The following is a 114,486-nucleotide window of genomic DNA, read 5'->3' as shown; positions in this document are numbered from 1 at the left end:
GCCCCGGCTCAAGCCTGCCTCCAAAAGGCAGCCTTGAATCAACCATATCGCAGCGCGTCAACGTCTGCGGCGTCTCCCGCCGGATCAGGCCGCTTGCCGAGCCTGCTCCTATTGTTTCAGAAGAGCCCACAGGTRGGCAGGGCGAGTATCTATGCTGCTACGAGACGACGATGAGCAMGAAGTACCACTGGAATGGCGCGCCATTTTTGAACAGATCGTCGAGGCTTTCCTGCGCAATGACCTTGGACTTTCGAATTACCCGGTAAGCCACGTGGAATCTATCCACCTCCACGCCCAATTGCGGGACGCGCCAGAGGCACGCCTCGAGGTCCAGTCGGTGCACGTCCCGTAGAAACAGGCGTGCTGATTTTGTCCACGCCGCCTAACCTAAATCCTCCCCGCTCCGGAGGGAGGGAGCAGAACGGATGCGTTCCCTGACATCCTCCCCGGTACGGGGAGGGGGACCATCCGAAGGATGGTGGAGGGGGGCTTCCCCCATCGCAACGGCGGTGGAACCGGCCAACCCCTCCACCACCGGCTGCGTCGGCGGTCCCCAGCGTAGGGGAGGATTACAGAATGAACACCACCATCTACCACAACCCGCGCTGTTCCAAGTCCCGCGCCGCTCTCGCGCTCCTGACGGAAGCCGGCGCCGACGTCACAGTGGTCGACTATCTCAAGACCCCACTAACCTGCGCCCAACTGGCCGCACTGTTCGAACGCGCCAACCTCACCCCCCGCGACGCCCTGCGCACGAGCGAAACCGAGGCCAAACCGTTGAAAGATGCCGACGACGCGAGCGTCCTCGCCGCGATGGCCGAGCACCCGATCCTGATCGAGCGACCCATCGTCGAAACGGCGAAAGGCGTCGTGATCGCTCGCCCGCCGGAGCGCGTCCACGAAGTCCTGTAACCACCGCGCCGCGCCGTCACACCGGACTTGATCCGGGGTCCCGCATCTTCTTCGACAGTCACGGCACATCGAGACGGTGCAGGATGGAAAGGCGCACCTTGGCGCCCTTCGTCATTCCCGCGAAGGCGGGAATCCATACGCGCAACCGTAACGCCTTTAGTTGAAACGTCAGCGTCTATGGGTCCCCGCCTGCGCGGGGACGACGAGACAAGGGGTTCCCAACTCCCTTTCCTACAGGCCCCAACCCTGCCAGCCTCGCCCTCCGCTCTTTCCCATCGTCCGCCCGCGCACGCCCCCCACTCACACCCGCAAACGCGCCACAAACAGCGCGCGAGTGTGAACTTCGTGAACTTTGGCCCGCGCAAACCCCTCCGCCCGACCGCAAGCGCTTGGAACTGCAACGATAGGATGCCATGGCTGCGACATGGTCCGTCATACCCCTCCGCTCGAACCCGGTCGCAACTGCTGGCGGATCGAACGCGCCACGCGCGCGACCGTGCTGGTCGATGCCGATAATTACTTCACCCACGCCCGCGACGCGATGTTGAAGGCCAGGAAACAGATCCTGCTGATCGGCTGGGACTTCGACGCGCGCATCCGGTTCAAGACCGATGCGGACAGCGAAGGCCCGGAAAAGGTCGGCGAATTCATAACTTGGCTGGTGCGTCGCACGCCGGGGCTGCAGGTCCATATCCTGCGCTGGGATACCGGCGCGATCAAGACGCTGTTCCACGGCCGGACCCTCGTCCGCATCGCCAAGTGGATCGCCGATCCGCAGGTCCATATGCGGCTCGACACGCACCATCCAGTCGCCGGATCGCATCATCAGAAGGTCGTGGTGATCGACGACGACGTGGCGTTCTGCGGCGGGATCGACATGACCGTCGACCGCTGGGACACCCGCGAGCATCTCGATAACGATCCCCGCCGGGTCGAACCCGACGGCACGCCGTACCAGCCGTGGCACGACGTCACGACCGCGCTCGAAGGGCCGGTGGCCGCCGCGCTGGGCGACATGTGTCGCCAGCGCTGGGCGATTTCGGGCGGCGACACCCTGCCCGCGCCGACCGGCGCCGGCGGCTGCTGGCCGACCGGGCTGGACGCCGACTTCACCGAGATCGACGTCGCCATCGCCCGTACGATCCCGGAAATGACCGATCAGGAACCGGTGCACGAGATCGAAACGCTCTATCTTGACCTGATCGCCCGCGCCGAACGCTTCTTTTATGCCGAGAGCCAGTATTTCGCCTCGCGCAAGGTCGCCGAGGCGATCGCCAAGCGGCTGGACGAAGCGGACGGTCCCGAGATCGTGATCGTCAACCCGACTACCGCCGAGGGCTGGCTCGAACCGGTCGCGATGGATTCGGCCCGCGCACGGCTGTTCCAGGCGCTGAAGGAACGCGACCGCCACGACCGGCTGCGCATCTATCACCCGTTCACCACCGGCGGCACGCCGATCTACGTCCATGCCAAGGTGACGGTGATCGACGACCAGCTGCTGCGCGTCGGTTCGTCCAACTTCAACAACCGCTCGCTGCGCCTCGATACCGAATGCGACGTGACCATCGATGCGACGCGCCACGCCAATGCCGACGAACGCCGCACGATCGCGGGCATCCGCGACTCGCTGCTCGCCGAACATCTCGGCACCGATTGCGAGACGATCGAAGCGACGCTGGCGCGCACCGACTCGCTGATCGCCACGATCGAGGAACTGCGGGGCGAAGGCCGCTCGCTGCGTCCCTATGAAATCCCCGATCTCAGTGCCGTCACCGAATGGCTGGCCGACAACAAAATCCTCGATCCCGAAGGCCCCGGCGAGATGTTCGAGGGGCTGGCGCAGCGCACCCCGTTGCTGAAAAAGTTGAAGAAGCACCGCCCCCACCTCCACCGCGCCGACGACACGCTGTCGCCGGTGATGACGGCGGTCGCGGTCGGCGGCACCGTTGCCGGCGGCACGCTATTGGGTATGATGCTGTGGCAGGCGTGGAAGAAGCGTCAGGACTGAACCAATCCTTGCGGGGGAGAACAGTCAGATGTTCTGGGTTCTGGCCGGGTGGGCATGGGGGATCGCCCTGCTGTCGCTGGCAGCTCTGCGCTACCCAATTCCGACGAGTTTGCGGCAGGCGGCAGGCCATGTCGGCCTCGCTCTGCTGGTTCTGGCGGCATGGCGCTGGTGGATCGGCGCGTGGTCAGCCGACGTGGACGCCGCCTTCTTCATCATGTTGGGCGGACTGTTCTGCGACGACTTGATTACCAAAATCGGAGAACGACGCGCCACCGCAATGCAGCAGGAAGCGGAATGAACATCGAAGCGGGGACCGACACCGGCCCCCGCCCCGCCACCGAACTTAGTTGCTGTCCGAGTTGTCGTCAGTAGCGATGATGACGCCACCGGCAACGATCGCCGCTGCGAGCAGTGCGAAGACGATGCCGCCGCCAGCCAGCTTCTGGCCACCCTTGGTCGGGGCGGTCGCGCGGACCGACTTCGCGACCGACAGCGCCGACGCGTTCTGGGCGGCATTGGCGGCGACCGGAGCAGCGGCCAGCGTGGTCGCGGCGATCGCCGTCAGAAACTTCGAAACCATGTACATTCTCCCTTGCTCGGCATCACGCCATGCTACGCCGAGTCCGGCGATGCGGACCACCGACGCCCGACGTGCCGAACAGTTCCCATGCGGAAAGAGGATTTCGTAGCGTTATAAACGGTTTCACCCATATTTGTTCCGCGACTGTACCAATTTTGCAACGCAACATTGCCGGACTGTTACGTTGCGCGGGGCAACAAACCGGCTGGCACCGTCCGCGCGTGCGCGCTAGGAGGCACGCCCATGACCCAGATCACGCCCGAGATCGTCGCCGAACACGGCCTGAGCCCCGAAGAATATCAGCGCGTCCTGCACGCGATGGGGCGCGAGCCCAACCTGACCGAGCTTGGCATCTTCTCCGTCATGTGGTCCGAGCATTGCAGCTATAAATCCAGCCGCATCCACCTCAAGAAGCTGCCGACCACCGGGCGCCAGGTCATCTGCGGGCCGGGCGAGAATGCGGGCGTCATCGACATTGGTGACGGGCAGGCGGCGATCTTCAAGATGGAGAGCCACAACCACCCGTCCTATATCGAACCCTATCAGGGCGCGGCGACGGGCGTCGGCGGCATCCTGCGCGACGTGTTCACTATGGGCGCGCGGCCGATCGCGAACCTCAACGCGCTGCGCTTCGGCCGACCCGATCACCCGAAGATGCGCCACCTGATTTCTGGCGTGGTCCACGGAATCGGCGGATACGGCAATTGCGTCGGCGTGCCGACCGTCGGCGGGGAAGTGAATTTCCATCCGGCCTATGACGGCAACATCTTGGTCAACGCGATGACCGTCGGCATCGCCGATCAGGACAAGATTTTCTATTCCGCCGCGTCGGGCGTCGGCAATCCGATCGTCTATGTCGGCTCCAAGACCGGCCGCGACGGCATCCACGGCGCGACCATGGCCTCGGCCGATTTCGGCGAGGATACCGAGGAAAAGCGCCCGACGGTGCAGGTCGGCGACCCCTTCACCGAAAAGCTGCTGATCGAGGCCTGCCTCGAACTGATGGCCTCGGACGCGATCGTCGCGATTCAGGACATGGGCGCCGCCGGCCTCACCTCCTCCTCGGTCGAAATGGCGTCGAAGGGCGGGGTCGGCATCGAACTCGTCATGGACGACGTGCCGCAGCGCGAACACGGCATGACCCCGTATGAAATGATGCTGTCGGAAAGCCAGGAGCGGATGCTCATGGTGCTGAAGCCCGGCCGCGAGGATTTCGCCCGCGCGATCTTCGACAAGTGGGAGCTGGACTTCGCGGTCATCGGCCATGTCACCGACACCGGCCGCATGGTGCTGAAGTGGCAGGGTGATGTGGTGGCCGACATTCCGCTGGCACCGCTCGCCGACGATGCCCCGCTCTATGACCGGCCGCACGTCCCGACGCCGAAGCCCGCCGAACTGGCGAATGTCCCCGCCTGCACTGACCCGTCAGCCGACCTGCTGACGCTGATGGGATCGCCCGACATCGCGTCGCGTCGCTGGATCTGGGAGCAGTATGACCACATGGTCGGCGCCGATACGGTGCAGCGCCCCGGTGGCGACGCGGCGGTGGTGCGGGTCCATGGGACGCAGAAGGCGCTGGCGATGACCACCGACTGCACCCCGCGCTACTGCTTCGCCGATCCGGTCGAAGGCGGGAAACAGGCCATTGCAGAGGCATATCGTAACCTGACCGCGGTCGGCGCGACGCCGCTGGCGGTCACCAACTGCCTGAACTTCGCCAATCCGCAGCGGCCGGAGATCATGGGCCAGATCGTCGGTTGCCTGGAGGGGATGAGCGAGGCGTGCCGCGCACTCGACTTCCCGATCGTCTCGGGCAACGTCTCGCTCTACAATGAATCGAAGGCGACCGGCGGCGGTTCGGCGATCCTGCCGACCCCGGCGATCGGCGGCGTCGGCCTGCTGGCGAACTGGGAAAAGTCGGCGACGATCGCGTTCAAACAGACCGGCGACATCATCTTGCGCGTCGGTGACCGCACCGGCTCGCTCGGCCAGTCGCTGTGGCTGCGCGAAGTCCATGGCCGCGAAGAAGGTCCGCCGCCGCCGGTCGATCTCGACGCCGAACGCAGCACCGGCGGCTATATCCGCCAGGCGATCCTGTCGGGCAAGATCACCGCCTGCCACGATGTGTCGGACGGCGGCGTCGCGGTGACGGTCGCCGAAATGGCGCTGGCCGGGAATGTCGGCGCGATCCTCGACCGCAAGCTGCCGTTCGACGACATCGCCCGGTCGCTGTTTGCCGAGGACCAGGGCGTCTACATCGTCACCGTCCACGACCATGCCCTGCTCGAATTCCTGCAGGGCGCGGAAAAGGCCGGGGTCGATGCCGAACCGATCGGCCGCACCATCGGCAGCCGGATCATCTTCGAACTGACCGATGGCGACTTCGCTGTTTCGCTCGACGATCTGCGCACGGCACATGAAGGCTTCTTCCCCGCGCTGATGAACGCCGACGCGGCGCTCGCCTGAGACGGCTTTCCCCTGCCCGCGCGATCGGGCAGGGGATGTCGATGATCGCCCCCCACCCCGCCGCCGACCGCATCGTCACGCTCGACGTGGTGCGCGGCGTCGCGGTGATGGGCATCCTGTTCGTCAATATCCTCAGCTTCGCGCTGCCCGACGTCGCGCGGCTCAGCCCTTATGCATGGGGCATCACCGGCCCCGCCGACCTCTGGGCCTATTTCGCGACGATGATCGCGTTCGACGGCAAGATGCGCGGGCTGTTCTCCTTCCTGTTCGGCGCATCGCTGTTGCTGGTCGTCGACCGCGCCGAAGCAGCGGGCGCGGACCCGGCGGCGGTGCATTACCGGCGGATGGGCTGGCTGTTCGTCCTCGGCCTCGCCCATGCCGCGCTGTTGTGGTCGGGCGACATCCTGATGCATTACGCGCTGGTCGGCAGCGTCGCCTACGCCTTCCGCCACAGCTCGGTGCGACGGATGATCGCGTGCGGCGTTGCGCTGGCGGCGATCGAATGGCTGTTGCTGGCCGCGATCGCGCTATCGTTCGTCGCGATGCAGAGCGCCGATACGCCGTCGGCCGCGCAGGGGCTGCGCGATTTCGAGAACGGCTTCGGCATCCCCACCCCGGCCGTGCTGGCGCAGGAAATCGCGCTGTTCCGGGGCGGCTATGCCGGCATCCTGCACCATAATGGGGTCGAGCTGGCGACTACCCTGTACAATACGGTGTTCATCGGGTTCGAAACCCTGGCGTACATGCTGTTCGGCATGGCGGCGCTGCGCAGCGGGATGCTGACCGGCACATGGCCCCCCGCCCGACTATGGCGGTGGGCGATCGGCGGGATCGGGATCGGCGTTGCGGGCTACACCCTGCTTGCGGCGTGGATGCTGTCCCGCGGCATTGATGCGCGGTCGGTCATTCTGGGTGCCTTCGCCATGCCACCGCCGCTCCGTGCGGTGATGATCCCCGGCTATGCGGCCCTGATCCTGCTGATCGCCCGCCGAGGGGGCGGCATCGCCGCCCGCTGCGCCGCCGTCGGACAAATGGCGCTCAGCAACTATCTGGCGACCACCATCGTCATGTGTTTCGTCTTTTACGGCTGGGGTCTGGGCCAGTTCGGCACCTGGTCGCGCGCCACCCTGTATCTGCCGGTATTAGCGATGGGCGCCGTGATGCTGTTCTGGTCGTCGCCGTGGCTCGCCCGCTATCGCTACGGCCCGTTCGAATGGCTGTGGCGGTCGTTGGCCCGGTGGCAGGTGCAACCGCTTCGCAGGCGCTGACTAGGGCGTTTCGTGCGAATCATCCGCAACAGTTCTTGCGAACGAGTTTCACTACCATTATACGTCGATCCACCGGAGCGAGGGTCGAACATGGTCGTATGCGTCTGTAATGCCATTCGGGAACGCGATGTCCGCGAGGCTGCGCGCGGCGGGGCCAGCAGTGCCTGCCAGGCGTACCGGGCGCTGGGCTGTCAGGCGAAATGCGGCCAGTGCGTCCCGTTCGCGCGAGCCATTATCGATGCGGAGCGCGCGGCTGCGTAGCGTTCGCACCTACCGAAACCCACGGATTTCCGCCACTTTTCATCTGTCGTTACGCGCGCAAACCGCGTATGGGCCGTCCATCATCATAAAAGGACGAACGACGTGAAGGGCGATGCAAAGGTCATCGAGTTCCTCAATGAGGCGCTCAGGAACGAGTTGACAGCGGTCAACCAATATTGGCTGCACTATCGCCTGCTCGACCATTGGGGTGTCCACAAGCTGGCCCAGTTCGAGCGTCACGAATCGATCGACGAGATGAAGCACGCCGACCGGCTGGCGGAGCGCATCCTGTTTCTCGACGGCCTGCCCAATTTCCAGCTGCTCGGCCGCCTGCGCGTCGGCGAGACGGTCGAAGAGGTGCTGAAGGCCGATCTGGCGATCGAGGTCGAGGCCGTGGCGCAACTGCGCGAGGCCGTCGCCTATTGCGAGAGCATTCGTGACTTCGTCAGCCGCGACCTGTTCGCCGAAATCCTGTCGAACGAGGAAGAGCATGTCGACACGCTCGAAACCCAGTTCGAAATGATCGAGCGGATGGGCATCCAGAATTACGTCCAGCTGAATTCGGTCGCCGAGCTGGACAAGCACAGCTGACCATTGCTGCGACCGGCCGCCCCCGCGCGGTCGGTCGCAACCGGCATTACAACGCGACCGGCCGCTTGCCGAACCCCGTCGGACGGCGCACCGCCAGCGGGTTGGTATCGCGGTCGAGCATGGCCAGGGTCGCCTCGAACGTCGGGCGCAGCCGGGCGATATGCTCCAGCGCCTCGGTCGGCACGTCGCGGGTTTCGACGCACTTGCGGGCGATCACCTCGATCCCCTCGGCCAGATCGGCCAGCGTTTCCGCGCCGAACTGACGCGATTCGCCCTTCAGCGTATGCGCGGGCAGCACCATCATCGTCGCGTTCTGATCGCGCATCGCCGCTTCGATCGCGCGCACCGATTTGATGCCGTCTTCCCGAAAATATCCCAGAATCCGGACGAAATTCCCGCCCAGCTCGACGCGCGCCGCGGCCAGCACTCGCTGATCGATCAACCCATCGTTCATTCCTGCCGCCCCCCGTCCTTCGAACCCACGCCGCGTCCGGCGCCATCCCCGGGACTCTATCGTGGGCCCGGTAAACAAGGTGTTTAAGGCGAAGGGGCGGAACAGGATTTCAGTTGAGCAACAGACCCGCCAGCGCCGCCGACATCAGGTTCGCGAGGCTGCCCGCGACCAGCGCGCGGATGCCCAGCTTCGCGATCATCGGCCGCTGGTTCGGCGCCAGGCTGCCGGTCACCGCCATCTGGATGGCGATCGACGAGAAATTGGCGAAACCGCACAGCGCGAAGGTGATGATCGCGACCGTCCGCGTCGACAGCTGCGCACCCGCCTCCCCCAGCGAGATATAGGCGACGAATTCGTTCAGCACGACCTTCTGCCCGAACAGGCCACCGGCGATCCCCGCCTCGTTCCACGGCACGTTGAGCAGATACATCACCGGCGCGAAAACATAGCCGAGCAGCCGCTGGAAGCTGAGGTCGGCGACCCCGAACCAGTTGCCGATGCCGCCGAGCAGCCCGTTGGCCAGTGCCACCAGCGCCACGAACGCCAGCACCATCGCGCCGACGGCAACGGCCAGCTTCACGCCGGTTTGCGCCCCCTGGGCGGCCGCCATGATGATATTGGCCGGGCGTTCCTCGTCATGCGTCGCCTCGGCCAGCGCAATCGCCTCCGCTTCCCGGTCGTCGCCCAGCGGCAGCTCGCCCGCCGGCGGTTCGGGCGTGTCGGGCATGATGATCTTGGCCATCAATATGCCGCCCGGCGCCGCCATGAAGCTGGCGGCAAGGAGGAAATCGATGCGGATGCCCATCGACGCATAGGCGGCGAGGATCGTCCCCGCCACGCCCGCCATGCCGCTGGTCATCACCGTGAACAGCTGCGCCGGGGTGAGGCCCGCCAGATAGGGGCGGATCACCAAGGGCGATTCACTCTGCCCGACGAAGATGTTGGCGGCGGCGCACAGCGATTCGACCTTGCTGACGCCGATCACCTTTTCGATGCCGCCGCCGATCCAGCGCACCACCAGCTGCATGATACCCAGATAATAGAGGATCGACACGAGCGACGCGAAGAAGATGATGACCGGCAGCGCGGCGATGGCGAAGCTCTGCCCGCCGATCTCCGGCCGGGCGAGCGGGCCGAACAGGAACGACGTGCCGGCATTGGCATAGGCCAGCAGATTGGCGACCCCGCCCGACAGGAAGCCCAGCACGCCCTTGCCCCACGGCGTGTACAGCACCAGCACGGCGATGCCGACCTGCAGCGCGAATGCCGCGCCCACCACGCGCAACCGGATGGCGCGGCGGTTGGTCGACAATGCGACGGCAATCCCCAGAATCACGATGATGCCGGCGATGCCGATCAGAAAACGAGTCATGTTAGACGCTTACCCTGCCCCGCCGCCCGCCCCGGACGGCCCAAACCGTCGTGACATGCCATGCCGCCGCCCGCGACGCCAGCGCGACAAACGCTTTTGCCATCGCGGGTTTTCGGGACTAGCAAGGGCCATGACGACACCCCCACCGCCTGCGCCCGCGACGATCACCATGCCGCGCGCGCTGTTCATCTTCTCGATCTTCTATGGCGGGATGGTCTGCATCGCCGGTGTGCTGGGCAACAAACAGGTCGCGATCGGCCCGCTGGCGGTCGAGGCGGGCATCTTTGCCTTCCTGCTGCTGGTCGTGGTGTCGAGCGCGGTCGCCGAACTCTATGGCGCTCTCCGCGCCAAGCATCTGGTGTGGTTCGGGTTCCTGCCGCTGCTGGCGTCGATGCTGCTGGTCGCGATCGTCCTCGAACTGCCTGCTGCGAAAAGCATGGAGGCCGATCGCCTCGCCGCCTTCGACCTGGTGATGCGCTCCAACCTACGCATCTGGATGGCGGGCATCGTCGCCTACGGCGTGTCGCAGACGTTGAACGTCACCATCTTCGGCTGGTTGAAGCGCGGCGAAGGCAAGCTGCTATGGCTACGCGCCGCCGTCTCCAGCGTGCTGTCGCAGATCGTCGACACGCTGATCTTCATCACCGTCGCCTTCTACGGCGTGTTCCCGATCGGGCAGCTCGTCGTCGGGCAGATGCTGGCGAAGGTCACGCTGTCGATCGTGCTGGTCCCGCCGCTGATCTACGCATTCGTCGGGCTGGGGCGGCGGCTGGATCGGGTGCGGTAGGAAGGATTCGGTTTCACGCGAAGGCGCGGAGAGAAGGAAGGAAGTTTTGGTTCGCGCAGAGGCGCAGAGAACGCAGAGGAGTTGTGAAGCCTGCGATTACACCTTGTCCGGCGAAGCCCCTGATTTCACGGCGGCGAAGATGAAGTGCCGCTGTCGCGACGGGCGCATCCCCTCTGCTTTCTCTGCGCCTCTGCGCGATCAAACCCTTCTCTTCTCTCCGCGCCTCCGTGCCTTCGCGTGAACCAGCTTCTTCCTTCCGATCCCCGACCCCGCTAAAGCGCGCACCCATGACCCACGCTCCCGATCCGAAGATGCTCGCCAAGGCGGAAACGCTGACCGAGGCGCTGCCCTATCTGCAACGCTATGCCGGTCGCACCTTCGTGGTGAAATATGGCGGGCACGCGATGGGCGATCCCGAACTGGCGCGCGATTTCGCCGAGGATGTCGTGCTGCTGAAGCAGGTCGGCATCAATCCGGTCGTGGTCCATGGCGGCGGGCCGCAGATCGGCGCGATGCTCAAGCGGCTGGGCGTCGAATCGCGCTTCGTCGATGGCCTGCGCGTCACCGACGCCGCCACCGCAGAGGTCGCGGAAATGGTGCTGGCGGGCAAGATCAACAAGGAAATCGTGGCGTGGATCGCGCAGGCCGGCGGCAAGGCGGTCGGCATTTCGGGCAAGGACGCGCGCCTCGTCATCGCCGAAAAGGTCGGCCGCAGCGAACCCGACCGGGCGCAGGGGATCGAGCGTCATGTCGATCTGGGCTTCGTCGGCACGCCGGTCGCGGTCGACCCGACGATCCTCCACAGCCTCGCGCGCGACGGCTTCATTCCCGTCGTCGCACCGGTCGCGCTGGGCGCCGATGGCGAGACCTACAACATCAACGCCGACACCATGGCCGGGTCGATCGCCGGCGCGATGGGCGCGTCGCGCTTCTTCCTGCTGACCGATGTCGCGGGCGTGCTCGACAAGACCGGCGAGCTGCTGACCGACCTCGACGCTGCCCGCATCGCCGAGCTGAAGGCCGATGGCACGATCAAGGGCGGCATGATCCCGAAGGTCGAGACCTGCGTGTCGGCGGTGGCGCAGGGGGTGGACGCGGCGGTCATTCTCGATGGCCGCGTGCCGCACGCCATGTTGCTCGAAATCTTCACCGAACAGGGCGCCGGCACGCTCGTGCACGCCTGAGGGTTGGAGACGGCGGGCAGCGTCCCTATAGTCGCTGCCTGTTGCACGAAAGGCTGATGCGTTGAACGTCTTGCTCGATATCATTCAGGTGCTGCTGAACGTCCTGTGGTGGATCATCATCGTACAGGCGCTCCTGTCGATCCTGATCGCGTTCAACGTCATCAACACCCATAACGATTTCATCCGATCGCTCTATCGCGGGCTGATGGTGGTGACGGAGCCGGTGTACCGCCCGATCCGGCGCATCCTGCCCGACTTCGGCGCGCTCGATTTCGCGCCGTTCGTCGTGCTGGTGCTGATCGGCATCCTGCAGGGGATTATCCTCCCCGCCATTTATCGCGCGACGGTGGCGACGTTCATTTAAGCCTTTGACGGGCTGACAAAGACGTCCTCGATCGTCAGCTCGAACAATTCGGCAATGCGAAAGGCGAGTGGTAGGGACGGGTCGTAGCGGCCCGTTTCGATCGCGTTGACGCTCTGGCGCGATACTTCCAGCTGCTCGGCGAGATGCTGTTGCGACCAGCCGCGTGTCGCGCGCAGTGCGCGAAGGTGATTATCCATCCGCCCGCTCCCGCGCTTGCAACAGGCCGCGTACGCAGGCGGCGACGCCCTGTAGCCCGAACCACAGGATCGCGACATAATAATTCTTGATCGATCCGACGAGGCCGAACCCTTCGAGGAAACCCCAGGCGGTAGTGATCGAGAGCGTCGCGCCGGTAACGATCAACAGGTCGTGGACCATCTGCGCACGAAGATATTCGTCGCGCATCTCGACCAGCAATTTGCCGATCACGACGAAGACCAGCGCGATCGGCACCGCCGGCAATATTGCGGCGATATAGGCCATCACCCCGGTCGGCGGGGCGTAGCGGAACCACAGATTCACTCCCACCAACGCGACACAGTACAGGGTCATCACGCTCACCAAGCGGACGGTGTAGCGTTTGATTTCAGGCGGCATAGACATGCAAGCATCCTCCATAAATTGTGAAGGACGCTTTACATGACAAGCTCGCTTTACGTCAAGTACCCTTTACCTGGTAGGCTCTGGCTCCGGTCCCGAATAATCGTAGAAGCCGCGCTTGACCTTGCGACCGTACCAGCCGGCCTCGACATACTTCACCAGCAGCGGTGCGGGCCGGAACTTGGGGTCGCCGGTCCCTTCGAACAGGACGCGGGTGATTTCCAGACAGGTGTCCAGCCCGATGAAGTCGGCCAGGGTGAACGGTCCCATCGGATGGTTGAGGCCCAGCTGGCACGCCGCATCGATGTCGGGGATCGTCGCCACCCCCTCACCCAGCGCGAAGCACGCCTCGTTCAGCATCGGCATCAGCACGCGGTTGACGATGAAGCCCGGTGCGTCGTTGGCATGGACGATCCGCTTGTTCAGGCTCTGCCCGAACGCCTCGACCGCAGCGACCGTCGCGTCGCTGGTGGCAAGGCCGCGGATCAGCTCGATCAGGCCCATGACCGGGACCGGATTGAAAAAGTGCACGCCCATGAACCGCGCCGGATCGGGTGCGGCCTGCGCCAGCCGGGTGATCGGGATGGACGAGGTATTGCTGGCGAGAATCGCGGTATCGGACAGCGCCTTGCCGACGGTTTCGAAAATCTGCCGCTTGATCGCCTCCCGCTCGGTCGCCGCCTCGATCACCAGATCGCAGGGACCCATCGCCGCAAGGTCGCCGATCGGGGTGATCCGCCCAAGCGCCGCATCGGCGTCGGCCTGGGTGATCTTCTCCTTCGACACCGCCCGCGCGAGTTGCTTGGCGATGCCGTCCTTACCGCCCTGCGCGCGCTCGACCGACACGTCGGACAGCAGCACGGCATAGCCGGCCTGCGCCGATACCTGCGCGATGCCCGCCCCCATCTGGCCCGCGCCGATCACGCCAATCGTCTTCATCGTTCGTCCTCTCGATAGCTGCCGTTTCCCGGCTCGAACGCGGCAATAGCGGCTTTCGATCACGCGCGCATACCGGTATCGCACGCCCATGCACCGTATCCTGCCCCTTGCCCTGCCGCTTGCACTGTTCGCCTGCAACGAAGCGTCGCCGGAGCCGGACGGACGGACGGCCACACCGGTTCCCACGCCTGGCGCCAACCCGGTGCCGACCACCGATACCGGCACGGTACCGCACCCGACCTCCCTGCGCCGCTTCGGCGACTGGGTGGCGGGATGCGACAATGGCGCGAGCTGCCAGGCGGGATCGCTGGCACCGGAAGAGGGCGACCCGCCCGCGCTGATGCTGTCGGTCGAACGCGCCGCCGGGCCGGAGGGCGGGATCGTGATGCGGCTGCGCGGTTCGTCGCTGCCCGCACTGCCGCTGACCGCCGCCATCGATGGCGACGCGGTGGCGCGGGGCGGCACGACGCGCGACGATGCGGTCGAACTGACAGGCGCGCCCGCATTGGCACTGGCCGAACGCATGGCGCAGGGGCATGTGCTGACCATCACCGATGCAGCAGGCGCCGCCGCCGCGACGCTGTCGTTGCAGGGCGTGGCGGCGGCGCTCCGCTGGATCGATGCCGAACAGGGACGGGCCGGCACGACCGGCGCGCTCGTCGCCAAGGGGACCGGTGCCGCCACCCGGCCCGCGCCATCGCTGCCGGTGGTGCGCGCACCGGCCATCCGGGGCGAATCGGCGCTGCTCGACCCGCTCCTCATCACCCGGATGCGGCAGCAGGCGGCGTGCGAAGGCGACGATCTGCCACCGGCAACCACCAAGCCGCTGGGCGGCGGGCGGACGCTGGCAATCGTGCCCTGCTCGCTTGGCGCCTATAATCTGTTGTCGGCGCTGTTCGTGGTCGAACAGGGCGCGGCGAAGCTCGCTGCGTTCGACACCGCACCGGGCGGCGATTCGGGCAGCGAAACGCCGCTCGCGTTCAACGCCGCGTTCGAGGACGGCATCCTCGACACCAATGCTCTGGGCCGGGGGCTGGGCGATTGCGGCGTGCGACAGCGTTATGCGTGGGACGGCACGCGCTTTCGCCTGATCGAGCAGCGGCAGATGGACGATTGTCGCGGCAATGCGGACTTCATCCGCACCTGGACCGCACGGCTGATCCGATAGACCAGCGGGCCGTCGCGTCAGCGGCGGCGCAGCACCGCCACGACCGGATAATGGTCGGACGGGAACACATCGCCCTTGCGGGTGCTGATCGTGGTGACGGAGACCGGCGTAAAGCCCCGGACGAAGATCCAGTCGATCCGCCGGTCGGGCTTGCCGGTAAAGCCGTGGAACGTCGCCTCCGGTCCGCTACGCTTTGCCGTCGCGGTCCACGCATCGGTCAGGTCCTGCGCCAGACGGCGGTGGGTCGGGCTGTCGGGGACGGTATTGAAATCGCCGGTCAGGACGACGGACAGGTCGCCGGCGATCCCCGGAATGCGCGCCGCCAGCAGCGCCGCTCCCTTTTCCCGCGCCGCTTCATCCCCGGCACGGTAGGGCAGATGCGTGTTGAACAGCGCGAACCGCTTGCCATCGCGTTCGCGGAAAATGGCCCAGGTCACCATGCGCGGATAGGGGTGGCCCCAAGTGATGCTCCCCGGCACCTCTGGCGTGTCCGACAGCCAGAAATTGCCCCAGCGCTCCACCTGCAACCGGTCGGCGCGGTAGAAGACGCCCATATGTTCGTCCTCGGCGCGACCGGTACCGCTGCGCCCGACGCCAATCCAACGATAGCGCGGCAGACGGGCGACCAGATCGTCGCCCTGCGCGCGGAACAGTTCCTGCGTGCCGATGACGTCGGGATTTGCCCGCCGGATCGTCGCGGCGGTCAGATCGCGGCGCAATTCCCACCGGTTCGCGCCGTCCCCCTCGGCGAGCAGGCGGATGTTGAGGCTCATCACCGTCAGGTCGCGGGCCGTTGCCGGCACCGCCGCCGCCAGTGCCGCTATCATCAATAGCAGACGGATCACGGGGCGATCGGCAGCTTCTGCGCTTCGGCCAGGATCACGCAGAACGCGCCGTCGTCGCCGCACCATTGCTGCCTGGGCGTCCACCCGCCATTGCGCAGCAACAGCCGTGCATCGCGGTCGCCATATTTATGGCTGTTCTCGGTATGGATCGTCTCACGCGCCCGCATCGCGAACCGGCGGCCGTCCACCGTGAAGTCGACAGCACGGGTCGCGCGCAAGTGCATCTCGATCCGCGCCGCATCGTCGTTCCAGCGTGCTTCATGGACAAAGGCGTCGACCGGCACCGTGCCCGTCAGTTCGCGATTGATCCGGTCGAGCAGGTTCAGGTTGAACGCCGCCGTGACCCCAGCCGCGTCGTCATAGGCCGCGACCAGCGTGCTCCGGTCCTTGATCCGGTCGATACCGATCAGCAGCATCGCCCCCTCGCCCAGCCAGTCGCGCATCGCGCGCAGCAAGGTACCAGCGGCCAGCGGCTCCATGTTCCCGATCGTCGATCCGGGGAAGAAACCCAGCTTCGGCATGTCCGCCACTTCCACGGGCAGCGGCACCGGATGCATGAAGTCCGCCTCGACCGGCAGCACGGGCAACCCCGGAAACTGGCCGGCCAGAACGGCCGAGGACGACCGCAGGAAATCGCCCGAAATGTCGATCGGAACATAGGCGGCCGGTTCGATGCAGTTCAGCAGGATCGGCGTCTTGACCGACGATCCCGATCCGAACTCGACCACCGCCACGCCTTCGCCGACCGCGCCGACCAGTTCGGGGCAGATCGTCTTCAGGATCGCGGTTTCGGCGCGGGTCGGATAATATTCGGGAAGGGCGGTGATGTCCTCGAACAGCTCCGACCCCTTGCGGTCATAGAACCAGCGGGCCGGAATCGCCTTTTGCGGCAAGGCCAGCCCTGCCAGCACATCGGCGCGGAACGCGGGGTCGGCGCGGGTCGCCATCGGCACATCGTCGCTGCGCAGCATCAAAGGTCCTTTGCAAGCCGGACGCCGGTGAACTGCCAGCGTTGATGGGGGTAGAAGAAATTGCGGTAGCTGGCGCGCGCATGTCCGCGCGGCGTGGCGCAGGATGAACCGCGCAGCACGAACTGCCCGCTCATGAACTTGCCGTTATATTCGCCGACCGCACCCTCGACCGTGCGGAAGCCGGGATAGGGGCGGTACGCGCTGCCGGTCCATTGCCAGACATCGCCGAAGAATGCCGGTCCCGACGCCGCCGGGCGCGGTTCGGCCGCATGGGCGTGGTCCAGCTGGTTGCCGCCCGACGGATCATGCGCGGCTGCAGCGACTTCCCATTCGAACTCGGTCGGCAGGCGCACACCGGCCCAGCTGGCATAGGCGTCAGCCTCGAAGAAGCTGACATGCGTCACCGGCGCGGCGGGATCGATCGCACGGCGCCCGTCCAGACCGAAGCGGGTCCACACGTCACCGTCCCGTTCCCAATAGAGCGGCGCATGGATGCCGTTCGCCTGCACCCATGCCCAGCCATCGGCCAGCCACAGCCGCGCGTCGCGATAGCCGCCATCGGCGATGAACGCCGCCCACTCGCCATTGGTGACGGTCCGGTCGGCAATGGCATGGGGGTGGAGCAGCACGTCGTGGCGCGGCCCCTCGCAATCGAAGGCGAAATCCTGCCCGGCATGGCCGACCTGCGCGATGCCGCCGGGATGCTCGATCCAGCCGACCGGCGGCGGGACCGCGACCGGGCGCTTCGGCTCGGGCGCGAACATCGCCGGCTCCAGCGGATTTTCGCTGAAATGGTGGAGGATGTCGGTCAGCAGCAGTTCCTGATGCTGCTCCTCATGATTGCAGCCCAGCGCCACCAGTGCCTGCGCATCCGGCGAAAGCGCGGGCAGCGCGGCGAGCAGCGCCGCATCGACCGCCGCGCGATAGGCGCGTACTTCGTCGAGGCTGGGGCGGGTAATCATGCCCCGCCGGCCCCGAGCATGGCGACGGCCCTCGGCCTCGTAATAGCTATTGAACAGGAACGGGAAGCGTTCGTCGTGCAGGGTATAACCCGGCACATGGTCGCGCAGGACGAAGGTTTCGAAGAACCAGGTCGTGTGCGCCAGATGCCATTTCGCCGGTGACGCATCGTCCATCGACTGGACCGTGGCATCGGCGTCCGACAGCGGCCGGGCCAGCGCGTCGGTCAACGAGCGGACGGCATGGTAGCGATGGGCGAGCGGGTGGTCGGACCGGTCGGCCGGTGTCGCTCGCATGATCGTCGCTCTCCTAGGGAGCCGGACGCTCCCCGCCCGGCACCCATAAAACGTCTCCACCGCCGCTTTTGTTCACAAGCCGCGCAAAAACGAACAGAAAATCCGACAGCCGGTTGATGTAGGCGAGCAGATGCGGGTTGAGCGCCGCATCGTGCGACGCCGCCACCGCCGACCGTTCCGCCCGCCGCACGATGGCCCGCGCAAGGTGCAGCGCGGCCGCCGCCGCCGACCCGCCGGGCAGGATGAAGCTGGTGAGCGGCGACAGGGAGGCATTGGCGCGATCGATCGCGTTCTCCAGTGCGGTCACCTGTTCGGGCACGATCCGCAGCGCACCGTCGATCGCGCCCGGCGTGGCGAGATCCGCGCCCAGGTCGAACAGGTCGTTCTGGATCGTCAGCAGCGTCGCGGTGTCCGGATGCGCGCCCAGTGCGGCGATGGCGACGCCCAGCGCCGAATTGGCCTCGTCGACATCGCCGATCGCCTGCATCACGGCGGCGTCCTTCGCCACGCGCGATCCGTCGACCAGCCCGGTGGTCCCGCCGTCCCCGGTGCGGGTGTAGATTTTCGTCAGCTTGACCATGGCAGGCTCAGGTGCGTCCGGCCATGAACAGCAGCAGGACGACGATCAGGATCGCGATCGCCTGAAACAGCACGCGCGCCTGCATCATCTTGTTCGATTTCAGCGCATGTTCGCTCGGCCCCTCGCCCCGCACCTCGGCGGTTCCCTGTGCCAGGAACGACACGATGCCGCGCACCAGCGCGACGACGACCGCGATCATGGCGGCGATCAGCAACAGGACCAGGAAGGTGTTCATCCGGTGAAGCTAAGCCTTTGCCAGCGCAAAGCCAATGGGCAGTCGCCCGTCGCGCAGATCATCGGCGAAGGCGCGCCCGTCGACGCCGCTTTCCCTGAGCGCCGCCAGCGTCGGCGCGCCGTTGCGCTTGGCCAGCCGCTGCCCGTCCGGCCCCAGCAGCAGCGGGTGGTGCCGCCATATCGGCACGGGCAGGTCGAGCAACGCCTGCAACAGCCGGTGGACATGGGTCGCGGCGAACAGGTCGATGCCACGCACGACATGCGTCACCCCCTGCGCGGCATCGTCCACCGTCACCGCGAGATGATAGCTCGTCCCCACGTCCTTGCGCGCCAGCACGACGTCGCCCTGCGCCAGTGGATCGGCGCGGATCGTTCCCGCCAGTTCGTCGGTCCAGGCAAGCGGCCCGGCCAGCGCCACCGCCCGCGCCATGTCGATCCGCCAGGCGTGCGGCTCGGCCAGCCGTGACGCCGCGACCTCGGTCGGGATCGACCGGCAGGTGCCGGGATACACCGCGCCATCCACCCCATGCGGCGCCGACGCACTCGCCGCCAGTTCGCGGGCGATGTCGGCGCGGGTACAGAAGCACGGATAGACCAGCCCTTCGACACGCAACCGGTCGAGCGCGGCGGCGTAGCGCGGCAACCGCTGCGACTGGAACACGACCTCCCCGTCCCGGCGCAGCCCCAGCCAGTCCAGATCGGCGAGGATGCCCGCGACATGCTCCGGCCGGCTGCGTGCCCTGTCGATGTCCTCGATCCGGAGCAGGAAGCGCCCACCCGCTTCCGCCGCGCGATCATGCGCCGCGATCGCCGCGACCGCATGGCCGGCGTGCAGCGCGCCGGTGGGACTGGGCGCAAAGCGGGTGACGATCGCCCCGGTTTGACTCCGGGTATCGCGCCGTGCTGTCATGTCCGCGTCATCGTTGCCGATCATATCGGCGGCGACGTTTACGCGAGGGGGACTTCATGTACCATCCCGATCGCCTCCGCCATCCCGATGGCTGCCCCGCGCTGGTGCTCAACGCGGACTATACGCCGTTGAGCTATTATCCGCTCAGCGTCTGGCCATGGCAGACGGCGGTAAAGGCCGTGTTTCTCGACCGGGTCGACATCGTCGCCCAATATGACCGCGAAGTGTGCAGCCCGACCGCGCGCATCAAGCTGCCATCGGTCATCGCGCTGAAATCCTATGTGCGGCCGTCGGAGTTTCCGGCGTTCACCCGCTTCAACCTGTTCCTGCGCGACCGGTTCAGCTGTCAATATTGCGGCGCGACCCACGACCTGACCTTCGATCACGTCGTGCCCCGTGCGCAGGGCGGGCGGACGACGTGGGAGAACGTCGCCACCGCCTGCGCACCGTGCAACTTGCGCAAAGGGGGCCGGACGCCGAAACAGGCGGCGATGCCGCTGCACGTCCAGCCGATCCGCCCGACCAGCTGGCAGTTGCAGGAACAAGGCCGGCGCTTCCCGCCGAACCACCTGCACGACACCTGGCACGACTGGCTCTACTGGGACGTCGAGCTGGAGGCGTGACACGGCGTTCAGCGGACAATCCGCAACGCGCCGACCACCCTCCCGCCGACCGGCGAGAAACCCACCGCGAACGCGGCACCATCGCCGCTTTTTTCCCACAGCGGCACGCCGCGCAGGCGGGTGCGCAGCCGGCCATCTCCGCTCGGCCCGACCGGGGCATTTTCCGTCAGCCGGTGCGACCGGACTCGCTCGACCGGCGGGAGCAGGCGCAACCGGTGCTGCTCGGCAGATCGGCGCGGTGTGGACGATATATGACTCATGGGCGTGTCAGCGCCGACAGGATCACTCGCCCTTTCCTGCGGCAGCGCAGGCGCTGCCAGTAACGCGGGCCATGCCGCGATCACACCAATCCGCCGCAAGGTCACCCGCCCTTCGACGTCAGCGGCGGGGTCTGCTGGTGCTGGACCACCGTCCACACACCATGTTCGATCCAGCGATAGGTCGAGGTGCAATAAGCGGTGTACGCTTCGCCGCCCTTGTGCGCCTCTGCCTTGTAGGCGACGACGATCAGCCCCTCCTGCGGGCGGGCGACTTGCCGTTCGGTCAGCGACACCTGATCCCAGCGGGGCGTGTCCTTCACCGCGTCGATCGCCTGTTGTCCGGTAAAGACGAAGGGCGGCGATGGCAGCACCATCAGGCATTCGTCGTCGACCGATTCCTCGTAATGGGCCGCATCGGCGGTCCACAGGCTTTCCTCAAAATTCCAGATGCGATCGTCGTCCACGGCGATTCTCCCGTTGCTGCCGGCGTTTAGCGTCCGGGGATCGGGGGAGTTCCCACCGGCGTCCGTCCGGTACGCTCGCCCTGCCGCAAGTTCGCTTGCCGAGGCTGTATCAGACCGATAATACACGGTCGGTATCATGGCTTACGATCCCCCGTCCCCGCCCTCCGGCCCGATCGATCCCAGCCGGATCGGGCGCCTGTCGACCCCGCTGACGGGAGAGGCGCTGGAACGGCGTCGGCGGCTGGCCGCGTTCGACGATGCGCTGGCCGATTACGACCGCAGCTTTCCCGGCGCGGGCGATCCACCGCCGCCGCCCGAAACCCCCGCGACCTCGAAAAAGCGCCGCCCGCTGCGCTGGTGGCTGCGCTGGGCGATACGTGGGCTGGGCGTGTTCATCGTGCTGCTGATCCTTGCGATCGGCTGGCTGGCGCTGACCGCGCCGCTGTCCAAGTCGCTCGAACCGCCGGCCCCGCCGTCGATCACGCTCCTGTCGTCCGAAGGCACGCCGATCGCCGAACGCGGCGCCAATATCGGCAAGCCGGTCGACGCGACCAAGCTGCCCGCGCACGTCACCGAAGCCTTCATGGCGATCGAGGATCGCCGCTTCCGCACCCATTGGGGCATCGATCCGCGCGGCATCGCCCGCGCGATGTGGACCAACACCGCGGCGGGCGGCGTGCGGCAGGGGGCCAGCACGATCACGCAGCAGCTGGCGAAGAACGCGTTCCTCGATTCGGACCGGACCGCCGCGCGGAAGATCCGCGAGGTGCTGATCGCCTTCTGGCTGGAGGCGTGGCTGACCAAGGACGAGATCATGTCCCGGTATCTGTCCAACGCCTATTTCGGCGACAACGCGTACGGCCTCGACGCTGCCGCCCGCCATTATTTCAGCCGCGCGCCCAAGGATTTGACCGTCGGGCAGGCGGCGATGCTGGCCGGGTTGGTGAAGGCGCCCTCCCGCCTCGCCCCCACCGGCAACTTGAAGGGCGCACGTGCGCGACAGGCGGTCGTCGTCGGCGCGATGGAGGCGGCCGGCTATTTGACGGCGGCGGAGGCGGACCGGGTGAAGCCCGCCGTGCTGCGCGTCACCGACAACAGCACGCTGCCCTCGGGCACCTATTTCGCCGACTGGGTGCTGCCGCAGGCACGCGACCGCGCGGGCGGGATCGGCGCGGACCGCAAGGTCACGACGACGCTGGAAATCCGGATGCAGCGCGCCGCCGAACGCGCGGTGCGCAACGCCGGCCTCAAGCAGACGCAGGTCGCGATCGTCGCGATGCGCCCCGACGGCCGTGTCATCGCGATGGTCGGCGGCAAGAACTACGCGGCCAGCCCGTTCAACCGCGCGGTACAGGCGCGGCGGCAACCCGGATCGACCTTCAAGCTGTTCGTCTATCTGGCGGCGATGCGCTCGGGGCTGAATCCGCAGAGCCAGGTCCTCGACGAACCCGTCACCATCGGCGACTGGAGTCCCAAGAACAGCGACGGCCGCTATCTCGGCACGATCACTCTCGAACGCGCGTTCCAGCGGTCGAGCAACGTCGCCGCCGCGCGGCTGACCAAGGAAGTCGGCGTCAAGAACGTCATCCGCGCCGCGCGCGACCTCGGCATCTCCACCCCCATCGCCAACGAGGCGTCGATCGCGCTCGGCACGTCGACCGTGTCGCTGCTGGAACTCACCAGCGCCTATGCCGCGATCGCGGCGGGCGAGGCGCCGGTGATCCCGCGCGGCCTGGCCGAACAGGACGAGCCGACCTGGCTCGACCGGCTGCGCTCGACCCGGCGCGCCCTGTCCCGCGACGAACTGGACGGGATGCGCACGCTGCTCGCCGCGTCGATCCGTTCGGGCACCGGCATCGCCGCGAACCTGCCGGTGGAGGCGTTCGGCAAGACCGGCACGACGCAGGACAATCGCGACGCGCTGTTCGTCGGCTATGCCGGCGGGATCGTCGCCGGGGTGTGGCTGGGCAATGACGACAACAGCACCAATCCGGGGCTGGCCGGTGGCGGCCTGCCCGCGCGCATCTGGCGCGATTTCATGCGCCAGGCGCTCAACCTGCGCGATCCCGTACCGGTGGCGGCACCGGAGCCTGAACCGATCGACAATGCGATCGACGCGGTACAGGATGCGCTGGGCATTCCCGACGAGGGGCCGATGACGGTCGAGGGTCCGGGCTTCGACGTGTCGCTCGACCGCGACGGCCAGGTCCGCTTCGGCCCCAACGACCGCCGCCGCCGCGAAGAGGAACCGGTGCCGCAGGAAGAACGCCGCCCGCCGGAAGAGGACGTGCAGTAGATTTTCGTCATTCCCGCGCAGGCGGGAATCCAGAGACGCAACGCCGGCGGATCACTCGCCAAGGTCAGCGCATATGGACTCCCGCCTGCGCGGGAGTGACGAGAAGGTGACCGCTCTCCCCCTCTTCGCCATCCCGGCGAAGGCCGGGATCCATGGCTCCGCAAGGGCGAAGCCATCGGTCATGTGGCACCGTGGATCCCGGCCTTCGCCGGGATGACACAAGGAGGAACGCTCGCCCGTTGACCCCCGCCGCCTGCCCCGCCAAGGCATTGTCATGCGCTTCTTTTCCGACAACGCCGCCCCCGCCTGCCCCGCCGTGCTCGACGCGATCGTCGCGGCGAACGGGCAGGATACCGCCTATGACGGCGACGCGCTCAGCCAGCGGCTCGATGCGCGCTTCGGCGACCTGTTCGACTGCGAGGTCGCGGTGCTGTGGGTGCCGAGCGGTACGGCGGCCAACTGTCTCGCGCTGGCCACGATGTGCCCGCCGCATGGCGGCATCGTCTGCCACGCGCACGCCCACATCCAGAATGACGAGGGCGGCGCGCCGGAATTCTACACCCATGGCGCCAAGCTGATGCTGCTGGACGGCGATGGCGCGAAGCTCGCTGCGCCGACGATCGCGGCGTTCCTGTCGACGATTCGCGAGGATGTGCATCAGGTGCAGCCGCACGCCATCTCCATCACCCAGGCGACCGAAGCCGGACGGGTCTACACCCCGGAGGAGGTCGCCACGATCGGCGCGCTCGCCAAGACGCGCGGGCTGGGGCTGCACATGGACGGTGCGCGCTTTGCCAATGCCGTCGCGCATCTCGGCTGTTCCCCCGCCGATGTCACATGGAAGGCTGGGGTCGACGCGCTGTCGTTCGGCTTCATCAAGAATGGCGGCATGTCGGCCGAGGCGCTGGTCTTCTTCCGCCCCGAATGGGCCAGAGTCGCGCGCTATCGCCGCAAACGCGCCGGACTGCTGGCATCGAAGGGACGCTTCCTCGCCGCGCAGTTGCTGGCGATGCTCGATGGCGATGTCTGGCTGCACAATGCCCGCGCCGCCAATGCCGGCGCGGGCGTGCTGGCGCAGGCGGCGGGCGACCGGCTGGTCCACGCGGTCGAGGCGAACGAGGTGTTCCTGCGCCTTACCGCCGACGAAGCGACAGCCCTGCGCGCGCAGGGGTTCGATTTCTACGACTGGGGCACGGGCCAGGCGCGGCTGGTGGTGGCATGGGATCAGGACGCGGCGACCGTCGCCCCGCTGGCGCAAGCGATCGCCGCGCTGTGAACGACACCCCGCGTTCGGCGACCCCGGCGGTCCTGATCCCCTTCGCCATCGTCACGCTGATCTGGGGATCGACGTGGATCGTGATCCGCGACCAGTTGGGGGTGGTGCCGGCGTCGTGGTCGGTCACCTATCGCTTCGTCATCGCGGGCGTGACGATGCTCGTCTGGGCGTGGTGGCGCGGCGACCGGATCGCGCTTGACCGGCGCGGGCTGATCTTCGCCGCAGGGCTGGGGCTGGCGCAATTCTGCCTGAATTTCAACTTCGTCTACCGCGCCGAACACTATGTGACGTCCGGACTGGTGGCACTGATGTACGCGCTGCTAATCGTGCCCAATTCGATCCTCGCCCGCATCTTTCTGGGCCAGCGGATGGGGCGGCAGCTGCTCGTCGGATCGGCCATCGCACTGTCCGGCGTCGCGCTGCTGTTCCTGCACGAAGCGCGCGAGCATCCGGAAAATGGCGGCGCGGTGCTGCTGGGCCTCACCATCGCGCTGGCTGGCGTGTTCGCCGCCTCCGCCGCCAATGTCATGCAGGCGACCCCGACCGCGAGGGCCTATCCGATGGTCCCGCTGCTCGGCGTCGCCATGCTGATCGGGGCCGGCATCGACGCGACCTATGCCGCCGCGACGGTCGGGGCGCCGGTATTCGACTGGCGCTGGTCCTATCTCGGCGGGCTGCTCTATCTCGGCATCGTGGCCTCAGCGGTCGCCTTCACTCTCTATTTCGGGCTGATCCGCGTGATCGGCCCGGCCAAGGCGGCCTATAACGGCGTGGTCGTACCGGTGATCGCGATGCTGTTGTCGACCCTGTTCGAGGGCTATCGCTGGTCGCCGCTGGCCGGCGGCGGCGCGCTGCTGGCGCTGGCCGGGCTGGTCGTGGCACTCAAGGCGCGCAGGCCGAACCGGTAATCGGGATAGGCCGGACGCCAGCCGAGCACCCGCTTCGCCCGCCCGTTCGCCACCCTCCGGTTCTCGCCATAGAAGGCGCGCGCCATCGGGCTGAGCGTTTCCAGCGGCACGAAGGGCGGCGGCTCCAGCCCGAGCAGCCGCGCGGCATGGACCACCACGTCGTTCTGCGGCGCGGGCAGGTCGTCGGACAGATTATAGGCCCCCGCCGGTCCCGACAGCCCCCGCGCCACGCCATCGGCGATGTCGGCGACATGGACGCGGCTGAACACCTGACCGGGACTGTCGACGCGGTGGGCCTCGCCGCCTGCGACGCGGTCCAGCGGCGAGCGGCCGGGGCCATAGATGCCGGGCAGGCGGAACACCCGCGCCCCCAGCGCCAGCCATGCCGCATCGGCGTCGTTGCGGTTCTGGCGGCGACCCTCGATCGGTGCGCTCTCATCGACCCAGCCGCCGCCCGCATCGCCATAGACGCCGGTCGACGACAGATAGGCGAGCGTAGGACGGTCGAGCAGATCGCGATACTCGCGCAGTACCGGATCGCCATCGGCGTCGGGCGGGACGCTGGACAGGATCGCGGTCGCCTGCCCGGCTTCGAACCGGATACGGTCGTGATCGGCAAAGGCGATGGTGCCGCCGCGCCCGTCCCGCGTCGTGCCGACCACGCGCCAGCCATGCGGCTCCAGCCGCGCGGCGATGGCGCGGGAAGCATAGCCCATGCCGAAAATCAGGAGGCGCATCGGTTCATCTTACCCCTTCACGCTCTCTCGTCGCCCCAGCGCAGGCTGGGGCCGCCTGCGGCGAGGATGACGCATTTTGGCAGTGGGTCGGGAAGCCTCCCCGCTCACTTCGCCCCATAGCCATGATATAGCAGCCCGAAATAATCGCCCTTGTTCCACCGTGGCCGCCCGTCGGCATCGGCGAGGTCGAGCGCGATGTCGTGGTTGATCGCGACGAACACCCGCCCCGCGGTCCAGTCGAACGTCTGGCGCATGTCGTCGCCCGGCTGGTGATAGCGGTTGGCCAAAAAGTCGGCGACCGCCGCCTTGCCCGGCCCGACCCAGCCGGTGTCGAGCGACACTGCCGGGATACCCGCCTTGACGAAGCTGTAATGGTCGGACCGCACGAAGATCGCCTCTTCCGGCTCTGGATCGGGGCTAAGCGCGATGCCGCGCTTGCCGGCCGCGCGCTTGACCGCCTGCGCGACGGTCGAATGGTCGGCGCCGATCGCGACCATGTCCTGAAACCGATAGGACAGGATCGGCATGTCGAGATTGACGTCCGCGACGATCGATCCTTTGGGCACGGTCGGGTGCATCGCGAAATATTCGCTGCCGATCAGGCCCTTTTCCTCCGCCGTCACGCTGACGAAGATCAGGCTGCGGCGGGGTTTGCGCGGATCGGCGGCGAACTGCTTCGCCACCTCGATCATCGCCGCCGCGCCGACGCCATTGTCCATCGCGCCGTTGTTGATGACGTCCGCGCCCTTGGGCAATGTCGGGTCGGTCGAGATGCCGATATGGTCGAGATGTGCCGACAGCGCGACATATTCGCCGCGCAATGCCGGGTCGCTGCCTGGCAGCACGCCGACGACGTTGCTGCTGGCGAAGCGCGTCACCTTCGATCGCTGCCGGGTCGTCACCGCCACACCGCTGGCCCCGCGCGGCAGCGCCTGCACGGCGGCATCGGCCTTCACCACCGCCGCCCAGTCGAGCGCGGAACCGGCGAACAGCTTGGCCGCGCCGCCGGCGCTCAGCGACGCGACCGACGGCGCCCCGCTGCCCGGCACCTGCGGCCGCCCGTCCTTGCCGACCCATGTCATGCGCGGGCTGCGATAGACCGACATCAGGTAGCTGAAGGGATAGCGATGCGTCTGTTCGGTGCTTTCGATCTGAATCACGCCGATCGCACCGTGCGCCGCCGCCGTCTCCCGCTTGGTATCGCCGCTGCCCAGATGCGCGCGGATCTCGCTCGGCAGGCTGGCCGGCGCGCCGTAGAGATAGGCGACGATCCTGCCCCGCACGTCCAGCCCGGCATAATCGTCGATGCCGTGCGCCGGATCGACCACGCCGCGCCCGACGAACACGATCTCACCCGACCGGCGGAAATCGGGTTCGAGAAAGCTGGTCGAGGTCAGGTAATCGCTGCCGAAGATCAGCGCCGGTCGCCCGGCGGCACGCAGGCTGCCCTTCCCTGCCGGCACGGCGGAGGCGAGCGGAACGCGTTGCAGATAGGTGCCGTCATCACCCGCCGGTGTCAGCCCGGCGGCGCGCATCTGATCGGCGACATATGCGGCCGCGCGATCATATTCGGGTGTGCCCGGCGCGCGCCCCTTCATTTCGTCGGAGGCGAGGAACGCGACATGCGCTCGCATCGCCGCCTCGTCCGGGGTCAATTGTGCGGTCTGGGCGAGCGCACCCGTAGATGCCAGCAACAGCGCAAGCGGAAGAACGCGCATGAAAATCCTCAATCACGTCATCAGAATTCGTCATCCCGGCGAAGGCCGGGATGACGTGGCAAGCCAGAGTTATTTCGCGCCATACCCGTTATACAGCGTGCCGAAGAAATCACCCTTGTTCCACGCCGGACGCTGCGGCGCGTCGGCGATGTCGCGGGCGATCTGGTAATTGACGTTGATGAAGCGTTCGCCCGATTCCCAGTCGATCGGCGGCCCCTGCACCACTTCGTCCGACGGCTGGTGGTAGTTGTTGGCGAAGAACGCATCGACCGCCGCCTTGCCCGGCCCCGACGTGCCCGGCCACAGGAAGACCGACGGCACGCCCTGCTGCACGAAGCGATAGTGATCCGACCGCACGAACAGTGCCATTTCCGGCATCGGATCGGGCGAGAAGGTCGCGCCCGCCGTCGCCGCCGCGCGCTTCACGATATCGCCCAGGCTCGACCGCGCCGCGCCGAAGGCGATGACGTCGGTGAACTTGTAGGTGATGATCGGCATGTCGAGATTGACGTCGGCGACCATCCGCGCCTTATCGATCGTCGGGTTGTTGGCGAAATAGTCGGAGCCGACCAGCCCCTTTTCTTCGGCGGTGACCGCTAGGAACAGGATCGAGCGGCGCGGCGCCTTGCCCGCCGCCTTGAACCGCTTGGCCTCCTCGATCAGCGAAGCGATGCCGACCGCATTGTCCATCGCGCCGTTATAGATCGTGTCGCCCTTCTTGTTGGGCGATCCCACGCCGACATGGTCGAGATGCGCCGACAGCACGACCGTTTCCGGCGCGACGGTCGGATCGCTACCCGGCAGGATCCCGGCAACGTTGTAGCTGGGCAGCGGAGTCGTGACGGTCTTGATCGCGACGGCCAGCGTCGGCTTCAGCGCCGTGCCACGAAACTTCCCCTTGCCCGACAGCGCGGTCGCGGCCTTGGCCCAGCTCATGCCCGACCCGGCGAACAGCTTTTCGGCACCGGCGGCAGAGAGCGTCGCCAGCGTAGGAACGCCACCGCCCATGATGTGCCCCTTGCCATCGGCCTCGGCCCAGGTAACGCTAGTCGGCTGGGCGGTCGCCACCGTCTTGGCCATCGGCATCCGCACGGAAACCTCCGGCGTCTGCAGCGCGATGATGCCGATCGCGCCCTTGGCCTTCGCGATCGCCGCCTTGGCCGGCAGGCCGCCGAAATGCGCCGCTTCCTCGCTGTCGAGGCCGTCCGGCGCGCCGCGCACCACTGCCACGATCTTGCCGCGCACGTCCAGCCCGGCATAGTCGTCGCGCGTCGGCGACACCACGCCATAGCCGACATAGACCACCGGCGCGGCCAGCGTGGTTTCCGCCGCCGCCGGATTGACGCCCGGCAGATAATCCTGGCCGAAAGTCAGCGCCTGCCCGTTCAGGCTCAGCTTGCCTATGTCCGCCGGACCGACCTTGATGAGCGGCACCTTCTGCAGATAGCTGCCATCGTCGCCCGCCGGACGCAGGCCCGCCGCATAGAATTGCGACGCGACGTAATTGGCGGCGATGTCATATTCGGGCGACCCGGCATCGCGCCCGCGCATCGCGTCGCTGGCCAGAAACATGACGTGCGCCTTCATCGCCGCCTGCGCGGGCGGCAGTACGGCGTTCAGCTCGCCATTGCGCATCTGCAATTCGGCGGCGGTTGGCGCGGCGGGAGCCGGGGCTGGCGGCGCATCCTGTGCGATCGCGGCAGTGCTGATGAGAAGACCGAGCAACAAGGCTGGACGGAACATTGGAATCCTTCGACAAGCGACCATAGATACAGGCGTAGCTTGTGCCGTGGCCCCACGCAACGCGGGTCGCGGCCGTGAATGAAGGTCGAGAATGATGATGGTCGATGCGACGCGTACCCCGATGACCCCGCCCGTCATCCGCCGCACCGATTATCGCCCGCCGGCATGGCGTGTGCCGGAGATCGCGCTGGAATTCGACCTCGATCCGCAGGCGACGCGGGTTACCGCGACGATGGTCGTCACTGGAAATGACGGAGGACCGCTGCGGCTCGACGGCGACGGGCTGACGCCGCGTTCGGTGCTGGTCGACGGACAGGCGCGGAACGATTGGCGGCTGGAGGACGGCGCGCTGATCCTCGACCTGCCCGGCGACCGGCACGAGGTCACGACCGAGGTGGTGATCGAACCGCAGGCCAACACCCAGTTGATGGGCCTCTATGCCTCGGGCGGCAACCTGTGCACCCAGTGCGAGGCGGAGGGGTTCCGCCGCATCACCTTCTTCCCCGACCGGCCCGACATCCTCAGCCGCTACCGGGTAAAGATGATCGCCGACAAGACACGCTTCCCGGTGCTGCTGGCGAATGGCGATCCGGTCGCGTCCGGTGATCTGGACGATGGCCGCCACTGGGCCGAATGGTCGGACCCGTTCCCCAAGCCCAGCTATCTCTTCGCGCTGGTCGCGGGCGATCTGGTTGCGAACCGCGCGCAGTTCGTGACCGCATCGGGCCGCGAGGTGCAACTCGGCATCTGGGTCCGTGCGCCCGATCTGGCCAAGACCGACCATGCGATGCGCGCGCTCAAGACCTCGATGGCATGGGACGAGCGCGTCTATGGCCGCGAATATGACCTCGACGTGTTCAACATCGTCGCGGTCGACGATTTCAATTTCGGGGCGATGGAGAATAAGGGGCTGAACATATTCAACAGCCGCTACACCCTAGCCGACCCCGATACCGCGACCGATTACGACTATGACGGCATCGCCGCCGTCGTCGCGCACGAATATTTCCACAACTGGTCGGGCAACCGCGTCACCTGTCGCGACTGGTTCCAGCTGTCGCTGAAGGAGGGCTTCACCGTCCTGCGCGACCAGCAATTCTCCGCCGATCAGGGGTCGGCGGCGGTCAAGCGGATCGAGGATGTCCGGTCGCTGCGCGCGTCGCAGTTTCCCGAGGATGCCGGACCGCTGGCGCATCCGATCCGGCCCGACGCCTATCAGGAGATCAGCAACTTCTACACCGCCACCATCTATAACAAGGGGGCGGAGGTCGTGCGGATGATCGCCACGATCCTGGGCAAAACCGCGTTCCGCGCCGGCACCGACCTGTATTTCAGCCGCCATGACGGCACGGCGGCGACGTGCGAGGATTTCGTGGTGGCGATGGAGAATGCCTCGGGCGTCGACCTGACCGCGTTCCGCCGCTGGTACGAACAGGCCGGCACCCCGCGCGTGTCGGCGACGCTGGAGCATGTGCCCGGCGGTGGCCGCGCCACGCTGTCGCTGCGGCAAGGCGTCCCGCCGACGCCGGGCCAGGCGACCAAGCTGCCGATGGTCCTGCCGCTCAAGCTCCGGCTGTTCGGTGCGGAAACCGGCCGTCCGTTAAGCGACGAACGCCTGTTCCTGTTCGATCAGGACACTGCCAGCATCACCTTCGAAGCCGTCACCGAACGCCCGGTGCTGTCGATCAATCGCGGCTTTTCCGCGCCGGTCATCGTCGAGACCGACCGGACCTCGGCCGACCTCGCCTTCCTGAGCGCGCAGGACGACGATCCGTTCGCCCGGTACGAGGCCATGCAGCAGCTGATGCTCGACACGCTGGTCGCCTCGGTCGCCAGCGGGCATGGCGATCATGGCGCGGTGATCGACGCCATCGCCAATACGCTGGCCGACGACCGGCTCGACCGCGCGTTCGTGGCGGAAGCCGTCCTGCTCCCCTCCGACAGCTTCATCGGCGACCAGATGGGCGTGGTCGACCCCGACGCGATCTTCGCCGCGCGCGAGGCGTTGCGCAGCGACATCGGCCGGGCGCTGCTGTCCGAATGGCGCGCCGCCTATGCCGCGACGGAGGCGGATGCGTTCAAATATACCCCGGATGCGAAGGGCAAGCGGCGGCTGCGCACCGTCGCGCTCGGCTATATCGCGGCATCGGGGGCGGGCGACGCCGACGCCATCGCCTTTGCCCAGTTCGAACGCGCCGACAACATGACCGATCGGCAGGGCGCATTGATGACGCTGGTCAATTCGGATGCGGACGACCGGATCGCCGCGCTCGACATCTTCTACAACCGCTATCGCGACAACGGTCTGGTGCTGGACAAATGGTTCACCACGCAGGCGCTGTCGACCCGTGCCGACACGTTCGAACAGGTCGCGGAACTGGCCGGCCACCGCGACTTCACGCTGACCAACCCCAACCGCGCCCGTGCGCTGATCGGGGCGTTCAGCATGAACCAGAAGGCGTTCCACCGCGCCGACGGTGCGGGATACCGGTTCCTGGCCGACCAGTTGATCGCACTCGACCGGATCAATCCGCAGACCGCCGCCAAGATGCTGCCCCCGCTCGGCCGCTGGCGGCGGTTCGACCGTGCGCGCGGCGAATTGATGCGCGCCGAGCTGGACCGCATCCTGTCGGTGCCGGGGCTATCGAAGGACATGCTGGAGCAGGTGGGGAAGAGTTTGTCGTAAAGCTCCTCCCCACCTCGTGGGGAGGAGCTTAGAGCCTGATGACTTCAGCCTTAGCCGCTTGTCCTGAGTAGCCACTGAGCTTGTCGAAGGGGCGTATCGAAGGACTGTTTGGGGCAGGTGCTTCGATACGGGTCTTCGACAAGCTCAGCCACTACTCAGCATGAACGGGTAGGTTTCACGTCATCAGACTCTATCTCGCAAACCACTCCGGAAACCGCTGCGCCTTTTCCGCCACCAGCGTTTCGTAATAGCGCATCAGGTCGATCGCATGGTCGCGGTCGGTGCGGACCCGTGCCGCCGCCGCATTGGCCGCCGCCTTGACCACATCATAGTCCCGCGCGAACATCCGCGCGATCGCATCCGCCGCCGATCGCGGATCGCGCGCGGCATAGGTTTCGGCGAAGTCCGGCTCGGCGATCTCGGCGCAACCGCCCTCGTCCGGCACGATCAGCGGCAGGCCCGATGCAAGCCCCTCCAGCCCGACCAGCCCGAACGGCTCAGCATCCGATCCGTGGATCAGCGCGTCGCAACTGGCCATGATCCGCGCGAGGCGGACCCGGTCGTAGACGGGGCGGAACAGCTTGATATGCGGGCTGTTCTTCAACCGGTGTTCGAGGCGACCGGTATGCACCCCGCTGCCGATCTGGATCATGCCCACCGGCAGATGCTCGCCCGCCATCTCGACCGCGTCGAAGATCATCGGCCAGCGCTTTTCGGCGTGGTGCCGCCCCAGACCGAGCAGCAAATGCCCCTCCGGCGGCAGGCCGAGCTGTTCGAGCAACGACGCGCGCAACTGTTCGTCGCGATGCTCGGGCGAGAAGAACCCGCGCTGGATGCCGAGCGGCATCGACGCATGGACCGTCAGCCCGCGCGCGGCATGGCGCTTTTCCAGTGCCGGCCCGTTGGTGACGAACGCGTCCATCTTGGCGAGGTAGCGCGCCATGTAGCGCGTCCACCACATGAACGCCTCCTCGATCCGCTCGCGGCTGGCCAGCCGTTCGAACCAGCGCAGGGGGTAGGCGCCGACATTGTCGTTATGCGCGAAATAGACCTTCACCGCATCGCCCGGCCAGTCGGCGACGATCGTCGCGGGCCGCCACGGACTCGACGCTTCGACCACATCGGGGTGTAGTTCGTCGAGCAGCGCATGGATCGCCCCGCCGCGCACGAAGATGCCGTAATTGGGGTCGAGGACCAGCGTCGGTGCCTTCACCCAATAGATGCGTCCGCCGCCCGGCCGTTCCTCGACCGCATTTTCCTTGGCCGGTGCGATGACGATCAGTTCATGGCCCAGTTCGGCCATGATCGTCATCTTGTGGTCGATATAGGTGCGGACCCCCCCGCCGGTCGGCGAGTAGAATTCGTTGACGTCGACGACGCGCACCGGGGGTTGGCTCAGTCGAGCGGGGCGAAACCGCCCAGCCCGCGCAGATACTGGGCGCGCACCGTCGTCGTCACCACGCCCGCCGGCACGGTGATGATCGCCTGCGCCAGCTTGGGACGCGAACGCCCGAGCTTGGCGGGACCCGGAAAGCCTGCGCCGTCGCGCATGAAATTGAACTTGTTGCGGCCGTCCCGGTCATGGGTGAACAGCAGCGCGTACCGCCCCGGCGACGGCGCGCGGATGCACAGCTGCACGTTGCCCGACGCCGGCATGTCGGCCCAGACCCGGCGGAAGAACTTGCCCTCCTTGCGCAGATCATGGTCGTCCTTCAGGAAATCATCCTCGTTCGCCGGATAGAGTTCCAGCTTCAGCCGTCCGGTCCGGTCCTTCAGGCCGGTCACGTTGACGCGGATCGCCGGGCCTTGGTTCGCGTTGCACGCGGCGGCATCGCTGCCCATCGACTGGGCCGCAGCGGGAGTGGCGGCGAGCAACGCCGCACCGAGCAGCGTCAGGGGCAATTTCATCATTCTTTCCTTGCGAGCGCAGGAAGCCCGAATGCCGCCATCAACACCACGTGCGCGAACAGGGTGAGGGTCGCGATGAATGCGACCAGGTCGGACAAGGCTTCGCCATGCCCGATAAACATAATCGCGAAGTTGGCGAAAAGAAGGTCTTTGTTCGGCAACAGCGGCAGCCGCGCCACGACCAGCCGTCCGGCGGCAAGGAACAGCCACCACGTGAAGGACACGCCCGGCATCGCGAAATAGCTGGCGATGCCGAACGCCAGCGACCCCAGCACCAGCCGCGCGCAATGCACGCCGAAGATCCAGCGCAGCATCGCGCCCGGCAGCGAAAAGACCCGGCGCGAGAACAGCAGCAGCACGCCCGAGATACCGACCGCCACCGCCGACGACCATGCCAGCATTTCCAGTTGCTTGGGCGGAAACAGTTCGAACGCGAAGGGCAGCGTGACCGCCAGCATTCCCACCGTCACGATATTGCCGGCGATCCCCGACAGGATCGTCACATCCTTCACCGCGCCGAACGGGGCAGTCACCATCTTCAGCCGCGCGCGCGCCCAGGCATAGAAGAACACATCGCCCGAATAGCCGATGACCACGTCGTTCGCGATCCGCTTGCGCACCAGCGCGCCGAACCCGTCGAACGGCAACCGCCACAGCCGGCGAAAGATGAAGAAGTCGAACAGCGGCGGCGCGAAATAGGCCAGCGCGAAGAACAGATAGAACCACGGCGAATCCGGCGCGGCCAGTTCGACCCCGGCCCAGCCATGGTCGAACAATTCCCATGCCAGCCCGACGATCATCAGCCCGGACAGCAACGCGCCGAGAATGCGCGGCCAGCGCGGGCGCAACCGGTCCAGCGGCTCCAGCCCGGCCAGATCGGGACGCGCGCCAGCGATGTCGGCTTCGGTTACCATGTCAGGTGACGTCCTAACGACTCGCAACTGCGGCGGCCAGCGTCATGCGACCGGCGCGACTGCGTCGGGATGCGCCGATGCCACGGCCGGTACTTCGGCCGCCCGCGCATCGATCGCCACCAGTCGGGGCCACGGCGTCAGGTCCAGCTCGAACCGCCGCGCATTGTAGAGCTGCGGCACGAGGCAGCAATCGACCGCGCCCGGGGTCGCGCCGCCGAAGAAGCCGTCGGCCGGCGCCGCCGCCTCCAGCGTACCCAGCCCCTGCGCGATCCAGTGGCGATACCAGTCGGCCTTTGCCGCCGCATCCGCCCCGAACTGCGCCTCCAGCCGTTGCAGCACGCGCAGATTGTCGATCGGATGGATGTCGGCGACGATCACCAGCGCCAGCGCCAGCGTGCGCGCACGTTCCAGCGGATCGGACGGGAACAGGCGCGGTTCGGGGTGCGTGGCGTCCAGCCAGTCGAGGATCGCCAGCGACTGGGTGAGGATCGTGCCGCCGCCGATGTCGAGCGCGGGGATCAGCCCTTGCGGGTTGCGCGCCAGATGCCCGGCCGAGCGTTGTTCGCCCGTCAGCAGCGATACCGGCACGCTATGCCAGGCAACGCCCTTCAGGTTCAGCGCGATGCGGACACGATATGCCGCCGAGGATCGGTGATAATCGTAGAGCGTGTAGCCGCTCACTTGCCATCGTCCGTGGCCGGGACCAGCGAAGTACCGGCCCGACCGCTGCGAAACGCGCCGAACCACGTCGCCGGGTTCAGGCTGGTGCTGCCGTCGAGCGAGAAGGTGATGAACTCGGCCCGCCCGCCGATATTCTCCCACGGCACCGGTCCTCCCAGTCCCCGCTCGGCCTCCGAAAAGCGGCTGTCGGCGCTGTTGTCGCGATTGTCGCCCATCAGGAAGACATGGTTGGCGGGAATGATGATCGCGGGGAAATTGTCGCCCTGCGAACCTTGCTTGAAGTCGATCGTATCGTACTGGCGTCCGTTGGGCAGCGTTTCGCGGTACAGTGGCAGGCGGCAGAACGCACCCTTGTCGGTGCGGACCAGCGCGCCGGGATATTGGTCGGGATCGCATTTGGTGTTGGCGTCGACCGGAATCATCGCGTTGCCCATCGCTTTCCGCGGGATCGCCACGTCGTTGATGTAGACGACGCCGCCCGCGACCTCCAGCCGGTCGCCCGGCAGGCCGATGACGCGCTTGATGAGGTCGGTGTTGCTGCCCGGCGGCTTCACGATCACGACGTCGCCGCGCTCGGGCATCGACCCCCACAGGCGGCCGTGCCATGCCGGCAGCTGGACGCTCCACGTCTCCTGCGGCTGGCGCAGCACGATGTCGCGGAACATCGCGACCGGGTTGGGGATGGTCGGCGACACGAACGACCAGCCATAGGCATATTTGCTGACGACCAGCCGGTCGCCGACGCGCAGGCCCGGCAGCATCGATTCGGACGGGATGTAGAACGGCTTGGCCACGAAGCTGTGGAACCCGAGCACCACCAGCAACAACCAGAACAGTCCGCGCAACTCGCCCTTCCAGTCGAGCCGCCGGTGGGCGGGCGCGGAAGTCGCGGCGGGGGTCGGTTGCGACGGCGCGGGAACGCCCTGGTCCTCCAGCGCCAGATGATCGGCCATCAAACGTCCTACTCTACCCTGGGCAACGCCTCGATGATGACGAACGCCTGGGCCCAGGGATGGTCGTCGGTCATCGTCAGATGTACCATTGCGACGTGGCCTTCGGGCGTCATCGCGTCAAGCCGTGCTTTCGCACCACCGGTCAGGTGCAGCGTCGGCGCGCCCGATGGCGCGTTCACCACGCCGATGTCGCGCATGAACACCCCCTGCGAAAAGCCGGTGCCGACCGCTTTCGAAAAGGCTTCCTTGGCGGCGAAACGCTTCGCCAGCGTGCCGGCGCGGGTGAAAGGGCGCTTTTCGGCCTTCACCTGTTCGACGGGGGTGAAGACCCGCTGGACGAAGCGGTCGCCGAAACGGTCGAGCGACGACTGGATCCGCTCGATATTGCACAGGTCGGAACCGAGGCCGACGATCATGGACGATCCTCCCCGGCACGGGGAGGGGGACCATGCGCAGCATGGTGGAGGGGGGTGACCTGCTCCACAACGGCAGCGAATGGGGATACCCCCCTCAACCATCGCTTCGCGACGGTCCCCCTCCCCGTGCCGGGGAGGATATTCACCGGGCGGCCTCCATCAGTTCCTTCATCCGCGCGACCACCGGACCCAGGCCACCGAACACCGCCTCGCCGATCAGGAAATGGCCGATGTTCAGCTCGCGCACCTGCGGGATCGCCGCGATCGGCACTACGTTGTCGAACGTCAGGCCGTGCCCGGCATGGACCTCTATCCCGTTCTTGGCGGCGAGCGCAGCGGCGTCGGCGATCCGGCGCAGTTCGGCGACCTGTTCGTCGCCCGACAATTCGGCATAGCGGCCGGTGTGCAGCTCGACCACCGGCACGCCCAGCGCAACGGCGGCCGCGATCTGTGCGGCATCGGGTTCGATGAACAGCGACACCCGCACGCCAGCATTGGCCAGCGCCCGCACCATCGGTGACAGCTTGTCCTGCTGCCCCGCGACGTCCAGCCCCCCCTCGGTCGTGCGCTCCTCGCGCTTTTCCGGCACGATGCAGGCGGCGTGGGGCCGGTGCTTGAGCGCGATGCCCAGCATCTCCTCGGTCGCCGCCATTTCAAGGTTGAGCGGCACGGTCAGTTCGCTCGACAACCGCGCGATGTCGTCGTCGGTGATGTGGCGGCGATCCTCGCGCAGATGGGCGGTGATGCCGTCCGCGCCATGCTCGGCGGCCAGCAGCGCGGCGCGCACCGGATCGGGATAGCCGCTCCCCCGCGCATTGCGCACCGTCGCGACGTGATCGATGTTGACGCCCAGGCGCAGGGGGCTGCTCATGCCGCCCGGCTCCCCGGCTTGATCGCCGGAATCGCCGCTAGGTCGGCGGGCAGCGCATCGGGATGATAGCTCGGCACGTCGAGCCGGATCAGCGGCAGGAACGGTACGCCGAGGTCCGCCGTGCCGTTCGACCGGTCGACCAGCGACGCGGCGGCCACCACGTCGCCGCCCGCCGCCTGGATCGCGGCGATGGCTTCGCGCGACGACAGGCCGGTGGTCACGACATCCTCCATCATCAGCACGCGGGTGCCGGGATCGATGCGGAAGCCACGGCGCAGTTCGAACGTACCGGTCGGGCGTTCGAGGAACATCGCCGGCACGCCCAGCGAGCGGCCCATTTCATGACCGACGATCACCCCGCCCATCGCGGGCGAGATGACCACGTCGATCGATTCGCGCACGTTCGCGGGAAACCGGCTGGCCAGTTCGTCGCACAGCCGCGCGGCGCGGCGCGGGTCCATCAGCACGCGGGCGCATTGCAGGTAGCGCGATGACCTGAGGCCCGACGACAGGATGAAATGCCCCTCCAGCAGCGCCTCTGCTGCACGGAATTCGTCGAGGATCGCGTCGTCGTTCATGAATATGGTCCACCGGTTGCTTCGTCCGTCGCTCTAATACCGGGTGCGGGACGTTCGCAACCATCGCTTGAGGACGGGCGACATGCCGCGTATAGCCCGGTGGGTTAGGGTTTCCAAACGCCCACAGCACGCGACCACGCCGCATAAGAAGCGTGCCGCGTGCCCTTTAACGGGGTGACACGACACGATGCGACGCATTGGGATGAGGATGTTGGTACTGGCGGCGGCCGCCGCGCTGGCGGGGGGCGCCCATGCCGCCGCCCCGAAAGCGGTGACGCCGGGCACCGGAGAGGTGGCGACCGCACCACAGGCGGGCGCACCGCCCCCCGGATCGGCCGAAGCCGCCCCGACCGGACAGGTGACGCCGCCGACAACCGCCGCCGCGCCGGCACCTGCCAAGGTGCAGGACCCGACGCTGGACGCCAAGGGCGTGCCGCTGCTGGTCGCCACGCCCGACATCGGCCAGCCGACCGACCGCAAGATCGACCTGCAGCAACAGGTGACGCCGAACGGGCGCGAGGCGAAGGCGTTCCACAACCACATCCTGATGCCGGTGATCGTCGTCATCTCGCTGCTGGTGCTGTTCCTGCTCGCCTATGTCGTGATCCGTTTCCGCGAAAGCGCGAACCCGGTCCCGTCGAAGACGTCGCACAACACGTTGATCGAAATCGTGTGGACCGCGGCACCTGTGCTGATCCTGGCGGCGATCGCGGTGCCCTCGATCGGGCTGCTCGCGCGCCAGTTCAAGCCGGCGCCCGACAATGCGGTGACGATCAAGGCGATCGGCAACCAGTGGTTCTGGAGTTACGAATATCCCGATTATGGCGGCGTGTCGGTGACCGCCAACATGCTGAAGGAAAAGAACGAGGTCGCCGCCGGGCAGCGGTATCGCACCGACGCCGACGGCCCCCGCCTGCTGGCGGTCGACAACCGCATCGTGCTGCCGGTCGGCGTGCCGATCCGCCTCATCACCACCGCGACCGACGTGATTCACAGCTGGGCGATGCCCGCCTTCTGGATCAAGCTCGACGCGGTCCCCGGGCGGCTGAACGAAACCAGCTTCACCATCGAAAAGCCGGGCCTGTATTTCGGCCAGTGCAGCGAATTGTGCGGTGCGCGCCATGCGTACATGCCGATCGCGGTCGAAGCGGTGCCGGTGGCGCAGTTCAACCGGTGGATCCAGGCCAAGGGCGGCACGCTGCCCGGTGCCAAGGAAGCCGCAGCGCCCAGCAACGCCGTGATCCCGCAGCCCGGTGCCGACGTGGCCGACGAAACGTCGAACGCCAGCAACGCCGCCGACGTGCCGGTGGTCAACGCGACCGAAGCCGCCTCTCCCTCCACCCAGCGCGCCACCGGCAACGGCGGCGGCGTCGGCAACGTGGACCAGTAAGATGACCGATACCGCCCTTCCCGGCCACCATGCGTTCGACGCCCATGGCCATGACGCGCATCATCACGATGCGGACCACAAGCCGGGCTTCTTTGCCCGCTGGTTCATGTCGACCAACCACAAGGACATCGGGACGCTGTACCTGATCTTCGCGATCGTCGCGGGGATCATCGGCGGTGCGATTTCGGGCCTGATGCGGCTCGAACTCGCGCAGCCGGGTATCCAGTGGCTGCCCTGGCTGTCGGGCCATGAAGGCGATCAGGCGCTCCATTTCTGGAACGTGCTCATCACCGCGCATGGCCTCATCATGGTCTTCTTCATGGTGATGCCGGCGATGATCGGCGGCTTCGGCAACTGGTTCGTGCCGATCATGATCGGCGCGCCGGACATGGCCTTTCCGCGGATGAACAACATCTCGTTCTGGCTGCTGATCCCCGCCTTTCTCCTGCTACTGGGCAGCACGGCGTTCGGTGGCGGCGCGGGCACGGGCTGGACGGTCTATGCGCCGCTGTCGACCTATGGCGAACCGGGGCCGAGCGTGGACATGGCGATCCTCTCGCTCCACCTTGCCGGTGCGTCGTCGATCCTGGGTGCGATCAACTTCATCACCACCATCTTCAACATGCGCGCGCCGGGCATGACCCTGCACAAGATGCCGCTGTTCGTGTGGTCGGTGCTGGTCACCGCGTTCCTGCTGCTGCTGGCCCTCCCGGTGCTGGCCGCCGCGATCACGATGCTGCTGACCGATCGCAAGTTCGGCACGACCTTCTTCGATCCCGCCGGTGGCGGCGACCCGATCCTGTACCAGCATCTGTTCTGGTTCTTCGGCCACCCCGAAGTCTACATCATGATCCTGCCGGGTTTCGGCATCGTCAGTCACATCGTCGCGACCTTCAGCAAGAAGCCGGTGTTCGGTTATCTCGGCATGGCCTACGCCATGGTCGCGATCGGCGCGGTCGGCTTCGTCGTGTGGGCGCACCACATGTTCACCACTGGCCTCAGCGTGAACACCAAGATGTACTTCACCGCCGCCACGATGCTGATCGCGGTGCCGACCGGCATCAAGATCTTCTCGTGGATCGCCACGATGTGGGGCGGCAGCTTGCGCTTCCCCACGCCGATGCTGTGGGCGATCGGGTTCATCTTCATGTTCACCGTCGGCGGCGTGACCGGCGTCGTCCTCGCCAATGGCGGCGTCGACGACGTGCTGCACGACACCTATTATGTCGTCGCCCACTTCCACTATGTATTGTCGCTGGGTGCGGTGTTCGCGCTGTTCGCCGGCTTCTACTACTGGTTCCCCAAGATGTCGGGGAAGATGTACAACGAACTGCTGGGCAAGCTGCACTTCTGGGTGTTCTTCATCGGCGTGAACGTCATGTTCTTCCCGATGCACTTCCTGGGCACGCAGGGGATGCCGCGGCGTTACCCGGACTATCCGGACGCCTATGCGTTCTTCAACCACATCGCCTCGGCCGGCTATGCGATCATGGCGCTGGGCATGGTGTTCTTCTTCGTGAACATCGTCGTCTCGCTGATCGGTGGCCGCAAGGCAGCGGACAATCCGTGGGGCGAAGGGGCGACGACGCTGGAATGGACGCTCAGCTCGCCCCCGCCGTTCCACCAGTTCGAGACCCTGCCCAAGATCGACTGATCGCCGGAAATCCCGACCAACCAGAAACGCCCCGGAGCGATCCGGGGCGTTTTTGCGTCAAGTGCAGCGACCGGCCGGAGCGGCACAGATCGATTTGCGACAGGGATCGATCAATACGACACCGTAATGATTATTTGCAACATCTTGGGAACCAACTTGGATTCATCGCGTTTTGGCGCGCTATTCGCAATGTAATCATTTCGTTAAGCATTCTGCTGTCATATTGGCCCCGGGCACCAGTGTAGCGGTGCGTAGGGGAATACCGATGGTGGAAGACTCGTCGAGCATCGACGACAGCGACGTGATGACGATCCACGCGGAACCGGAGGCGCGATCGACGCCGACCGATCGGCGCCGGCTCGAAACCCATGGCGTCCTCGGTGCCGCAGTCCTGCTGGCAGCATGTGATTCGGGCGGCGGCAGCGGTAGCGGCGGTGGCCTCGTATCGGTTCCCGCCCCTGCACCGACGCCGACCCCCACGCCCAGCCCCACCCCGACCGTCGCCGTTCTGAACGCGCAAGGGGCGAGCCGTTTTCTGGCGCAGGCCACGATGGGCGCCAACCGCACCGCGATCGACGCCGTACTCAATACGGGCATCGCCGGCTGGATCGACGCGCAGTTCGCCCGCCCCCGCGACACGAGCCATTGGGACTGGCTGGTGTCGAAAAATTACAACGACGCCACGAACAACAACAATATCAACGGCCAGAACGGCTATGACCCCAGCGTCTGGCGGCAGGCGATCGCCGGTGGCGATACACTGCGTCAGCGGGTCGCGCTGGCGCTGCTCGACTTCCTCGTCATCGGCATCAACGGCATCAACCTGTCGTGGCGCGCCTTTGCGATGGCGGCGTATAACGACCTGCTGCTCGACCATGCGTTCGGCAATTATCGCGACCTGATGGGCGCGATGACCCGCAACGCGGCGATGGGATCGTTCCTGAGCTTCATCGGCAGCCGCAAGGCCAATGCCTCGACCGGGCAGATGCCGGACGAGAATTACGCCCGCGAACTGATGCAGCTCTTCACGCTCGGCGTCTATCAGCTCGAACAGGATGGCACGGTGCGCACGTCGAACGGTGTGCCGCTGGAAACCTATACCCAGGACGACGTGTCGCAACTGGCCCGCGTATTTACCGGGTTCAATCTGGCGAACAACGACAACACCACGCCCGACCGGATGCGGCTGCCGCTGGTCATCACCGCGTCGGCCAACGAAACCGGATCGGCCAGCTTCCTGGGCGGCACGGTATCGGGCGGCGGGTTCGCGGCGGTCGACGGCGCGCTCGACATCCTGTTCCGCCATCCCAACGTCGCGCCGTTCGTGTCGAAGCAGCTGATCCAGCGGATGGTGACCTCCAATCCCAGCCGCGCCTATGTCGGCCGCGTCGCCGCCGCCTTCGCCAATAACGGCAGTGGCGTGCGCGGCGACATGAAGGCGGTGATCCGCGCGATCCTGCTCGATCCCGAAGCCCGTGACGGAGCGGCGGCACTGGCCAGCACGACCGCCGGGCGGTTGCGCGATCCGGTGCAGCGGCTGACCAACTGGGCGCGCGCCTTCGGCGTGACGTCGCCCAGCGACGCGTGGGCGATCGGCGACACGACCAACACGACCCAGCGCCTGGGCCAGTCGATCGGCCGCGCGCCCAGCGTCTTTGGCTTCCTGCGGCCGGGCTATGCCCCGCCCGGTACGGCGATGGCGCAGGCGGGGATGACCGCGCCCGAGTTCCAGATCGCCAGCGAACAGACCAACATCGCCTATGTGAACTACATGCAGTCGCTGGTCGGCGGCGGCACCGGCGACGTGAAGGCCGATTATGCGCCGATGATGGAACTGGCATCGGACAGCAAAAAGCTGGTCGACGAGGTCAACCTGATCCTGGCGGCCGGACAGTTGCGCAGCGCCACGGTGACCGCGATCCGCGCCGCCGTCGACAGCATCCCGCTGACCGCGACCAACGCCACCTTGAACCGCACGGGGATCGCGATCCTGCTGACCCTCGCCTCGCCCGACTATCTGGTGCTGAAATGAACGCTCCGACGATCCTGCGCGACGCATCCCGCCGTGCCTTTCTGCAACGCACCGCCGCGCTGGGCGTCGCGGGCGTCGCCGCGCCCTTCGCCACGACATTGGGTGCGATCGGCGAAGCGGCGGCGGCCACCGCCACCGATTACAAGGCACTGGTGTGCGTGTTCCTGCAGGGCGGGAACGATCACTACAACACGCTGGTCCCCTATGACCCGGCGTCGCACGCGCTGTACGCCGCCGCGCGTGGCACGCTGGCGCTGGGACGCGACGCGTTGCAGGCAACCGCGCTGACCGGCGCGGATCTCGGCGGGCGGGCCTATGCCATGGCCCCGGTGATGGCCCCGCTCAACCCGCTGTTCGATGCCGGCCGTTTGGCCGTCGCGCTGAATGTCGGCACGCTGATCCAGCCGACGACGCGCACGCAATATCTGAACAAGTCGGTGCGCCTGCCTCCGAAGCTGTTCAGCCACAACGATCAGCAAAGCTTTTTCCAGGCATCCAGCCCCGAAGGCGCGGTGTCGGGCTGGGGCGGGCGGATCGGCGACCTGTATCAGGCGGGCAACGGGTCGGCGATGATGACCTGCATCAACGCGACGGGCAACGCGGTCTTCCTGACCGGGCGGCAGGCGATCCAGTATAATGTCGGCACCGGCGGGCCGGTGTCGCTGCTGCGCGGGGCGACATCGCTCTACGGGTCCAGCGCCGCGGCGGCGGCGCTGCGCCAGATGATGACCGAAACCAACCCGCATATGTTCGCGACCGAATATGCGCGGGTGAACAAGCGGGCGATGGACACGCAGGCGCAGCTCGCCAATCTGCTGGCCGGTGCGCCCGAATCGCAGTTCACCCTGTTCCCCACCGGCAATCCGCTGGCCGACCAGCTGCGCATGGTCGCGCGGATGATCGCCATTTCTGCCGAGCTGGGCGTCAAGCGGCAGGTATTCTTCGTGTCGACCGGCAGCTTCGACCTGCACGACAATCTGGCGACGATCCAGCCGACCCTGCTCGGCCGCCTAGCCACCGCGATGCGGGCATTCCATGACACCACCGCCGCGCTGGGCGTGGCGGACAAGGTGACGACCTTCACCGGTTCCGATTTCGGCCGGACGCTGGCGTCGAACGGCAATGGCGTCGATCATGGCTGGGGATCGATGCATTTTGTCATGGGCGGCGCGGTAAAGGGCAAGCGCTTCTACGGCACGCCCCCGGCGATCGGCCACAACACCAGCGACGATGTGGGCCAGGGGCGGCTGATCCCGACCATGTCGGTCGACCAATATTCGTCAACCATGGCGCGCTGGTTCGGGGTGTCGGACGGCGACCTGACGACGGTGCTGCCCAATATCGGCAATTACGACAAAGCCACCTGGTCGCAGGGCTTCGTCTGAGGTCAAGGGGGGGAAGCGGGAGCCATCCCGCGCTTCTGCCCGCTTCGTCACCCCGGACTGGTTCCGGGGTGACGAAAGGATAGCCCCTCTCGCTCGAGAGCGATACCGGGAATGGCGCAAGGTCGATCGGCCCTAGCTACGCCCGATCCGCATCGCCATGCCCGCCACCACCGGCCCGCCGACACACAGTAACAGGCTGGTCGCGGCCAGCAGCTTCACCGCCCCGGCCCCGCCGTCCAGCCCCCCCGCCCCGAAGATCACCAGCGGCAGCGCCATCGGCAGCATCACCAGCCCCGCCACCGCCCCGCCGCCGCGCAGGCCGGCGGTGAGCGCCGCCGTCGCGACTCCCAACGCCGCCAGCCCCGGCGTACCGAGCAGCAGCCCGATCTCCAGCGCGATCAGCGTCGCCCCGTCCATCCCGAGCAACGCCGCCGACAGCGCGCCCGCGACCATGACGGCAGGCGCGAACCCCAGCCAGTGGCCGATGGTCTTGGCCGCCGCGATGCTCGCCTCGCTCCATCCGCGTAAGCTCAGCTGATCGATCACCCCTGCCTCCATATCGGGCGCGATCAGCCGGTCGAGCGGCAGCAGCGCCGCCAGCAGCGCCGCCGCCCACGCCACCCCGCCGCCGATCCGCGCCAGCAGCGCCGCATCGGGACCGATCGCAAAGGGAAACAGCGTTGCGACCAGCAGGAAGAAGGCGATCGGCAGCAGCAGCCCGCCGCCGGTCCACGCGATGCGCAGTTCCCGGGCGATCAGCGCGATCATAGCGCCACGATCTTTGCGGCCGGCAACGCCACGGCCACATGGCTGGCAACCAGCACCGCGCCGCCGCCGCCGCGATGGGCGGCGATCGCCGACTCCAGCCGGTCGAGCGAGGCAGCGTCCAGCCCGTTGGCGGGTTCGTCGACCAGCCAGAGCGGCGCGCCGCTGGCGATCACGCGGGCGATGGCGGCGCGGCGCTTCTGACCGGTCGACAACATCCTGACCGGCACATCGGCCAGCGTTTCGATCGCCATCGCCGTCAGCGCCGCCGGCAACCGGTCGCGCGCGCCGTCCAGCCCCGCCCAGAAATCGAGCGCCGCGCCCAGCGTCGCCGATGTGTCCAGCGCCGCCGCCTCGGCCAGCAGCGCGACCGCGCCGTTGCGCGTGACGCTGCCGGCGGCGGGCGGCAACAGACCCGCCGCGATCCGCACCAGGGTCGATTTACCGACGCCGTTCGGCCCCTGCACCCACAATGCCTCGCCCGCACCCAGATCGAACGACAGGTCGCGGAACAGCACCCGCCCCCCCCGCGCGCCCGTCACTTCGGCGAAGGACAGGATCAATCGGCGTCTTCCAGCGCGTGCATGTCGTCGTCGGACAGGCCGAAATGATGGCCCACCTCATGCACCACGACATGGCGGATCAGGTCGCCCAGATCGACGCCGGTCTCGCACCATTCGGCCAATAGCGGTTGCCGGTACAGATGGATGCGGTCGGGCAGGCGCATCCCGTCGAACGCCGATTTCTCACCCACCGGGCTGCCATGGTACAGGCCGGTCAGCTCGTACGGCTCCATCTCCATCGCCGCCAATGTCTCGTCATCGGCGAACTCCTCGACCAGCAGCACGATGTCGGACAGGTGGCCGGCAAAGGGTTCGGGAATGCGCGCCAGCGCGGCGCGGGCCAGCGCTTCGATCTCTTGGGCACTCGGGGCGTTTCGCGCTTGATCGGACATCCGCCAAGCAATAGGCCTTCGCCATCGAGAGACAAGGGAGGGACGATGGAACCGCTGAGCCAGGCAGAGCGCGTCGACGCGCTGGACGGCCTGCCCGACTGGGATCACGACCCCAGCCGCGACGCCATCGTTCGCAGCTTCACCTTCGACAATTTCAGCCAGGCGTTCGCGTTCATGACGCAGGTCGCGTTGCTGGCGGAGAAGGCCGACCATCATCCCGAATGGTCGAACGTCTACAATCGGGTCGACATATTGCTAACCACCCACGACGCGGGCGGGCTGTCCGACCGCGACATCGACATGGCGCAGGCGATCGACGCGCTGGTGGAATAGACGGGATTCGTCATTCCCGCGCAGGCGGCGATGACGACGCAGTGACGCGTTACCGCCGCCGCATCTGCTGCCTGAGCTTACCCGGCATCCAGCGCGCGGCGAAGCGCATCCGCTTCGCGGTCGGGCCGACCGGTGTGTGGATCGCGTCGCCCTGCACCGCCTCCCACGCCGCCTGCGCCACGACCTCCACGGCCGTGAACTCGAGGCCGGCGGCGCGGACCTGTTGCCGGACATTGTAATTGGTGCCCGCCAGCGACGCGTCGAGCAACGGCGTGTTGATGAAGCCGGGCATCAGCGAGCGCACGCGAATGCCGTCCGCCGCCCATTCGCCGTCCAGCGCTTCGGTCAACCCGCGTACCCCGAACTTGGTCGCGGAATAGACCGCCGCGCCCGCCGTGCCATAGATACCGGCGGCCGATGCGGTATTGAGCAGGCACCCCCCGCTGGCCTTGAGATAGCGGTGTGCCGCGTGCGCGCCATGGATCACACCGGTCAGGTTGACCGCGATGGTCCGCTCGATCGCGTCCACCGTCATCTGCGCAAAGATGCCGCCCGAAGCGATACCGGCATTGTTGAACACCACGTCGATCCCGCCGCCGCCGGCAAAGGTCGCCAGCGGGCCGTCCCACGCCGCGCGGTCGGTTACGTCGAACATGAACGTCGCAGCCCCGTCCGGCAGCAACGCTGCCGTTTCTGCCAGCCCGGCGGCGTTCACGTCGGCCAGACCGATGCGCCAGCCCCGGCCCGCGAAGAATTGCGCCACCGCGCGCCCGATGCCCGACCCGCCGCCGGTGATGAAGATCGCTTTCGTCATGGCCGCACCATCGGGCAGGATCGCGCGCAACGCCAGCGTCGTTACGCCGCCATCGCCTCCAGCACTTCGCCGACCTTCGCCAGTCGCGCCTCGGCATCGTCGATCCGCGCGGGCATGATCCAGCGGCCGTTCTTCTCGGTCAGCCCTTGGGGCGCGTGCCCGCGATGCTGCGGGGTCAGTGCGATGGCGGCGGGGCCGGCGTCTACCTTCGTCACGCCCGCGCCGCGCGCCAGCAACCGGACGCGGGCGAGTTCGATCAGCAGACGCGCCTCGTCAGGCAGCGCGCCGAACCGGTCTTCCAGTTCCTCTTCGAACGCGTCCAGCGCGCCTTCCGCCTCGATCCGTGCCAGCCGGCCATAGAGCATCAGCCGCACTTCGGCCTCGGGTATCCAGCGTTCGGGCAGGCAGCCGGCGATGCCGACATGGAGTTCGGGCGTCACCCGGTCGACGCTCTCGCCACGTTCGGCCCGCAGCGCGCGGCCGAGCAGATATTGGTAGAGGTCGATGCCGATCAGCTTCATGTGCCCGGCCTGCGCCTCGCCCACCAGATCGCCCGCGCCGCGCAGGTCGAGGTCGCGCGCGCTGATCGCAAAGCCCGCGCCCAGCCGGTCGAACGCCTGCAAGGTGCGCAACCGCTTCAACGTCGCTTCGGCGATCGACCGGTCGGGATCGGTCAGCAGCAATATCTGTCCGCGCCGCCCGCCGCGCCCGACGCGGCCGCGCAACTGGTGCAGCTGCGACAGACCGAAGCGGTCGGCATGGTGAACGATCATCGTATTGGCGCGCGGCACATCCAGCCCGGCCTCGATGATGTTGGTCGCCAGCAGCACGTCGCCCTCGCCCGCCGCGAAGCCGACCATCGCCGCGTCGATCTCCGCCGCCGGCATCTTGCCATGCGCGACCACCAGGTCGAGTTCGGGGGTGAGCTTGCGCAGCCGCGCCTCCAGCGGAGCGATGTCCTCGATCCGGGGAACGACGACGAAGCTCTGCCCGCCACGGCTGCGTTCGCGCAGCAAGGCGGTCCGAACCGTCACCTCGTCGAAATCCATCACGGCGGTACGGATCGGCTGGCGGCGTGCCGGCGGGGTGGCGAGGACCGAGAGTTGCTGCAACCCGATCAACGCACTTTGCAGCGTGCGCGGGATCGGCGTCGCCGACAGCGTCATCACATGATCGGCGAGGTCACGCAGCCGGGCCTTGTCCTTCGCGCCGAACCGCTGTTCCTCGTCGATCACCACCAGCGCGAGGTCGTGATAGCTGACGCCCTTGCCCGCCACCGCCTGGGTGCCCACGACCACACCGATCGATCCGTCGGCGAGGCCGGCCTTCACCCGCTTCTTCTCGGTCGCGTCGGACAGGCGCGACAGGCCGGCGACCTCGATCCCCGTGCCTTCGAAGCGGCGGCGGAACGTCTCGACATGCTGGCGGACCAGCACCGTCGTCGGCGCAGCGATCGCGACCTGCCGCCCGGACAGCGCGGCGATGGCGGCGGCGCGCAACGCCACCTCGGTCTTGCCATAGCCGACATCGCCGATCACCAGCCGGTCCATGGGCTTGCCCGCCGCCAGATCGGCGCGGGCAGCGGCGATGGCGCGCGCCTGATCGGGGGTTTCGGTAAAGGGAAAGCCGGCGGCGAAGCGTTCATAGGCGGCGATGTCGACCTCGATCGGGTCGACCCGCAGCTTGTCCCGTTCGGCGGCGATGGCCGCCAGTTCGCGCGCGCTGTCGGCGATGGCCGCGTCGATCGCGCCGCGCCGCCTCTGCCAGCTCGCCCCGTCCAGCGCGTCGAGCGTCACCGCATCGCCGTCCGCGCCGTAGCGCCAGATGCGGTCGGCCTCCATCACCGGCACCAGCCGCCGTGCCCCCTTGGCATAGGTCAGCACGATGGCGTCGCCCGCCGCCTCGCCCGGCAGCGATTCCAGCCCGGCGATGCAGCCGATGCCGAAATCCTCATGCACGATCACGTCGCCGATGCGCAGCTCGCCCGCTTCGGCGAAGAGCGGATTGGCGCTGGCCGCCGCCAGTTCGTCGCCCCGCGCCCGGCCGCCGAGCAGGTCGCCGCCGGTCACCACCGTCACGCCGTCCGTCACGAATCCGCGGTCGAGCGGTGCGGTCAACAGCATCGCCGTACCCGGCTTCGCGCACGCCGCCTCTTCCCACGACCCGATCGTCACCGGTTCGGTGCGGGCGAGTTTTGCCAGCTTGTTGCGCAGGAAGCGCAGATCGCGCGGGCTGCCGGCCAGCACCAGCCGCTGGTCTGCCAACACCTCGCGCGCGAACGTGCCGAACGCGCGGGCCGGGGCGCGGCCGGTAACGAAACGGGGCGGTTCGGTCACGTCGCCGGGAAGCGCGATCCGCTCGCGCCCGGCCAGCAGGTCGCCCCAGGCAGCGGCATCCACCAGCGCCGCCGCATCGCGCCGCCGACGACGGGTCGCGTCCTGCGCCAGATCGAGGAAGCGGTCGCGCCGCCGCCCGGCATCGCCGTCCATCGCCACCGCCGCATCGGGCAGATGGTCGAGCAATGCGACGCCCCGGTCCGACACCGGCTCGGCCGCGCGACCGATCGTCACGTCGGACAGGTCGGCAGTGCCACGCTGCGTCACCGGATCATAGCTGCGGATCGACGCGATGCGATCGTCCTCGACCGTGACCCGGATCGGCTGTTCGGCATCGGCGGGAAAGATGTCGACCACGCTGCCGCGCACCGCGACCTCGCCCGGCTCATCGACGCGGTCGTCACGGACATAGCCCAGCGTCTCCGCCCGATCGGCGAGGTCGGTCAGGTCGATGGCGTCGCCTACCCGCAGCACCGGTGGTGCCGCATCGAAATCGCCCGGCGGCGCGATGCGCAGCGCGGTCGCCTCGGGCGTGGTGATGCAGGCGACCGGGTGTCCTTCGCCATGGGCGATGCGCAACCGCCTGAGCGCCGCGACCCGCGCGCCGGCATTGCCGGGGGAAGCGGGCGCGTCGTCGCCGGGCAACGCGTCGCTGGCGGGCAGATGCACCACCGTCGCCTGTGGTGCAAAGGCTGCCATCACCTCCGCCAGCGCAGCAGCGCGCATCTCGTCCGACGCGATGAACAGGAGCGATCGCGTCTTGACCTCGCCAGCCAGCACGGCGGCCAGGGGACCGACCGCGATCCGTGCCTCCCCCGGTTCGGAGCGATCGGGGACGGAGGCGTTCGACATGGCGGAGTTCCCGGCAAGGCCCTGAAAACAGGGGCGTGGAATCTGCAAACGAAGCGCGACGCGCGGACGTTCCCGGGGTTATCGATGAACGGCAAATTGCCTGTTGCGCTTCCTATCGCGCTGCTATGACGGGCCGACAGCCGGCCCGCCCGGCGCCATGGAGACGATAATGTCCTCGATCCTGCTGCGTTTCGCCGCCGCATTCACGTTGATGACCGCAGCCCCCGTCTGGGCACAGACCGCACCCAAGCCAGCCGCCCCGGCCGACCTGCCCGCGGGCGAGGCCGATCCCGCCTTGTGGGTGGTCAAGGACAAGGACACGACCATCTATCTGTTCGGGACGATCCACGTCCTGAAGCCCGGCCTGTCGTGGTTCGACGAAGCAGTCCGTACCGCGTTCGACAAATCGAACGAGGTCGTGCTGGAAATCCCGATGCCGACGCCGGAACAGGCGCAGGCGGCGGTGATGAAGTCGGCGGTGAACGTCACCGGCCCGAAGCTCAGCGACAAGCTGCCCGCCGCCGAACGCCCCGCCTATGCCAAGGCGGTGGCCGATGCCGGGCTGCCGGCCGGCGCGCTGGAACAGCTCGACCCGTGGTTCGCCGCATCGACGCTCACGCTGTTGACGCTGCAGAAGCAGGGTTATGACCCCGCCAGCGGCGCAGAACAGGCGATTTCGCAGGCGGCCAAGGCGGCGGGCAAGCCGCTCACCGGCCTCGAAACGCTGGAACAGCAGTTCGGCTTCTTCGATTCGCTGTCGGACGCGGCGCAGGTCACCTTCCTGACCGAAACGATCAAGGAACTGCCGACCGCCGGCGAATCGATCGACAAGATGGTCGACCAGTGGCGGCGCGGCGACCCGGACGCGCTGGCGGCGACGATGAACGAAGAGATGACCGTCTCGCCCGAACTCAAGCGCGTGCTGCTGACCGACCGCAACGCCCGCTGGGCCAAGTGGATCGAGGATCGAATGAAGCGCCCGGGCACCGTCTTCGTCGCGGTGGGCGCCGGCCATCTGGCGGGCAGCGGCAGCGTGCAGGACGCGCTCAAGCGCTACAAGCTGCGCGCGACGCGGGTAAAGTATTGAGGGTACGGCGGGCGGCCGACGCCACACCCCGCCACAAACATCATCCCAGCGCAGGCTGGGATCTCTCGGTGAGAGCACCGGGCAAGAGCCGCGAGAGACCCCAGCCTGCGCTGGGGTGACGTAATTGGCTGGGCTGGTTGGCAACCAAGCCACCTTTCCTCGCCGTCACCCGGGCCTTGAGCCGGGGTCCCGCTTCTTCGTACGCCCGGCAAGAAAGCGCGACCCAGGATCAATTCCGGGGGTCCCGAACAGCAAAAAGAAACGGCCGGCGGATCGCTCCGCCGGCCGTGAGTCATTTCAAACGATAGCGACCCGGAAGGTGGTCGCCACCGGCGATATAATCAGGCGTTGCAGGTCTGCGCAGCCTTGCCCGGCTGGGTCAGGGTGACGGTCTTGGGGCTGCCGGTCAGGCTGTAGCCACCTTCGGCGGTCAGCGGCTTGCCCTTTTCGGCGGCCTTCAGGCGGACGGGGATCGCGTCCTGCTTCGCGCGGAAATTGGCCTGGGTGTCGCCTTCGAAGAAGTCGATATAGACGAGGCTGTTGTCCTTGCAGCGGAACGTGACGCTCGCCTTGACGGGCGGCGGCAGTTCGACCGGCGCGCGGTTGGCGAGCTGCGACGCCAGCGGATCGGGCGCGCGGGTGTCGAGCTGTTCCGGCTGCTGCTGACCGCAGGCCGAAAGGGCGAAGGCCGCGGCAGTGGCGGCGAGGAGAAGGGGGTGCTTCATAGGAAGTCGTTCGCAAACGCAACCCGTTCCGTCAAGGCGCGTTGTGCGCCGCGCAACATCGTTGCGGCAGTGCAGCCGATACCGCTACCGCGTCGAAAAGGTGAAGCACATCGTGCTTTCCCAACGCTGACCGGGGTCCAGCCGGGCGGTGGGAAAGTCGCTACGGTTGGGCGTATCGGGCCATGCCTGCGGCTCCAGGCAGACGGCATCGCCCTGCCGATACAGTCGCCCGCCCTTGCCCGCCTGCGCCCCGTTCAGGAAATTGCCGGCATAGAGCTGTAATCCGGGCGCGGTCACCGACAGCGCCATCACCCGCCCCGATGCGGTATCGCTGAGCACCGCCGCCAGACGCAGCACGCCCGGCTCCCCGCGCACAATGAAGTTGTGGTCGTACCCGCGCCCGATCGCGATCTGCTCGTCCCGCCCGTCGCGCACCCGCGCGCCGATCGCATGGGGCTGGCGGAAATCGAACGGCGTGCCGGCCACCGCGCGCCGCTCCCCCGTCGGGATCGAGCTCGCGTCTACGGCCAGGAAGGCGTCGGCTTCGATGGTCAGCAGGTGGCGCATCGCCTCCCCCTGCCCGCCGAGGTCGAAGAACGCATGGTTGGTCAGGTTGACGACCGTCGGCGCGTCGGTGTTCGCGGCATAGGCGATGGTCAGCGCATCGGGCGTCAGCGTATAGGTCGCGCTGGCGTGCAGCGTGCCGGGATAGCCGGCATCGCCATCCGGGCTGGTCAACGTCAGGCAGACCCACGCCGCATCTGCGTCCTGCCCGACCTCCGCGACATCCCATAGTCGCTGGTCGAACCCGTCCGACCCGCCGTGCAGATGGTTGGGCGCGTTGTTGGTTTCGAGGGCGTAGGTGTTGCCATCGAGGCTGAAACGCCCGCCCGCGATCCGGTTGGCATAGCGCCCGACCGTCACCCCGAACCATGACGGCCGGTCGCGATAGGATTGCACATCGTCGAAGCCCAGCACGACATCAGCGACCACGCCCTCCCGGTCGGGCACGCACAGCGACTGAAGCGTCGCACCCAGCGGCAGGATGCGCGCGAAGAGCGGCCCGGCGGTCAGTTCGATCGCCTGGGCGGGCTGGCCGTCGAGGGTGCCGAAAGGGATTCGCTCCGCTCGGGTCATGCAATCTCTCCACTATTTCCCGTCATTCCCGCGCAGGCGGGAATCCATTACCGCCACCGTCGCAACTCTTGCATGGCGACAGCGTGTATGGATTCCCGCCTTCGCGGGAATGACGGGTGGCTTACTTCGTCTGCGGCCGCCCCGCGAGCGGCACCGTCACCGCCCGCCCGTCATAGATGAACGCCGTCGCCTTGTTATCGGCAAAGTCCGGCGCGACCGCCTTGCCCGGCGTGTGGAACCGCACCGACATTGCCCGCTGGGCGACCATGCCGGGGAAGCTGCCCTGCCGTGCGCCGATGTTCAACGTCTTCGTCGCTTCGTTCCAGGTCACCGGGATCTGCGCCGACTGGCCCTTGCGATAGCCTTCGGACAGGCCGTCATCCTCGAACAGCGTGTAGGCGCCGTCCTTGCCGGTGAAGACGTGCAGCACATACGGTCCGTCGGGCTGTTCGGCGGTCGACTGCACCGCCGCCCCGGTCGGCACGATCGATCCGGCCCGAACATAGAGCGGCATGGTGGCGAGCGGGGCGGCGGCGGTGATCGTCCGCCCACCCTTCTGATACGCACCGGTGGCGAAGTCGTACCAGTCGGCCCCGGCGGGGAGGTACACCTGCCGGCTGCGCGCGCCGAATTGGGTGACCGGCGCGACCAGGAACGCGGAGCCGAACATATACTGATCGTCGATTCCCCACGTCTTGCGATCGGCGGCGAAGTCCATCACCAGCCCGCGCATCATCGTCCCGTCGCGGTGCCAGTTCTCGGCCGCCAGCGAGAGGATGTACGGCAGCAGGCGGTAGCGCAGCCGGTCGTAATTACCGAGCGCCTGGTACAGCGCCGGATCGCTGGCGCCCAGTTCGTAGATTTCGCGGAACGGCGTCTCGCCATGGCTGCGGAACAGCGGGCTGAACGCGCCGAACTGGAACCAGCGCAGGTTCAGTTCCTTCCATTCGGCCAGATGCGCCGGGTCCTTCTTGCTGTAGCGATCCTCGACCGCGAAGCCGCCGATATCGTGCGTCCAGTTCGGGATGCCCGACATCGACAGGTTGACGCCCGCCGAAATCTGGTCGCGCAGATCGTCCCAGCGCGACGCGACGTCACCCGACCAGAGCGCGGCACTCGCGCGCTGGATACCGCCATAGCCCGAGCGGGTCAGGATGAACGGGCGCACATCGGGCTTGGCGACGCGCAGGCCATCAGCCACGCCCTCGGCATGGACCAAAGGATAGCTGTTGAAGAACTCTTCCGCCGGTCCCTGCGCCGTCGGACCCATCCGGTCCTTGCGCTCCTCGATCGACAGGTTCGAATGGATGTCCGGCTCGGTCGCGTCCATCCACCACGCGTCGAAGCCCTTGTCGACCAACGCCTCCTTCATCTGCCGGAAATAGATCGCGCGCGCTTCCGGGGCATAGGGGTCGTAATCGGTGTTGAGATAGCCCTTGCCGACCCAGTCGCGTTCCTTCGCGATCAGATTGCCCTGATAGAGATAGCCCTTGGCGGCCAGTTCCTGCGCGTTCTTCGTGTTCGGATAGAATTTCGGCCATACCGAAATCATGATCCGCGCGTCGTTCGCGTGGATTTCGTCGACCATCTGCTGCGGCTTGGGGAAGCGCTTGGGGTCGAAGCAATGGCAGCCCCACTGGTCCTCGGGCCAGTAGAACCAGTCCTGCACGATATTGTCGATCGGCAACTGCCGCTTGCGATATTCGCGCACCACCCCCAGCAGCTCGTCCTGCGTGTTGTAGCGCTGGCGGCTCTGCCAGAAACCATAGGCCCAGCGCGGCATCAGCGCCGCCTTGCCGGTCAGCGAACGATAGCCGGCGATGACGCCGTCCATGTCCTTGCCGCCGACATAATAATAATCGAGCGCATGGGCGACATCCGACGACCACCACAGCGAATGGCGGTCGGCGGTCGGTAACGGGTCGTTCTGGAACAGCGCGATATAGCCGGCATTCGGCTCCCACTCGATCCGCACTTCCGCCGCCTTGCCGGCGGTCATCGGCAGGTCGAAATTGTGGAACCATGGGTTCCAGTTCTGCCGCCAGCGGTTCAGCACCTCTTTCCCGTCGACGAACACCTTTACGTAGCTCGACGAATAGAGGCGGAATTTCTGCACGCCGGTGACCGACGGCATGACCGTGCCGGTCCACACGACCTTCTGCGTCTGCACCGCGTTGCCGGCGGTGTTCTGCCCCGTGGTCGCCGCGACCGTCTGCGCCTTGGCCGCCGCCGGCCAGTTCGCCTGATCCTTGATGAACTGATAGTTGATCGTCGGCTCGGTCCGGGTCACCGCCAGCCGGTCGCCCAGATAATATCGCGCCTGCCAGCCTGGCTTGCCGCCCGACATCACCTTCATCCCGTCGCCGACCAGCTTGTACGCCTGCGGATTACCGAAGCGGGTGATGCCGTTATTGTCCCACAACACCCCGTAATTCTTCGTCGACACGACGAAGGGGATGCCGATATCCATATTATGCTGGGCGAGTTCGACGTCCTCGCCATTATAGTTCATCTGCCGGTTCTGATGCTGGCCGAGACCGTAAAAGCCCTCGTCCGTGCCGCGATTGAATTGCTGGCGGATGGCAACGAACTTCTCGCCGCCCGCCGTCACGGGCACGAAGCCCGCGCGCGGCGCCTCCTCCAGCGTCAGCTTGCCCGCCGCATCGCGAAAACGCACCTGCCCGTCGTCGAGGTCGATCTCGGCCGATCCGCCCGCCGCCTTCACCACCACGACCCCGCGCGCTTGGCTGACGGTGAAGTCGCCCGCCGGCTTCGCCGTCACCATCAGGCTGTCGGGCGTGTCGAGCGTTGCGTCCGGCACCGCCGTCACGCGGAACCGGTCAGGGCCATAGACCAGCACCCGTACCCGCTTGGCCGGGCCGGCATCGGGGGTGACGACCACGCCGCCCGGCACCTTCGCCACATCGGCGGCAAGCGCCGGCAGCGAGGCCGACAGGGCGAGCGACAACAAGGTCCAGCGAAGCGTCTTCATCAGCGGTACGTTCCCATGGTCACGCGCAGCAGCATCGGCTCTGCGGTGAAGTTCAATCCATAATCGGTCTGGTCGCCGTTCATCACCCGGCGGGCGCGGAAGCTGCCGTCATCGGCCAGCGTCCCTTCCTCGACCTTGATGTGCATCGCGGTCTCGCCCCGCGCCTTGTCGGCGACGTCGAACGACACGCGCACATCGGTGCCGGTCACCAGGAACTGATCGGGCGCCAGTTGCAACACGGCCGCCCCGCCGACCGGCTGGGTGGCGGTCGCGGGCGGTTCGGCCTTCAGCCACGGCGAATCCATCGATCCGAACTGCCATTCGCCATATTTGGCCGACACGCGCCACCGGCCCATGACCTTCACCTGTTCGGTGTCCGGCGCGCCCTTGGCCGTGCCCCAGCCGGGATGCGCCAGCGACAGCGTGGCCCAGCCGCGCGCCATCGGTTTCAGGAAGCGGTATTTGCTCGCGAACGCCTCGACCGTCGCATCGTCCAGCGCCTTCGCGCCCAGCGGGTAGTTGTAATAGCCGGTGGCATCCATGCCGAACGGCGCCCAGCCGATGCCGCCACGCCCGATCGTCGGCCACAGGAAACGCGCGAAATCGGCCGCGTTGCCGGTTTCGGGCACCATTAGCGCGTTGTCGGGCCGTGCATAATGGTCGAGGAACTTCAGGTAATCCTTGGCATCGCGGGTATAGAGATCGGGCGCGAGCACATCGATGTTCGGCGCCGCCGCCTTCCACACGTCGATCACCTGCCAGTCGGGACCGCCGCTGGCGCCGCCCGACTTGCCCGGCGGCGCGAACGCCCCGCCGACCGCCGCGTTGACGTACATCGGCAGCTTCCACACCGCCTTCCCCGCCGCCGCGATCCGGTCGATATAGCGCGCAACATACCATGCGTTGAACGCCGGTTCGGCATTGTCGCCATAGACCGCCGTCCAGTTGCCGCGCTTGCCGGTCTGCTTCGCCAGTTCGGGCGGCACAGCGGCCGCGAACAGGCGATTGGCCTCGGGCGAATAGTCGCGCGCCTGCTGGTACACGCCGGTTTCGTTCTCCGGCTGGACCATGATGACGCTGTGGTCGGGGTCATGGTCCTTCAGGTAGCGCATCAGCGCGACGAACGCCTTCTTGTCCGCCTCAAACGTCGCCTCGCCGTGCGGCGACAGCGCATAATGCGTCTTGCCGTCCTTGGTCCGCATCCGGGGAAACCGGGCATTGTCGGTCTTGACCCAGGCGGGGACATAGCCGGGCGAGGTATTCTTCCACGTGCCGAACCACAGCAGCACCAGCTTCACGCCATGCGCCCGCGCCTGCGGCAGCAACGCATCGAGATAGCTGAAATCGAATCTGCCCTCGACCGGTTCGATCTGTTCCCACGCGACCGGGATTTCCAGCGTGTTGGCGTGCAGCCGTTCGACCATCGGCCAGACCTTGGGCAGCATGTCGGGATAGTTGCTGGAATTATTGGCCTGCACGCCCAGCATCAGGAACGGCGCGCCATCGACCATCAACGCGTGACGGCCATCCTTGCGGACCAGATAGGGTGCATCACCCGGCTTCGCGATCGCCGCCGTGCCGGCGACCATCGCCCATGCCGCCCCCGCCATCGCCCATTTGCGCCACGCCGCCATATCGCCCTCTCCCGCATCATCCCGGTCGCCGTTCGTGGTTTCGGTCAGCCCGTACCCGACAGCGTTGTCACGCCTCTTTACGCACGATATCTATGTCATACAATTGGTTCTTAGCGCTAACATGGCGCGATGCGGACCGGAATGCCCGGCCGCCCCCCTTGGGAGAGGATAGTCCATGGAACGACGCCGATTCCTGCGCGGCACCGCCGCCCTTGCCGCCGCCGGGCCGGTCGCGGCGCGCGGCGCGCCGATCGCGCCCAACTGGTCGTCGCTGGCCGATGGCTATGCCGTGCCCGACTGGTTTCGCGATGCGAAGTTCGGCATCTGGGCGCATTGGGGGCCGCAATGCGTGCCCGAAGCCGGCGACTGGTATGCGCGGCAGATCTACGAACAGGGGCACGAACCCTATGACCTGCACCTCCGGCGCTATGGCCATCCCGCCGATACCGGCTTTCTGGACATTATCGGCCAGTGGCGCGCCGAACGCTGGGACCCGGCGGCGCTGGTCAGGCGCTACAAGGCGGCAGGCGCGCGCTATTTCGTCGGCATGGCGTGCCACCACGACAATTTCGACCTGTTCGACGGCCCGCACCCGTGGAACAGCACCCGCGTCGGCCCGAAGCGCGACATCATCGCCGGATGGCGCGACGCCACGCGGGCGGAAGGGCTGCGCTTCGGCGTCAGCAACCATGCGAGCCATGCGTGGCACTGGTATCAGGTCGCGTACAACTATGATCCCGAGGGGCCTCGCGCCGGACAGCGTTACGACGCGGCGCGGCTGACCAGGGCGGATGGCCGGGGCAAATGGTGGGACGGCCTCGACCCGCAGGAACTGTACACCGGCGAGACGCTGGCCGCGCCCGACGGCTTCACGACGAAGGCGCAGATGGATGCTTGGGCCGCGGCGACCAGCGGGCGGTGGATGGAATTCGCGCCTGCCGCCAATCCGCGCTTCGTGACCAGCTGGCTGGCGCGGCAAAAGGCGCTGGTCGAGCGCTACGACCCCGATCTCGTCTATCTCGACGATTTCGGCGTGCCGTTCGGCCCGGTGGGGTTGGAGGCGCTCGCCCATTTCTACAACCATGCGGCGGCACGCACCGGGCGCGCCGACGTGGTGCTGACCGCCAAGCAGTTGAGCGCGTTCCAGCGGCAGGCGCTGGTCGAGGATATCGAGCGCGGTTTTTCCGACCGGCTGCGCGCCGAACCGTGGCAGACCTGCACCTGCATCGGCGAATGGCATTACAACCGACGGCGATTCGAGGAGAAATCCTATGTCCCGGCGCGCGCCGTGTTGCAGCGGCTGGCCGACACCGTGTCGAAGAACGGCAACCTGCTGCTGTCGGTGCCGGTGCGCGGCGACGGATCGATCGACAGCGAGGAGGAACGGATCGTCGACCAGATCGGCGCATGGCTGCGCGTCAACGGATCGGCGATCTATGGCACGCGGCCGTGGCGGATGTTCGGCGAAGGACCGACCGACCTGGCCGGCGGCATGTTCAACGAAGGGCAGGTCGACAAGCTTGGCGCGCGCGACGTGCGCTTCACGACGGGCGGCGGCGCGCTCAACGCGATCTTCCTCGGCTGGCCCGATGCGCCGGTCACGATCGCGGCGCTGGGGAACGGCGCGGGCGGACGGATCGAGCGGGCGACGCTGCTGGGCGGCGGCAAGGTCGCGATGCAGCGGACGGCCGAGGGGCTGACCCTCACCCTGCCGCCCGCGCCCGCCGGTGGGATGCTGCCGGTGGTCAGGCTGGAGGGGCCGGGGCTGGTGTAACGCCAGCCCCCCCTCCCCGCCACAAACGTCATCCCAGCGTAGGCTGGGATCTCCCGGTAACGAAGCGCGCGCCTCGCCGCAGGAGACCCCAGCCTGCGCTGGGGTGACGTGGGAGGATTGCAGGAATCACGCGCGATCCCAGCCGTACCCCCGCCTGCGCGGGGATACGCCGTCACCGTGCCAGCAGCACCCGCGCCTGCCCCGCAATCTGCGCCAGCATCGCCGCGCCCGCCACCGGCGCCTGCCGCGCGCGGTGGACCAGCGCCGCGAACTGCGCCACGCGGTCACGGTTGGCGTCCAGCCATTTCTCGACCGCCGCCTGCGGGTCCTTGCCGGCATTGCGGTTCAGGAACTCGAAGCGCAGCTGCTGGAAATCGCGCGCGAGGCCGGCGATCAGCAGCCGTTCCCACGGATCGCCGGTCTGGATACGCGCCGCCACCGCCTGCGCCCAGTCCAGCCCCAGCGCGAAGCCGAGATGGGTGAACGCCAGCGTCAGCTTCGTCTCGTCCAGCTTCAGGCGACGGCCAAGATCGGCGAGGCCGACCGCGCCGTCCAGCTCGAACAGCCGCACGACCTGTCCGGCAAGCTCCTGCGGCGCGCCGGCATCCTGCAACACGCCCGCGATCCGGTCGCGCTGTTGTGCCGCCTCGGCGCGGAGCAGCGAGCTGGTCTGCCCGGCAAGGCTCGCCACACCCTTCTGCAGATGCGCGACGGCATGGGCCGGCAGGGTGCCCGCCGGGAAGGCGCGCAGCAAATCGGCGATCTGCGAGCGCACGCCCACCGCCACTTCGTCGAGCAACGCGATGCGCGCGCGTTCCGAAATATCGGCGCCCTCGATCCGGTCGTACAACGCATCGATGTCGAACAGCCGCTCGGCCGCGACGAACATCGCCGCGATATCGGCCAGCGCCTCGCCCTCTTCCTCCGCCAGTTCGAAGACGTGGAGCACGCCCAGCCGGTTGACGATGCGGTTCGCCAGCTTCGTCGCGACGATCTCGCCGCGCAGGCGATGGTCGAGGATCGCCTGTTTGTGGCTCTCCTGCATCTCCTTGGGGAACGCCGCCAATAGATCGCCCGCCATGTCGGGGTCGGTCGCGATGGGGGCGTGTTCGATCGCTTCCTGCAACGCCAGCTTCACGCTCGCCAGCAGCACCGCCAGTTCGGGACGCGTCAGCCCCCGCCCGTCCTGCGCGCGGCGGACATAATCGTCATTGGCGCTCAGCCCCTCGACCACCCGGTCCAGCTTGCCGGCAGCCTCCAGCATCTCGATCACGCGGACATAGCTCGGCACCGCGACCGGTCCGTCATTCTCCATCACCGATAGCGCCAGCGTCTGCAGCCGGTTATCCTCCAGCACCAGATGCGCGACATCGTCGGTCATCCGCGCCAGCAGCGCGTTGCGGTCGTCCTGCGCCAGCCGCCCCTCGATCACCTCGCGATTGAGCGCAATCTTGATGTTCACCTCGTTGTCCGAACAATCGACGCCCGCCGAATTGTCGATGAAGTCGGTGTTGATCCGCCCGCCCTGCGCGCTGAACGCAATGCGCGCGGCCTGCGTCACGCCCAGGTTCGCGCCCTCGCCGATCGCCTTGGCGCGCAGCGTCTGGGCGTCGACGCGGATACGATCGTTGGCCGGATCGCCGACATCGAGATGGCTTTCGCTACGGTCCTTCACATAGGTGCCGATGCCGCCGAACCAGATCAGGTCGACCGGCGCGCGCAGGATCGCGGAGATGAGCACGGTCGGCTCCATCTCGGTCTCGACCACGCCCAGCATCGCGCGGACCGGTTCGCTCAAGGGGATCGTCTTCGCGGTGCGCGGGAACACGCCGCCGCCGGCCGAAATCAGCGTCGGGTCGTAATCGGCCCAGCTCGAACGCGGCAGCTGGAACAGCCGGTCGCGCTCGACCCAGCTCGCCGCCGCGTCGGGCGCGGGGTCGAGGAAGATGTGGCGATGGTCGAACGCCGCCTTCAATCGGATCGCCCTGGACAGCAGCATCCCGTTGCCGAACACGTCGCCCGACATGTCGCCGCACCCGACCACGTCGATCGCATGCGTCTGCACATCGACGCCCAGTTCGAGGAAGTGGCGCTGGACCGAAATCCACGCGCCCTTGGCGGTGATGCCCATCGCCTTGTGGTCGTATCCGACGCTGCCGCCGGATGCGAACGCATCGCCCAGCCAGAACTTGCGCTCCAGCGCCAGCGCGTTGGCGACGTCGCTGAACGTCGCGGTGCCCTTGTCGGCGGCGACCACGAAATACGGGTCCTCGCCATCATGGATCACGACGCTGGCAGGATGGACGACCTTGCCGTCGACGATATTGTCGGTGATCGACAGCAGCGAGCGGATGAAGATGCGGTAGCTCTCCGTCCCCTCGGCGATCCACGCATCGCGGTTCGACGGCGCGGGCAGTTGCTTGGGATAGAAACCGCCCTTCGCCCCGGTCGGGACGATCACGGCATTCTTGACGCGCTGCGCCTTCATCAGCCCCAGGATTTCGGTACGGAAATCGTCGCGCCGGTCGGACCAGCGCAGGCCGCCGCGCGCCACGGGACCTGCGCGCAGGTGGATACCCTCGACCCGGGGGCTGTACACGAACACCTCGCGCCACGGCAGCGGCTTGGGGAGGCCCGGCACCTTGGCGCTGTCCATCTTGAACGCCAGCGCTTCCTGCGCGGCGGGCGCAAAGGCGTTGGTGCGCAGCGTGGCGGCAACGACCCCGCGATAGCTGCGCAGGATGCGGTCGTCGTCGATCGCCGACACCGCGTCGAGTCCGCCCTCGATCGCGGCATCGGCGGCGGCGATCCCGCCCGCGCGGTCGCCCCGCGCCGGATCATGCGCGGCGTCGAACCGCTCGATCAGCGCGGTGGCGACACCGGGCGCACGGCGCAGCGCATCGACCACCGTCGCCAGGCTGTAGCTCAGCCCCGTCTGGCGCAGATAGCGGAACCATGCGCGCAGCAGCACGACGGCGGCGGGCGCGATGCCGGCCTCGACGGTCAGGCGATTGAACGCATCGTTTTCGGCACGGTTTTCCAGCACCGCCTCGATCGCACGTTCGACGGTGGCCACGTCGAACTTCGGCGCGGCGCCCGATGCCACCGCGACCTCGAAATCATGGATGAAGCTCTTTTCGTCATCCTCCAGCCGGGTCGGCAGTTCCTCGACCACGCGGAACCCGAAATGCTCGAACACCGGCACCGCGTCCGACAGCGCCAGCGCGCCGCCGCGACGATAGACCTTGATCCGCATCCGGTCGCCGCCTTCGGACACGATCCGCACCGACCGCGACGTGGCGTCGGTCAGCGCCGCCACCCGCACGATGTCGCGCGCCGCTTCTTCCGGCAGGTTCGAATTGCGATAATTGGCGGGAAAGGCATTGGCGAAGCGCAGCGCCATGCGCGTCGCCCCCTCCGGCACCATTTCCGCCAGCGCACCTTCGACCGCCGGGCGCCAGCCGCGCACCATGCGTTCGATCCGCCGGTCGAGATCGGCGGTATCGGGCATCCGCCCGTCCTGGCGCAGATCGAGGACGTAGCGGATCAGCGCCGCCTCGCCATCCTCCATCGCGATCGACCAGTTCAGGATCGACGCATTGGCCGCCTGTGCCAGCATGTCGCCGATCGACAGGCGGCGCTGCGTCGTCACATCGTCGCGGCCCAGCCACACGAACGCGAACAGGTGCCGGCCCAGCGCCGATTTGATGAGCACCAGCCGCGATCGCGGGCGATCCGCCACCGACATGGCGGTCAGCGCCAGCTGTTCGAGCGATTCGGGGGTGAACGCGGTGGTCAGGTCGTGGGGCAGCGTCGAAATGGCGTGGTTCAGCGCCTTGCCCGCATGGCCCGACGGGTCGAAGCCGAACTTGGCACGCAGTTCGGCGAGGTTGCGGCGCAGGACCGGCACCTCGGCCGGGTCCGCCTGCAACGCGGCACTGGTCCACAGCCCGCCATGGATCGACACGCCCGTGACCTGATCGCCGTCGCGGATCGGCACCAGCACCAGGTCGATCGGCGCACGGCGATGCACCGTCGCAATGCAGTTGGACTTCAGCAGCAGCGGCTGGACATTGCCGGCATCGAACCATTCGATCGCGCGCTGGCGCGACGCATCGGCCAGCAGCGGCACCTCCAGCCGTGCGCGCGACAGGCCCAGCCGCTCGCCGACCACGCCGTCGCGCGACCAGCGTTCATGCGCCAGTTGCGTCAGGTTGCCGCCGACGAACCAGCTCAGCAGCGCCGCATCCTCGGCAGTGGCGGCATCGGCGGTCAGCCGCGCGGCATCGGCCTGCATCGCCGCCTGCATCGCGCGCCAGTCGGCGACGGCGGCGCGGACATGCTCCAGATTGCGCTCGACCTCGGCGACCAGCGCGTGGCGGACGCGCGCTTCGGCCCGCTCCATCTCGATATAGATCATCGATTCGCGGCGGCCTTCGCCGGCAAGCCCCGTCAGCGTGCCGGCCGCGTCGCGGGTCACCGCGATCACCGGATGCAGGATGCGGTCGATCGCGATGTCGTGCGCGACGATGGTGCTGGCGATCGAATCGACCAGGAACGGCATGTCGTCGTTGATGACCGCCAGCCGCATCCGCCGCTGCTCGCCCCGGCTCAGCGTTTCCAGCGCGACGCTGACCGTGCCGGGCGACCGGTGCGCGGCGGTCGCCGCCACGAACTGCGCGGCGTCGGCGCGGGCCGCGGCGTCCAGACCTTCGATTTCACCGGGAAGGGCGCTGTCGACCAGCAGCGTTTCCAGGGGGCGGGCGAGCTTGCTTTGCGGAGTCATGCGGGGGCTATGCGCCGCCTCGCCGACAGGCTCAACCCTTGTGGCAGTTGCGAACAAAATGTCGCAGTGCGGTAATTATATTACAAGAAGGCTGATGATGTTCGGGTCGGCGGAGACTGTCTGGGAATGTTCGGGAAGAGGAGTTTGACGACCGCACCCGCCTTGCAAAGACCCTTACGGATTGTCGAAACCCAGGGCCGATCGACATTCAATGTGCCCGTGCGCGGTGTTCGTGCGAGGCGAAGATAGAAGATGGTTCGCGCGAAGGCGCGGAGGACGCAGAGAACGGCGCGCGACGCAAAACGGTACTCGTTTCATCGGCGCTGCGATGTCGGGCCGACCGGTAATCGTCCCTGCGATCACCCCCGTGCGCGACACCTCCGCGTCCTCCGCGCCTCCGCGCGAAAATCCGACTTCCTGGGGCTTTCGCGGTCGTCGCGGTCGTCGCGTGGACATCTCGCCCCGGCGTCCGAATGTCGATCCGTCCTGTAACCGATCGACATTCACATTTTACTTCGTCACCCCGGACTTGTTCCGGGGTCCACGGCGCGGCAATCGGTGCGGTGTGAGCCTCTAGCGACCGCGATTGCGGCTCGGTGGACCCCGGAACAGGTCCGGGGTGACGAAGAGGCTGGAGGTGGCGACCGGTCGTAGATGACTGTCAATCGGCCCTTAGGCTCACACCAAAAGCGCGTATCGACGCGTTTATGGACGGATTCGTCAGCGCTCCAACTGGCCCCGCGCGGCGGCGATCTGCGCCGGATCGGCATCGACCCTGCCCAGAATCTCGACCGACCCGGCATCGACCGCACGCGCCAGCAGCAGGACATAGGCATCGTCCCCCGGCGCGACCGGCACGACGATCGCGGGGGTCGCCGCCGCCGGTCGCCCGGCGGTCCGTTCGATCCAGTCCCCCAGCTCGCCCTCGCCCACCCCGGCACGATGCGCACGGGCCAGCAGGCGGGCATGGCTCTCCGGGGCGTCGCCGAATACCAGCCGGACCAGTGCCTCGACCGGTGCGCGCGGATCGACGGTCAGGCCCGCGCCGACCAGCATCGTGGCATAGCCCGCGGCATCGCGCTCGCTCGCCAGCAGGAAGTCATATGCCGCCGCCAGCGCGGCCAGCGTCGCCGGCGCGGCGGCATCCGTGCCGCGCGCGGCCTCGGCCTGGCGCCGCACGTCGACCAGCCGCTCGGTCAGCGTCGGCGTCGCCGCCGGTTCGGCCAGCGCGGCGCTCGGCCCATCGGCCCATGCCGCCGCCGGCATCGCCCGACGCGGTACGGCCCGGCGCGATTCGGCCAGCTCGGCGGCCAGCTGGGACTGGGTCGCGGTGTCGACCACTTCCTTCCAGTTGATGACGCCGTACAGATAATCGATCGCCGAACCATCGGACGAAAACGGCATCAGGATGCCGCGATACAGCATCGGGAATCCACGATGCCCGACGAACTCGGCCTCGAACCCGATCGGCGCGCGGTTGGCGATGATCTGCATATAATGATCGGTCAGTCGCGACAGCAGCGACCGGGGCGGCACCTGGCTCAACCGGACGATCGACGAATCGGTCCCGCTTTCCTCGCGCAGCGCATGGCCCAGGAACCGGATCACCCCGTCGTCATGGCCGTCGGTGAAGTCCAGCAGCACGCTGTTCGGCCCGAAATCGGCGATGCCCGCCGGGTCCAGCGCGTCGATCAGCGGACATGGCCGCCCGGCCAGCAGCGATACCCAGTGGTTGTAGGCGCGGACATGCATCCGGCGTTCGTCGGTCCCCACGACCATGACGTCGCCACCGACGCCTTCGCGATCGTCGTCCCCGCCGCCCGGCTGCTCGTTCGGTCCGCGCACGATGTCCATAATCCGTCCCCATGGGCGGTCTGCCCGAATGCGTGGGGTTGTGGACCGCCTAGGGTAAACGTCCGGTAAAATCCGCCCATGATGGCTGGAAACGCAATTCCCCTTGCCACCCGCCCCACCCACTGGTAAGCGCCCGCTCCCAGACGGTGTTCCGTCCCGGGCCGCTTTAGCTCAGTTGGTAGAGCATCGCATTCGTAATGCGGGGGTCACAGGTTCGAGTCCTGTAAGCGGCACCACTATCTGAAACCGGCACAAATGCGCGGTTTCATGAGACCCCATAGAGGGCTGTCTGAGAACTGCGCTCACGGTTGGTGCAGGCGCACCAGGAAGCGTGATCATCCCCTCGCCGCGTAACCCTGCGGCTGTTTCGCCGGATCGATGCCTTGCGCCTGTAGCGTCTGTTTAAGCATCTCGCGGACATCAAGGCGATCCGAGGCCCTGATGTTCGCGCCAAAAATGTACCACGCGATATTGACGATCCTATCGTCGCTTTCAGCCTATAATCGCGACAGAACGTAACGCGACAGGCGTTACGCTATCGCTGGCAGGCCGGCCAAATGCTTCTCCAGCGTGATCGGATAGTCACGAACCCGCACGCCGGTCGCGTTGTAGACGGCGTTGGCGATCGACGGCGCCACGCCCGACAATCCGAGTTCGCCGACGCCCTTCGCCTTGACCGGCGACATCGTGGCATCGACCTCTTCGATGAAATAGGCGTCCAGATGCGGAACGTCGGCGTGGACGGGCACTTCGTAGCCGGCAAGGTCGTGATTGACGAAGAAGCCGAAGCGGGTGTCGACCGCCATCTCTTCCATCAGCGCGGCACCGATTCCCATCGTCATGCCGCCGACCACCTGGCTACGCGCGGTCATGGGGTTCAGGATGCGTCCGGCGGCGCAGACCGCCAGCATCCGCCGGACCCGGACGATGCCGGTATAGGCGTCCACCGCGACTTCGGCAAAATGCGCGCCGACGGTCTGCTGCGCATAGCGACTGGCGAGATCGCCATATTCCATCGCGTCCTCGGCGACGATGTCGCCGTCCCTCGCGGCGTCGGCCAGCGGCACTGACCGGCCCGCCGAGACGACCCGCCCGTCCGCGAACGTCACGTCCGCGGTGTTGAAGCCCAGCCGCTGCGCGACCAGCGCGCGCAGTTTCGCACAGGCGGCATAGACCCCCGCGGTCGCCGATGCGGCGCCCGCCTGACCGCCCGAACCGGGGGTGACCGGGAACGTGGAATCGCCCAGCCTCGCGGTGACGCGGTCGAGCGGTACGCCCATCATCTCGGCGGCGGTCTGCGCGACGATCGTGTAGCTGCCCTGGCCGATGTCGGTCATGTCGGTTTCGACCGTGACGTGGCCGTCCTTGCCGAGCCGCACGCGTGCGCCCGCCTTCATGATCGGCGCACCGCGGATTGCACTCGCCATGCCCATGCCGATCAGCCACTTGCCGTCGCGCCGACTGCCCGGCTTCGCCTGCCGCGCGCCCCAACCAAACTTTTCCGCGCCTTCGGTCAGGCACTGGATGAACGGCCTAGTCGAGAAGCGGCGCTCGGGCTTTTCGGGGTCGACCTGGGTGTCGTTGGCGATGCGCAGCGCGACGGGGTCCATGCCCAGCCTTTCGGCCAGCTCGTCCATCGCCACTTCCAGCGCCATCATCCCCGGCGCCTCGCCCGGCGCGCGCATCGCATTGCCCTCCGCCAGGTCGAGCGTCGCGAGATAACGGCGCAGCAGGCGATTTTCGCCCGCGTACATCAGCCGGGTGGGAAGCGTGCACGGCTCGGTCCGGCCGCCGGGCAGATTGCCGGACCAGCAGTCGTGGCCGATGGCAAGCAGCCGCCCGTCCTTCGCCGCGCCCAGCCGGACCCGCTGAATCGTCTTGGGGCGATGGATGGTGTTGTTGAACATGATCGCGCGTTGCAGCACCACCTTTACAGGACGGCCCGACACCCGCGCAGCAATCGCGGCAAGCGCAAGATCGCTCTGCGTCGTGCCCTTGCCGCCGAAGCCGCCACCGATGAAAGCGGAGTGGAGCCGGATATTCTCCCGCGGCGTTCCGATGATGAGGCCAAGGTCGCGGCATCCCCAGTCCATCGACTGAATCGCGGTCCAGCACGTCAGCCGGTCGCCATCCCAGCGCGCGATGGTGGCGTGCGGCTCCATCATCGCATGGGCCTGATCGGGAACGGCGTAGGTTTCGTCTACCGTGACCGGCGCGTCCGCGAACGCGGCGGCGAAGGCACCGACCGAAACCTCGGACGCGCCGCCGAACGGCTCCTGCGCCGCGATCGGGGCCGATGGCTTCTGCGCGACGAGATCGAACTGGCCCTTGGCCCGCGCGTAATCGATTCGGACCAGTGCGGCGGCGGCGCGTGCCTGTTCGAACGTGTCGGCGACGACGACGGCCACCGCCTGGTGATAATGATCGACCATCGGCCCCGCCAGGACGCGCTGCACGTAGAACTTGCCGACGCCGACGGGGCCGGCATTCTCGTGCGTGACGACCGCACGGACGCCGGGTGCGGCGCGGGCGGCGGCGGTGTCGATCGCGGTGATCCGACCCTTCGCGATCGCTGCGCCCAGAATATAGCCATAGGCCGCATCGGGCGCGGCATCGTGATGCTCGGCGGCGTAGCGCGCGGTGCCGGTGGCCTTGAGCGGCCCCTCCACGCGCGGATGGGCGCGGCCGACCACGTCCAGCCGGTCGATCGGCGTCGTGCCGGCGGGGGTGTCGAACTTCATGGCGTCGTCTCCAGTTCGGCCAGGAAGGCGTCGTGCGTCAGCGGGCGGGAGAACATAGGGAAGGTTTTCGTCACCGACGCCGCCTGTTCCTCGGCGCTCAGCGTCGCGGTGCAATCGGTCAGCGTGACCACGCGGAAGCCGCGCTCATAGGCCGACCGCATCGTCGATTCGACGCAGCAGTTAGTCAGGAAACCAGCGATCGCCAGATCGGTGATGCCGCGCTGGCGCAGGATGAAATCGATGTTCGTGCTGGCGAAGCAATCCAGCCCGCGCTTGCCCTCGATCACGATGTCGCCGTCGACCGGGGCCATCGGGGCGGCGATCTCCGCACCCCAGCTGCCCTTGCGGAACGCCTGCGCCTGCACGATCCCGGCGAGGATGCCGTAAGCGTCGGCGGGGATCTCGGGATAGCCGTCGGCGAAACCGATCGGCGCGTGCATCACTGTGACGCCGCGATCGCGGGCGGCGGTTGCGACCGCGCGGCTGTGCGCCAGCATGTCGGTGTCGGCCATCACCGCCTTCACCGCATCATGCTGGACGCCGCCTTCGCTCACGAAGTCGTTCTGATACTCGATCAGCAATAGGGCGGTCTTTTCGGGTGTCATCTTGCATTCTCCCATTTGGCCCGTTCCGAAGGTGGCTCACGCCACCGCCGGTAACCGGTCGAGATGCTTGTCGAGCGTCAGCGGATAATCGCGCAGGCGCACGCCGGTCGCGTTGTACATGGCGTTGGCGACCGCCGCGCCGACGCCGCACAGGCCGAGTTCGCCGATACCCTTGGCCTTCATCGGATTGGCCTTGTCGTCGGCCTCGTCGAGGAAGATCACCTCCTGGTGCGGGATATCGGCATGGACCGGGACCTCGTAGCTGGCGAGATCGTGGTTGACGAAGAAGCCGAAGCGCCTGTCGACCGCCAGTTCCTCCATAAGCGCCGACCCGACGCCCATCGTCATCGCGCCGATCACCTGGCTGCGCGCGGTCTGCGGATTAATGATCCGCCCTGCGGCGCACACCGCCAGCATCCGGCGCAGCCGGGTCGCGCCGGTGTACATGTCCACGCCGACCTCCACGAAATGCGCGCCGAACGTGGACAGCTGCCATGTCTTGTCGAGCGTGCCAAACTCGATCTTGTCCTCGGCCACCAGCTCCCCTGCGGCGGCGGCGCGACGCAGGTCTGCGGACCGGTTGCCGCTGATCACCTTGCCGCCCTCGAACGCTACGTCGGCCGAATTATAGCCAAGCCGCTGGGCCACGGCCTCGCGCAGCTTGACGCAAGCGGCATAGACGCCCGCGGTCGCATTGGCCGCACCGAACTGGCCACCCGATCCGGCGGAAACCGGAAAAGCGGAACTGCCGAGCTTCACGATCACGGATTCGAGCGGCACGCCCATCATCTCCGCGGCAGTCTGCGCGATGATCGTATAGCTGCCGGTGCCGATGTCGGTCATATCGGTCTCGACTGTGACGACACCGTCCCGGCCCAGCCGGACGCGCGCGCCCGATGGCATATTCATGTGATTGCGGAAGGCGGAGGCTACACCCATGCCGACCAGCCATTTGCCGTCGCGGACCTGCGCGGGCTGGGCCTTGCGACGCGACCAGCCGAACTGCTGCGCGCCTTCGGTCAGACAGCGGACGAGCTGGCGCTGCGAGAAACGCCGCTTGGGGTCCTTGGGGTCGACCTGCGTGTCGTTCTTCACGCGAAAGGCGATCGGATCCATGCGGAGCTTCTCGGCCATCTCGTCCATCGCGACTTCCAGCGCCATCAGGCCCGGGGCCTCACCCGGCGCTCGCATCGCATTACCCTCGGGCAGGTCGAGCACGGCAAGACGCATCGACGTCAGCCGATTGGCACCCGCATAGAGCAGCTGCGTCTGCAGCACCGCGGCTTCGGGACCGCCGTTGGGCTGATCGCCCGATCCGCTTTCATGCGCGATCGCGGTGATCGTCCCGTCCCGGGTCGCACCGATGCGGATGCGCTGGCGCGTGGCGGGGCGATGCGTCGTGTTGTTGGCCATGAACGGCCGGCTCATCGCGACCTTCACCGGGCGACCGGCAGCCTTGGCGCCGAGCGCCGCCAGCACCGCGTCGCTGCGCAGGAACAGTTTCCCACCAAAACCGCCACCGACATAGGGCGACAGAAACGTCACCTTGTCCTTCGGTATGTTTAACGTGGTGGCGAGATCGGTGCGGCCCCAGTCGATCATCTGGTTCGACGTCCACACGGTCAGTGCGTCGCCGTTCCACGCGGCGATCGAGGCGAACGGCTCCATCATCGCATGGCTGTGATCCGGCGTCGTATATTCGGCGTCGAGCGTGACCGGCGCGGACGCGAAGGCCGCTTCGAACGTGCCGACCCGGTCCTCGCCCTTGCCGGGCTTGTCCGCATCGGTCAGCGGGGCCGACTTCAACGCGGCGTCGAGGTCGAACCGACCCTTTCCACGGGCATAGTCGACGCGGACGAGGCCGGCCGCCGCGCGCGCCTGTTCGAACGTCTCGGCGACCACGACCGCGACCGCCTGATGGTAATGATCGACATCGGGTCCGGCCAGCAACTTGACGGTGTTGTACTTGCCCTTGCCAAGCTTGCCCACGTCGGCCGCCGTCACGATTGCGATTACGCCGGGTGCGGCCTTCGCCGCGGCGGTGTCGACCGTGCTGATGCGTCCCTTGGCGACGGCGGCACCGACAACATAGCCGTACGCGGCGTTCTCGATCTCGCCGTGACGTTCATAGGCATAGGGTGCCAGCCCGGTGGTCTTGAGCGGGCCGTCGATGCGGGTCTGCGCGCGCCCGACGACCTTCATCCGGTCGATCGGGTTGGCGACCGCGGGTGTTTCGAATTTCATGAGCCTATGCCTTCGCTTCGGCGAGGACCGAGGCCAGCGCGCGGGTGGCAAGTGGCAGCTTGAACGCATTGTCTTTGGTCGGCGTCGCGCCCTGGAACGCGCGCGCGGTCACCGCTGCGGCACCGCGTGGCAGCAGCGCATCTGCCGCCTCGACACGCCACGGTTTCGGCGCCACGCCGCCGAACGCAACACGCCCGGTGCCGTCGGCCTGAATCACCGCCGCGACCGATACCAGCGCATAGGCATAGGACGCGCGGTCGCGTACCTTTTCGTAGAAATGCTTGCCGCCGAGCGGTCGGGGCAGGGTCACCGCGGTGATCAGCTCGCCCTGCTTCAGCACGGTATCCCGCTGGGGCGTGTCGCCCCACAGCCGATGGAAGTCGGCGATCGGGATCGAGCGGCGCTGGCCGGTTGCGTCCACCGTCTCGATCACCGCGTCGAGCACACGCATTGCTACCGCCATGTCGCCCGGGAACGTCGCGATGCACCTGTCGCTGACGCCGATCACGCCCAACTGGCGCGAATAGCCGCCGATCGCGGCGCATCCCGAACCCGGCTTTCGCTTGTTGCACGCCATGTTGGTGTCGTAGAAATAGGGGCAGCGTGTCCGCTGGAGCAAATTGCCCGCGGTCGACGCCTTGTTGCGCAACTGGCCCGAGGCGCCCGCGACGATCGCGCGGGTCAGAACGCCGTAGTCGCGCCGGATGCGCTCGTCGGCGGCGAGATTGGTATTGGTCACCAGTGCGCCGATGCGGAGACCGCCGTCAGCGGTCGCCTCGATCGTGTCGAAGCCGATATCCTGCACGTCGACCAGATGCGTCGGCGTCTCGACCTCGATCTTCATCAGGTCGAGCAGGTTGGTCCCGCCCGCAATGAACTTGGCGGCAGGGTTGGCGGCCACGGCGCGCGCTGCGCCACGGGCATCCTTGGCGCGTTCATAGGTGAAAGCTCTCATGCTTTTGCTCCCGCGACTTCGGCCATGGCCTCGGCGATGTTGGAATAGGCACCGCAGCGGCAGATGTTGCCGCTCATCCGCTCACGCATTTCGACGTTCGTCGCGGTCGGCCTGCTCATCAGGTCGCCCTGCGCGTGACTGGGAACACCGCGCTTGATCTCGTCGAGCACCGCGACTGCGGAACAAATCTGCCCCGGCGTACAATAGCCGCACTGGTAGCCGTCGTGCTTGATGAAGGCCGCCTGCATCGGGTGCAGCTTGTCCGGTGTGCCCAACCCCTCGATCGTCGTGATTGCGTCGCCGTCGTGCATGACCGCCAGGCTTAGGCAGGAATTGATGCGTACGCCGTCGACCATCACTGTGCAGGCACCGCACTGGCCATGATCGCAGCCCTTCTTGGTGCCCGTCAGCTGCAGATGCTCGCGCAGCGCGTCGAGCAGGGTCGTGCGCGGATCAAGATCCAGTTCCCGCTTTTCTCCGTTGACCTCGAACCGCACGGGCACGGTCGCGGTCGCTTCCGGCGGGGGTGGTGATGCGGCGAGCGCGCTTCCCGGTGAAGCGACGACCACGGCAGTCGCCGCGCTGCCGGCCAGCAGACCGCGTCGTGAAAGCTCAATTTCTGATGTGCGGGGCATGGATTTTGCGCTCCTTTGGCCCCAACGGGCACCTGCGATAGAATTTCGATCTGCGTCATTGCCGTGGGACCATCTTAACGTGTCAGCCGCCGCTATAGTGCGTGCGCAGTATTCAACGAGGCGGTGAGTGCTGCTCAACTTCATGCGAGGCTGCGGGAGGGGCCGCAGGATGCTCAATTGCCCTTCTTGATCTGCACCGTGACCGACCCGGGCGTATCGAACATGCTCGCGTCGCCGTTGACCCGTCCGAGAACGACGATCCCAGGCGATGGAACACGGCCATTTCGGTAATAGATGACGAAATCATTCGTGCCCCACAGCCCGATCGTTCCGGCCGAGAAGTCGGTCTGCCGCGAGCCGTTAGGCAAAGGTGCAGGCAACGGTCCTGTCTTCTCTTGTCGGAGATGATCGCGCATCTCGATGGTGAGCGGGAGCCTGGCCAGCAGCGCCCGCGTGGCGGGACTATCGACGAGGTCGGCAGTGATCCGGCCTCGTTCGGAGGATATCACGATGCCTCTGCCTACGACCGCACGCGTCGCCGACGAGGTATCGCTATCACTGTTCTCCACCGCCGTGCCTCCGCTAATTGTGTTGGCTGCATCACTGAAGCGGTCCTCGGCGCCACACCCAGATGCCAGACTGCCCGTCACGATCAGCATCGCCATCTTCATCCCGATTTTCACTGTCGCCGCCTTCCACAAATGCGTTTGCGGGCATTTCCACGCGGATGATGGAAGCCGGATCGATCTCGGCACCCATCGGTCCTGCGGAGTTCACGGCTTGCCGCTGTCCGTGCCGGGACCGGCGCGATATTGCGCGTCGGTCACCTGCTCCATCCACTTGACCGGCGAGCCGTTCAGCGATTCCTGGATCGCGATATGGGTCATCGCCTGCGTGGGGGTGGCGCCGTGCCAGTGCTTGCGATCGGGCGGACACCACAGCACGTCGCCCGCCTGAAACTCGATCGTCGGACCGCCTTCGACCTGCGTCCACCCGACCCCTTCCGTAACAATCAGCGTCTGACCGAGTGGATGGGTATGCCACGCGGTACGAGCGCCGGGCTCGAAATGGACCGTCGCGCCGCCGACCCGGGAGGGCGAGGGACGCTGGAACTGCCCGCTGATAGTCACCTTGCCGGTGAAATACTCCGGCGAGCCGTCGGTCGTCTTTTGATCGGCCTTGCGCGTGACTTCCATGGTGGATCTCCTGTCCTGGGCCTGAGCAGAGTGCGAAATGGTCATTGTCATGATTGCCAGCATTACGCCGCGGATGGTCGTCGAACCGATGGTCCTCATTGCGTCATCGCCCTTGCGAAAATTGTTGCTGTGGAAGGGTTCTCGGTCGGTGTGCATCAGAACGTTGCCGTGGATGACCGGTCGGTGGTCCTGCTTCCGGCGTGGCCGAGCAGTGCCGAGCCAAGAAGAACCAGCGCCGCGGCAAGGAAGGTGGCGCTTGGTCCGAAAGCATCGAACAGCAGCCCCCCCCCGGCGGCCCCCAGCGTGATCGCAAGCTGCACCACGGCGACCATCAGCCCGCCCGCCGCTTCCGCATCCTCGGGCAGCGTGCGGCTCAGCCATGTCCACCAAGCCACCGGCAGTGCGGTGCCGACGAAGCCCCACGCGCCCAGCAGCAGAGCGACGGCGACGGGGATAGAACCAAGCGCGATCAGGGCGAATGCGATCCCCGCCATGATGACCGGAGCCGCGACCAACGTAACCGACAGGTTCCAAGCGACGAAGCGGCCGATCAGCCAGGTGCCCGCAAGGCCTGCCGCGCCCATGCCGAGCAGCATGGCCGAGAGGAGCGAGACGCTGACGCCCGTGACTTGCTCGAGGAACGGACGAAGATAGGTGAACAGCGCGAACTGCCCCATGAACAGCAGGCCGACCGCGGCCATGCCGATCCGCGCTTCGGGCCGACGCAGCACACCGAGCGAACCGGTCGCACCGGACGCGCGCCTGGGGGGCATCGACGGCAGCGTCGCCCACTGCCACGCAAACGTCGCGACGGCGAGCGGGACAACGATGAAGAATGCGCCGCGCCAACCGATATACTGGCCCAGGAAGCTGCCGAGCGGGGCGGCGATCGTCGTCGCCAGCGCGTTGCCGCCGTTCAGCAGGGCCAGTCCCTTGGGCACCTGTTCGGTCGGCACGAGGCGCATGACCGTCGCCGTCGACATCGACCAGAACCCGCCGATGGCGATGCCGAGCAGCGCGCGGCCGGCGACCAGCACGAGGTAGGTGGGCGCGAACGCCACCGTCAGTCCGGAGACCAGCATCAACAGGGTTAGGCCGAGCAGCAGATGGCGTCGGTCCACACCCGCTGCCAGCGACGCAATCGTCAGGCTGGTGACGACCGCGAAGATGCCGGACACTGAAATGGCCTGCCCAGCCGCCCCTTCCGTGACTCGCAGGTCGGCCGCGATCGGCGTCAGGATGCTGACCGGCATGAATTCGGACGCGATCAGCGTGGACACGCACAAGGTGAGCGCCAGCACCGCACCCCAGCGCGCCGTTGATGCCGCCGGCGGGAGATGCCGGGCGTCGGTGTTTGCCATGCTGGTCATGCCTGTGTCCCTCTGGTCCTGTCGGGCCTTCGAGACACGATTATGGGGGCGGGAGCGGCACAGGGTTAGCGGGTGTCTGATCCATGCCACGATGAGCAAGGCTCATCATCGCGGCCGGTCATGACCCCATCGGATGGATTTCCTTGATGAGCTCGATGAGCAGGCGAAGCCCCGTCGGCACCTGCCGCCGGCCCGAATAATAGATATGAAAGCCCGGGCCGGTTGATACCCAGTCCTCAAGGACGGCGTGCAACTCGCCGCTGTTCACGAGTGATGCGACCGTGGGTTCGGGAAGATACGCCAGCCCGACGCCGCGCCGGACGAGGCTCAGCCCGAACTGGGTCTCATCGAAGGTGATCGGCCCCGGAACGTCCAGCTCGAACGCCTCGCCCTCCTTGTCGAACTCCCAGCGATAGATGCTGCCGTCGCCCAGCCGAATCCGCAGGCAGCGGTGTTCCTTCAGTTGAAGCGGATGCGTGGGGACACCGTGCTTCGCCAGATAGGCTGGAGAGCCGACGACGACCCAACGGATATCAGGCGACAGTCTTTGAGCGATCATGTCCTCGGGGACGGTGCCGCCATAACGAATGCCGGCATCGGCCCCTTCCGAGATGACATCGACCAGATGGTTGGTGACGGCCACGTCGATCTGGATATCGGGATACCGCTCCACGAAGATCGGCAGGACCGGACCCAGCAGCAGCGTGGCGGCATGTTCGAGGATGTTCAGGCGGATGCGACCGGAGGGCTCGTCACGGTAGCGGTTGAGGGCCTCCGCGGCGGATCCGATTGCCTCGAACGGCTCGACGATCTTGCCCAGAAGCTCCTCTCCCGCGGCCGTCAGCGTGACGCTTCGGTTGGTCCGGTTCAGCAGCCTGACGCCGAGCCGGGTTTCGAGGCCCTTGAGCGAATGGCTGAGCGCCGAGGCGCTGACGCCAAGATCGAGGCCGGCACGCCGAAAGCTGTGATGGTTGGCGATCGCCAGGAAATAGCTGAAATCGGCAAGGTCGGTGCGGCTGATCTTCATGGCCGCATCCTGCCCGCTATGCCCATCGGTGGCAATTTGCGTCGGGCGATCGGCGAAAACCGTCCTGCGAAAGCCGCCGTCGCGTCAGCATATTCCAGCCGCAGCCCCTACATTCGCCCGGCCCGGCGATCCACGAGGCCTTCATCTTCGGCCGTCCCTCGGGACGCAAATTCTCCAATGATCTGAGTGCCCAGTTTTGTCTCCTGTGGGGCACCACTCCTACGAAAATCGTTGAAAACCAATCGTTCGATTCGACGGTGGATTGCGTCGACAACGATGCGTGAAGGTTACCGTTTTCCGGCAGGCAGTGCAGACCGCGTGATCGGCGGAGCGATTTCGCCTTCATCGCCCCGGCACCCGGGTCTATCCTGTCATCATGAAAGCGACCGTGACGCCGGCCTTGATCGCCGCCCTTTCCGCTCTCACCGGCTGCGGTTCCGCAGACAGTTCGGTGGATAATGCCGTCAGTCCCGCCACCATGATCCTGGTATCGGACGCGATCGAAGTGGCGGGCGATACCGGCATCTACACCTTCGGCGATGGCGGCGCGAAAACGCAGATTCGCTTTCCGATCGCTACCGACCGCGCCGATCCCGTTCTCTATCATGACGTACAGCGCCTTGGGGAAAGTGGCGGCGTTGTTGCGGTGCTCGACAGCTATGGCAGCAGGAACGGTGGAGCGCGTTGTGCCAACGGTCGAGAATCCTGGGTGCGGTTGTTTTCGATCGTTCAGCGACGCCTGACGGATTCCATTCCGGCTGAAAGCTGCCTTGATCGCCGCGATACGGGCGAGCCGCCCGTCACCTGGCAGGGCGACGGCTTCACCATCGATGGACGGGAACCCCGTCGGTTCAGGATCGTCGACGGCAAGGCACAAAGCAGCGAGGCGCGCCGATGAGCGATCAGACCAACCAGATCGTCATCGCCGATCGGGACATGCTCGTCCGCATGTGGCTGACCGAGGCGGTCGCTACCGGCAAGATGACGCAGGCCGCAGCCGACAAGCATTGGAAAGACTACAGCGACAACTGGCATACGGTCGCGAATTATTTTTCCGCGACCGACGATGCGATGCTGATCCGCAAGCTGGTGCGGGAAACCGGCATTCGCGGCCGCTGCTATTTCAAGAGCTACAACGGCAAGCTGCATGTCGTGTTCAAAGGCTATCCGGGCCTGCGTCGCGTCCTGACCGGAACGAAATATGGCGCGCTCCATCCCAAGGTCGTGGGCCTGGGGATCGGCAAGGCCGGGGTCGCGAAGTCGGCGAAGGGCGGCACGATCGTATCGGTCGTCCTGCTGACGGTCTGGAACATCGTCGACTACGTCATTCGGGACGAGGCGACTCTGGGCCAGATGCTCGGGGGTATCGCCGGGGATGTCAGCAAGGCGTTGATTGCAGGCGGCGTAGGCTATGCGGCGGGGTCAGCAGCGGTAGCACTGGGCATGACCGTGGCGGCCGGACCGCTGGTGATCGCCGTCGTCGTCGGACTGGGCGTCGGATGGGCGCTCGATGCGCTGGATGAGAAATACCGATTCACCGAACGCCTGCAGAAACAGCTCGACGAAGGCATCGCCGAGCTGGAGCGCAAGAAGCAGGCCCTGGTCGCACGCGGACAGACCACGGCCTTTCAGTTTGCCGGAAACGTCATCGACCTGATCCGCGATGCCGCGATCGCCGAAGGAAAGCGGCAGATCCGCGACATCTTCTGGAAACTCCTTCCCCGCTATCCGACCCTGCGATGACGCGCGAGCGGCGCCGGGCCGCGATCCTCATGGCGGGCATCGGCCTGACGCTGTCGCTGCTGTGCGGATGGTTGCTGGCAGGTTCGATCACGGCGTCGTTGGCCGCATGGCACGGTGGCGCCGCAGAGGTTCGGGTGTCGGGCGGCGACGTCGGAATGCTGGTCCTGATGCCGATCCTCATCGCGTTGGCGGCATGGGGAACGATGGCGGCATTTCGGGATGGCAGCGCGATGCGCCGGATCGGCAATGGGATCGCGGTGGCGGCGATGATCGCCGTGCCGGTGGCCCTCGCCGGATCATGGGCGTTTCAGGCCTGGGCGGAACAGCGGCTGGTACAGGACGGCTATGTGCGTTGCGGGGCGGACCGGACCGGTCGCTTTCCGTCTCTGACCCTATGTGCCCGCAAAGCCATTCCGGCCTAAAGGGGCAATCCGCCCCCAAAGCGATGACGGTGGCTGAAGCCGGTCGCAAACGGCCCTGACGGAAAAGGGCCGCGCCTCCGGTTGGGAGACGCGGCCCTTCTGGCCTTCCGGCAGTCGCGCTTATGCGGCCAGCTTGCGCAGCACGTACTGGAGGATGCCGCCGTTCAGGAAATATTCCAGCTCGTTGACGGTATCGATCCGGCACCTGGTCTGGAAGGTTTCGGTCGTGCCGTCGGCACGGACCATGATGACTTCGACGTCCTGCCGCGGGCGCAGGTTCGCGACGCCCTGTATCGTGAAGGTTTCGTCGCCGGTCAGGCCCAGCGTCTGGCGGGTGACGCCTTCGGCGAACTGCAGCGGCAGCACGCCCATGCCGACCAGGTTCGAGCGGTGGATACGCTCGAAGCTCTCGGTGATGACCGCGCGGACGCCCAGCAGGTTGGTGCCCTTCGCCGCCCAGTCGCGCGACGAGCCGGTGCCATATTCCTTGCCCGCGATGACGACCAGCGGCGTGCCGTCGGCCTTGTGGCGCATCGCCGCGTCATAGATCGGCATGACTTCGCCGTCATAACGGCTCATGCCGCCCTCGACGCCGGGGACCATCTCGTTCTTGATGCGGATATTGGCGAAGGTGCCGCGAACCATGACATTGTCGTTGCCGCGACGCGCGCCATAGCTGTTGAAGTCGGCGCGGCTGACCTGCCGCTCCATCAGCCACTTGCCCGCCGGGCTGTCGGCCTTGATCGAACCGGCCGGCGAGATGTGGTCGGTGGTGATCGAATCGCCGAGGATCGCCAGCGGCTTCGCCTCGATGATGTCGGCGATCGGGTTCGGCGTCATCGCCAGCCCGTCGAAATAGGGCGGGTTGGCGATATAGGTGCTCGACGTCGGCCAGTTATAGGTGTCCGACCCCTCGACCGAAATGCCCGCCCAATGCTTGTCGCCGGCATAGACGTTGCCATAGCGCGACCGGAACATGCCGTCGTCGATATTGGCGGCCATCAGGTCGGCGACCTCTTCGTTGGTCGGCCAGATGTCCTTCAGATAGACGTCCTGACCATCGGTGCCCTGCCCGATCGGGGTCGCGACCATATCCTCGGTCACGGTGCCCTTCAGCGCATACGCCACGACCAGCGGCGGCGAGGCAAGGAAATTGGCGCGCACGTCGGCCGACACGCGGCCTTCGAAGTTGCGGTTGCCCGACAGGACCGACGCGGCGACGATGTCGTTGCCGTTGATCGCGGCGCTGATGGGTGCCGCCAGCGGACCCGAATTGCCGATGCAGGTGGTGCAGCCATAGCCGACGAGGTTGAAGCCGACCGCGTTCAGGTCGGCGGTCAGGCCGGCCTTGTCGAGATAATCGGTGACGACCTGGCTACCCGGCGCCAGCGAGGTCTTGACCCAGGGCTTGGGCTTGAGGCCCAGCGCATTCGCCTTGCGCGCGACGAGGCCGGCGGCGACCAGCACCGACGGGTTCGACGTGTTGGTGCAGCTGGTGATCGCCGCGATCACGACGTCGCCGTCGCCGATGTCGTGGGTGGCACCCTCGACCGGGGCACGGACGGCGGCGGCCTTCTTGTAGACGTTGGTCAGGTCGGCGTTGAAGACGTCATCGACGTTCGGCAGCTCGACGCGGTCCTGCGGACGCTTCGGGCCGGCAAGCGACGGCACGACGGTCGACATGTCGAGTTCGAGCGTGTCGGTGAAGATCGGGTCGACGGCGTTTTCCTCACGCCAGAAGCCGTTGGCCTTGGCATAGGCTTCGGTCAGCGCGATCACTTCGTCGGGGCGCGCGGTCAGGCGCATATAGTCGATCGTCTTGTCGTCTACGGGGAAGAAACCGCAGGTCGCGCCATATTCCGGCGCCATGTTGGCGATCGTCGCACGATCGGCCAGCGTCATCGACGACAGGCCCGGACCGTAGAACTCGACGAAGCGACCGACCACGCCCTTGGCGCGCAGCATCTGCGTGACGGTCAGCACCAGGTCGGTGGCGGTGATGCCTTCCTGCAGCTTACCCGTAAGCTTGAAGCCGACGACTTCGGGGATCAGCATCGACACCGGCTGGCCGAGCATCGCCGCTTCCGCCTCGATGCCGCCCACGCCCCAGCCGAGCACGCCCAGACCATTGACCATCGTCGTGTGGCTGTCGGTGCCGACCAGCGTGTCCGGGTATGCGATCGTGCCGGTGCCGTCGGTCGATTCCGACGACCACACCGCCTGCGCGACATATTCGAGGTTCACCTGGTGGCAGATGCCGGTGCCCGGCGGCACGACCGAGAAATTGTCGAGCGCCTTCGAACCCCATTTGAGAAACTCATAGCGCTCGATGTTGCGCTGATATTCCAGCTCGACATTCTGTTCGGCGGCCTTGGGCGTGCCGAATTCGTCGACCATGACCGAGTGGTCGATCACGAGATGGACCGGCACCTGCGGATTGATCTTGCCCGCGTCGCCGCCGAGCTTGGTGATCGCGTCGCGCATCGCCGCCAGATCGACGACGCAGGGAACGCCGGTGAAGTCCTGCATCAGCACGCGTGCCGGGCGATACTGGATCTCGCGGTCCGACCGGGCGTCCTTCTGCCAGTCGACGATCGCCTGCGCGTCCTCTTGCGTCACGGTCACGCCGTCCTCGAAGCGCAGCATGTTCTCCAGCAGCACCTTCATCGAGAAGGGCAGCCGCGACACGTCGCCGAGCTTCGCCGACGCCTTCGCCAGCGAATAATAAGAATAGGTCTTGCCGCCGACAGTAAGCGTGTCGCGGGTGCCGAGCGTGTCCTGGCCAATGGCGGTCATGCGGGTCCTTCCCAGTTGGTCATGGCAGCCCGGCCCGGACGGAGCGGCAATTCCGCTCGCAAGGCCCGCCGCACATGCGAATACGAGCGATAACCGCTGCGCCTTAGCAACCGGGGGCACCGGGGGGAAGAGTGCGATACGCTCATAATCGGCGCAAAAGGTCAACAGTTTTTGATCGGCATTCTCATTAGCAGGACTGCGCCTTACGGAATGCCCGCGCCGAGATTGGGTCGGCGATAAAAGCGGGAGAGCAACGGCTTTTCGACAAGAAAGTGAACGACGAACGAACCGATCACCGCCGCGACCACCGTTCCGGCCCAGAACGCCCAGGGCGCACGGTCGAACAGGCCGATCCTGGCCGCGATCGCATCGGTCACGCGAATCGTCACCGGATGCGACAGATACAGCGCGTAGGACGCATCGCCGCCCAGCACGAGCAACGTCATCCAGCGGCCATGTTCGCCGCGCGGCTCCAGCCCGAACACCGCGCCGCCCAGGATCAGCGCCGCCGGGATGCCGCCGGTCCACAGCCGCCAGATATGATCGTACAGGTCCAGCTGATAGCAGACGAACGCGAGCGCCAGCCCCGCCACGACCATCGCCCAGCCGGCGCCACGCGACACCCGCCATCCGCGCAGGAACGCAGCGGCCAATGCAATCCCGAACAGGAATTCGCCGATGATCGGATAGCCCCAGAAATGCAGCATCGACCACGACGCCGGCACCACCTGTCCGATCACGATCAGCCCGACGATCAGGCCGACGACCACGATAACGCCGGTACGCCGCGCAAAGCCCAGCGCCAGCGCGAACAGCGCATAGAACAACATCTCGTAATTGATCGTCCAGCCAAGCGTGAAGACCGGAAAGCAATAGTCGCCGCACACCGGCCCCGGCAGGAACAGGTAGGAAAAGAGGATGTTGCTCCAGGGCAGGTCGATCGCGCCGGTCGCGAGGCCGACGGCCAGCACCAGCGTCGTGAACAGCCAGTACATCGGCACGACCCGCACGATCCGGCGGCGCAGGAACGTCGCGGTGGCGCCCGGTCGCGCGAACCGGTCATGCATCAGATAATACATGACGAAGCCGGAAATGACGAAGAACACGTCGACCCCCAGCCCCCAGTCGAGGGGGACGAAGGCATAGCGTCCGGCGCCCGCACCCAGCCGTTCGAGCAGCGCATGTTGCGTATGTCCGATCAGCACCAGGAACGCGGCGAAAAAGCGCAATATCTGTAGCGAATCGAGGCGTGAAGCCGCCCGTCCTGCTGTCTTCACGACCCGCCATCCCTTCTATACACCGCAATCGTCCATACCCGCCGAACGCTTTACGCATCGTGCATAATCGCCTAGCGCAATTTTGCAGTGCAGCAATATCGCGCGGTTGCCATTCCGGCGGACTTTCGGTGCGATTGGGGGTATCGATACGCCATGGCGGGGGTTGCGGGCAAATTGATGCGCGGAGGGTTGCCGAACATGGCGATCCGCGGATCGCAGCTGTTCTTCCGCTTCGCCCTTTCCTTCTACATCGTCAGCCAGCTGGGGCTGGAGGCGGCGGGCATCTATGGCCTCGCGATCGGCGCGATCGGCATCGTGCCGGCGGCGGTCGGCTGGGGCCTGAACTATTTCGTTTCGCGCGAAGTCGTCGGGCATACGCCGGCGACGGCGGCGGGGCTGGTCCGCGACCGGCTGGCCATCTCCATCGCATCGCTGCTGGCCGGGACGATCGTCGTCGTACCGATACTGGTATGGATGACGGGGTCCTTGAGCGAAACGGCCATCCTCATCCTCATCCTGCTGTGGCTGGAGACGCTGGCACTCGACATCTACATGCCGATGATCGGGCTGGAGATGGCGCTGTTCGCCAATGTCATGGTGTTCATCCGCTCAGCGCTGTGGATCCCGATCGTCGTCGGCATCGGCTTCCTGTATCCGCCGCTGCAGACGCTCAACGCCATCTTCATCGGCTGGATCGCCAGCCATTTTGTTGCCTATGCCATGTTATTCGCCCATCTGCGCCGCTGGCCGATCCGCGACGGCCTGCGCGATCCGATGCAGCTCGGTCGGCTGGGCAAGCGGGTGCGCGATGCGTGGTACATCTATTTCAGCGATCTTGGCATCGTCGGCCTGGGCTATGCCGACCGCTTCATCCTGAACGCGCTGCTGGGGCTGGCCGCGACGGGCATCTACAGCTTCTATTTCTCGATCACCAACGCGCTACAGACCCTCATCACCACCGCCGTCGTCCAGCTGGCGCTGCCACGCATGGTCCGGGCGGCGCGGAGCGGCGACGGGGCGGAATGGCGGGCAGAACTGCGGCGACAGATGGTCAGGACGCTGGCCTATGCCGGCGTGCTCGCCGCGGTCATCTTCGCGGCGACCGAGGTCATCTTCTATCTTAGCCCCGAGGGGCGTTTCCCGGTCTATCGCACGCTGCTGGTCATCATGCTGCTGGCGGCCGTCATCCGTTCGGGGTCGGACCTGCTCAACGTGGCGATCACCAGCATGGGCCGCGACCATGCCTATGCCGCGACCAATGTCGTCGGCGTCCTCCTCGCGCTGGCGTTCGGGGCCGGGTTCATGTGGGCGTTCGGGCTGATCGGTGCCGGGCTGTCGGCGGTCGCCACCGCCACCAGCCTGCTGGTCATCCGCCTGCTCTATCTGCGCCATGTCGGGCGCGGCGAGATCGTTGCGCCCGGCACTGCCGTCGAGGCGCCGCTGTGACGTCCCCGGCTTTTTCAGACCTGCAACAATCGTCGCATGTCGGCGTGCGCGCCTTAAATCCCAACGGAGCGGAATGACGATGGAACGGCTGCTGATCCCCACCTTCGAGTTTCCGCCCTATGCCGGCGGCGTCGGCACCTTCTGCGTCGAACTGGCGAAATCGCTGGCGGCGCGGGGCATCGCCGTCACTGTCCTGGCGCCTGATTATGGCCGGGCCGATCACCCGGAGGACGCCGGCTATCCGTTCAAGGTCGAACGCTTCCCGGCATCGGGCTATTCGGCGAAGATACTGCCGACGCTGGTCCGCGCACTGCTGTCGCGGCGCACGCGGTTCGACCGCTGGCTGATCGCCGACTGGCCGTTCATCATCGCCGCCGGCATCGCGCGTACCTTCGCCAAGCTGCCGCCGTTCCGCATCTTCCTGCACGGCACCGACGCGCTGATCCTGGCGCAAGGCAAGGTCCCGAAGCTGTTGCGCACGACGAACGTGTTCGGCCATGCCGAGGCGGTGATCGCGAACAGCGAATACACCCTGTCGATCGCGCGCGCGAACCATCCATCGCTGGCGAATACCGCGACCAAGGTCGCGCTGCTGGGCGTCAATCCCTACTGGTTCGACGATGCGGGCGACACCGCCGCGGTCAAGGCCCGCCTCGGCATCCCCGCCGACCGCCCGCTGCTGCTCAGCGTGTCGCGTGTGGACGAACGCAAGGGCCACCGGCTGATGATCGCGGCGGTCGCAGCGCTTCCCGACGACCTGCGCCGCGATGTCGTGTACGTCATTGCCGGCCGTCCGGGCGATGCCGGCTATCAGGCGCGGCTGGAGGCGATGGTGGCAAACACCGACGCGACCATCCTGTTCACCGGCGGTCTGGCGCAGGACGACATCCGCGCGCTGTACGCCAGCGCCGACATGTTCCTGCTGGTCGGTGAAAACCGCACCGACAAGATCGAGGGCTTCGGCCTGGTCTATCTCGAAGCCGCCGGACAGTCGGTGCCGAGCATCGCCTCACCGGTTGGCGGCGTGCCCGAAGTCGTGCTGGACGAAGCGACCGGACTGCTGGTCGACGATTGCGATCCGGCGCAGACGACCGCCGCGATCGTCCGGCTGCTGCGCGACCCCGCCACGCGGCAGGTGTTCGGCGAAACAGCGCGGGAGCGGGCGCGCACCCTCACCTGGCAACGCTGCGCCGACGTCACGATGGACATCGACCCCGCCACGCCGATGCCATCCGCCTGATCGTACGTACTACCGGGGGTCCGCGGAGTGGCCCTCCGCCGTGCAGCCCTGGGCCAAGGCCGAACGGCTATCGTACCAGCGGGCGGGTCCATCGAAACTGGCCTAATGCCAGGGCGATCAACGCGGCGGTGACGACGACCAGGATCACGACCGCCAGTTCGGCCGCGAACGACTTTCCCGTGAAGATGCGCTGAAATTCCAGCAACGGGGCGAAGTGCGCGGCGAAAATGCCGAGGCTGTATCGACCGATCTTCGCTAATGGGCGCGTCACGGCGAGATCGGGGAGGTTCAGCGCCATGAAAAACATGCCCAGTCCCATCGGAACCGTACCGAGCAGAAGGTCGATCTTCAGTTTGCCGGGAAACGCAGCGAGAATTTTGAACTCACCGCCCATCAGGGCGAGGCCGACGATATACAGCACCATGCCGAGCAGGAAGGAGCCTTCCCAGGACTTCCGACGCAGGCAGTATCCGAAGACCATGAACGGAAAGCCGAAAAACAGGCCGTTCCGGATATTGAGCAGCGGATCGGGATCGGTGAACAGGAAGCGCGCATAGGGGCCGACGACCTACCCGCCCGCGTACAGGACGACGGCCGTTCCGACGAGCATCGGCAGGCTACAGAAGCGCCGCAGCACGACGAGCATGAGCGTGCCGAAGGCGAGGCTCGGCAGGAACCAGAGATGGAAGGCCGGCCCCCCGGTCATCAGCACCCATGCGACGGTCAGCGGTTCGGCCAGTACCGGAGGGCGATATTCGAAATAGACGAGATAGAGGACCAGCCAGACTGCGAACGGAATCAATATCCGCTGCACGATGTGGCGCACCGCGTTGAAAAACGAGAGATCCGACTTCATCCCGGCAAAATATCCGGCGACGATGAAGAAGAACGGGACGCCGAAACGGGACGCGAGGTCGAACGCGGTTCCGAACGTCGTCTTGTTATTGGCGTGGATAAAAACGACGCCGACAACCGCCAGAAAACGGAACACGTCTATTCCGTTGACCCGACTGTGAAGCGCTGACGAGGCGCTTGCTTCAGGGGTACTCAACGCCTGGGCAGTGCTCATGGGTATCGCCTTCGTCTCTGGTTCGACTTGCCATAGAAGACAGGCTGCTACTCCACAATCCAGCTTTTCGGATTCGTTTCCACAGTAATTGCGGAGCACCTTCCCTTACCCAAAAGCACAGCATAACCCTGGCTATTCATATGATTTTCTTGGATTTTTATATGTCAAAGCATGACGGTCGTTATCAAGCGCCTTGCTACAAGACATGACCATTGGCAGGCCGCATCAGGATACGGGTCCTGCGCTGCCGGCGTCCACCCATCATGCCGATGCCGCCTGATCGGTAGCCGGCAATCGCTTGCCGGCAACGGCAAAAGATTGCCGCGATGGTAACCATTTAGGAACACCCTTTCGGAACGGCCGGCGGGTTAGAAACGCGGTCAGGGACGACATGTCTCGTGTAGTGACCGGGAACCCGACGTGAACATCAACGCGCATCTCTATCGACAGGACGATCGCCGTGCCGAAGATCGGATGACGGTCGAACGGACGGGCACGCTCCGGCTGGCGGAGAACCCGCCCGAAGCGATCATCGTCGCCGACCTGACCCGCGACGGATGCCGGATCGACGCACCGGTGCCGCTGGCCCCCGGCACCATGATCGGTGTCGGTATCGCCGGCGTCGGCACGGTGCAGGCCGAGGTCCGCTGGCGCAAGGGCTCGATCCATGGCTGCGCCTTTGCCGAACCGCTGCGCTCGGGCGCGGTGACGGCGGCGGTCATGTCGAACGTCCACCCCTTTCCGGGCAGCGCCGAGCCGGTCGCGATCAGCCCCAAGCTGTCGACCCGCACTAGCGCGATGCTGCTGACCGGCATCGCGGCCAGCGGCTGGGCGGTGGTCGGGGCGATGCTGTGGCTGTTCGACTGACCGGTCGGGTCAGTCGAACGTCGCGCTGAGCGGCACACCCGACAGGCGCGCGGCGTCGATCACGACCGGTCGCGTGCCCACATCGACCGTCGCCGCCGGTGCCGACGGCGCCGCCTGGCACAGGGGCCGCGCCGCGACCGGTCGGCCGCCGAACGACAGATGCGCCACCGTTCCCTGCTGTTCGGCAAAGGCGACCAGCCGCCGCCCCTGCGTCCCGTCGAGCTGGATCAGGGTCAGCCCGCCGCCCTGGCGCAACACGCGCCAGCGCCGCGCGGCGTGGACGATGCGGGTAACGTCGGCGACCATGCAGGCCCCTGGCTTGGGCTTGTAGTCGTAATCGAACAGTCCGAAATTATCCTCCAGCTCGGCCGGGTTCCGTCCCTGATCGCGCATCTGGTAGATCCATACCCCGCCCAGCCACGGCGTCGCCGCCGCCCACAGCAGGAACTGCGCGGCGTTGTCGCCAGACTGCTGGCGGGGAATGTCGCAATGCCCGCCGGTCGTGGTCGGCCAGCCGATTTCGGTGATGAAGATCGGCAGCGCGCGGTCGCCCTGCTTGGCGACCTGCATCCGACGCAGCAGTTCGATCCGGCCGATCGCTTCGGCGGCGGTCCGTTCATTCTGGCGCTTGCAGTGGTTGTAATAATGGACCGACAGGCCGTTGGCGCGATCGGTCGCGCCCAGCGCCACGACCGCATCGGTCCATTTCCATTGCGGGTCCTCGCCCACCGCGCCGACCAGGATGAACGCATTGGGGTCGGCGGCGCGGATCGCATCGACGGTGCGACGCGCCAGCGGAGCATAGTTGCTCGCCGAGCGCGGATCGTCGGGCAGGCCGGCATCGGCCAGCCGGGGCCGACCCTGCGCCGCCGACATATTCCACTCGTTCCAGATTTCGTAATAAGGCGGCTTGGCCCGCATCGCCTTTGCCGCCTCGCCGGCAAAGGCCGCGAAGAGCGCGCGCCCCTCGTCATCGATCGGTGTCGCCCCCTTGCGGAAAGCGGGATGACCATAGGCCGGTATCAGCAACGGACGCACCGGCGTCGCCGCGATCATGCCCGCGAGACGCGGCGACAGCGATCCCGGCTGGTCCAGCCCATTGCGCTTGAACACCTGCCACGGCAGGTCGTCGCGAAACGAATCGACGCCCAGCATCGCGATCGCCTTCGCGGTGGGCGCGGCTTCGTAGCCCCAGGTCTGGTTCAGGCCGAAATGCACGCCGACGCCCATGATGATCGGCTTTGCCCGCGCAGGCAGCGCCTCATAGTTCAGGGTCAGCGCAACCAGCGGCTTGGTCGGCGCGGCCGCACCGGCCCACAGCAGCGACAGTCCAAGCGCGGCGACTCCCGCCAGTCCCGCCGACGCGATCGTCGCGCGCCGCCGCCTGTTGCGAAGTGGGTGCCAGGTTCGTTGCATTGCCAAATCTCCGCAGCCTGCGTCCATCGAACGGCAACCATACCGCATCGCAGCACGATCACCAATCGCGGGGTAGAACGCCCAAGCGTGTTTGCGGCCCGGTCCGACACGACGCGAGCGAGGAAGGGTCGGGGGTCGATTTTGTTTCGCAGGTGCGGCATAGCCCCTGCCATGCCAGCCCCCCGCGACTCCGCCTTGCCGCACCTCTATGTCAACGGCCGCTTCCTCGGGCGGTCGGTGACCGGCGTCGAACGGTTCGCGCATATGGTGCTCGACCGCCTGCATGACCGCCAGCCGGCGGACGGCCGAGCGCCCGGCGTCACCATCCTCGCCCCGCCGGGGATCGAGGCACCCGCCAAATGGCCGCGCTTCGCGTTCCGCACAGTCGGCAGCGGCGGCGGCCATCGCTGGGAACAGCTATCGCTGCCCGCGGCGGCGCGGGACGGGGTGCTGCTGGGGCTGTGCAATTCGAACCCGGTGCGCCCGCGCCGCGCGCTGACCGTGATTCACGACGCCGCCGTCTATGATTTCGGACAGGGATTTGCGCGCAGCTACCGCCTGCTCCACCGCACGCTCGGCCGGCTGCTGGCGCGCCGCTCGCACATCGCCACCGTGTCGCGCTTCTCGCAGGCGCGGCTGGCGGCGATCCTGCATCTGCCGCCGACGTCGATCGCGGTCATACCCAACGCGGCCGACCATATCCGCGCGATCACGCCCGATCCCGCGATCCTCGCCAAGCACGACCTGACGCCCGGCCGCTATCTGCTGATCGTCGGGTCGTTCGCCCCCAACAAGAACCTGCCGCGCACCATCGCCGCGTTCCAGTCGATCGCCGGCCCCGAGGACCGGCTGGTCCTGGTCGGGGCGGCGGTCAAATCCTTTGCCGCCAACGGCATCGATGCGGTGCCGGACGGCGTGATCCTGCCCGGCCGCATCGACGACGAATCGCTGATGGCGCTCTATGCCCATGCCCGCGCGCTGGTATTCCCGAGCCTGTACGAAGGCTTCGGCATTCCGCCGCTGGAGGCGATGCAGTTCGGCACGCCGGTCGTCGCGTCGACCATCCCGCCGGTGCGCGAGGTGTGCGACGATGCCGCACTCTATTGCGATCCCGAGGATGCGACCGCGATCGGCACGGCGATGCGGCGGATGCTCGATGACGACGACCTGCACCTGCGCCTGTCCGCCGCCGCCCGCGCCCGCGCGCTGGCGTTCCGCTGGGACGACAGCGCCGACCGTCTGTTGGAGGCGATCGCCGCGATGGGCTGACGCCCGCCGCCCGTTGCGCAACCGCCGGTACGACCGACCGTCTGTCGTCGCACAACCGGCGTTTCGGGGGCCACGCAGGGCGGCCCCCTTTGGGTTTCGCCTACCAGCCGATCACGCGATAATGGGTCGCGGCTTCCAGCAGCTGCGCCCATGCCGCCGTGTGTACCCCGTCGGGCAGCGCACCGGACGCCTGCGCGCCGGATCGCCCGCCCAGCAGCGCTTCTTCATCAAGAAACATCGACTGGGTCGTCAGCGCGATGCGCAGTGCGGTCGCCTGCCAGCGCCGGCGCACGTCGTCGGCGCCATAGGCTGGCGACACGCCCCCGATCGATGGCCAGACCAGTACGACGCTGCCGGTCGCGCGGGCGGTCGCGACGATCGCACGGATATTCGCTTCCCACTGCGCCAGCGTGACCCCGGTATTGATGTCGTTGGTGCCGAGCTTCACGAAGGTCAGATGCGGCTGATACGCGCCCAGCGCCGCCAGCGGCGACGCGGGCTTGGTCGTGCCGCTCTGGACGACGCTGGTCGTGCCATAGATGCTGGTATTGGCGACCTCGATCCCCGGCAGCGCGCTGTCCCACGCCACTGTCCCGGCGACCGAGACATAGCCGCCGCTGGCCCAGCCATATTGGATCGGGTCGGCCGATTTCGTCGCAAAGACGATTTCGGATCGGGTGAACCCTTCCGTCCCGGCGGTATTGATCGTGAGGGTTTCGGCCCCCTTCGTGACACGAAGCACGCCGCCGGTCGGGCTGATGCGAACGAACACTGATGCCCGGTCGATCGATCGCGACGGCTGAAACGCACCGATATTGGTCGTATTCGTCGCCAGCGTCGGACCGCCGAGCGACACCTCCCCGCCGCCCCAGCCGGTAAAGCCGCTGCGTCGGGGATCATAGGCGGCGACCGCCGCCATCGACTGCATCCCCGCCGTGCCGAACCACGAATCCCGAACGACGAACCCATCGCCTGCGAACAGCGTCGCCAGTTGTGCCGGCCATGCCTTGGGAAAGGCGCCGTCCATGCGTTGCGATCCCGTGCCGGCACCGGCACCGGCGGTCTTGCTGTCGCCGACACAAGCGATGCGCGCGACGTCGGTCGCACCGCCCTTCAACCGGGCCATCTGCGCCCGCCACGGCAGCAGCGTGGCCGGCGTCGCGTTGATGAGGGATACGGGGGCCGCGCCGACCCGGGCCAAGTTGCCGAGCGTAACGCCCCCGGTTGCGCCAGAAGGTCGTGCCATGGTTCAGGCCTCCGCGATCAGGTCGGTGGCGGTCGTGCCGGTCGCGCGAACAAATTGCGCGCGCACCGCGATGTAGCTGGCATCGGGCAGGTTGCGGTACGTCACATCGGCGGTGCCGCGCACCCCGCGCAGCGTCAGATCGCCGCCGGTCCCGACATAGATCCCCTTGGGCACGGTCGGCAGTTCCTGCGTGTCGCTCGGCACGACGGGAAACGGGGCGGTGGCCGGCGCCTCGGGGCTGTCAGCATGGGCGGAAAAGCGATCGGGCATGATTCCTCCTGTCTCGGCCGGCGCGGTGCCGGCACAGGAGTTCCCGCTATGTTCTTGTCAGGTGAATGTATCCAACAATCGCCGCAACCCCGTCAGGCGGCAGTTCCCGCGTAGAAGGCGAGATAGTTGCCGACGACCTTTTCCTCCGAAAACGCCTCCAGCACCTCAGGCGCCACGCCGCGCACCGCGCGCCAGTCGTCGGCCGATTCGAGCGCGTCGGTCAGCCGCGCGGCCAGCGCCGCACTGTCGTCCTTGGCATAGATCGCGCCCAGCGGGGCGAGATGGCCGATCTCCGGCGTCCCGCCCGCATCCGAATAGATCACCGCCTTGCCCCTTGCGAGACAGTCGATCATCGTGCGCGGCAGCGGTTCGGGCCAGGTCGACGAAATGATGACGACGTCGACCCCGGCATAGAAGTCGTCGGCGTTCACGAATCCCAGCCAGCGAATGCGCGGATCGAGATAGCGTGCCTGCAGATCGGCGACATAGCTGCCCTTGCCCGCGCCCGCGATCACCAGCTGCCAATCGGGCCGTTCCAGCCGCGCGAATGCCGCCAGCACGACCTCGATCCCCTTTTCGGGTTCGACGCGCCCGATGAAGCCGAACGTCAGCCCGCCATCCTCCGGCACCTCCGCCGAGGTCGGGGCGGAACGGACATCGGCGATGTTGAAGATCACGCGCGCATCGGTGTCGTTGAAATAGCCGTGGCGACGATGGGTATCGATCACATATTGGCTGTTCGACGCGACGGCATCGACCAGCACCGAATTATCCTTCTTGCGCCCGGTCAACAGCTTGCAGTCGACACAGCGCTGCACGCAATCGTCGCCCGCGCGGTACAGCGACGCGCGCGCGCACAGCAGGCTGTAGTCGCGCAGCGTATGGACGATGCGGATGCCCCGCCGCTTCGCTTCGGCCCAGATCTCGGTCGAAAAACCCTGAAGGTTGTTGGTGTGCAGCACGTCCGGGCGAACCCGCTCCATCAGCGCGGTCAGGTCGCGGGTCGCCGCCGGATTGCGACGGTCGCGGACGTGCCATGCCAGCCGACGCGCCTTCGATTCGTGGCGCTCGGCATCGAACGGCCAGTAGAGGTTGCGCAGCGGCAGGCGATGCACGGTCACGTCACCGTCTCGCTCCTCGCGCACCTCGTCGACATCGTGCAGGCTGGCGACGTGCACGTCGTGGCCGCGTCGGGCGGCCGCGCGCGCCAGCAGTGCGACGCTGCGCTCCGCGCCGCCCACGGTCGATGGCGGATACAGGGTGTTGACGATCAAAACCTTCACGACTGCGTCTCCGCCCCCTTTTCGACCAATGCCGCCCCGAACGTACCGCCGCGCTAGTAACAGTTAAGGTCCGGCAATGATATGGTAGCGCCAACCACGATACGAAGGTTCCATGCCGCACTGCAACCTTGACCTGGTAAATCATGGAGACGAAGGGCCGCACATGACCGAACCATCGCCCTACGCTCCCGTATTTTTCCTGCTGCTCCGGCAGGATATCGCCCATTTCGCCCGGCGCGACGGCGAAACGGTCACCTGGCGCTTTCTGATACGCCTGTTCCTGCTGACACAGGGGTTCCAGTTCGTGCTGGCGCGGCGGATACAGGAGGCGTTGCCGCGCATCCCGGTGATCGGCCGTCCGGCGCGACGCATCTGGTGGTGGTGGACCTGCCGCCGCTTCGGGGCCGAACTGGCGATCGATGCGACCTTCGGCGGGGGTCTGTACATCCCCCATCCCTATGGCATCGTCGTCGGCGCATGTTCGGTCGGGCGCGACGTGGCCATTCTCCAGAATGTGACGATCGGCACCCGCGGCGACGACGACATCTGCCGGGCGGTCATCGGCGATGGAACCTATCTGGCCGCCGGTGCGGTTATCCTGGGTCCGGTGCAAATCGGTGCCGGCGCGAAGATCGGTGCGAATGCCGTCGTGTTGAGGGACGTCGCGGCGGGCGACGCCGCGGTGGGTGTCCCGGCGAGAACGGTACGTTCCGCGCATACACCGGATATTCACTTGAAATAAGCACTCTGTCGATACACGGTCGACGAGCGAGGGGGCCACGACAGTTTAGATGCGTATCTTGGAAGTCAGTGCCTTCTACACTCCGTATATTATCGGGGGCGCGGAAATCTGTGCGCAAAATCTGACCGAATGGTTCACCGAACAGGGGCATGACGTCGCGGTATTGTCGGCCGCGCCGCAGCGCGAGCACGAAAGCTGGGGCACGCCGATGAACGGCTATCGCCTCTACCGCGTCGGCACGCCGCACATCTATCCGGTATTCCAGGCCAGCACCGCGCCGGCATGGAAGAAGCCGATCTGGCATCTTCAGGACATTTACGACCCGCGCAACGAAGCGATGTTCGAACGGGTGATCGAGGATTTCCGGCCCGACTTCGTCCATATCCACTGGATTCAGGGGCTGGGCTATAACGGGCTGAAGGTGCTGGCGAAGCACGACATCCCGACCGCGATCACGCTGCACGACCTCGCCTATGTCTGCGTGCGCACGACGATGTTCCGCGGCAATCACGAATGCGTGCGCCAGTGCAATGGCTGCCGCCTCAGTATGCAGGCCAAGGTCGGCTATCTGGAGGACATTCCGCGGCTGGGCTTCATCTCCCCGTCGCGGGCGAATCTGGAAAAGGTCGGCAGCCTGATGCCGATCGCGGACTATCCCTCGTTCCACATCCTGAACCCGATCACCTACCCTCCCCCCGAAGTCGAGCACACATCGTCGGACAAGGTGCGGCTGTTGTTCGTCGGACGGCTGGAGAATACCAAGGGGATCGGCTTCGTGCTCGAACTGCTCGAGCCGCTGGCGGAACGCTACGACTTCCACCTGACGGTGCTGGGCAAGGGGCCGGAGGAAGACGCCTTGCGGCGCCGGTTCGGCCATCATCCCTGGGTCGATATCGTCGGCCATGTGCCATTGCAGCAGGTCGCCGACACCATGGCGCAAAGCGACCTTCTGCTCGTGCCGTCCCTCTGGATGGAAAACTCGCCGGGCGTCGTGTTTCAGGCGCTGGGCGTCGGCCTGCCGGTCCTGGCCAGCGACAAGGGCGGATTGCCCGAACTGATCGAACCGGGCCGGAACGGCTATATTGCACCGGCGGGCGACGCCGATCGGTGGCGCGACCAGTTCGTGTCGCTGCTCGAACGTCCCGAACAGCTACAGGCATTGCGCGAACAGGCATCGGCATCGACCGCCGAGTTCGATTACACCCGTCTTGCCCAGAAGATGCTCGATGCGTTCGCGGTCATCCGCGACCATCGCCGTCCCGCAAAGGACCAGCGGCATGGCTAAGCCCATGTTGCAACGCAACATTGCAACTTGTCCCTGCTTGCCGATCCGGGCATAAGGCGCACCGTGAAACCATATATGCTCTCCAGACACCGTGCCTTCGGCACGCTGGTGCCTCTTGTCGCGGGCATCATGACCGTCCCGGCCATGGCACAGACGGTATCGCCGGCATTCCAGCCGCGCGAAACGCGGGTGGAGCGTCCGAGAAATCGCGAACCAGCCTTCACCCTATCGGCCGGGCTGCTGGGCACCTATGACGACAATATCTTTCGGATCGACAGCCAGCGGCAGCAACCGGTCGACGATTTCATCCTGACGCCGTCGGTTACCGCGCAGTACAAGCGGCAGATCGGGTCGAACGACGTCACCGTACGCGGCGATGCCAGCTACGGCTATTACATCAAAAATCCGGGCCGCAGCCGGGTTCAGGCGGTTCTCGACACGCAAGGTACGTTCCGGATCGCCGGCACCTGCGTGCTGAAACCGCTTGCCCGCATCCAGCGGCAGCGCGCCGATTATGGCGACATCAACGGATCGATCGACAATTTCCAGACCTTCACCGCGCTGGGGCTGGAGGCGACCTGTCCGCGCACCGTGGGGTTCTTTCCGATCGTCGGCGTCCGTCGCGACACGTCCGACAACGATCCGCGCTTCGCCTTCGCGAATCAGAAGGCGGTCAGCTATACCGCCGGCATCGGCTATGCCCGGCCCAGCATCGGCACGATGACCGCCTATTACAACCGGATCGACAGCGACCGTAGCGCGATCGGCGTCACCAACCATATCGATCGTGCCGGCGTCACCTTCGTCCGCTCGGTCGTGTCGAGCGCATCGCTCAAGGCCGACATCCAGTATCTCAACGCGCGCAGCGTCGGAGCGGTCGTCCGCCCCTATCGCGGACTGGGTTGGGCCGGCGAACTGATCTATCGTCCGCTGCCGCGCCTGGCACTGACCGGGACGACCGACCGCCGCATCATCAACGACACGCTGGTCCCGGCCGGCTTCGCGGTGCAGACCGACTATGGATTGCGCGCCGATTGGCAGTTTGCCGAGCGTACGCAGATCCGGGTGCAGGGCAACTACGCCACCCGATCGTTCCGCGGCGATCCGCTGGTCATCGTCAGCGGGATCAATTCCGATACGCTGGTCGACGGACTGGTGCGCATGACCCGCCGGGTCGGTGCCCGCATCGATCTGTTCGCCGAGGGGCGTCACATCTCGCGTCAGACCGACACCGACGCCAACCAGTATAAAGTCACCCTGGCGACAGGCGGCATCACCTATCGTTTCTGATCGACGAATCATCCGTGAAGGATCGACCATGTATTTGTTTCGAGCATCGCTGATCGCCGCGCCGTTGTTGGCGCTGGCCCCCGCCGCCATCGCGCAGACCGCAGCCCCGGTCGTCGCGCAGGCGCCGGCTGCCGCCTATGTCCTTGGGCCGAACGACGAGATCGAGGTCAAGGTCTTCGGCCAGCCCGACATGAGCTACAAGACGCGCATCCGCGCCGACGGCACGATCACCGCGCCCTATCTCGGCACGGTCACGGCGGCGGGCAAGACCACGGGCCAGTTGTCGGACGAGATGATGCAGACGTTCCTGCGCCAGAAGATCCTGAGCGCGCCGTCGATCAACATCGAAGTGACGACCTTTGCCAGCAAGACGGTGACCGTGCTCGGCGCGGTGCCGACCGCCGGCATCTATGCACTCGACCAGCCCTATTCGGTTGCGGCGATGGTGGCGAAGGCCGGCGGCCCGCGCGCCGATGGCGCCAATACCGTCATCCTGACCCGTGCCAACGGACAGGTCGAACGCATCGCGTTGACCGATGCCGCGACCGCCGCGACGCGGCTGGTGGGGCCGGGCGACACTGTATTCGTGCCGAACGCTGAAAAGGTCTATGTCTATGGCGAAGTCAATCGCGGTGGCGCCTTCCCGGTGACGCCCGGCATGACCTTCCGCCAGGCGCTGGCGCTGGCCGAAGGGCCGACGCTGGCCGGTTCGACCAAGCGGATCGAGGTACGGCGCGGTGGCAAACCGCTCGACAAGCCGACGCTGGACGACGCGGTGCAGCCCGAAGACGTGCTGGTCATCAAGGAAAAATGGTTCTGATGCCCTTTTCCCCCGCCCGGCCCCGTCCGCGTTTCGCAAGGTATTGCGTATGAACGTCTTCCGTCAGTTCGCCGACTGGCTCGGTCGCGTGCTGGAGCCTCGGCCGATGCAGCGCAGCCTGCCCGCGCCGGTGCCGGGCGCCGCGCTGGCGCCGGCCGTGCCGTTCCAGGCCGCCGCTCCCGCCCCGGCCAAGCCGGCACGGTCGCGCCGCGCGATCATGCACGAGGTATTCGACACGGGGATGCCGGTCGCCAATCGGGCCGGGCTGGCCGGTCGCACCGACGAACTGGAACGCCTGCTGGAAGCAGTGCTCGATCATCGCAAGCACGGCATCATCTATGGCGCGCGCGGGTCGGGCAAGACGTCGCTGTCGCGTATCTTCGGCGACATGGCCGACGAACGCGGCTGCCTGGTCCTGTACAATCTGGCCAGCGGCGACATCGCCTTTTCGGACCTGTTCCGGCCCTATCTGCTCGACATCGCCGCCGAACCGCAGTCGAAGGTACGTCGCTCGGAAGTAGAGGCGCTGCTGAACGAGCCGTTCGATGCGCGCCGGCTGGCCAGTCTGCTCGCCGACCGGGTCGAACGGCGCACGATCCTGATGCTCGACGAGTTCGACCGGGTGCACTCGCTGGAGACCAAGGCCGAACTCGCCGCGCTGATGAAGCTGCTGTCGGACATGCGGTCCGAGGTCAGCATCGTCACGATCGGGATCGCCGCCAATCTCGAGGACCTGATCGCGGGTCATCCCTCGCTGCGCCGCCACCTGATCGCGGTGCCGGTCGGCGGGCTGACCCCGACCGATCTCGACGCGCTGCTGCGCCGCTGCCTGACCCGCGTCGACCTCGACATCACCGACGATGCCGCCGCGATGATCGTGTCGGCGGCGGTCGGATCGCCCTATCACCTGCGGCTGTTCGGGCTGTACGCCGCGTTGCAGGCCGATATTGCGGGGAAGTCCGTGATCGACCACGACGTCGCCGTACGCGGGCTGGAAGTCGCCTTTGCCGAATGGCGCGACGTCAGCCGCCGCAACGCCGACCTGCTGCTGTCGCAGATCGACCGGCCGCGCACCCTGGCGCTGCCCGCCGCGATCATCTGCCTGAACGCCGCGATGCGCTCGCGCGTCGATCGTGGCGAGGTCATCGCCGAACTGGACGAACCGAACGCCGCCGAACAGGTCGACGCGATGCTCGCCACGCTGGGGCCGATCCTGGTCGAAAGCAGCACGTCCGGCCAATATGTGTTCGAGGATTCACTGGCGCCGCAGTTCTTCCTGCTGCTCTTCACGCGCAAGATCGCGTCGGGCGGGGCCGAACGCGGTCTGGGCGCGGGCCATGACCTGCGCGCGCTACTTCAAGACAAGGGGGCCACCCAATGATGAGCTTCTCCGACCTGATCAGTGCGATCCGGCATCGGCTGCGTACCGTGATTATCGTCGGGCTGCTCGTGTTCGGCGCTCTCGTCGCGCTGGCCATGGTGCAGAAGCGCCAGTACAGCGCGTCGTCGTCGCTGCTGGTCGACCTGACGCAGAGCGATACCAACGCGACCAACGCCAACGGCAACACGCAACAGAACGCATCGGTGATCGACACGATCATCGGCACGCAGATCGACATCATCCGCAGCAACGCGGTGCTGGAGGAAGTCGCGCGGACCGACCCCGCGTTCCAGAGCCCGGCGTTCGGCGAAACCGCCGAACAGCGGATTCAGAATGCCAGCGGCCTGCTGCGCCGCCAGCTGATGATCGGCAGCGAAAAGGGCAGCAACGTCATCCGACTGAGCTATACCTCGACCGATCCCGAGGCGGCGGCGGCAACGCTCAACCGCATCGTCGACACCTATCTGACCAAGCAGGTCGAGTTGCGCACCAGCCCGGCCCGCAACAGCGCGAAATGGTATGACGAGCGCACCCGCGCCGTCCGCGAACGCTTCGAACTGGCGCAGACCCGCCTGTCGGACTTCCAGCGCGCCAACGGCATCGTCGGCGTCGACCGCATGGATATCGAAGGCGATCGGGCGAAGAACCTGTCGACCGAACTGGTGCAGGCACAGGCCGAAGCTGCCGCCGCCCGCGCCCGCGCGACGTCGACCGACGGCCCGGAAGTCGAATCCTCGACCATCGTGCAGGAACTGCAGCGCGAAGTCGGGATGCAGGCGGGCAAGGTCGCCGAACTATCGAAGACGCTGGGCGCCGCCCACCCGACGATGGTCGCCGCCACTGCCCAGCTGTCGGCACTGCGCAGCGAACTGGCCAAGGCGCGTTCGACCCAGGCCGGCGCGCTCGATTCGGCCAGCCTCGCCGCCGGTCGTCGCGAGGCCGAACTGCGCAGCAAGCTCGAACAGCAGCAGCAGCGGATGCTCAGCATGTCGGGCGTACAGGATCAGCTGAACGTCCTGCAGCGCGACGTCGACGCCACCCGCCAGACCTACGACACCGTGCGGCAGCGGTTCAACGAAGCCTCGCTGCGCAGCGAGATTTCGCAGGCCAATGCCAGCCGTCTCGATCAGGCCGTGGCCCCGCTGCTCCCCTCCACCCCCAACCTGCCGCTGTGGTTCGCCGCCGCGCTGGTGCTGGGGCTGGGTGCCGGCATCGGTGCCGCCGCCGCGCAGGAATTCGTGCGTCCCCGGCTGCGCACCGCCTCGGGCACCGCATCGGCGCTCGACCTCGACGTCATCGTCGACATGACCGCCCTCGACGGGTCCGGTCGCCACCATTCGAACAGGGAGTTCGCGGCATGAGGATTCGGTCGAGCAATTGGGCGGACGACAACGCCGCCCCGGTCGCGACCGACCGTGCCGAGCGGGTCGGCGTCGCGCCGGCGGCATCGGCGGCACAGGTCGATCCGTCGCTGGTCGCGGCGTTCGACCTCGAACTGCCCTATGTGGTCGCGCTCCGCACGGTGCGCAGCCGGATCGTGCAGCATTATGGCGCCGACGGCGAACAACAGGCGTTTTCCTGCGCGCTGATCGGGCTAGATTGCGAAGAGGAACTGGCCGCGTTCGCCGCCAACCTCTCGGTCGTCATGGCACGGATGCAGACACCGACGCTGCTGATCGACGGCAATCTGTCGCAGGCGTCGATGCACCCGCTGTTCGGCCTTTCCGAACGGACCGAGGCACAGGGCACGCCGATCGCGAATCTGTGGATCGCCGGATCGGGTGGCGCCACCGGACAGGCGGCACTTGAACAGCGTCCGATCCTCGAGCGCAGCTATGACTGGAACCTGCCGGTCACGCAGACGCTGGCGGTGCTGAGCGTGCAGGGTGCGGCCAGCGCCGCGTCGATCGCGGCCGCACTGGCCGGGTTCGACCAGGCGATCTTGCTGCTGCGCAAGAACGTCACCGGTCGCCGTCCCGCGCGGCAGCTGGTCGACCGGCTGGATGAACGGCGGATCGCGATCACCGGCACCGTGCTGGTCTGACGTTCGCGGTCACGGTTTCATCATGCGTATCCTGCACGTCTGCGACAGCATCATCGGTGGCACCGGAAGCTATCTGGCGGAACTGCTGACGTTGCAGGCGCAGCGGCGGGGGCCGGGCAAGGTCATGCTGCTGATGCCGCGTGAGCATCGTGACCATATCGAGCCGCGGCTGGCGAACAGCGGCGTCGAATTCCGTTATTTCACCCGCAAGAGCCGGCTGCGCGGCATGGGCCGGCTCGCGCTGACGTTCCTGTCGGTCCGACGGGAGTTCCGTCCGGACATCGTGCACGGGCATACCTTCGGCGCGGGAATCATCACTCGCGTCCTGCGGTTCGGTCGGCGGCCGGCGACGGTCTTCTGCCCGCATGGCTGGGCGTTCGATATCGAGATGCCGGCGCCTGCCCGCAAGCTGCTGATCGCGATCGAACGGCTGCTGGCGCTACGTTCGGAAAAGATCGTCCTGATCTCCGAACATGAGGAACGCCGCGCCCGTTCGATCGGGATCGCGGACAAACGGCTGGCGCTGGTGCCCAACGGCATCGCCGCCGCGCCGCCCGCCATTGCCGCGGTACCATGGGACGATGATCGGCTGAAGCTGTTGTTCGTCGGCCGGTTCGACCGGCAAAAGGGCCTCGACCTGCTGATCGAGGCGATCAAGCCGCTGGCGGACAAGGTCGCGCTGCGCATCGTCGGCGCACCGGCGGTCAGCAGCGGCTATCATCCCCCCGCCCTGCCCCATGTCGACATTCGCGGCTGGCGCGACCGCGACGGCGTGGTGGCGGAGATGAAGGCCTGCGACATGCTGGTCGTACCGTCACGCTGGGAAGGGTTCGGGCTAGTCGCGGTCGAAGCGATGCGCGTCGGCAAGCCGGTCCTCGCCGCCGCCGCCGGTGGCCTGAACGACATCCTTGATGACGGTCGCTACGGCATCACCGTACCGGTCAACGATCCGGTCGCGCTCCGCGCGGCGATCGAGACGCTGTCGTCAGACAGGCTGGCGACGCTGGCCGAGACGGGCCATACCCGCTTCCACGACCGCTACACCGCCGAACGGATGACCGACGACATCGACCGGGTATACGCCGAACTGGCGTGATGCGTCGCGGGTTGGGGGGCGCGAACCGCCTTACCTGCGCAACGATCAAGATCCCACGTCGAAATCATGCCGTACCCCCGCGAAGGCGAGGGTACGACAAAGTGGCCAGCTCCCACCGATAGAGCCAGCCCCTACCGCTCGCGCGCAGCCTCGCGGATGCCCGTGTCCATCGGGTCGAACAGATAGCGGATGATCCGCCGCTCGCCGATGCGCACGTCCGCCGTCGCCGACAGCCCCGGGGTCAGCGGCACGCGGCGGCCATCAGCCTCGATGGTGCGCCGGTCGAGCGCGATCCGCGCGACATAATAAGGCGGCGTCTTTTCATCCTGCACCGCGTCGCGGCTGATCGTCAGGATGCGACCCGGCACCGTGCCGAACCGGGTGAAGGGGAATGCCTCCAGCTTCACCGACACCGGCTGCCCGGCGCGGACGAAGCCCGCATCGCGGTTCATCACCCGCGCCTCCATCACCAGCGCATCGTCGGGAACCACGACCATCAGCGGCCGGACCGGTTCGACGACGCCGCCGATGGTGTGCACCGCCAATTGCTGCACCGTGCCGTCAACCGGCGAGCGGAGCTGCTGCATCCGGCTGCGGTCGCGTGCCTTGGTCAACTCCTCGCGGCGCATCATCGCCTCGGCCTGCGCACGGGCAAGGTCGCTCAGCGCGCTTTGCCGCGCCGCTTCGCGCGACTGGGCGAATTGCTGGGCATAGCGGCGCGCCTCCGAATTGCCGCGCGTGACCTGCGCCGCCGCGACATCGCGGCTGCCCGCTTCGCTCCGCCGCTGGCGCTGTACTTCGAGCAGGCGAAGGCCCGACGCATAGCCCTTGTCGGCCAGTGTGGTGATCGCGGCCAGATGCTTGTCCATCAGCGGCCGGTTGGCGTCATAGGTCCGCACCTGATCGCGCGCCGCCGCGGCGTCGGACAGCGCGGCCGAACGTGCCGCCGCCAGCCCTGCGCCTTCCGCCCGAATGCTCGCCAGTTGCGCCGCTACCAGCCGGCGCTGCGTGTCCGCCACATCGGCGGGCGTGCCGGCCGGTGCCACGAAATGCCCCGCCCCGCCGCTCAGGCCATCGACGATCGCGGTACCCCGCGCCACGTCGATTTCCGCGGCGAGCAGCGCGCGTGCCGCCTGCGATTCCTCGGCACCCGAAACGGTCGAATCGAGATCGACGAGCACCTGCCCCGCCTTCACCCGGTCACCGTCCCGCACCCGGATGCTGCGGACGATGCCGGCGGTCGCGGCCTGGACCAGCTTCACGCTGCCGACCGGGGCGATCTTGCCATCGGCGGTCGCGACGACATCGACCTGTCCCAGCACCAGCCATGCCGAGGTCGCGGCGAGGCAGCCGAGCATCAACCACGCGGTACGGCGACCGGTCGGCGACACCGGCCGTTCGATGACCTCCAGCGCGGCGGGCAGGAAGCGCGGTTCGAGGCTCTCCTTGCGGTCACGGGCCTCGGCACGATCGTCGGCCAGCGCGCGGCGGAACAGGTTCCAATGGTAAGCTACGGCACTCATGCGGCAATTCCGTGCAGGACGCCCATCTGGCGTCGGTGAAGATCGGCGTAGCGTCCGCCCAGTTTCAGCAGTTCGTCATGGTCGCCCGCCTCGACCAGCCGCCCACGTTCCATCGCGACGATCGTGTCGCACTGGCGGATCGCCGACAGGCGGTGGGCGATGATGATGACGGTGCGGCCCTCGGCCATGGCGCGCAGGTTCGCCTGGACGATCTCCTCGCTCTCCGCGTCCAGCGCGCTGGTCGCTTCATCGAAGATCAGGATGCGCGGTCGGGTGACGAGCGCACGGGCGATGGCGAGGCGCTGGCGCTGGCCGCCCGACAGATTGGCGCCGCGTTCTTCGATCATCGTGTCATAGCCCTGCGGCAGGCGCGTGATGAAGTCGTGCGCCCCGGCCAGCGTCGCCGCCTCCACCACCTGTTCCAGCGGCAGCGCGGGGTTGGCGAGCGCGATATTCTCACGCACCGACCGGTTGAAGAGCATATTCTCCTGCAACACCACGCCGATCTGCCGCCGCAGCCACGCCGGGTCGATCTGGCTGATGTCGATCCCGTCGATCAGCACGCGGCCGGCGGCGGGGACATAGAAACGCTGGAGCAGCTTGGTCAGCGTCGACTTGCCCGATCCCGACGATCCGACGATGCCGAGCGTCGATCCGGCGGGGATGGTCAGGTCGACATCCTCCAGCGTCCATGGGCCGTCATCGGCATAGCGGAAGCGGATCGATTCGAACTTCACGTCGCCGCGAATGGCGTGCGGCGCGCTCTGGCTGCCCGATCCGGGTTCGACGCGGTGGTTGAGTACATCGCCCAGCCGCTGCACCGCCAGGCGTACCTGCTGAAACTCCTGCCACAGCTGCGCCATGCGGATCACCGGGCCGGACACGCGCTGCGCGAACATGTTGAACGCGACGAGGCCGCCGATGGTCAGATCGTGGGCGATCACCGCCTGCGCCCCGAAATACAGGATCGCGGCCATGTTGAGCTTGGACACGAGTTGGATCGCCTGCGACCCCGAATTGCCGAGGTTGATGACCCGCTGGTTCGCCCCGGCATAGCCCGCGAGCTGGCGTTCCCAGCGATCCTGCCATTGCGGCTCGACTGCCGCGGCCTTCACTGTCTGGATTCCGCCGATGGTTTCGACCAGCAGCGCGTTGTTGGCGGCACCACGTTCGAACTTGTCGGCGACGCGGGCGCGCAAGGGGCCGGTCACCAGCAGCGCGATCACGAAGTAAGCGGGAATGGTCAGCACCGCGACCGCGAACAGCTTGAGCGAATACATCGCCATCGCGGCCAGAAAGACGAGGGTGAAGATCGGGTCGATCAGCACGGTCAGCGACGCGCTGGTCAGGAATTCGCGGATCGTTTCGATCTGGCGGACGCGGGTGGCGGTATCGCCCACCCGGCGCTGTTCGAAATAGCTGAGCGGCAGGCGCAGCAGGTGGCGGAACAGCCGCGCGCCCAGTTCGACGTCGATCTTCTGGCTGGTTTCCGAATATAGGCTGGTGCGCAGCCAGCCGAACGCGGTTTCCCACAGCGACACCGCGACGAAGCCCACGACCAGCACGGTCAGCGTCGACATGGTTTCGTGCACCAGCACCTTATCGACGACATTCTGGAAGAACAGCGGCGCGGCAAGACCGAGCAGGTTCAGCGCCAGCGTGATGAGCAGCACCTCGCCGATCAGTCGGCGATAGCGCACGACCTGCGGAATGAACCACGAAAAGTCGAAGTCGCGCATGGCGAGGCGCGCGCTTTCGCGGGTAGTGACCAGCACCAGCTCGCCCGACCACATCAGTTCGAAATCGGTGCGGCTGACCTTCGTCACCGGCAGGCCCGGGCGCTGCACCAGCACCGCGTCGTCGCTGACCTGCCCGATCAGGAACCAGCCATCAACGCCGTCGGCCAGCGCGGGCAGCGGCAGTCGGGCCAGATCGGCAAAGGTCGCGCGGCGCTTCTTGGCGCGCACCCCGTCGATATTGCCGGTCAGGCGGATCAGGTCGTCGGCCGACAGGGTGTGGAAATGCCCCATCTCATGGCGCAGCTGCGCCGGATCGACCGCGATGCCGTGGATTTCCAGCAGCGCCGCCAGCGCGACCAGCCCGCTGTCGTTGCGGATCGTCTGGTGGATCATGCCACCACCCCGCCCATCGTCGTCCAGCCGATCGCGACCCCGCGATGCCCACCCCGATATTGCACGCACATACCCTTTCGCAGCGGCCCGCCGCTGCATTGCCATGGTGCAGCGCAGCGTGTCGGCGGACCGGGATGGGACATGCTTAACGACGAATGCCTAAGATTCCCTTGCGGTCGTCGTCACACGACCGACACGAAGCCAAGCATTTTCATACCGTTAGCGTTACGAAACGACACCGCCCCGCATCGGTCGTCCGATGCGGGGCGGCTGGGCGCGCTGCGGTGATCCGGGCGATCAACCGAGCATGTAGACGCTGCTCGCCTGGGGCGAGGCGACCAGCCGGCTGGGATCGACTCCGGCCAGCGTCACCGTCTCCCCGCTGCCGAAGCGCATCACGGTATTGCCCTCTGACAGGGTAATGGTCGGCTGGCCGCCCTTGGTCAGCGCGCTCAGGTCGAGCAGATCGGACCCGGCACCGAAATCGGTGATCGTCGCGCTGGCGCCGCGCTGGATCACGAAACGGTCCTTGCCGAGGCCACCGGTCAGGATCGTCGTGCCGCCGCCATCGGCCAGCAGCACTTCGTCGGCCAGCGTGCCGGCGATCTTGCCCGATCCGTTGTCGAACAGGAACGCCTGATACCCCGGCAGTGCGCGAACCCCCGACAGGTCGTGGCCGCCCGCCGAGAAGCGCTCGGTCATCGTCGCGCCATTGGCCATCTGCGTCGTGCGGTCGGTCACCACACCGTTCCGGTACGAGGCGGTGATCGTGTCGCCCGCCGGCGACTGGACGATGCTCTTGACCAGCAGTTGCGAGCCGGGATCGAAGTAGAGCGAGGTCTTGGCACCGTTGGTGGCGGCCGTCACCTGGCTCTGGCGACGGTCGGCGGCATCGAACCATTCGCTGGTCCGGGTACCGTCGCCTGCCACCGTGAAGCCGACGATACGGGTGCCGTCGGCGCGGGTCTGGCCGCCGGCCACGATCCGCTTGGCAGTGTCATATTGCTGCCATTCGGTGACGAGGTTCGTGCCCGCGCCGGTGTAGGTGAAGTTCCGGCCACTGCCGTCGGCATTTTCGATGAAGCGCCGGCTGACCGCCCCGCTCGCCACGTCGTAGCGCAGCGTTTCCCAGTTGTTGTTCGCATCGGTCGTCGCCTTGGTCGTCAAACGACCCTGCGTGTCGAAACTCTCGACGATGCGGCTGCCGTTGGTCAGGTCGTTGGTAACGCGCGTCTCGACCTTTCCGGCCTTGTACACCGACTGCACCTTGGCGGTCGCCGTTTCGGCCAGAGTATCGACGATTCCGCCCGATTTCGCATCGAACCGTGTGGTGAGCCTGTCACCATTCGCCGCGATCGACGCGCTCAGCGTCTTGCGCCCGGCCGTGTCGTGATAGGTCAGCACGCTGCTGCCATCGGCGGCGTTGGCCTCGGTATAGTCGAGGCTGCCATCGGTATGCAGCCGGGTGACGGCCACGACCTTGCCCGCCGTGTCGACGACCTGCGTCTCGGTGACATAGCTCTTGCCGGTGATGCCATAGACGGTGACCTCGCCGCTATGGTCGGCCCGCTCGACATAGCGGCGCGACGGCTTGCCCGCCGCGTCGTAGATCAGCGTGGTCCAGGTGTTGGCCGAATCGACGGTCACCGCGCTGATCCGCTTGCCATCGGCAGCGAAGGTGTCGATCTGCCGCGTTCCCGCGACGACCACTTCGTTCACCTTGCGTCCGTCGGCGAACAGCGTCTTCTGCGCGGTCATCACGCCATCGGCGAAGGTGGCGTCGATCAGGTCGCCTGCGGCCGTCTGCGTCAGCTTCTGTGCCAGCGTCTGGGTATCGGGGGTGAAGGTCATCGACACCCGCGTCCCGTCGGCATGGATGTTGACCTGGTTGAGCTTCAGCCCGATCGCATCGAAGTTGCTGATCTCTCGCGCGCCATCGGCATCGTTACGTTCGTGATAGTCGAGCGTCCCGTCGGCATGGAGGCGGAACACCTCGACCACCTTGCCCTTGGCATCGGTGATCTGCCGCTGCGTCGTGTAGGATTTGCCGGTGATGCCATAGGTCACGTTCTCGCCGGTGCCATCGGCATTCTGGACGAAACCGCGCGTTGCATTGCCGGTCGCCACGTCGAACTGGGTCGTCGTCCAGGTCTTGGTCGCGCTGACCGTCACTTCGGTCGTCTTGCGCCCCTGCGTGTCGTAGCTGACGGTATCGCGGCTGCCGTCGCCGTGGACCGTCAGCTGCTGCGTCACGACGCCACCGGTATAGGTGGTGGTCATCGTGTCGCCACCCGCCTGCACGATCGACTGCACGAGCTTGGCTGTTATGGCGTCCCAAGTGCGGGTCGTACGGCTGCCATCGGCCCCGATGACGATCTCGCTCAGCTTGTTGCCGGTCGTGCCATAGGTCGTGGTCGTCTTGGCACCGTCCAGCGCCACTACCTCGCTCGATACCAGGCTACCATCGGCGCGGGCGCGCTCGACCAGCGTCACCACGCCCTTGGCATTGGTGACCTGCCGCATCGTCACATAGGGCTGACCGGTAATGCCGTAGCTGACATTCTCGCCGCTGCCATCGGCGTTCTGCACGAACTTGCGGGTCAGCTTGCCCGTTGCCGCGTCGAACTGCTGCGTGATCCACGTCTTGTCGGCGGTCACCTCGACATCGCTCGTCTTGCGGCCCTGCGCGTCATAGGTGATCGTATCGCGGCTGCCATTGGCGCGGACGGTCAGCAGCTGGGTGACCACGCCGCCGGTATAGGCGGTGGTGATCGTATCGCCACCCGCCTGCACGATCGACTGGGCCAGCTTACCGGTGGCCCCGTCCCAGGTGCGGGTCGTGCGGCTGCCATCGGCAGCGGCGACGATCTCGCTCAGCTTGTTGCCGGTCGTGCCATAGGTCGTCGTGGTCTTGGCGCCATCGGCCGCCACCGCCTCGCTCGACACCAGCGTCCCGTCGGCGCGGGCACGTTCGACCAGCGTCACAGCGCCCTTGGCGTTGGTGACCTGCCGCATCGTCACATAAGGCTGTCCGGTGATGCCGTAGCTGACATTCTCGCCGCTGCCGTCGGGGTTCTGCACGAACCTGCGGGTCAGTTTACCACTGGCCGCGTCATATTGCAGCGTCGTCCAGACATTGGTCGTGCTGACCGCGACGTCGCTCGTCTTGCGACCCTGCGCGTCGTAGGTGATCGTGTCGCGGCTGCCATCGGCACGGACGGTCAGCAACTGGGTGACCACGCCACCGGTATAGGTGGTGGTGACCGTGTCGCCGCCGGACTGCACGATCGACTGGGCCAGCTTGCCCGACGTCGCGTCATAGGTCAGCGTGGTGCGCCGGCCATCGGCGGCGGCGATCACTTCGGTCAGTTTCTTGCCGGTCGTGCCATAGGTCGTGGCGGTCTTCGTGCCATCCGCGGCGACCGCGTCGCTCGATACCAGCGTTCCGTCGGCGCGGGCGCGCTCGACCAGCGTTACCGCGCCCTTGGCGTTGGTCACTTGCCGCAGCGTGACATAGGGCTGGCCGGTGACGCCGTAGGTCACGTTTTCGCCGCTGCCATCCGCTCTCTGCACGAACTTGCGCGTCGGCTTGCCCGTGGCGACGTCGAACTGCTGGGTGATCCACGTCTGGTCGGCGGTCACCTCGACGTCGCTCGTCTTGCGACCCTGCGCGTCATAGGTGATCGTGTCGCGGCTGCCATCGGCGCGGTTGAGCGTGTAGACCGACAGGACGCCGCTCTTGTAGGTCGATACCGCGACATCGCCCGCCGCCGATTTCTCGACCAGCTCGGCGACCTTGCCGGTGGCGACGTCATAGCTCGTCGTCACGGTGCGCCCGTTGCCGGCCGCAATGACCTGCAACAGCTTGCCATCGGTATAGAGCTGGTCGGTCACGTCGCCGGCGGCGGTAACCGTACGCGTATGTTTCAGCACGCCGCCTTCGAACGCGAAGTCGGTGGTCGAGGTCAACTTGCCCGCGGCATCGAACGACCGTTCCTCGCGCCAGTTCGGGCCGGTTTCGGTCACCTTGAAGCTGACGCCGCCACCGGCGACCTTGCCCAGCAGCGCGCCGTAATTCTTGACGACGAAATCCTTGGTCGCATCCGATGCGAGCTGGATCACCTTGCCATCGGTCAGCGTGACCGACTTCAGGCCGCTCGACCGCGCGAGCGTGTCGATCTGCGCGGCGAACTGCGCGGCGGTCATCGTCAGGTCGGGCGCGCTGACCGGCGGCAGGTCGGCGACCGGTCCGGCGGCACCGACCTCGACGATCAGCGGACGGTCGCCGACCGCCAGCTGGATCGACGATACGTTGGTGTACACCGCGATCGGCTTGGTCCCGCCCAGCGGATCATAGACATAGACCGTCTTCTGCACGCCGCCCAGGTCGACGGTGATCGTCTTCGCCTCGGTCGTGTTCTCCTTGTCGAGCGCGTCGTTCCACACCTTCACGTCGCGCCAGACGACCAAGTCCCACGCACCGCTCGCCTTGGCCAGCACCATCGAATGCCCGTCGCTAGGCAGGCCGCCCAGCGTGTAGCTGGCCTTGCTCGCATCGGTGCCGGTCCCGGCATCGACATAGCCCAGGATCGTGGTCAGGTTGTGGACTGCGGTCGCCGCCAGTTTCGGTGTGCCATCGGCATTGAACAGGCCGAAATGCTTTTCCTTCTCCGCGCCATTGGGCTGAAGATTGCTGTCGAGCAGTTCGTACAGATAGGTCTGCTGCGCCCCGTTTTCGAACGCCAGCAGCATGGCGTTCAGCGTCAGCTTCGCCTGCGCCGCCTGGTTGACGCCCAGGTCGGGATTGCTGGCGAGCGTCGTGTAGCCGGTCTCGGTGATGACCACCGGATCGCCGGTCGAGGTCCGCTTGGCCCGGGCCAGCGACGCTTCCATCACCTTGTCCGCCTGCTGCCCGGTCGCGGTATAGGCATGGGCGTTGGCGAAGTCCGAATATTTGCCCAGATCGCCCAGCGCCGCCGCGTCGGCGTCGCTCTCCATGCCCAACGACATGTTGATGACCGGGATGCCCGCCAGGCCGGCGTTCGACTTCACCGCTCCATAAAGCGCCTTCTGGAAGGCACCGGCGGCGGCGAGCGACGACGATCCGTTATAGCTGAACGCCTGGATATTGGCCTCGTTCAACCCTTCGATCGCGATCACGCTGCCCTTGTAGGTCGCGGCGAAGGTTTCGATCGCCTTGATCTGCGCCACTAGCGCCGCATCGCCCCGCGCCGGCAGCGAAGAGCTGATGACGAAATCGAACTTCACCCCCGCCGCGCCCATGGCGTTCGTCACGGCACTGGCCGTACCCATGATCGCCAGGTCGTCACGGACGCGTTTGATGCCGAGATAGGCAAGGCTGTTGTTGACGATGCTGGCGTTGCCGTAACCGGCATTGCCGGCATGGGTGTTGACCCCGAGCGTCGATAGGAAGGCGGTTGCGGTTGCGAAGCTGGGCACGGAACGGGCTCTCCGGGTGAGGTTACATCCTCCGGAATAGCGGCCTAATCTGCACAGCGACTTACGGCGGTCGGTTAACCGGCCATTATGCAAAAATCCGTTGATTTCCGCCGCGTAGCGAGTGATCGACGCGAAACCGCCGGTCGTTTTACTATCGTATCGAAATACGGTCGGAAAAATATCGAACCGGCTCGCCTTCCCATGCCGCAATGCAGCACGACATTGCCTTTTTCACCATTCGGCCTAGAACGCGGAAAAACGGCGTGACGTTCGGCCGTTGCGGTGGGACATGCTATCCCTGACGCGCGAGCGCAATGCGGGGGTTCGCCCGCCAAACCGGGTAACTGCGATGGCTACGACGATTGACTCCCCCCTGCTTCCCGCAGCCACGCCCGGCACCACCCGGCGCCGCTGGTTTCGCACTGTCGATCATCATGCGCACGCCGATCGCGAAACGAGCCCATTGGCGCTACAACTCCTTGTGCTTGCCTTTTCCCTTTACGGCATTCGCGATGCGTTCACCGGGCCCGTCCGCTTCTTCGCCGCACAGTTCAAGCTGCAGGCCGTCTGGTTCATTCCCGATGCCATGTCGTTCGTCGCGACGGGTTTCTTCATCTGGTCATTCGTTTTCCGGCGGCAATCGGCATGGGCGGTTCTCTTCACGCTCAACATCTTCACCGCGCTGATCCTGGGATGGATCTTCATGTCCGCCCCGCCGCCCGCCGTGTTCTCGGCGATCAAGATGATGGTGCCGATCTTCCTCGGCTTCGCCTTTGCCGGCCACTCGCTCAACGAGGTTCGCGCCGGGCGGCATCTCTTTCTGGCACTCTCGATCCTGTCGACGATCGGCCTGATGCTGTCTCCGTATATCGATTACCCCTGGACGGGCATGACCGTGGAGACTTTCGGCCAGACCAAAGCGGTCGGTCGGGTTTGGTGGGCAGGCGGTGCCGTACGGTACGGCGGTTTCGCCGGTGACAGTACGATGGCCGCCTATATGGCGCTGTTCCCGTTCGCACTGGTCGCGAAACATTATAATCAAAAGCTCATATTGGCGTTGATGATTCCGATCGCCTACGCGCTGTACATCTCGACCAACAAGACTGCGATGGGTGTTGCCGGCCTGTTCTTCGCGTACCATGTCGCATTCCAGTTCACGTCTCTTCGAGATCGCGGGCTGAACATTCAGCAGCTGCTGGCAAAATGGTCTTTCGCGCTGGTGATGGTCCCGTTTGCGCTGATGATATTGCTCAGCGGCGTCAATCTCGCCGAAATCGATCCGATGCTGTTCAGTATGCAGGACCGGATCAACAATACATGGGTATTTCCATTCACCTATATGGCGGACGTATTTCCGATCGGCCTGATTGCCGGTTGCGGATTGGGCTGCTTCGTCTATCCGATGGATTATACCACGCTGGGCTATCTTCGCGTCCCGGTCGACAATTTCTACGTTTCCACCTATATCATGCTCGGCTTTCCGTTCATCATCTTCGTGGTCGGTGCATGGCTTGGCGTGCAGAAGACCAAACAGTACGACAAATTGCTGCTGATCTTCATGATAAATGTCTATGCGGTGACGGTGCAGTGTTACGGGCCGTCGACCACGACGATCTTCGTCGGTTACTGCATCAGCGACATGTTCCTGACCAGCACGCGCCGTTGGCGCCGGCGGAAACGGGCGGCACTGCCGGAGTAACCATGCCGAGCTTGCTCGACACTGCGCAGGGGCAGGGCAAAGGATGCGTGCCGTAATACTTCTTCAGATCCTTTTGCATTCGCGCTGCCGGCGAATGTTTCCCAGCCATGGCGCTGTCGGCGGTCGCTCTGTCGACGATACCGCACGGGCATCGTCGCGGGCATTCGCGCCTGCATTTCCGTGGAGCGTCGCGTGGTGACCGATCGGCACCGCATCAAATTCGTCATGGCGACGCGGCACGAATATGGCGTGCATCTGCAACGGCGGTTCGATCCGCTGGTGACCGGGGTCGGGCCGATCGAGGCGGCGGTCGGCACCGCCGCCATGCTGGCCACAGCAGCGGAGCGGGGTGCGCTGCCCGATCTGGTCGTATCGATCGGTTCGGCAGGGTCGCGGACGTTGCCGCTGGGGTCGATATGGCAGGTGGCGAGCGTGTCGTGGCGCGACATGGATGCGTCGCGCATCGGCTTTGCCAGGGGCGTAACGCCTTTCGCCGATTTCGGCGCGGAACTGGCGCTGGAGACGCCGCTCGACTGGCCGACCGCGCGGCTGTCGACCGGGGCGGACATCGTCGGCGGCGATGCCTATGCCGGCATCGATGCCGACATGG

General features: G+C 66.7%; 96 protein-coding genes and 1 tRNA gene (1 of these 97 running past the window's edge). 41 read left to right on the top strand and 56 right to left on the bottom strand.

All coding sequences use genetic code 11. From position 1 onward, the window contains the following. Positions 1-576 precede the first annotated feature (576 nt). The 3 genes from arsC to ASE83_RS14825 all read left to right on the top strand — a co-directional run bounded on the left by arsC (position 577) and on the right by ASE83_RS14825 (position 3,218). The gene (arsC, locus tag ASE83_RS14835) at positions 577-912 is read left to right on the top strand and encodes an arsenate reductase (glutaredoxin) (RefSeq protein ID WP_055791835.1); all 336 of its coding nucleotides are present in this window, start codon (positions 577-579) and stop codon (positions 910-912) included. Between the two features lie 424 nt (positions 913-1,336). Next, positions 1,337-2,920, top strand: coding sequence for a phospholipase D-like domain-containing protein (locus ASE83_RS14830; protein WP_055791832.1), 1,584 nt, complete (start codon positions 1,337-1,339; stop codon positions 2,918-2,920). Positions 2,921-2,948: 28 nt separating this feature from the next. Then, positions 2,949-3,218: a hypothetical protein gene (locus tag ASE83_RS14825; protein WP_055791829.1), complete on the top strand. Its 270-nt coding sequence runs from the start codon at positions 2,949-2,951 to the stop codon at positions 3,216-3,218. A gap of 45 nt (positions 3,219-3,263) precedes the next feature. Here the strand turns inward: ASE83_RS14825 and ASE83_RS14820 are convergent, their stop codons facing one another. After that, complete coding sequence (locus ASE83_RS14820; RefSeq protein ID WP_200921908.1) at positions 3,264-3,500, bottom strand: hypothetical protein; 237 nt, start codon at positions 3,498-3,500, stop codon at positions 3,264-3,266. Positions 3,501-3,743: 243 nt separating this feature from the next. Here ASE83_RS14820 and purL point away from each other — a divergent pair, with 243 nt between their 5' ends. The 4 genes from purL to bfr all read left to right on the top strand — a co-directional run bounded on the left by purL (position 3,744) and on the right by bfr (position 8,086). Next, a complete protein-coding gene (gene purL / locus ASE83_RS14815; RefSeq protein ID WP_055791821.1) occupies positions 3,744-5,966 on the top strand; it encodes a phosphoribosylformylglycinamidine synthase subunit PurL in 2,223 nt (740 codons plus the stop codon). A gap of 41 nt (positions 5,967-6,007) precedes the next feature. Beyond that, on the top strand, positions 6,008-7,234 hold the full coding sequence (locus ASE83_RS14810; RefSeq protein WP_055791915.1) for a DUF418 domain-containing protein: 1,227 nt from the start codon (positions 6,008-6,010) through the stop codon (positions 7,232-7,234). 90 nt (positions 7,235-7,324) lie between these two features. Beyond that, positions 7,325-7,495, top strand: a complete 171-nt coding sequence (locus ASE83_RS18255) for a (2Fe-2S)-binding protein (protein WP_082443370.1) — start codon at positions 7,325-7,327, stop codon at positions 7,493-7,495. Positions 7,496-7,597: 102 nt separating this feature from the next. Beyond that, positions 7,598-8,086, top strand: a complete 489-nt coding sequence (bfr, locus tag ASE83_RS14805; protein ID WP_055791816.1) for a bacterioferritin — start codon at positions 7,598-7,600, stop codon at positions 8,084-8,086. 46 nt (positions 8,087-8,132) lie between these two features. Here the strand turns inward: bfr and ASE83_RS14800 are convergent, their stop codons facing one another. Both ASE83_RS14800 and ASE83_RS14795 read right to left on the bottom strand, forming a co-directional pair. Further along, on the bottom strand, positions 8,133-8,540 hold the full coding sequence (locus tag ASE83_RS14800; protein WP_055791814.1) for an Hpt domain-containing protein: 408 nt from the start codon (positions 8,538-8,540) through the stop codon (positions 8,133-8,135). 109 nt (positions 8,541-8,649) lie between these two features. Further along, positions 8,650-9,912 carry a NupC/NupG family nucleoside CNT transporter gene (locus ASE83_RS14795; protein ID WP_055791811.1) on the bottom strand — a complete coding sequence of 421 codons (1,263 nt, stop codon included), beginning with the start codon at positions 9,910-9,912 and terminating at the stop codon, positions 8,650-8,652. Between the two features lie 130 nt (positions 9,913-10,042). On the opposite strand from ASE83_RS14795, the gene ASE83_RS14790 reads away from it, so the two are divergent. The 3 genes from ASE83_RS14790 (at position 10,043) to ASE83_RS14780 (ending at position 12,247) form a co-directional block, all read left to right on the top strand. Continuing rightward, entirely contained in the window at positions 10,043-10,699 is a 657-nt protein-coding gene (locus ASE83_RS14790; RefSeq protein ID WP_055791808.1) for a queuosine precursor transporter, read from the top strand. Positions 10,700-10,986: 287 nt separating this feature from the next. Further along, entirely contained in the window at positions 10,987-11,883 is an 897-nt protein-coding gene (gene argB, locus ASE83_RS14785; RefSeq protein WP_055791806.1) for an acetylglutamate kinase, read from the top strand. Between the two features lie 61 nt (positions 11,884-11,944). After that, positions 11,945-12,247, top strand: coding sequence for a YggT family protein (locus ASE83_RS14780; RefSeq protein WP_055791803.1), 303 nt, complete (start codon positions 11,945-11,947; stop codon positions 12,245-12,247). Here the strand turns inward: ASE83_RS14780 and ASE83_RS14775 are convergent. The 3 genes from ASE83_RS14775 to ASE83_RS14765 form a co-directional block, all read right to left on the bottom strand. Next, on the bottom strand, positions 12,244-12,444 hold the full coding sequence (locus ASE83_RS14775; protein WP_055791800.1) for a helix-turn-helix transcriptional regulator: 201 nt from the start codon (positions 12,442-12,444) through the stop codon (positions 12,244-12,246). The genes ASE83_RS14780 and ASE83_RS14775 overlap by 4 nt on opposite strands. Further along, positions 12,437-12,850, bottom strand: coding sequence for a hypothetical protein (locus ASE83_RS14770; protein WP_156353209.1), 414 nt, complete (start codon positions 12,848-12,850; stop codon positions 12,437-12,439). Before ASE83_RS14770 ends, ASE83_RS14775 begins: the two co-directional genes overlap by 8 nt. Positions 12,851-12,916: 66 nt before the next feature. Then, positions 12,917-13,786, bottom strand: coding sequence for a 3-hydroxyacyl-CoA dehydrogenase NAD-binding domain-containing protein (locus ASE83_RS14765; protein WP_055791794.1), 870 nt, complete (start codon positions 13,784-13,786; stop codon positions 12,917-12,919). 88 nt (positions 13,787-13,874) lie between these two features. Here ASE83_RS14765 and ASE83_RS14760 point away from each other — a divergent pair, with 88 nt between their 5' ends. Then, positions 13,875-14,954 (top strand): DUF1176 domain-containing protein, encoded by a 1,080-nt coding sequence (locus ASE83_RS14760; RefSeq protein WP_055791791.1) that lies wholly within the window; start codon positions 13,875-13,877, stop codon positions 14,952-14,954. A 17-nt stretch (positions 14,955-14,971) separates the two neighbouring features. Here the strand turns inward: ASE83_RS14760 and ASE83_RS14755 are convergent, their stop codons facing one another. The 6 genes from ASE83_RS14755 to gluQRS are packed head-to-tail and all read right to left on the bottom strand — an operon-like array spanning position 14,972 to position 19,750. Then, on the bottom strand, positions 14,972-15,799 hold the full coding sequence (locus ASE83_RS14755) for an endonuclease/exonuclease/phosphatase family protein (RefSeq protein WP_235513260.1): 828 nt from the start codon (positions 15,797-15,799) through the stop codon (positions 14,972-14,974). Further along, positions 15,796-16,770 (bottom strand): L-histidine N(alpha)-methyltransferase, encoded by a 975-nt coding sequence (gene egtD, locus ASE83_RS14750; RefSeq protein ID WP_055791788.1) that lies wholly within the window; start codon positions 16,768-16,770, stop codon positions 15,796-15,798. Before egtD ends, ASE83_RS14755 begins: the two co-directional genes overlap by 4 nt. Further along, positions 16,770-18,026, bottom strand: a complete 1,257-nt coding sequence (gene egtB / locus ASE83_RS14745; RefSeq protein ID WP_055791784.1) for an ergothioneine biosynthesis protein EgtB — start codon at positions 18,024-18,026, stop codon at positions 16,770-16,772. The genes egtD and egtB overlap by 1 nt, the downstream gene beginning before the upstream one ends. A 13-nt stretch (positions 18,027-18,039) precedes the next feature. Then, positions 18,040-18,606: a cob(I)yrinic acid a,c-diamide adenosyltransferase gene (locus tag ASE83_RS14740; protein WP_055791781.1), complete on the bottom strand. Its 567-nt coding sequence runs from the start codon at positions 18,604-18,606 to the stop codon at positions 18,040-18,042. Positions 18,607-18,613: 7 nt separating this feature from the next. After that, complete coding sequence (locus ASE83_RS14735) at positions 18,614-18,841, bottom strand: twin transmembrane helix small protein (RefSeq protein WP_055791776.1); 228 nt, start codon at positions 18,839-18,841, stop codon at positions 18,614-18,616. A gap of 9 nt (positions 18,842-18,850) precedes the next feature. Further along, the gene (gluQRS, locus tag ASE83_RS14730) at positions 18,851-19,750 is read right to left on the bottom strand and encodes a tRNA glutamyl-Q(34) synthetase GluQRS (protein ID WP_055791908.1); all 900 of its coding nucleotides are present in this window, start codon (positions 19,748-19,750) and stop codon (positions 18,851-18,853) included. A 56-nt stretch (positions 19,751-19,806) separates the two neighbouring features. On the opposite strand from gluQRS, the gene ASE83_RS14725 reads away from it, so the two are divergent. After that, complete coding sequence (locus ASE83_RS14725; protein ID WP_055791773.1) at positions 19,807-20,373, top strand: HNH endonuclease; 567 nt, start codon at positions 19,807-19,809, stop codon at positions 20,371-20,373. A gap of 8 nt (positions 20,374-20,381) precedes the next feature. Here the strand turns inward: ASE83_RS14725 and ASE83_RS14720 are convergent, their stop codons facing one another. Both ASE83_RS14720 and ASE83_RS14715 read right to left on the bottom strand, forming a co-directional pair. Further along, positions 20,382-20,585: a hypothetical protein gene (locus ASE83_RS14720; protein WP_055791770.1), complete on the bottom strand. Its 204-nt coding sequence runs from the start codon at positions 20,583-20,585 to the stop codon at positions 20,382-20,384. Positions 20,586-20,734: 149 nt separating this feature from the next. Further along, on the bottom strand, positions 20,735-21,097 hold the full coding sequence (locus ASE83_RS14715) for a DUF4440 domain-containing protein (protein WP_055791766.1): 363 nt from the start codon (positions 21,095-21,097) through the stop codon (positions 20,735-20,737). A 136-nt stretch (positions 21,098-21,233) separates the two neighbouring features. On the opposite strand from ASE83_RS14715, the gene ASE83_RS14710 reads away from it, so the two are divergent. From ASE83_RS14710 to ASE83_RS14700, 3 genes are all read left to right on the top strand, one after another. Beyond that, complete coding sequence (locus tag ASE83_RS14710; RefSeq protein ID WP_055791762.1) at positions 21,234-23,393, top strand: transglycosylase domain-containing protein; 2,160 nt, start codon at positions 21,234-21,236, stop codon at positions 23,391-23,393. 274 nt (positions 23,394-23,667) lie between these two features. Further along, on the top strand, positions 23,668-24,669 hold the full coding sequence (locus tag ASE83_RS14705) for a threonine aldolase family protein (RefSeq protein ID WP_055791760.1): 1,002 nt from the start codon (positions 23,668-23,670) through the stop codon (positions 24,667-24,669). Then, complete coding sequence (locus ASE83_RS14700; RefSeq protein ID WP_055791756.1) at positions 24,666-25,577, top strand: DMT family transporter; 912 nt, start codon at positions 24,666-24,668, stop codon at positions 25,575-25,577. Before ASE83_RS14705 ends, ASE83_RS14700 begins: the two co-directional genes overlap by 4 nt. Here ASE83_RS14700 and ASE83_RS14695 read toward each other — a convergent pair. The 3 genes from ASE83_RS14695 to ASE83_RS14685 all read right to left on the bottom strand — a co-directional run bounded on the left by ASE83_RS14695 (position 25,487) and on the right by ASE83_RS14685 (position 29,775). Beyond that, complete coding sequence (locus ASE83_RS14695; RefSeq protein WP_055791752.1) at positions 25,487-26,314, bottom strand: hypothetical protein; 828 nt, start codon at positions 26,312-26,314, stop codon at positions 25,487-25,489. The genes ASE83_RS14700 and ASE83_RS14695 overlap by 91 nt on opposite strands. A 104-nt stretch (positions 26,315-26,418) precedes the next feature. Further along, positions 26,419-28,008, bottom strand: a complete 1,590-nt coding sequence (locus tag ASE83_RS14690; protein WP_235515993.1) for a M28 family metallopeptidase — start codon at positions 28,006-28,008, stop codon at positions 26,419-26,421. Between the two features lie 93 nt (positions 28,009-28,101). Next, positions 28,102-29,775, bottom strand: coding sequence for a M20/M25/M40 family metallo-hydrolase (locus tag ASE83_RS14685; RefSeq protein ID WP_055791746.1), 1,674 nt, complete (start codon positions 29,773-29,775; stop codon positions 28,102-28,104). 97 nt (positions 29,776-29,872) lie between these two features. Between ASE83_RS14685 and pepN the strand changes: the two genes are divergently transcribed. After that, positions 29,873-32,461, top strand: a complete 2,589-nt coding sequence (pepN, locus tag ASE83_RS14680; protein WP_055791904.1) for an aminopeptidase N — start codon at positions 29,873-29,875, stop codon at positions 32,459-32,461. Positions 32,462-32,651: 190 nt separating this feature from the next. Here the strand turns inward: pepN and ASE83_RS14675 are convergent, their stop codons facing one another. The 8 genes from ASE83_RS14675 to pyrE all read right to left on the bottom strand — a co-directional run bounded on the left by ASE83_RS14675 (position 32,652) and on the right by pyrE (position 38,782). Beyond that, positions 32,652-33,845 (bottom strand): glycosyltransferase, encoded by a 1,194-nt coding sequence (locus ASE83_RS14675; RefSeq protein ID WP_055791743.1) that lies wholly within the window; start codon positions 33,843-33,845, stop codon positions 32,652-32,654. Positions 33,846-33,856: 11 nt separating this feature from the next. Further along, a complete protein-coding gene (locus tag ASE83_RS14670) occupies positions 33,857-34,369 on the bottom strand; it encodes a DUF2141 domain-containing protein (protein WP_055791899.1) in 513 nt (170 codons plus the stop codon). Next, the gene (locus tag ASE83_RS14665) at positions 34,369-35,283 is read right to left on the bottom strand and encodes a hypothetical protein (protein ID WP_055791740.1); all 915 of its coding nucleotides are present in this window, start codon (positions 35,281-35,283) and stop codon (positions 34,369-34,371) included. The genes ASE83_RS14670 and ASE83_RS14665 overlap by 1 nt, the downstream gene beginning before the upstream one ends. 42 nt (positions 35,284-35,325) lie before the next feature. Continuing rightward, positions 35,326-35,964: a maleylacetoacetate isomerase gene (gene maiA / locus ASE83_RS14660; RefSeq protein WP_055791737.1), complete on the bottom strand. Its 639-nt coding sequence runs from the start codon at positions 35,962-35,964 to the stop codon at positions 35,326-35,328. Beyond that, complete coding sequence (lepB, locus tag ASE83_RS14655) at positions 35,961-36,917, bottom strand: signal peptidase I (RefSeq protein ID WP_055791733.1); 957 nt, start codon at positions 36,915-36,917, stop codon at positions 35,961-35,963. Before lepB ends, maiA begins: the two co-directional genes overlap by 4 nt. A gap of 8 nt (positions 36,918-36,925) precedes the next feature. Next, on the bottom strand, positions 36,926-37,333 hold the full coding sequence (gene acpS, locus ASE83_RS14650) for a holo-ACP synthase (protein ID WP_055791730.1): 408 nt from the start codon (positions 37,331-37,333) through the stop codon (positions 36,926-36,928). 142 nt (positions 37,334-37,475) lie between these two features. After that, on the bottom strand, positions 37,476-38,204 hold the full coding sequence (locus ASE83_RS14645; protein ID WP_055791725.1) for a pyridoxine 5'-phosphate synthase: 729 nt from the start codon (positions 38,202-38,204) through the stop codon (positions 37,476-37,478). Then, positions 38,201-38,782 carry an orotate phosphoribosyltransferase gene (gene pyrE / locus ASE83_RS14640; protein WP_055791722.1) on the bottom strand — a complete coding sequence of 194 codons (582 nt, stop codon included), beginning with the start codon at positions 38,780-38,782 and terminating at the stop codon, positions 38,201-38,203. The genes ASE83_RS14645 and pyrE overlap by 4 nt, the downstream gene beginning before the upstream one ends. 202 nt (positions 38,783-38,984) lie before the next feature. On the opposite strand from pyrE, the gene coxB reads away from it, so the two are divergent. From coxB to ASE83_RS14620, 4 genes are all read left to right on the top strand, one after another. Next, positions 38,985-40,172, top strand: coding sequence for a cytochrome c oxidase subunit II (gene coxB / locus ASE83_RS14635; RefSeq protein WP_443024323.1), 1,188 nt, complete (start codon positions 38,985-38,987; stop codon positions 40,170-40,172). A gap of 1 nt (position 40,173) precedes the next feature. After that, positions 40,174-41,826: a cytochrome c oxidase subunit I gene (gene ctaD / locus ASE83_RS14630; RefSeq protein WP_055791716.1), complete on the top strand. Its 1,653-nt coding sequence runs from the start codon at positions 40,174-40,176 to the stop codon at positions 41,824-41,826. A 265-nt stretch (positions 41,827-42,091) separates the two neighbouring features. After that, the gene (locus ASE83_RS14625) at positions 42,092-43,858 is read left to right on the top strand and encodes a DUF1800 domain-containing protein (RefSeq protein WP_156353207.1); all 1,767 of its coding nucleotides are present in this window, start codon (positions 42,092-42,094) and stop codon (positions 43,856-43,858) included. Continuing rightward, positions 43,855-45,243: a DUF1501 domain-containing protein gene (locus ASE83_RS14620; RefSeq protein WP_055791712.1), complete on the top strand. Its 1,389-nt coding sequence runs from the start codon at positions 43,855-43,857 to the stop codon at positions 45,241-45,243. Before ASE83_RS14625 ends, ASE83_RS14620 begins: the two co-directional genes overlap by 4 nt. Before the next feature lie 132 nt (positions 45,244-45,375). On the opposite strand, the gene ASE83_RS14615 is transcribed toward ASE83_RS14620, so the two are convergent. The 3 genes from ASE83_RS14615 to ASE83_RS14605 are packed head-to-tail and all read right to left on the bottom strand — an operon-like array spanning position 45,376 to position 46,963. Continuing rightward, on the bottom strand, positions 45,376-46,011 hold the full coding sequence (locus ASE83_RS14615; RefSeq protein WP_055791709.1) for a heme exporter protein CcmB: 636 nt from the start codon (positions 46,009-46,011) through the stop codon (positions 45,376-45,378). Next, on the bottom strand, positions 46,008-46,571 hold the full coding sequence (ccmA, locus tag ASE83_RS14610; RefSeq protein WP_055791706.1) for a heme ABC exporter ATP-binding protein CcmA: 564 nt from the start codon (positions 46,569-46,571) through the stop codon (positions 46,008-46,010). Before ccmA ends, ASE83_RS14615 begins: the two co-directional genes overlap by 4 nt. Beyond that, positions 46,568-46,963 (bottom strand): metallopeptidase family protein, encoded by a 396-nt coding sequence (locus ASE83_RS14605; RefSeq protein WP_055791703.1) that lies wholly within the window; start codon positions 46,961-46,963, stop codon positions 46,568-46,570. The genes ccmA and ASE83_RS14605 overlap by 4 nt, the downstream gene beginning before the upstream one ends. A 45-nt stretch (positions 46,964-47,008) precedes the next feature. On the opposite strand from ASE83_RS14605, the gene ASE83_RS14600 reads away from it, so the two are divergent. Then, complete coding sequence (locus tag ASE83_RS14600; protein ID WP_055791700.1) at positions 47,009-47,296, top strand: 4a-hydroxytetrahydrobiopterin dehydratase; 288 nt, start codon at positions 47,009-47,011, stop codon at positions 47,294-47,296. Positions 47,297-47,345: 49 nt separating this feature from the next. On the opposite strand, the gene ASE83_RS14595 is transcribed toward ASE83_RS14600, so the two are convergent. Further along, complete coding sequence (locus ASE83_RS14595; RefSeq protein WP_055791892.1) at positions 47,346-48,110, bottom strand: SDR family oxidoreductase; 765 nt, start codon at positions 48,108-48,110, stop codon at positions 47,346-47,348. A 41-nt stretch (positions 48,111-48,151) separates the two neighbouring features. Then, on the bottom strand, positions 48,152-51,298 hold the full coding sequence (locus tag ASE83_RS14590) for a helicase-related protein (RefSeq protein WP_156353205.1): 3,147 nt from the start codon (positions 51,296-51,298) through the stop codon (positions 48,152-48,154). A gap of 169 nt (positions 51,299-51,467) precedes the next feature. Here ASE83_RS14590 and ASE83_RS14585 point away from each other — a divergent pair, with 169 nt between their 5' ends. Continuing rightward, positions 51,468-52,385 carry a TraB/GumN family protein gene (locus ASE83_RS14585; RefSeq protein WP_156353203.1) on the top strand — a complete coding sequence of 306 codons (918 nt, stop codon included), beginning with the start codon at positions 51,468-51,470 and terminating at the stop codon, positions 52,383-52,385. A 341-nt stretch (positions 52,386-52,726) separates the two neighbouring features. Here ASE83_RS14585 and ASE83_RS14580 read toward each other — a convergent pair whose 3' ends face one another. The 4 genes from ASE83_RS14580 to ASE83_RS14565 all read right to left on the bottom strand — a co-directional run bounded on the left by ASE83_RS14580 (position 52,727) and on the right by ASE83_RS14565 (position 58,873). Beyond that, a complete protein-coding gene (locus tag ASE83_RS14580) occupies positions 52,727-53,110 on the bottom strand; it encodes a hypothetical protein (RefSeq protein WP_055791694.1) in 384 nt (127 codons plus the stop codon). Between the two features lie 84 nt (positions 53,111-53,194). Beyond that, on the bottom strand, positions 53,195-54,247 hold the full coding sequence (locus ASE83_RS14575; protein ID WP_055791691.1) for an aldose epimerase family protein: 1,053 nt from the start codon (positions 54,245-54,247) through the stop codon (positions 53,195-53,197). A gap of 121 nt (positions 54,248-54,368) precedes the next feature. Further along, positions 54,369-57,239, bottom strand: a complete 2,871-nt coding sequence (locus ASE83_RS14570; protein ID WP_055791688.1) for a glycoside hydrolase family 31 protein — start codon at positions 57,237-57,239, stop codon at positions 54,369-54,371. After that, positions 57,239-58,873, bottom strand: a complete 1,635-nt coding sequence (locus ASE83_RS14565) for a DUF5597 domain-containing protein (protein WP_055791685.1) — start codon at positions 58,871-58,873, stop codon at positions 57,239-57,241. The genes ASE83_RS14570 and ASE83_RS14565 overlap by 1 nt, the downstream gene beginning before the upstream one ends. A 175-nt stretch (positions 58,874-59,048) precedes the next feature. Here ASE83_RS14565 and ASE83_RS14560 point away from each other — a divergent pair, with 175 nt between their 5' ends. After that, on the top strand, positions 59,049-60,647 hold the full coding sequence (locus tag ASE83_RS14560) for an alpha-L-fucosidase (RefSeq protein ID WP_055791683.1): 1,599 nt from the start codon (positions 59,049-59,051) through the stop codon (positions 60,645-60,647). Positions 60,648-60,819: 172 nt separating this feature from the next. Here ASE83_RS14560 and ASE83_RS14555 read toward each other — a convergent pair whose 3' ends face one another. Further along, entirely contained in the window at positions 60,820-65,433 is a 4,614-nt protein-coding gene (locus tag ASE83_RS14555; RefSeq protein WP_055791680.1) for an NAD-glutamate dehydrogenase domain-containing protein, read from the bottom strand. A 720-nt stretch (positions 65,434-66,153) separates the two neighbouring features. Next, on the bottom strand, positions 66,154-67,287 hold the full coding sequence (locus tag ASE83_RS14550; protein ID WP_082443368.1) for a PAS domain-containing protein: 1,134 nt from the start codon (positions 67,285-67,287) through the stop codon (positions 66,154-66,156). Positions 67,288-67,447: 160 nt separating this feature from the next. Between ASE83_RS14550 and ASE83_RS14545 the strand changes: the two genes are divergently transcribed. Beyond that, a tRNA-Thr gene (locus ASE83_RS14545) sits at positions 67,448-67,523 on the top strand. A gap of 294 nt (positions 67,524-67,817) precedes the next feature. Here ASE83_RS14545 and paoC (ASE83_RS14540) read toward each other — a convergent pair. The 9 genes from paoC (ASE83_RS14540) to ASE83_RS14500 all read right to left on the bottom strand — a co-directional run bounded on the left by paoC (ASE83_RS14540) (position 67,818) and on the right by ASE83_RS14500 (position 78,060). Continuing rightward, positions 67,818-70,028, bottom strand: a complete 2,211-nt coding sequence (gene paoC, locus ASE83_RS14540; RefSeq protein ID WP_055791675.1) for an aldehyde oxidoreductase molybdenum-binding subunit PaoC — start codon at positions 70,026-70,028, stop codon at positions 67,818-67,820. Beyond that, positions 70,025-70,633: a cysteine hydrolase family protein gene (locus ASE83_RS14535; RefSeq protein WP_055791883.1), complete on the bottom strand. Its 609-nt coding sequence runs from the start codon at positions 70,631-70,633 to the stop codon at positions 70,025-70,027. Before ASE83_RS14535 ends, paoC (ASE83_RS14540) begins: the two co-directional genes overlap by 4 nt. Before the next feature lie 36 nt (positions 70,634-70,669). Then, a complete protein-coding gene (paoC, locus tag ASE83_RS14530) occupies positions 70,670-72,877 on the bottom strand; it encodes an aldehyde oxidoreductase molybdenum-binding subunit PaoC (RefSeq protein WP_055791674.1) in 2,208 nt (735 codons plus the stop codon). 4 nt (positions 72,878-72,881) lie between these two features. Beyond that, a complete protein-coding gene (locus ASE83_RS14525; protein WP_055791670.1) occupies positions 72,882-73,832 on the bottom strand; it encodes an FAD binding domain-containing protein in 951 nt (316 codons plus the stop codon). Then, positions 73,829-74,467 (bottom strand): aldehyde dehydrogenase iron-sulfur subunit PaoA, encoded by a 639-nt coding sequence (gene paoA, locus ASE83_RS14520; RefSeq protein WP_082443367.1) that lies wholly within the window; start codon positions 74,465-74,467, stop codon positions 73,829-73,831. Before paoA ends, ASE83_RS14525 begins: the two co-directional genes overlap by 4 nt. A gap of 173 nt (positions 74,468-74,640) precedes the next feature. Then, positions 74,641-75,132 (bottom strand): cyclophilin-like fold protein, encoded by a 492-nt coding sequence (locus ASE83_RS14515; RefSeq protein WP_200921907.1) that lies wholly within the window; start codon positions 75,130-75,132, stop codon positions 74,641-74,643. Between the two features lie 108 nt (positions 75,133-75,240). Next, entirely contained in the window at positions 75,241-75,819 is a 579-nt protein-coding gene (locus ASE83_RS14510; RefSeq protein ID WP_235513259.1) for a (R)-mandelonitrile lyase, read from the bottom strand. Then, entirely contained in the window at positions 75,819-77,033 is a 1,215-nt protein-coding gene (locus tag ASE83_RS14505; protein WP_055791663.1) for an MFS transporter, read from the bottom strand. Before ASE83_RS14505 ends, ASE83_RS14510 begins: the two co-directional genes overlap by 1 nt. A gap of 118 nt (positions 77,034-77,151) precedes the next feature. After that, on the bottom strand, positions 77,152-78,060 hold the full coding sequence (locus tag ASE83_RS14500; RefSeq protein ID WP_055791659.1) for a LysR family transcriptional regulator: 909 nt from the start codon (positions 78,058-78,060) through the stop codon (positions 77,152-77,154). A 376-nt stretch (positions 78,061-78,436) separates the two neighbouring features. Here ASE83_RS14500 and ASE83_RS14495 point away from each other — a divergent pair, with 376 nt between their 5' ends. The 3 genes from ASE83_RS14495 to ASE83_RS14485 are packed head-to-tail and all read left to right on the top strand — an operon-like array spanning position 78,437 to position 80,225. After that, positions 78,437-78,958 carry a hypothetical protein gene (locus tag ASE83_RS14495; RefSeq protein ID WP_055791657.1) on the top strand — a complete coding sequence of 174 codons (522 nt, stop codon included), beginning with the start codon at positions 78,437-78,439 and terminating at the stop codon, positions 78,956-78,958. Beyond that, positions 78,955-79,803 carry a hypothetical protein gene (locus tag ASE83_RS14490; RefSeq protein ID WP_055791654.1) on the top strand — a complete coding sequence of 283 codons (849 nt, stop codon included), beginning with the start codon at positions 78,955-78,957 and terminating at the stop codon, positions 79,801-79,803. The genes ASE83_RS14495 and ASE83_RS14490 overlap by 4 nt, the downstream gene beginning before the upstream one ends. Further along, complete coding sequence (locus ASE83_RS14485) at positions 79,800-80,225, top strand: hypothetical protein (protein WP_055791650.1); 426 nt, start codon at positions 79,800-79,802, stop codon at positions 80,223-80,225. Before ASE83_RS14490 ends, ASE83_RS14485 begins: the two co-directional genes overlap by 4 nt. A 120-nt stretch (positions 80,226-80,345) precedes the next feature. Here the strand turns inward: ASE83_RS14485 and acnA are convergent, their stop codons facing one another. Together acnA and ASE83_RS14475 are read right to left on the bottom strand one after the other, a co-directional pair. Then, complete coding sequence (acnA, locus tag ASE83_RS14480) at positions 80,346-83,021, bottom strand: aconitate hydratase AcnA (RefSeq protein WP_055791647.1); 2,676 nt, start codon at positions 83,019-83,021, stop codon at positions 80,346-80,348. Between the two features lie 203 nt (positions 83,022-83,224). Further along, positions 83,225-84,298: an acyltransferase family protein gene (locus ASE83_RS14475; RefSeq protein ID WP_082443366.1), complete on the bottom strand. Its 1,074-nt coding sequence runs from the start codon at positions 84,296-84,298 to the stop codon at positions 83,225-83,227. A 198-nt stretch (positions 84,299-84,496) separates the two neighbouring features. Between ASE83_RS14475 and ASE83_RS14470 the strand changes: the two genes are divergently transcribed. Both ASE83_RS14470 and ASE83_RS14465 read left to right on the top strand, forming a co-directional pair. Beyond that, on the top strand, positions 84,497-85,744 hold the full coding sequence (locus tag ASE83_RS14470; protein WP_156353201.1) for a lipopolysaccharide biosynthesis protein: 1,248 nt from the start codon (positions 84,497-84,499) through the stop codon (positions 85,742-85,744). Between the two features lie 73 nt (positions 85,745-85,817). Continuing rightward, on the top strand, positions 85,818-86,984 hold the full coding sequence (locus ASE83_RS14465) for a glycosyltransferase family 4 protein (protein WP_055791639.1): 1,167 nt from the start codon (positions 85,818-85,820) through the stop codon (positions 86,982-86,984). Between the two features lie 67 nt (positions 86,985-87,051). Here ASE83_RS14465 and ASE83_RS14460 read toward each other — a convergent pair whose 3' ends face one another. Beyond that, on the bottom strand, positions 87,052-87,465 hold the full coding sequence (locus ASE83_RS14460; protein ID WP_055791632.1) for a hypothetical protein: 414 nt from the start codon (positions 87,463-87,465) through the stop codon (positions 87,052-87,054). An 87-nt stretch (positions 87,466-87,552) separates the two neighbouring features. Continuing rightward, entirely contained in the window at positions 87,553-88,053 is a 501-nt protein-coding gene (locus tag ASE83_RS14455) for an acyltransferase family protein (protein WP_082443364.1), read from the bottom strand. 420 nt (positions 88,054-88,473) lie between these two features. On the opposite strand from ASE83_RS14455, the gene ASE83_RS14450 reads away from it, so the two are divergent. Next, entirely contained in the window at positions 88,474-88,920 is a 447-nt protein-coding gene (locus tag ASE83_RS14450) for a PilZ domain-containing protein (RefSeq protein ID WP_055791626.1), read from the top strand. Between the two features lie 9 nt (positions 88,921-88,929). Here the strand turns inward: ASE83_RS14450 and ASE83_RS14445 are convergent, their stop codons facing one another. Next, the gene (locus ASE83_RS14445; RefSeq protein ID WP_055791622.1) at positions 88,930-90,336 is read right to left on the bottom strand and encodes a cellulase family glycosylhydrolase; all 1,407 of its coding nucleotides are present in this window, start codon (positions 90,334-90,336) and stop codon (positions 88,930-88,932) included. A gap of 171 nt (positions 90,337-90,507) precedes the next feature. Here ASE83_RS14445 and ASE83_RS18640 point away from each other — a divergent pair, with 171 nt between their 5' ends. Continuing rightward, entirely contained in the window at positions 90,508-91,605 is a 1,098-nt protein-coding gene (locus ASE83_RS18640) for a glycosyltransferase family 4 protein (RefSeq protein WP_162236626.1), read from the top strand. Between the two features lie 100 nt (positions 91,606-91,705). Here the strand turns inward: ASE83_RS18640 and ASE83_RS14435 are convergent, their stop codons facing one another. The 3 genes from ASE83_RS14435 to ASE83_RS14425 form a co-directional block, all read right to left on the bottom strand. Continuing rightward, entirely contained in the window at positions 91,706-92,851 is a 1,146-nt protein-coding gene (locus tag ASE83_RS14435; protein WP_082443363.1) for an SGNH/GDSL hydrolase family protein, read from the bottom strand. Positions 92,852-92,854: 3 nt separating this feature from the next. Continuing rightward, positions 92,855-93,121 (bottom strand): spike base protein, RCAP_Rcc01079 family, encoded by a 267-nt coding sequence (locus tag ASE83_RS14430; RefSeq protein WP_055791613.1) that lies wholly within the window; start codon positions 93,119-93,121, stop codon positions 92,855-92,857. A gap of 92 nt (positions 93,122-93,213) precedes the next feature. Then, positions 93,214-94,404 carry a glycosyltransferase family 4 protein gene (locus ASE83_RS14425; RefSeq protein WP_055791611.1) on the bottom strand — a complete coding sequence of 397 codons (1,191 nt, stop codon included), beginning with the start codon at positions 94,402-94,404 and terminating at the stop codon, positions 93,214-93,216. Positions 94,405-94,567: 163 nt separating this feature from the next. Here ASE83_RS14425 and ASE83_RS14420 point away from each other — a divergent pair, with 163 nt between their 5' ends. From ASE83_RS14420 to ASE83_RS14385, 8 genes are all read left to right on the top strand, one after another. Further along, the gene (locus tag ASE83_RS14420; protein ID WP_055791606.1) at positions 94,568-95,146 is read left to right on the top strand and encodes a serine O-acetyltransferase; all 579 of its coding nucleotides are present in this window, start codon (positions 94,568-94,570) and stop codon (positions 95,144-95,146) included. A 49-nt stretch (positions 95,147-95,195) separates the two neighbouring features. Then, positions 95,196-96,431, top strand: coding sequence for a glycosyltransferase family 4 protein (locus ASE83_RS14415; RefSeq protein WP_055791603.1), 1,236 nt, complete (start codon positions 95,196-95,198; stop codon positions 96,429-96,431). A gap of 63 nt (positions 96,432-96,494) precedes the next feature. Further along, positions 96,495-97,721 carry an outer membrane beta-barrel protein gene (locus tag ASE83_RS14410; protein ID WP_156353197.1) on the top strand — a complete coding sequence of 409 codons (1,227 nt, stop codon included), beginning with the start codon at positions 96,495-96,497 and terminating at the stop codon, positions 97,719-97,721. A 28-nt stretch (positions 97,722-97,749) separates the two neighbouring features. Next, positions 97,750-98,541: a polysaccharide biosynthesis/export family protein gene (locus ASE83_RS14405; RefSeq protein ID WP_055791600.1), complete on the top strand. Its 792-nt coding sequence runs from the start codon at positions 97,750-97,752 to the stop codon at positions 98,539-98,541. A 49-nt stretch (positions 98,542-98,590) separates the two neighbouring features. Next, complete coding sequence (locus ASE83_RS14400; protein ID WP_055791596.1) at positions 98,591-99,922, top strand: ATP-binding protein; 1,332 nt, start codon at positions 98,591-98,593, stop codon at positions 99,920-99,922. Then, entirely contained in the window at positions 99,919-101,283 is a 1,365-nt protein-coding gene (locus ASE83_RS14395) for a GNVR domain-containing protein (RefSeq protein WP_235513258.1), read from the top strand. The genes ASE83_RS14400 and ASE83_RS14395 overlap by 4 nt, the downstream gene beginning before the upstream one ends. After that, the gene (locus ASE83_RS14390) at positions 101,280-101,966 is read left to right on the top strand and encodes a hypothetical protein (protein ID WP_055791590.1); all 687 of its coding nucleotides are present in this window, start codon (positions 101,280-101,282) and stop codon (positions 101,964-101,966) included. The genes ASE83_RS14395 and ASE83_RS14390 overlap by 4 nt, the downstream gene beginning before the upstream one ends. Before the next feature lie 22 nt (positions 101,967-101,988). Continuing rightward, complete coding sequence (locus ASE83_RS14385) at positions 101,989-103,062, top strand: glycosyltransferase family 4 protein (RefSeq protein WP_055791587.1); 1,074 nt, start codon at positions 101,989-101,991, stop codon at positions 103,060-103,062. Between the two features lie 131 nt (positions 103,063-103,193). Here the strand turns inward: ASE83_RS14385 and ASE83_RS14380 are convergent, their stop codons facing one another. The 3 genes from ASE83_RS14380 to ASE83_RS14370 all read right to left on the bottom strand — a co-directional run bounded on the left by ASE83_RS14380 (position 103,194) and on the right by ASE83_RS14370 (position 112,177). Further along, positions 103,194-104,585, bottom strand: coding sequence for an HlyD family type I secretion periplasmic adaptor subunit (locus ASE83_RS14380; protein ID WP_055791583.1), 1,392 nt, complete (start codon positions 104,583-104,585; stop codon positions 103,194-103,196). Continuing rightward, positions 104,582-106,717: a type I secretion system permease/ATPase gene (locus ASE83_RS14375; RefSeq protein ID WP_055791579.1), complete on the bottom strand. Its 2,136-nt coding sequence runs from the start codon at positions 106,715-106,717 to the stop codon at positions 104,582-104,584. The genes ASE83_RS14380 and ASE83_RS14375 overlap by 4 nt, the downstream gene beginning before the upstream one ends. Before the next feature lie 297 nt (positions 106,718-107,014). After that, complete coding sequence (locus tag ASE83_RS14370) at positions 107,015-112,177, bottom strand: hypothetical protein (RefSeq protein ID WP_055791576.1); 5,163 nt, start codon at positions 112,175-112,177, stop codon at positions 107,015-107,017. Positions 112,178-112,466: 289 nt separating this feature from the next. Here ASE83_RS14370 and ASE83_RS14365 point away from each other — a divergent pair, with 289 nt between their 5' ends. Together ASE83_RS14365 and ASE83_RS14360 are read left to right on the top strand one after the other, a co-directional pair. Next, positions 112,467-113,876 carry a hypothetical protein gene (locus ASE83_RS14365; RefSeq protein ID WP_156353195.1) on the top strand — a complete coding sequence of 470 codons (1,410 nt, stop codon included), beginning with the start codon at positions 112,467-112,469 and terminating at the stop codon, positions 113,874-113,876. A gap of 195 nt (positions 113,877-114,071) precedes the next feature. Beyond that, positions 114,072-114,486, top strand: the 5' portion of a protein-coding gene (locus ASE83_RS14360) for a 5'-methylthioadenosine/S-adenosylhomocysteine nucleosidase (protein WP_443024322.1). Its footprint extends 173 nt past the window's final position; the window shows 415 of its 588 coding nt (coding positions 1-415); it begins with the start codon at positions 114,072-114,074; its stop codon lies beyond the right edge, outside the window.

Source organism: Sphingomonas sp. Leaf32 (genome assembly GCF_001421765.1).
Lineage (GTDB): Bacteria > Pseudomonadota > Alphaproteobacteria > Sphingomonadales > Sphingomonadaceae > Sphingomonas.
Note: the sequence above shows the minus strand (reverse complement) of the source record. Positions and strands in the feature narration are given on the sequence as shown.

Bases quoted from the DNA above. Each gene is read 5' to 3' on its own strand.
- arsC (WP_055791835.1), top strand. From the start codon at position 577: ATGAACACCACCATCTACCACAACCCGCGCTGTTCCAAGTCCCGCGCC.
- ASE83_RS14830 (WP_055791832.1), top strand. From the start codon at position 1,337: ATGGTCCGTCATACCCCTCCGCTCGAACCCGGTCGCAACTGCTGGCGG.
- ASE83_RS14825 (WP_055791829.1), top strand. From the start codon at position 2,949: ATGTTCTGGGTTCTGGCCGGGTGGGCATGGGGGATCGCCCTGCTGTCG.
- ASE83_RS14820 (WP_200921908.1), bottom strand. From the start codon at position 3,500: ATGGTTTCGAAGTTTCTGACGGCGATCGCCGCGACCACGCTGGCCGCT.
- purL (WP_055791821.1), top strand. From the start codon at position 3,744: ATGACCCAGATCACGCCCGAGATCGTCGCCGAACACGGCCTGAGCCCC.
- ASE83_RS14810 (WP_055791915.1), top strand. From the start codon at position 6,008: ATGATCGCCCCCCACCCCGCCGCCGACCGCATCGTCACGCTCGACGTG.
- ASE83_RS18255 (WP_082443370.1), top strand. From the start codon at position 7,325: ATGGTCGTATGCGTCTGTAATGCCATTCGGGAACGCGATGTCCGCGAG.
- ASE83_RS14800 (WP_055791814.1), bottom strand. From the start codon at position 8,540: ATGAACGATGGGTTGATCGATCAGCGAGTGCTGGCCGCGGCGCGCGTC.
- ASE83_RS14795 (WP_055791811.1), bottom strand. From the start codon at position 9,912: ATGACTCGTTTTCTGATCGGCATCGCCGGCATCATCGTGATTCTGGGG.
- ASE83_RS14790 (WP_055791808.1), top strand. From the start codon at position 10,043: ATGACGACACCCCCACCGCCTGCGCCCGCGACGATCACCATGCCGCGC.
- argB (WP_055791806.1), top strand. From the start codon at position 10,987: ATGACCCACGCTCCCGATCCGAAGATGCTCGCCAAGGCGGAAACGCTG.
- ASE83_RS14775 (WP_055791800.1), bottom strand. From the start codon at position 12,444: ATGGATAATCACCTTCGCGCACTGCGCGCGACACGCGGCTGGTCGCAA.
- ASE83_RS14770 (WP_156353209.1), bottom strand. From the start codon at position 12,850: ATGTCTATGCCGCCTGAAATCAAACGCTACACCGTCCGCTTGGTGAGC.
- ASE83_RS14765 (WP_055791794.1), bottom strand. From the start codon at position 13,786: ATGAAGACGATTGGCGTGATCGGCGCGGGCCAGATGGGGGCGGGCATC.
- ASE83_RS14760 (WP_055791791.1), top strand. From the start codon at position 13,875: ATGCACCGTATCCTGCCCCTTGCCCTGCCGCTTGCACTGTTCGCCTGC.
- egtD (WP_055791788.1), bottom strand. From the start codon at position 16,770: ATGCTGCGCAGCGACGATGTGCCGATGGCGACCCGCGCCGACCCCGCG.
- egtB (WP_055791784.1), bottom strand. From the start codon at position 18,026: ATGCGAGCGACACCGGCCGACCGGTCCGACCACCCGCTCGCCCATCGC.
- ASE83_RS14740 (WP_055791781.1), bottom strand. From the start codon at position 18,606: ATGGTCAAGCTGACGAAAATCTACACCCGCACCGGGGACGGCGGGACC.
- ASE83_RS14735 (WP_055791776.1), bottom strand. From the start codon at position 18,841: ATGAACACCTTCCTGGTCCTGTTGCTGATCGCCGCCATGATCGCGGTC.
- gluQRS (WP_055791908.1), bottom strand. From the start codon at position 19,750: ATGACAGCACGGCGCGATACCCGGAGTCAAACCGGGGCGATCGTCACC.
- ASE83_RS14725 (WP_055791773.1), top strand. From the start codon at position 19,807: ATGTACCATCCCGATCGCCTCCGCCATCCCGATGGCTGCCCCGCGCTG.
- ASE83_RS14710 (WP_055791762.1), top strand. From the start codon at position 21,234: ATGGCTTACGATCCCCCGTCCCCGCCCTCCGGCCCGATCGATCCCAGC.
- ASE83_RS14705 (WP_055791760.1), top strand. From the start codon at position 23,668: ATGCGCTTCTTTTCCGACAACGCCGCCCCCGCCTGCCCCGCCGTGCTC.
- ASE83_RS14695 (WP_055791752.1), bottom strand. From the start codon at position 26,314: ATGCGCCTCCTGATTTTCGGCATGGGCTATGCTTCCCGCGCCATCGCC.
- ASE83_RS14685 (WP_055791746.1), bottom strand. From the start codon at position 29,775: ATGTTCCGTCCAGCCTTGTTGCTCGGTCTTCTCATCAGCACTGCCGCG.
- pepN (WP_055791904.1), top strand. From the start codon at position 29,873: ATGGTCGATGCGACGCGTACCCCGATGACCCCGCCCGTCATCCGCCGC.
- ASE83_RS14670 (WP_055791899.1), bottom strand. From the start codon at position 34,369: ATGAAATTGCCCCTGACGCTGCTCGGTGCGGCGTTGCTCGCCGCCACT.
- ASE83_RS14665 (WP_055791740.1), bottom strand. From the start codon at position 35,283: ATGGTAACCGAAGCCGACATCGCTGGCGCGCGTCCCGATCTGGCCGGG.
- lepB (WP_055791733.1), bottom strand. From the start codon at position 36,917: ATGGCCGATCATCTGGCGCTGGAGGACCAGGGCGTTCCCGCGCCGTCG.
- acpS (WP_055791730.1), bottom strand. From the start codon at position 37,333: ATGATCGTCGGCCTCGGTTCCGACCTGTGCAATATCGAGCGGATCCAG.
- ASE83_RS14645 (WP_055791725.1), bottom strand. From the start codon at position 38,204: ATGAGCAGCCCCCTGCGCCTGGGCGTCAACATCGATCACGTCGCGACG.
- pyrE (WP_055791722.1), bottom strand. From the start codon at position 38,782: ATGAACGACGACGCGATCCTCGACGAATTCCGTGCAGCAGAGGCGCTG.
- coxB (WP_443024323.1), top strand. From the start codon at position 38,985: ATGAGGATGTTGGTACTGGCGGCGGCCGCCGCGCTGGCGGGGGGCGCC.
- ctaD (WP_055791716.1), top strand. From the start codon at position 40,174: ATGACCGATACCGCCCTTCCCGGCCACCATGCGTTCGACGCCCATGGC.
- ASE83_RS14625 (WP_156353207.1), top strand. From the start codon at position 42,092: ATGGTGGAAGACTCGTCGAGCATCGACGACAGCGACGTGATGACGATC.
- ASE83_RS14620 (WP_055791712.1), top strand. From the start codon at position 43,855: ATGAACGCTCCGACGATCCTGCGCGACGCATCCCGCCGTGCCTTTCTG.
- ASE83_RS14615 (WP_055791709.1), bottom strand. From the start codon at position 46,011: ATGATCGCGCTGATCGCCCGGGAACTGCGCATCGCGTGGACCGGCGGC.
- ASE83_RS14605 (WP_055791703.1), bottom strand. From the start codon at position 46,963: ATGTCCGATCAAGCGCGAAACGCCCCGAGTGCCCAAGAGATCGAAGCG.
- ASE83_RS14600 (WP_055791700.1), top strand. From the start codon at position 47,009: ATGGAACCGCTGAGCCAGGCAGAGCGCGTCGACGCGCTGGACGGCCTG.
- ASE83_RS14595 (WP_055791892.1), bottom strand. From the start codon at position 48,110: ATGACGAAAGCGATCTTCATCACCGGCGGCGGGTCGGGCATCGGGCGC.
- ASE83_RS14590 (WP_156353205.1), bottom strand. From the start codon at position 51,298: ATGTCGAACGCCTCCGTCCCCGATCGCTCCGAACCGGGGGAGGCACGG.
- ASE83_RS14585 (WP_156353203.1), top strand. From the start codon at position 51,468: ATGTCCTCGATCCTGCTGCGTTTCGCCGCCGCATTCACGTTGATGACC.
- ASE83_RS14580 (WP_055791694.1), bottom strand. From the start codon at position 53,110: ATGAAGCACCCCCTTCTCCTCGCCGCCACTGCCGCGGCCTTCGCCCTT.
- ASE83_RS14575 (WP_055791691.1), bottom strand. From the start codon at position 54,247: ATGACCCGAGCGGAGCGAATCCCTTTCGGCACCCTCGACGGCCAGCCC.
- ASE83_RS14570 (WP_055791688.1), bottom strand. From the start codon at position 57,239: ATGAAGACGCTTCGCTGGACCTTGTTGTCGCTCGCCCTGTCGGCCTCG.
- ASE83_RS14565 (WP_055791685.1), bottom strand. From the start codon at position 58,873: ATGGCGGCGTGGCGCAAATGGGCGATGGCGGGGGCGGCATGGGCGATG.
- ASE83_RS14560 (WP_055791683.1), top strand. From the start codon at position 59,049: ATGGAACGACGCCGATTCCTGCGCGGCACCGCCGCCCTTGCCGCCGCC.
- ASE83_RS14555 (WP_055791680.1), bottom strand. From the start codon at position 65,433: ATGACTCCGCAAAGCAAGCTCGCCCGCCCCCTGGAAACGCTGCTGGTC.
- ASE83_RS14550 (WP_082443368.1), bottom strand. From the start codon at position 67,287: ATGGACATCGTGCGCGGACCGAACGAGCAGCCGGGCGGCGGGGACGAC.
- paoC (WP_055791675.1), bottom strand. From the start codon at position 70,028: ATGAAGTTCGACACCCCCGCCGGCACGACGCCGATCGACCGGCTGGAC.
- ASE83_RS14535 (WP_055791883.1), bottom strand. From the start codon at position 70,633: ATGACACCCGAAAAGACCGCCCTATTGCTGATCGAGTATCAGAACGAC.
- paoC (WP_055791674.1), bottom strand. From the start codon at position 72,877: ATGAAATTCGAAACACCCGCGGTCGCCAACCCGATCGACCGGATGAAG.
- ASE83_RS14525 (WP_055791670.1), bottom strand. From the start codon at position 73,832: ATGAGAGCTTTCACCTATGAACGCGCCAAGGATGCCCGTGGCGCAGCG.
- paoA (WP_082443367.1), bottom strand. From the start codon at position 74,467: ATGCCCCGCACATCAGAAATTGAGCTTTCACGACGCGGTCTGCTGGCC.
- ASE83_RS14515 (WP_200921907.1), bottom strand. From the start codon at position 75,132: ATGGCGATGCTGATCGTGACGGGCAGTCTGGCATCTGGGTGTGGCGCC.
- ASE83_RS14510 (WP_235513259.1), bottom strand. From the start codon at position 75,819: ATGCACACCGACCGAGAACCCTTCCACAGCAACAATTTTCGCAAGGGC.
- ASE83_RS14505 (WP_055791663.1), bottom strand. From the start codon at position 77,033: ATGACCAGCATGGCAAACACCGACGCCCGGCATCTCCCGCCGGCGGCA.
- ASE83_RS14500 (WP_055791659.1), bottom strand. From the start codon at position 78,060: ATGAAGATCAGCCGCACCGACCTTGCCGATTTCAGCTATTTCCTGGCG.
- ASE83_RS14495 (WP_055791657.1), top strand. From the start codon at position 78,437: ATGAAAGCGACCGTGACGCCGGCCTTGATCGCCGCCCTTTCCGCTCTC.
- ASE83_RS14490 (WP_055791654.1), top strand. From the start codon at position 78,955: ATGAGCGATCAGACCAACCAGATCGTCATCGCCGATCGGGACATGCTC.
- ASE83_RS14485 (WP_055791650.1), top strand. From the start codon at position 79,800: ATGACGCGCGAGCGGCGCCGGGCCGCGATCCTCATGGCGGGCATCGGC.
- acnA (WP_055791647.1), bottom strand. From the start codon at position 83,021: ATGACCGCCATTGGCCAGGACACGCTCGGCACCCGCGACACGCTTACT.
- ASE83_RS14470 (WP_156353201.1), top strand. From the start codon at position 84,497: ATGGCGATCCGCGGATCGCAGCTGTTCTTCCGCTTCGCCCTTTCCTTC.
- ASE83_RS14465 (WP_055791639.1), top strand. From the start codon at position 85,818: ATGACGATGGAACGGCTGCTGATCCCCACCTTCGAGTTTCCGCCCTAT.
- ASE83_RS14460 (WP_055791632.1), bottom strand. From the start codon at position 87,465: ATGGTCTTCGGATACTGCCTGCGTCGGAAGTCCTGGGAAGGCTCCTTC.
- ASE83_RS14455 (WP_082443364.1), bottom strand. From the start codon at position 88,053: ATGAGCACTGCCCAGGCGTTGAGTACCCCTGAAGCAAGCGCCTCGTCA.
- ASE83_RS14445 (WP_055791622.1), bottom strand. From the start codon at position 90,336: ATGCAACGAACCTGGCACCCACTTCGCAACAGGCGGCGGCGCGCGACG.
- ASE83_RS18640 (WP_162236626.1), top strand. From the start codon at position 90,508: ATGCCAGCCCCCCGCGACTCCGCCTTGCCGCACCTCTATGTCAACGGC.
- ASE83_RS14435 (WP_082443363.1), bottom strand. From the start codon at position 92,851: ATGGCACGACCTTCTGGCGCAACCGGGGGCGTTACGCTCGGCAACTTG.
- ASE83_RS14430 (WP_055791613.1), bottom strand. From the start codon at position 93,121: ATGCCCGATCGCTTTTCCGCCCATGCTGACAGCCCCGAGGCGCCGGCC.
- ASE83_RS14420 (WP_055791606.1), top strand. From the start codon at position 94,568: ATGACCGAACCATCGCCCTACGCTCCCGTATTTTTCCTGCTGCTCCGG.
- ASE83_RS14415 (WP_055791603.1), top strand. From the start codon at position 95,196: ATGCGTATCTTGGAAGTCAGTGCCTTCTACACTCCGTATATTATCGGG.
- ASE83_RS14405 (WP_055791600.1), top strand. From the start codon at position 97,750: ATGTATTTGTTTCGAGCATCGCTGATCGCCGCGCCGTTGTTGGCGCTG.
- ASE83_RS14400 (WP_055791596.1), top strand. From the start codon at position 98,591: ATGAACGTCTTCCGTCAGTTCGCCGACTGGCTCGGTCGCGTGCTGGAG.
- ASE83_RS14395 (WP_235513258.1), top strand. From the start codon at position 99,919: ATGATGAGCTTCTCCGACCTGATCAGTGCGATCCGGCATCGGCTGCGT.
- ASE83_RS14390 (WP_055791590.1), top strand. From the start codon at position 101,280: ATGAGGATTCGGTCGAGCAATTGGGCGGACGACAACGCCGCCCCGGTC.
- ASE83_RS14385 (WP_055791587.1), top strand. From the start codon at position 101,989: ATGCGTATCCTGCACGTCTGCGACAGCATCATCGGTGGCACCGGAAGC.
- ASE83_RS14380 (WP_055791583.1), bottom strand. From the start codon at position 104,585: ATGAGTGCCGTAGCTTACCATTGGAACCTGTTCCGCCGCGCGCTGGCC.
- ASE83_RS14375 (WP_055791579.1), bottom strand. From the start codon at position 106,717: ATGATCCACCAGACGATCCGCAACGACAGCGGGCTGGTCGCGCTGGCG.
- ASE83_RS14365 (WP_156353195.1), top strand. From the start codon at position 112,467: ATGCTATCCCTGACGCGCGAGCGCAATGCGGGGGTTCGCCCGCCAAAC.